This window comes from Georgenia deserti (assembly GCF_042680605.1).
GTDB classification, from domain to species: domain Bacteria; phylum Actinomycetota; class Actinomycetes; order Actinomycetales; family Actinomycetaceae; genus Allobogoriella; species Allobogoriella deserti.
Window position 1 is genome coordinate 1 of record NZ_JBHUEE010000001.1, and the last position, 113,929, is coordinate 113,929.

Consider the following 113,929-nt stretch of genomic DNA (forward strand, 5'->3'; position numbering starts at 1 on the left):
ACAACACCCCCCGGATCATCAACGACAGGGGCAGACAGTCATGCCGGACCCAGCGACCACAACCCCGCCCACGCGGGATCACCAAGAAGGTAACGGGCGCGACGGTCGTCAGCCGGCGGACAGCGCCTCGACGATGTCGACGTCCTGATACGGGTCGCCGCCGAGCATGCTGCCCGTGGTGCGCTGGTCGAACCGGTCCCGCACCAGATCGTGGGCCTCGGCCGGCAGCCGGTAGAAGTACACCCGGGGCAGGATGTCGTAGACGTGCTCGAGGTAGTACTCGACGAACTCCTCGGCGTCGTCATGCTCCTCGAGCGCAGCCGTGGAGACGTAGATGAACAGCGGGCGGGTCAGCGGCTCGTAGGTCCCGTCCTGCGCGTTGCGCAGGCTCGGCTCGACGCCGTCGACCGCAACGGTGGTGATGACGTCGCGGACCTCCTCGTCGGCCTCGAGGTAGTTGCCGGCGCCCATGAAGCCGAGGCTGTCGACGTCGTCGGCGACCCAGCCGGCGAGCTCGACCATGTCGTCGCTGGTCCGGTAGTCCTCCCGGATCGCCCCCACCTCGCCGGTGACCTGGTGGGTGAAGTACTCGAACGTGCCCGACCCCTCGGGTCGGCCGACGAACTCGATCTCCTCGTCCGGCCACGCCGGGCGCAGGTCGCTCCAGGTCGTCACGTCGGAGTCCGGGGCCCAGGCCTCGCGGAGTTCGTCCAGGGTCAGCGTGGTGGCGAAGTCGTTGTCGATGTGGCGGACCACGCTGAGCGCGTCCAGTGCGATCGGCAGCTCGATGTACTCGACGCCGTTGTCGGCGCACATCTGCACGTAATCGGTCGGCTGACCGGCTCCGGGGATCGCCTCCGAGGCGTTGTTGATGTGGGACTGCCCGCTGCAGAAGCGCTCGAAGCCGTCGGTGGTGCCCTCGGCGGCCATGTCCACGTCGATGCCGGACTCGCGGGCCACCGTCTGCGTGATCGGGTACACGGTGCTCGACCCGGAGACGACGAGCTCGTCACCGTCCGCGCTGGCGTCCGCGCAAGCCCCGAGTGCCCCGACGGCGAAGGCCGCCGTGATCGCCAGGATGCCTCGTCTCACGGCGCCGTTCCTTCCGCCGAGGTTCCGGTCGGGTCATCGGCTCCGGACACCGGTCGACGCCGGCGCAGCTCGTCGATGACCTCGTCGAAGAAGGCACGCACCTCGCTCCAGCGCACCCGGGTGCTCGCCAGGTGCTCCTCGAGCCTGTCGATCTCGGCGTGCTGCCGGGCACGGAGTCGCTGCTCGGCGAGCTCCTTCCGCAGCGCGGAGATCGAGCTCTCCGCCTCGCGCAGGATCTCCTCCAGCTCCTCCTCGATGCTGCGCGGCGGGAGGCGGTCGTCGCCTTCCGGCGTGGGATATCCAGGGTCGGTCACCGGTGCCTCCTCAGAGGATGACGGTCGCGAAGATCAGGGCGAGGGGAAGGGCGACGAACACGCCGAGGACCCAGACCGCGGCCCACACCTTCTTCTCTGCGGCCAGGCCGGCCAGCCAGGTGGCCCCGCGCAGCGGGATCACCCGCAGCGGCGGCAGGCCGAAGATGACGATGGTGGCGTACAGGTTGAACAGCAGGTGGACGAACGCGGCCTGCAGTGCGGTCTCCGCCTCCAGTCCGGTGAAGGCGAACGCCGCGATGAGGGCCGTGATGGTGGTGCCGATGTTGGCACCGATGGTGAACGGGTAGATCTGGCGCAGGGAGAACGAGCCGGAGCCGGCGAGCGGGATGGCCAGCGATGTGGTGGTCGAGGACGACTGCACCATGACCGTCACGACCATGCCGGACGCGATGCCGGTGAGCGGCCCCCGGCCGATGGCGGTGTGCAGGACCTTCGCTGCCCGACCGACCATGAGGACCTTGAGCAACCGTCCGATGACGTTGATGACGGCCAGGATGAGCCCGATGCCGATGGCGATCATGACGATGCCGTGCCAGGGCTCGGGGATGAACGCGGTGACGCTCTCGAGCAGGTTCGCGAGCGGCTCGGTGACCCCGTCCACCACGGTGCCGATGCCCGCGAACACCGCGGCGACCACGCCGCCATCGGTGCCCGAGGTCTGGCCGGACAGCCAGCTGGAGGACCGCTCCAGCAGTCCGAAGATCATCTCCAAGGGCAGGAAGATGACGACGGCGAGAAGGTTGAAGAAGTCGTGCACCGTCGCGGCGGAGAAGCCACGCCGGAACGCCTCCTTGTCGCGCACCATGCCGAGACTGACGAGGGTGTTGGTCAGCGTGGTGCCGATGTTGGCGCCCATGAGCATCGGCACCACGATCTCCATCGGCAATCCGCCGGCGGCCAGGCCCACCGTCACCGAGGTCGTCGTGGAGGAGGACTGCGTCGCGGCGGTGGCGACGACACCGACCATCAGCGCCACGAACGGGTTGGAGGCGAAGGCGAACAGGTCCGCCGCCTGACCACCGGTGGCGGCCTTGAACCCGCCGCCGATGACGTTGACGGCCGTGATGAGCAGGTAGATGCCGACGACGACGGCGAGCCAGTTGGCCACCTGAAGCGTCTGTCCCTGCAGTCCGAACCGCTCCAACGGGCTGCGCAGCGCGGCCGCGGACGACTCGGACGGCGCGGGCGCATCGGCCTGGACGGGGATCTCGCGTTCGGTCGAGGACGACATGCGTGCTCCTGCCGTGCGTCGGGCGGCTGCGCGGGAGGCGAGCCGACGGCGCACACGCTAGAGCGGCCCGGTGTCTCGGAATCGTCCGGGACATGAACGGTGGCCGACCGCGCGGGATCGTCGCGCTCGTGCGCGTCGGGCGCTCGAGGCGACCACCCGATCCCCGGCGGCGGTCCGGGTGGGCGTGATGAGATGACCTATGGTCGAACCGCTCCGCCCGACGTTGCGTACCCTGCCGTCCCTGACCGGGCGCAGCCCGGTCCCCGACCTCGCGGCGCTGCCCGCCGACCCGATGCGCATGTTCCGTGACTGGCTCGACCTCGCCATCGCCTCCGCGGTCCCGGAACCGCACACCATGACGCTGTCCACCGTCGACGATGACGGGGTGCCGGACGCGCGCGTGCTCATCCTCAAGGAGGTCGACGAGACCGGATGGGCGTTCGCGAGCACCGCCGAGAGTAGGAAAGGGCGCCAGCTGGCCGCCCGCCCGGCGGCGGCGCTGTCCTTCTGGTGGCAGCCGCTGGCCCGTGCCGTGCGGGTCCGGGGCCCCGTGGTCGAGGCCACCCGGGCGGAGAGCGAGGAGGACCTGCAGGCCCGCAGCCCGACCGCGCAGGCCGAGGTGGCCGGCGAGACGTGGACGCTCTGGCGTGTGCGGCCCACTCGCGTGGAGTTCTGGCGCGGATCCCCCGATCGCCGGCACCTGCGGATCGTCTACCGCCGCGACGGCGAGAGCTGGAGGGCGTCCGTGTCGTGACGTGCCTTCCGCGGGCCGCGGGCTGGACGCAGCGGTGGTGGAACTCGCCTGAACTCAGGCCCGGTCGACGAGTTCCGGGTCCCCGGACTGCCGGGCGCAGTGGGCGCAGCAGTACACCGCGCCGTCGGACTCGACGCCGTGCCCCAGGATCCGGCAGCCGCAGTGCTCACACGTCGGCGCCATGGTCTGGATGGCGCACTCGAAGCTGTCGAACGTCCCGGACACGCCGTCGCGGGTGAGCGTGAACGTCTTGTCGTAGTCGTTCCCGCACGTGTCGCACGTCGCCATGGCGCACTCCTTTCCCGAAGCTGGTCACTCGTTCGGTCGCTGAGCGGAGATGTCGGCCAGGGCGGACTGCTGGTCCCGTTCCATGGCGAGGTCGCCGATGGAGAGGATGCCGACGAGATCCTCGCCCCGGGTCACCGGGACGCGGCGCACGGCGCGGTCACGCATGAGCGCGACGGCGCGGTCCTGCGGGTCGTCCGGTGAGACGCTCACCAGGCCGGTGCTGCACGCCCGGCGCACCTCGTCCTCGGCGGTTCCGCCGTCGGCGAGGACCCGGACCACGAGGTCGCGATCGGTGACGATGCCGACCGGCGCGCCGTCCTCGAGGACCACGAGGTCCCCGATGTCCTGGGCGCGCATCAGTTCGGCGGCCTCACGTACGGACTGGTTCGCCCGGATCGTCGTCGGGTTCGCGGTCATGATGTCTTCGACGGTTCCTGCCATGGTGCCCCTCCTCGGATCGGTGCGAGGTTCTGGCGTCACCGTCATGGTCGTGCTGGGCTCAGTGCTCCGCATCCCGGCCCGGCGCGTCGCGGGTGCCGGCGAGGTAGGACGGCAGTTCGTCGAGCCATGCCAGTGCCGCGCGCTCGTAGTGGATGCCCAGGGCGAGCGTGGCGAGCCGGCCGCGTCCACGGTCGGAGGTGTCGGACGCCAGTTCCTCTCGCCATGCCTCGTACCGGGTGAGCCGGTCCTCGTGGCGACGGCGTTGATCGTCCAGCAGCTCGTGGAACCGCTCCTCGGGGACGTCGTCGGCGAAGGCCACGGTCAGGAGGAACGGAACGCGGACGTTCTCCTCACCTGGGCTGCGCTCGAGCCAGTCGAGATAGGCCTGACGGCCCGAGTCGGTGATGCGGTAGCGCCGTCGGCCGCGCCCCTCGGCCGGGAGCGCCTCCGCGAACCCGCGCCGCTCGAGCTGTGCCAGCTCGCGGTAGGCCTGGCTGCGCTGGATGGTCCAGAAGTTGCCGACCCGGGACCACGCCTCCTCGACGAGCTCCCAGCCGGTCATCGACCTCTCGTTCAGCAGCCCCAGCAGGGCACCGGCCGTCACGCTGACCTGGTCCGGGCTCGGCACGCATGCTCCTTCCGACGACGCAACGCCCCATCCTCGCACCGCTCAGCGGGGCAGGGTGGGGCGCCTGTCGACGGCCGGGTGCGCGCGGCGGTGGCCCGCGAGCCACTGGCCGGTCGCCGCGAGGACGGCGTACGCACCGAGGTTCCCCGCCGCGAGGAGCAGGGAGTTCTCCGGCGGCTCGCTGAGCGCGACGAACCCGCCGAAGCCGATCATCGCGGCGGCGAGGACGGGCATGCCCGCTCGGCCCAGACGGTCGGCCGGGACGGTCGAGCGCAGATAGAGCGCGAGACCGGCGAGCACAAGCACCACCTCGACGGCGAACCCGGCGCCGCCGGTGAGGCCGAGACCGACCTCGCTGCCCCGGCCCAGCAGCGGGAGGTCCGGCTCGTGCACGACCGCGTCGAGCACCCAGTGGCTCAGCACGACGGCGGCGACCAGGCCGCCCGCGGCGTGCCGCTCCCGTCCGCGTACCGTCAGGGCCATGACGCCGTAGGCGGCGAGTGCCATGGCGGCGGTGGCTACGAGCGAGTGACTGAACGGCACCGAGACCATCTCCACCGCATCGGGCCCGACGCCGTCGTGCACCCGGATCTGCTCGATACCGGCGGGCACCAGCACGGAGTAGACGACGTCCGGAAGCTGGCTGGCGATGACGAGACCGGCGAGCGCGCGCCTCGGTTGGGCGGCCTTGGCGGCGAGGGCGACGCCGATGTGACCGATGAACATCGGCCTCACCCGACCGGTCGCTGCTCGGCGCACCCGGCTCGGTGCGACTCGACGTGCCCGAACCGACGGAGGAGGACGCTGCCGAGAACCGGGATCACGACGGCGGTGGCGGTGACGCCGACGGCGCCACCGCCTGCCCGCAGGACGACGAGCACCAGGAAGCCGACCACGAGCGAGATGACGTTGAAGCCCACGTGGCCGAGCACCGCGAGCCGCCGACCCGAGCGTTGTGCACGTTCGGCGAGTACCCCGCGCACCACCATGACCATGGCCAGCACGGTCAGGGCGACGAAGACGGCGCTCGTCGCCGCCGCCAGCGTGGGCCAGGCAAGGGCGAGACTGAACGGCAGGACGCCGGCCATCCCCGCCAGCGCGAGCGTGTGCCCACGCAGCAGACCCGGCCGCCGCCAGGACATGACACCGAGGACGAGGGCGAGGACGGCGGCGACGGCGTGGACGAGGACCAGGGTGGCGTGCATGGCGGCCTCCAGGAGCGGATGCCGCCACCGTGTCACCTGACACAGTGACCTGTCAATGTGTCATGTCGTCGCGGATCATGGAGTCGGGGAACCGCCGTTGACGTTGAGCGTCTCGCCGATGACATAGCTGGACTCGGGGGAGGCGAGGAAGACGAACGCCGGGGCCATCTCGGTCGGCTGCGCGGCCCGGCCGAGGGGAGTCGACTGGCCGAACTCCGGCAGCGCTTCCTGCGGCTGCCCCTCGGACGGCTGGATGGGCGTCCACACCGGGCCGGGCGCGACGGCGTTGACCCGGATGCCCCGCGGGGCGAGCTGTTGCGCCAGACCCTTGGAGAAGTTGTTGATCGCGGCCTTCGTGCTCGCGTAGTCCAGCAGGGTGGGTGAGGGCTGGTAGGCCTGGATCGAGGTCGTGTTGATGATCGTCGAGCCGGCCGGAAGGTGCGCGAGCGCGGCCCGGGTGACCCGGAACATCGCGAGGATGTTGGCGTGGAAGGTCTCCTCGAGCTGCTCGTCGCCGATCTCGGTGAGGCTCTCCGTGGCGACCTGTTTGCCGGCGTTGTTGACGAGGATGTCCAGCCCGCCCAGGTCGCCGACCGCACGCTCGACCACCTCGGTGCAGAACGCAGGGTCGATGAGGTCTCCGGCGATGGTGACGGCGTTGCGACCGCAGTCGGTGATGATCTGCGCGACGTGCTGCGCGTCCCGCTCCTCGGCCGGGAGGTAGGTGATGGCCACGTCGGCACCTTCGCGCGCGAATGCGACCGCCGCCGCGGCACCGATGCCCGAGTCGCCGCCGGTGACCAGCGCCTTTCGCCCTTCCAGACGTCCGGTGCCCCGGTAGGACTGCTCGCCGATGTCCGGCGTGGGAGCCATGTCCCGCTGCAGGCCGGGCTCTTCCTGATGCTGCTTCGGCGGACTGATCTCCGGGAAGCGGTCGACCGGGTTGACGAAGGCGAGCTGGTCGGTGCTGATCCGTGCGTCGTCGTTGCTCAACGGGCTCCTCCTCGGGAGACGGTGGGTGGGCAGTCACGCAGACTGCGGCGTCCACCTCAAGTCTCCGGCCGCGGCCCCCGAGCCGCACGCGGAGCGGTCAGTGCGCGGCTTCCGTGCGGACCTGGCGGAGCAGGTACAGGCCGACCAACGGGGTGGCGGCCACGACGGCGACGATGCCGACGACGCCGGAACCGGCCTGGCTCGCGGCGACGGCGAGCAGGCCCGTGGTCAGGATCACCACGTTGAGGCCGACCCGGCCCACCATGCGGCGCTCGCGCCCGGCCGTGGCGTCGCGTTCGGCGAGCGCCCCCTGCACGACCATGGCTGCGGTGATCATGGCCAGACCCACGTACGCCACACGGACGAGCACGGTCTCCTGCGGCCAGCCCGCGGCGATCAGCGCCGCGAGAGCGATCACCATGACCGCCAGCGCGATCGTGTGCGCCCGCAGCAGCCCGCGCGCGCGTATGCCGAGCATGCCGAACACGAGCGCCGACACCGCCGCCACGGCATGCACCATCACCAGGGCCAGATGCCCCATTGCGACACCTCCGGAGGGGGAGAGGTTTCGGACACTCTCCCACTGCCCCGCAGGACCTGGCAATGTTCTCGGTCGCGTCGGCGTGCTCAGGTGCCGGGGCTCAGCTGCTCAGCGTCTGCGACGCCGGTCCGGCAGGGCGACCGCCGTCACCGCGGCCAGTGCCGCCGGGAGGAAGAACAGGCCGAACGAGGCGAGCGAGACGAGCACGAACACGAGCAGCAGGCCGGCGGTCAGGATCGCGATCGCGCGGCTATCCCGAAGCATGACCGGCGCCGCCGCAAGGCCGACCGGGACGGCGCACGGCCCCAGCACCCACGGGCCCTGGGACTCGACGAAGCTCACCCGTCGGACGACCTCCTCGCCGGAACCCGACATCGAGGTCTCGACGCCGAGCGGGGCGAGCGCCACGACGAGGGCCGCGACGATCGCGAGGACGGTGGCGACGAGGTGAGCGACCTGCCGCGGCGAGCGTCCTGTCGTTGGGGTGCTGTCGGCGGGCACGGGTGACCTTCACTCCTCGTGGAACGTGGGCGCCGTCCTCCTCCGCGACGGCCGGCGGCCAGCATGTCACGCCTGTGGGGCGAGGCGGACCGGGCTCCTCGGGCTAGGGGAGGGCGTCCGCTACGACAATCCGACGATCTGCCCGTCGTCGTCCAGGTCGATGCGCTCGAACGCCGGCGATACGGGCAGTCCTGGCATCGTCATGATCGAGCCGGTGAGCGCGACGACGAAGCCGGCACCGGTCCGGGCCAGCAGGTCGCGCACGTGCAGCGTGAAGCCCTCGGGGGCGCCGAGTCTGCTCCCGTCGTCGGAGAAGGAGTACTGGGTCTTGGCCATGCACACCGCCATCTCGCCCCAGCCGTTCTCCTCGAACTCGGCCAGGCGCCGCCGTGCGGCGGCCGCGAACTCGACGTCGTCGGCGCGGTAGATCGTCCGAGCGATGGTGCGGATCTTCTCCTCCAGTCCCGTCGACGGCTCGTAGAGGCGGGTGAAGGTTGCGGCGGTGTCGGACCCGTCCAGGGCGTCCAGGACCGCTGCGGCGAACTCGTCTCCGCCGTCGTCGCCACCGCCGCGGGCCCAGATGTCGGCGACGGCGCAGCGCACGCCGAGGCGCTCCGACCACTGGTGGACCACGGCGCGTTCGTCCTCGGTGTCGGTCGGGAAGGAGTTGAGGCCGATCACCGGCTCGAGGCCGAAGGTGCGGATGTTCTCCACGTGGCGCGTGAGGTTCGGCAGGCCGGCCTCGACCGCGGCTGCGTCCGGCGTCGTCACCTCCTCCGCCGGAACGCCGCCGTGGTACTTCAGGGCGCGGATGGTGGCCACGAGGACGACGGCGTCCGGGACCGCGTCCCCGGCACGGGTCTTGATGTCCAGGAACTTCTCCGCGCCGAGGTCGGCGCCGAAGCCGGCCTCGGTGACCACGACCTCGGCGAGCGCGCGGGCAGTCGTCGTCGCGATAACGGAGTTGCAGCCGTGTGCGATGTTCCCGAACGGTCCGCCGTGCACCAGCGCCGGGGTGCCGGCGATGGTCTGGACGAGGTTCGGCTTGATCGCGTGCCGCAGCAGCGCGGTCAGCGCCCCCTGTGCGCCGAGATCGCCGACGGTCACCGGCCGACGATCGCCGGTGTAGGCGACCGTGATCCGGGCGAGCCGGGCCTTGAGGTCCGCGAGGTCGGTCGCGAGGCAGAGCACGGCCATGATCTCGCTCGCGGCCGTGATGTCGAAGCCGCCCTCGTGCGGCACTCCGTCCGTGGGGGAGCCGAGCCCGACGACGACGTTGCGCAATGCGCGGTCGTTGACGTCCAGCACGCGGCGCCAGGTGATCCGGCGGGCGTCGATGCCGAGCGGGTTGCCCTGGTAGAGGCTGTTCTCCACGATCGCGGCGAGCGTGTTGTTCGCCGTTGTGATGGCGTGGAAGTCGCCGGTGAAGTGCAGGTTGATGTCCTCCATCGGCAGCACCTGTGACCGGCCGCCGCCGGCGGCGCCGCCCTTCATGCCGAGCACCGGGCCGAGCGAGGGCTCGCGGACCGCGACGATGGTGCGCCGCCCGGTGCGGGCGATCGCATCGGCGAGGCCGATCGACATCGTCGTCTTCCCCTCGCCCGGAGGTGTCGGGCTCATGGCGCTGACGAGGACCAGCTTGCCCCGCCCACCAGGTGGCAGCTTCGTCACGTCGACCTTAGCCATGTGCCGGCCGTACGGCTCGATGGCCTGAGCCGGGATCCCGGCCTTGTCCGCGATCTCCTCGATCGGGCGCATATCTGCGGCTCGGGCGAAGTCCAGATCGTCCACGACCACTCCTTCGTGCCGGTGGCGCCCCGCCCGGTCCGGACGAGGTCCTGTGCACGCCGCTGACGTGCCGGGTTACCCAGGATGGTGCCAGGCCGGTGGGCGGAACGCTATCCCTGCTCGCCGCCGTCCGTGGCGTCGGCGCGACCTCGTCGAGTCGGTCTGCGCGCCCCGTCCCGACGATGTGTTTCACCGCCGGGAACAAACGACGCCGACGGATAGTTGAGCCATACAGACTCAAGTTCGGCGCTCTCGATTTGGTGCTGAGCCCGTCGGAGAGCAGACTTGAGTGCATAGGACTCAAGACCGGCGCGACAGGCGCCGGCGATCCGAACGAAGGAGCGAGCACACATGGCACGAGCTGTCGGTATCGACCTCGGAACCACCAACTCGGTGGTCGCCGTCCTCGAGGGTGGCGAGCCCACGGTCATCGCCAACGCCGAGGGATCGCGCACCACCCCGTCCGTCGTCGCGTTCAGTAAGTCCGGCGAGGTGCTGGTCGGTGAGGTCGCCAAGCGGCAGGCCGTCACCAACGTGGACCGCACCATCTCCTCGGTCAAGCGCCACATGGGCACCGACTGGAAGACCGAGGTCGACGACAAGAATTACACCGCGCAGGAGATCTCCGCCCGCATCCTCGGCAAGCTCAAGAAGGACGCCGAGTCCTACCTGGGCGAAGAGGTCACCGATGCGGTCATCACCGTCCCGGCCTACTTCAACGACGCCGAGCGTCAGGCCACCAAGGAGGCCGGCCAGATCGCGGGCCTGAACGTCTCGCGCATCGTCAACGAGCCGACCGCCGCCGCTCTGGCCTACGGCCTGGAGAAGGGCAAGGAGGACGAGACCATCCTGGTCTTCGACCTCGGTGGCGGGACGTTCGACGTCTCGCTGCTCGAGGTGGGCAAGGACGAGGACGACTTCGCCACGATCCAGGTCCGCGCCACCAACGGCGACAACCGCCTCGGCGGCGACGACTGGGACCAGCGCATCGTCGACTGGCTGGTCAAGCAGGTCCAGAACAAGGAAGGCGTGGACCTGTCCAAGGACCGCATCGCCCTGCAGCGTCTGCGGGAGGCCGCGGAGCAGGCCAAGAAGGAACTGTCCTCCGCCACCACCACGAACATCTCGCTGCAGTACCTCTCGATGAGTGAGTCCGGCCCGATCCACCTCGACGAGCGCCTCACCCGCGCCGCGTTCGAGGACATGACCTCGGACCTGCTCGAGCGCACCAAGCAGCCCTTCCACAACGTCATGAAGGACGCCGGGATGTCCGTGGGCGACATCAACCACGTCATCCTGGTCGGCGGCTCGACCCGGATGCCGGCCGTGACCGAGCTCGTGCGCGAGCTCACCGGTGGCAAGGAGCCCAACAAGGGCGTCAACCCGGACGAGGTCGTGGCCGTCGGCGCCGCGCTGCAGGCGGGTGTCATCCAGGGTGACCGCAAGGACGTCCTGCTCATCGACGTCACCCCGCTCTCCCTCGGCATCGAGACCAAGGGCGGCGTGATGACCAAGCTCATCGAGCGGAACACGGCCATCCCGACCAAGCGCTCCGAGGTGTTCTCCACCGCCGAGGACAACCAGCCGAGCGTGCTCATCCAGGTCTTCCAGGGCGAGCGTGAGTTCGCCCGGGACAACAAGCCGCTGGGCACGTTCGAGCTGACCGGCATCGCGCCCGCCCCGCGCGGCGTGCCGCAGATCGAGGTCACCTTCGACATCGACGCGAACGGCATCGTGCACGTCTCCGCCAAGGACCGCGGCACCGGCCAGGAGCAGTCGATGACCATCACCGGTGGGTCCGCCCTCCCGCAGGAGGAGATCGACCGCATGGTCAAGGAGGCCGAGGCGCACGCCGCCGAGGACGCCAAGCGTCGCGAGGAGGCCGAGACGCGGAACACCGCCGAGCAGCTGGTCTACTCGACGGAGAAGCTCCTCAGCGACAACAAGGAGAAGCTCTCCGACGACGTGGTCAACGAGGTGCAGGAAGGCGTCGACGCGCTCAAGAAGGCCCTCGAGGGTGACGACATCGAGGCCGTGAAGTCCGCGCAGGCGGACCTGACCACCCGCAGCCAGAAGATCGGCGAGGCGCTGTACGCCCAGCAGGGCGACGGCGCGGCCGGCGCTGCCGGTGCGGACGCCTCGGCCGAGGGCGCCTCCGGGTCCGCGGACGAGGACGTCGTCGACGCCGAGGTCGTGGACGACGAGGACAACAAGTGACGGCAGAGAACGAGCGTCCCGAGGCCGGGTATGAGCCGCCGGTGGTCAATGACCGCCGGAAGGTGGACCCGGAGACCGGGCAGGTGCGTGAGGACCGTGAGGAATCCGAGGCGGGTGCGCCGTCGTCCGGCGACGGCGCCCCGCCCGGGGCGGGACCCGACGTCGCCCAGGCGGCGGACGGGATCGTGCCGGAGGACGCGGCTGAGGCCGATCGCTCGGACGCGGAGCAGGCACCGGCCGGCGAGCCGGCCGCTGAGGACGACCCGCTCGCCCAGGCCCGCGCCGAGGCCGCCGACCTACAGGACCAGCTCGCCCGCCGCAACGCGGACGTCTACAACATCCAGCAGGAGTACGCCGGCTACGTCCGGCGCTCCAAGGCGGACGCCGCGAACCAGCGGCAGGCCGGGGTGCACGAGGTCCTCGAGTCGCTCATGGGCGTGCTCGACGAGGTCGAGCTCGCTCGCCAGCACGGCGACCTGACCGGCCCGTTCGCCTCGATCGCCGAGAAGCTCGAGCAGACGCTGTCCCAGCGCTTCCAGCTCACCCGCTTCGGCGAGGTGGGTGAGGAGTTCGACCCCGAGGTCCACGAGGCGCTCATGCATGCCACGGACTCCGAGGCCACCGCGACCACCGTGACCCAGGTGCTGCAGCCGGGATACCGCGCCGGTGAGAAGGTGCTGCGGGCCGCTCGGGTGGCGGTCACGAGCCCTGAGTGACCGGGGGTCGCGTCGATGAACAACACTGTCTGCGTCCGGTGCGGTGCCGGTCGGTCCGCCGGCCGGCACCGCAGCACGGCACGATCCGGGAGGTGACGTCTTGACTGGTCAGGATTGGCTGGAGAAGGACTTCTACGCCGAACTGGGTGTGCCCAAGGACGCCGACGCCGACACGATCAAGAAGGCCTACCGGAAGCTGGCACGGCAGTACCACCCGGACCAGAATCCCGGTGACGCCACCGCCGAGGAGCGGTTCAAGTCCGTCGGTGAGGCGTACGCCGTGCTCTCGGACCCCGAACAGCGCAAGCAGTACGACGCCCTGCGGACGATGGCCGGCGGCGGTGCCCGGTTCTCCGCGGGAAGTGGCGGCACGGGCGCGACGGGCGCCGGCTTCGAGGACCTGTTCAGCGACATGTTCGGCGGGGCCGCCGGCGGTGGTGGTCCGCGCGTGCGGTACACCTCCACCGGCACCGGACAGGGAGCCCCGGGCTTCGAGGATCTCTTCTCCGGGATGTTCGGCGGAGGGGGCTTCGGCTCTCGCCGCCGGCCGCAACGCGGAGCGGACGTGACGACGTCGGCCTCGCTGCCGTTCCGCAACGCCGTGGAGGGTGCCACCGTCCAGCTCACGGTCGAGGGCCGCACCATGACCGTGCGCATCCCGCCCGGCGTGCACGACGGCCAGAAGATCCGGCTGCGCGGTAAGGGGCGCCCGGGGACCAACGGTGGCGAGGCCGGTGACCTCATCGTCACCGTCGACGTCGAGCCGCACCCGCTGTTCTCGCTCGACGGGAACAACGTGCGCCTGACGGTGCCGATCACCTTCGACGAGGCGGCGCTCGGCGCCACCATCGAGGTGCCGACGCTGGACGGTCGACCGGTCAAGCTCAAGGTGCCCGCCGGGACGCCGTCCGGCCGGACCCTGCGGGTGCGCCGCAAGGGCCTGCACGTGAAGAACGGGCCCGACGGTGACCTGCTGGTCACCGTGAACGTCGTCGTGCCCAGCAGGCTCTCGGGTGCGGCGAAGGACGCCGTCAAGAAGTTCGCCGAGGCGAACGACGGCGCCGACCCGCGCTCCGGCCTGATGGAGCAGGCCGCGCGATGATCCGGTGGGCCGGGCGGCAGTGACCGCCCGGCCCACGTCGTTCGTAGACTCGGAGGCAGGAGGGCAGAGCGATGGCTGACTGGCGTGAGGACGCGCCGTTGCTGACGATCTCTGTCGCTGCCGGACTTGCCGGGATGCACCCGCAGACGCTGCGGCAGTACGACCGTCTCGGGCTCGTCGAGCCCCGCCGCACCCGCGGGCGCGGCCGCCGGTACTCGATGCGTGACGTCTACCGGCTGCGCGAGGTGCAGCGGCTCAGCCAGGAGGAGGGCGTCAACCTCGCCGGCATCAAGCGCATCCTCGAGCTGGAGCGCGCACTGGAGGACGCCCGCGAGGAGAACGAACGGCTGCGGGTCCAGGCCGACCCCGGGCAGCGCATCTTCGCCGCGGACCCCACCGGCGACGTCGTGGCGGTGCCGCGCGGCACCCGGGTGCGCCGCGTCTCGGCGTCGAGCTCGGGTGCGATGGTGCTCTGGCGTCCGCGTTCGCGCGGCTGAGGTACTGACGCTCGCCCACCGTCGGGGCTACGCTGAGAGCGACCCGGGGAGGCTGATGATGAGCCGTGAGACGTCGCAGGCCACACGCGCGGCCTCGGGTCGCGTCGAGGTCTCGCTCGGGCAGACCTTGGTGCTGCTCGCCGGCGCCGCATTCGGCGGATTCTGTCTGGGCTTCCTCGTCCCCGGGGGAGGCGCGCCCAAATGGCTCCTGACTGTGGCGATCATCGGCGGCCTGCTGATGCAGCTTGCCCGCACGGGTCTGCTCGTGGTGCCGGCGACTCGCGAGCGCACCTCACGCGTCGGCGCCGTGCTCCTCGGTATCGGCCTCGCGGGCGGCCTCCTCACCCTGCTGGCCGAGCGACTCTGACGCTGTCTCGGCTCACCTGACGTAGGAGGTTTGGGAGATGAGCAGCGGCGAAGCGGCGCCTTCGTGGGCTGAGACAGCGAGCGAGAGCGACCGCGTCGAAGTCTCGCGCCGACACACGATCCTGCTGGTGGCTATGGCGGTCCTTGCCGGCTTCTTCGTGGCGCTCAACGCACTCCGCTGGGAGGGGGCTTGGCAAGGTTTCATGCTCGGCCTGGTGTTGTGCGGCCTGACGGACCAGCTGTCGCGGACGGGTCTGGTCGCCGACGCCGCCGCCAGTCGCAACCTGTCGCGTGCGGCAAACGTGGGGGTATGGCTCGCCCTGGTCGGCGGATTCATCGCTCTGCTCGCCGGAGAGTTCTGAGGCGCCGGCCGGCCTGCGTCGAGATCGCCGTTTCGGTCGCTACCTACGACCTGAGCCGCACTTTGTCCGTCGTCACGAGTAGCTGAACAGGTTGGCGAAGACGATGGCGCCCACGATGCCGGCGAGCAACAGCCACAGGCTGAACCGCCGCCAGAGGTTCGGCATGAGGTGCTCGCCGCCAAGTGCCTGCAGCGCCTCCTCGTCACTGACGGGGCGGGTCGCCCAGCCCTGCGGGGTGGCTGTCGCCAGCTCGTAGCGGTACTTGAACGCCACCGAGAAGATGAACATCAGAGCGAAGTAGCGGTACGTCCGGATGACGACGTGCTGCGGTGAGACCTGGCGGTTCAGGCTTCGGCTGCCCCAGCCCCAGAAGATCATCGAGTGCCCTTCGTCCTGCGTGGCCTGCGTTCCCGCACAGGGATATCACGGCCGGCCCCAAGCGGTCGCTGAGTGTCTGCCAGGCATGCCGGGGTGCGCCGAGATCGTCGTGTCGGTCACTGAGAGAAACCGGAACGACAATCTCGCACAGCGAGCGCACTCAGCCGCGGGGCTCACCTGCGCATTGCCGGAGCGCCGCGGCCAGGTCGCGCGCTACCGCGTCCAGCTCGCCGCGAGATGGGCGCTGCGGCGGGTTGTCCTCAACGATCCGCATGCCGTCACTTGTACGGCGCGGGATGACGTGCATGTGCACGTGCCCGACGCTCTGGCCGGCGATCTCACCATCCGACAGGTGGAGATTCACTCCCTCGCTCCACGTCGGATTCTTCCGCAGCGCCACGGCGACGCGATGCGCCACCCGCCACACCGCGACGCCGTCGCGATCCGACAGACCAGTCAGCCCACTGGCATGCCTGCGCGGCGCGACGAGGACATGCCCGGCGTTGACAGGTGCCGTGTCCAGGAAGGCGACGACCGCGTCGTCGGCGTGAACCACGCTGGCAGGCTCGGTCGCGTCTGCGATCCGGCAAAACAAGCATGTCGTTCGGGCCGACCCTCCTGGCGTGGTCACGACCCGATCCGCTGCCAGAGGAACTCGAACGCCAGGGCCTGCATGAAGGCCGCCTGGTCGTTGGTCGCGGCGCCGCCGTGGCCGCCCTCGATGTTCTCGTAGGAGGTCACGTCCTTGCCGGCGGCGAGCAGCTTCGCCGCCATCTTGCGTGCGTGCCCGGGATGGACGCGGTCGTCCCGGGTAGAGGTCGTGAACAGCACCGGCGGGTACTCGGCCGCAGGATCCACCCGGTGGTACGGCGAGAACGTCTTGATGAACTCCCACTCCTCGGGCTTGTCCGGATCGCCGTACTCGGCCATCCAGGACGCCCCCGCCAGCAGGTGGGAGTACCGCTTCATGTCCAATAGCGGCACCTGGCAGACGATCGCGCCGAACAGGTCCGGGTAACCGGTGAGCATGTTCCCCATGAGCAATCCGCCGTTCGAGCCGCCCTGTGCGCCGAGGTGCTCCCGGTCGGTGACCCCGCGTGCCACCAGGTCTCGGGCGACGGCCGCGAAGTCCTCGTACGCCCGGTGCCGGTTCTCCTTGAGCGCCGCCTGGTGCCAGCGCGGTCCGTACTCGCCGCCCCCGCGGATGTTCGCCACCACGTACACCCCGCCACGGGCCAACCAGGCTCGCCCCACCGAGGCGGAGTAGGCCGGGACTCGGGGGATCTCGAAGCCGCCGTAGCCGGCCAGCAGGGTTGGGGCGAGGGAGGAGGTGTCCACGCCCGCCCCGGTGGCCTGGAAGTACGGCACCTGTGTTCCGTCGTCGGACGTGGCGAAGTGTTGCTCGACCCGCATGCCTTCGGCATCGAAGAACGCCGGCAGTGACTTCAACGCTTCGACCGACGTCGTCGTACCGTCGGAATCGAGATCGAGCCGGGACAGGGTGGTCGGCGTGGTGAACCCGGTCGTGGTGAGCCACAGTGCGTCGGAGGTATCGGCATCGACCGCCCCGACGGCGATCGTCGCCAGTTCCGGCACCGCGGTACTCCCCCCGGAATCGCCGGTCGGATCCAACGGACGACGGCGCCACCGGCCGCCTCTCTCCGGCGGCGTCAGCACCTCGAGCCGGTTCGTCACGTCCTCGAGGACGTTGAGCACGAGATGGTGACGCGTCCACGTCGTACCCGCCAGCGCCGTCGAGGACGTCGGCCGGTAGAGCACCTCGAAGTCGCGGTTGCCGGCCAGGAAGTCCGTCAGCCGGATCCCGAGCAGGGCGCCGCCCGGGTATGTGGGGCCGTCGGTGCCTGCCGGCGTCCAGTCCTCACGCAGCTCGACCGTCAGCCACTCCCGATGCAGGTCCGGCTCGGCCGAACGCGGCAGGTCGAGCAGAGTCAGCTCGCCGTCGTCGTCGCGCAGGTACAGCTCGGCGTCGTAGAAGGCCCGGTGACGAAAGACGAGATCACGCTCGAACCCGGGTGTCTGATCCCGGGCCGCGCCGATGACCATGTCCGTCGGCTCGCCCGCGAACACCTCCGGAGCATCCTCGACAGGGGTGCCGCGCTCCCACCGGCGGACGGTCCGCGGGTAGCCCGAGGTGGTCATCGCGCCGGGGCCGAAGTCGGTGTAGACGAACACCGCGTCGCCGCTCTCGTCCGCCCATGCCAGACCGCCCTTCGACTCCTCCCGAGTGAACCCGTCCGGCACGAACTGCTTGGTGACGAGATCGAACTCGCGGGTCACGTCCGCATCGGACCCGCCACGCGAGAGCGCGACCAGCGCCCGCCTGTGTGAGGGGCGGAGCACCCGGGCTCCGTGCCACACCCAGTTCACGCCCTCCTCGGCGCCGAGCGCGTCGACGTCGATCAGCACCTCCCACTCTGGTGAGTCACTGCGGTAGGAGTCCCACGTGGTGCGACGCCACAATCCGCGCTCGTGCTCGGCGTCGGTCCAGAAGTTGTACAGGTACTCGCCGCGCTGGACGACGGCCGGGATCTTGTCGGTGGAATCGAGGACCTCGCGGATCTCCGCGCGCATCCGGTCGAATCGGTCGCCACGCAGCTGGGCCTCGGCGTGCGCGTTGCGCTCGCGGACCCAGGCGAGCTGGTCCACGCCCTCGACGTCCTCGAGCCAGCCGTGCGGATCGTCGGCCCCGGGCGTCCGGTCGGTCGCGTCCGCCGGGCCCTGGTCGGACGGGTGCTGGTCGGTGGTGGTCTCGGCGAAAGGCTCGGTCACTCTGCTATCTCATCACGGTGTGTCCGCCGCGGGGGCTACCGTCGAGTCATGAGCGAGATCCACGAGCTGTCCGCCCTCGAGCTCGCCGCCGTGGTTCGGTCGGGGGAGGTCTCGCCGGCGGAGGTCACCGAGCACACGCTGGACCGTGCAGAACGACTGGGGCCCGGCGTCGGTGCGTTCGTGCACGTCGCCGCCGACCTCGCGCGCGAACAGGCGAGCCGGGCCGCCACCCTGCTCGCGGACTCCCGCGGCGTCGACGCAGCCGCGCTCCCACCGTTCCTCGGGGTGCCGGTGCCGATCAAGGACAACCTCATGGTCGCCGGGCTCCCGTTCCGTGGCGGCTCGGCAGCGCTCGACCTGATGCCCACGGTCGACGACGGCGTCGTCACCCTGCTGCGTGAGGCCGGCACCATCATGGTCGGCAAGACCAACCTGCCCGAGCTCGGCCTACCGCCGTACACCGAACCGGACATCGCACCTCCCGCCCGTAGCCCGTGGGACACGCACCGGACCGCCGGCGGATCGAGCGGTGGGGCAGCGGCGGCGGTCGCCGCCGGGATCGTCCCGGCCGCGCACGGTAACGACGGCGGTGGGTCCCTCCGGATCCCGGCCTCGGCCTGCGGCCTCGTCGGGCTGAAGGTCTCACGCGGGCGCATCTCGCCGGGGCCGTACGGCGTGGACGGTGTGGGCTTGTCGACGAACGGCGTACTGACCCGCACCGTGCGAGACACCGCGGCATTTCTCGACGTCCTCGCCCGGCCATGGCCTGGGGAGACCTTCCATCTGCCTGATCCCACCGACACATTCCTGGCGGCGTGCGAGCGTGAACCGGGTCCGCTCCGGATCGGCGTCCTGACCGATCCGATCGCCGTGGACGGCGCACCGGTCCACCCGGAGGTGCTCGCCGGCGTCGCGCGTGCCGGACGGCTGCTGGAGCAGCTCGGCCACCACCTTCAGGTGATCCCGCCGCCGTTCAGCGCGCAGGACTGGGACGCGTTCGGGCCGCTGTGGGCCGTGGGTGCGCTGCAGGCACCGATCCCGCCGGAGGCGGAGTCGGCCTTGCTGCCGCTGACGCGGTGGTTGCGCGAGCGTGGGCGAGGCGTCTCCGGCGCGGAGTACGCGGACGCACTGGCCGCGCTGCAACGCCTGACGCGGCGGACTGCGGGGGCGTGGGCCGGGCTGGACGTCATCCTCAGCCCGACGCTCGCCCAACCGGCGGCACCGATCGGGTCCATCCGTGACGACGCCGACCCTGCGGGCGACTTCGCCGCGCAGAAGGCGTTCACCCCCTGGACGTCGACGTGGAACATCATCGGCGCCGCGTCGATCAGCCTGCCGTTGCACCGGGCCGAGGTGGACGGCATCGAGTTGCCGTTCGGCGTCATGCTCGGCGGGCGCACCGGTGATGAGGAGACCCTGCTGAGCCTGGCCGCGACGCTCGAGGCGGCCGACCCGTGGCCGGCCTTCCCGCCCGGCACGTGAGCCGAGCGCCCGATCGAGCGTCGCCGGGACGAGAGATGGGGCCGGGATCGCTCCCGGCCCCATCTCGTTCTCAGCTCACGTCACCGCTGGGCGGTGATGTGGTCACTGGCATCCGCATCCCTGCAGGCCGCCGCTGAGCTCGCTGCCGTTGGCGGTGTTCACGGTGACCGTGAACTCGCCGCCGGTCAGCGCGGCGATCTGCTCCTCGGTCAGCTCGAACGAGCCGCCTGCGCCGCCGCTCGTCCCACCGTTGGCCGTCAGCTCGAGGTCGCTGCCGGTGCCGTTGGTGTCCAGCGAGATGGAGGTGACCTCGGAGTCCATCTCGGTGTAGATGCAGGTGACCGTGAAGGTGTTGCCGGTCAGCGTGCCCTGGCACTGGCCCGCGCCCGAGGTCTGGTCGCCGGACAGGATCACGCTGAAGTCGGTCGTGGTCGACGCGTCGCCGTCGCCACCCGGGAGGCCGCCGCCCGGCAGGCCACCACCGAGCAGGCCGCCGATGCCGCCGAGGAGGTCGCCGTCACCACCGACGAGGCCGTCCTCGCCGCCGAGCAGGCCGCCGTCACCACCGAGCAGGCCATCCTCGCCGCCGAGCAGACCGTCGACGCCACCGAGGAGGTCACCGGCGCCGCTGTCGCCGCCGGAACCGTTGTCGCCGTCGCCGGAGCCGTTGTCGCCGTCGCCGGAGCCGTTGTCGCCGTCGCCGGAGCCGTTGTCGCCGTCGCCGGAGCCGTTGTCCCCGTCACCGGAGCCGTTGTCGCCGTCACCGGAGCCGTCGCCCGAGCCGGCGTCGCCACCGAGACCGGGCAGCAGGCCGGAAAGCGCGTCCTCGCCGAAGAGCTGCGTCAGCGTCTCCTCGTCGAGCACTCCGGTCAGCGCCTCTTCGCCGATCACGCCGGAGAGGGGCTCGTCGCCGAGCACACGCGTGAGCGTGTCGCCGTTGAGGACATCCCCCACCGCGTCTTCACCGACGACGCCGGACAGCGACTCGAGCGTGTTGATGTTCTCCGTGATCTGCAGGACCTCGAGCACTCCCTGCGGGTCACCGGTGGTCACGGCCTCGAGTGCGGTCTCCCACAGCAGGCGCCAGGTGTCGATGTGGTCACCGGCGAAGCCCACGTACTCGTCCAGGTTGGTCAGCGTCTCGGGGGTGAGGCGCTGGAGGATCGCCGAGGCGTCGGTCGTCTCCCAGATGTAGTTCGGGTCCGTGAGCATGTCGGGCGACGGCAGCCCGGGCATGATCAGGTCCGAGAGGTTGGTGAGCTCCTCGACCGACGGCACGTTCAGCGTCGTCAGGTCGTTGCTGTCCAGCGGGATGCCGATGCCGCCGCACGAGGTGAGCAGCGTGACGTAGTCGGTGTCGTGGCCCTTGACGTGGTCCGGGTTGAACACCGGGATCCACCCGAGCGGACCGCCGTAGATGTCGATGACCGGCATGTTGGAGTTGCCGATCGCTCCGCTGGCCAGGGAGAGCACCAGGTTCTCGTAGGTGGGGTCGGTGTGGTGCTCGTTGAGGTGGGAGAAGCTCCCGAGGAGCGGGATGCCGTCCTCATTGGCCCACATGTGCTCGAGGAAGAACTCGCAGGCGTCCGCACCGCCCCCGTGACCTCCTCCGTGGCCGCCGCCGTGCCCTTCGTCCGCGGCTGCGGCCGGTGCCGTGACCATTCCTCCGCCGAGGACGATCGCCGAGGCGGTCGCCGCGGTGGCCAGCCACTTCCGGCCTAGCCGTGCGATTCTGCTTGACATATCACTGGCTCTTTTCTGTGAGCGACGGGAATTGTCCTGGCACACCGAAACGCCCGTGTCGACGTGCTCGAGGTGAGCCCGTTGCCGCACAGCCGGAACCGTGACCGGGACCGAGGCCGTGGGGCACGGTTCCGGTCACGCGGACCGCTATGACCGACGCCGTCGACGGCTGACCGTGCAGAACGACGTCGGACCGACCGGAGCCGACGTGGTGAGGGCGAATCTCTGCGCACCGGTGGCGACTCTATGGATGGCCCGGCGCTGCGGCCAGAGATGCCGGGCACGGGCGTCCGAATTCTGCGGCCCGCCGCAACCGCTGCGGGAATCCGCAGCGGCGCGTCCCTCGCTCCTCGCCCCCGGGGTCAACGCTCCGGGATCGAGCCCGGTGGTGGACCCGGGCTCTTCGGTGCCTCGGGCGAGTCGGGAGACTCGGGCGAGGCGTGCGGTTCGTCGGGCGTCTGACCGGGAATGCTGCCCGGTGGCGGGCCCGGACTCTTCGGTGCGTCCGGCGTCTCCGCGGTCCGGGCCGAAGGGTCCGGCTCGGCAGGGTCGGGCGTCGGACGTGGGTCGTCGGTGCTCATCGGGACCTCCGTCGGTCGTCGTCCCGACGATCGTCACCCCGATTCGTCGTCGTCGCACCTGGAGGACGGCACCCGCCGTCCGTGGTCCGGAAGCGCGGCGCGACGGTGCGCCGCGGGCGAGGTGACGCCCGGATGCGACGACGACGGCGCCCGGCACTGTCGCCGGGCGCCGTCGTGTGTGGTCGCTCAGGGACGATCGCGGTCCGCGGCCCCGTCGTTGCCGATCCGCTCGTCCGCGGCGTCGCGCGCACTGTCGATCTGGTCGCCGAACCGGCCACCGGTCAGGCCGTCGGCCTTCTCCGCGGCCGTTCCGAGGGCCGAGTCGCTGATCTCCTCGGCCTTGTCCGACCGCAGCGCGTCCTGGACCTTCTCACCGCCGATGGCGTCCTTGGCCTTGTCCATGAAGTCGCCGATACCCATGTCGGGCTCCCTTCCCCCTGCTGATTGCGGCTGCGCCCGGCCAAGGATCCTGGTGCACCCTTGCCCGGCACGCTCGACTATGGCACGGCGCCGTTCGACGCGACAGGTCTGTTGCCAAGCATGTGCACGCGCCAGGTTGCCCGTCGCCCTGGCCGCGCCGACGCGCGGCCGGGGCGGCGGTCTTGGGAGGCATGATTTGCGGTTCGAGGCACGCTCTGTGTCCCTTCAAGGGCGGAAGCTGTCTCCGACCGTCCTGAACCGCGGCGAAGGGTGGGGACGTTTGGTTGGCCACGAGCGGGGACGGCCATTGACACCGCTCATCCGTCAATCGATTTCCAGCTGTGCGTCAGTAAGTGGACGGTCCGCGTAGACGAGCCGCACCGCGTCGGCGTCCGGGTTTCCGGCGTCTGGGCCTCGCCAAACGAGTGAGAGGCCTACGCGCTCGGCTGTCGCTCGCGAGGCATGGTTATGTTCCAGGAGATATGCCGTGACGGGGGCCTCTGGGTGAATCTGGGCGGCGGTATCGACTGCCGCGCGGGAGATCTCGACCGCGAAGCCCTGGCGTTGCTGGCCGGGTGCGACTCGGTAGTAGAGGTTCCAGATCCCGCCGTGTCGTAGCCGCACTCCACCGATACCGACGAACGCACCGTTGTCGCGACGGTGGGCGTTCCAGTATCCGAGCCCGTCGCGCTCCCAGTCCGCAGCGAACGAGGTTAGCTGCTTCAGCGTCTGTCGCTGGTCGACGTGACGGCCTGACGGGAAGTGCGTCCAAACGCGCGGGTCGGAGTGCAGGGCGAACTGCTGATCGATGTCTCGGACACTGACCGGAACGAGCTTCAGCCGGTCGGTTAGCAGCCCCGCGGAAGCTTCGAACACCTGGGGGATCGTAGTCCGTCGCGCCGACCTGGCTAGTTCGTCCTTGACGCGGTAGTTGTCCGAACAAGCCGAACCCGAGCGCACGGGCCTACCAGTCATCCTGAGCACAGGAGCCTCCACCACGGCTCCATCAGCCTCCTCCGCGCGATACCACGGTTGTCGGTCGTGCCCGCCGCGATGCTCCAGCCGGCTTTGACGATCGGCGACCGCAGAACTCGGACGGTGCGGTTTGTGTTCTTCAGCGGTCGGCCGGAATTCACCAGGTGCCGTAAACGGGGGCGACGCGGCGAGAGGTTCACACGGGGATGTGGTAGGACGTCTTCCGGGCCGCCGGATGGCGAGCGAGGTACTCCTCGAAAGTGATCGAGCCGTACGCGTTCCCCGGCGTCAGGTTCGCTCCGTCGCGGTAGATTCGGAACGCCCGGCCCGGGATCCGGAAGCCCACGACAGGGCGACGGCGGCCGGTCGCCCGCAAGTAGCTACGGGCCAGCTCGGTAAGCCGATGTACCTCGGGTCCACCGACGTCCGCGACGCGACCCGCCGGCTTGCCGAGCGCCAACTCGACGAGGCGGTCAGCCACCTCGCCGGCGTCGATTGCTTGGACACAGACGTCGGGCACGAACATGACTGGGCTCTTGGCGAGGGTTGCAAGCATGCTGCGGACGAGGTCGTGGAACTGGGTAGCGCGTACGAGTGTGACCGGCAGGCCGGACGCGACAATACGTTCCTCCGTGGCGACCTGCACCTTCATAAAGCCCATGGGAATCCGGTCGGCACCGACGATCGCAATGTAGATGAAGTGACGTACACCGGCATCGAGTGCGGCCTCGGCCAGCCGGCCCGTCGCGTCCGGCTCGTCGCGCATGGCAAACGCGAGATGGATGACGACGTCCACGCCATCAACGGCGGCACGGAGACCCGCGCCGGACCGTAGGTCCGCCGTCGCCCACTCGGTACTGCTGCCTTCCGTCCGCGGTCGGCGGCTCATGACCCGGACCGTGAGGCCGCTTGCCGTGAGCCTTTCGACAACGCGGCGGCCGAGCTGGCCCGTGCCACCGGTCACCAGGATTCGTTCAGTCATGCCCCTGCTCCTTTTAGCCGTGTGACTGTTCTCCATATGACGAAGTTGACGGCGTGGCCGTGACACGACCTCGTGCGGAAGCTGCTGGTGATCTGTGTCGTCACTGACCGGGCAGCTTGGCTCGGGACGGTCACGATGTCACCGGTGAGGAGGGAGAGCGCCTGTCGCTGACCTGGAAGCCGATCCGGTACACCCAGTCCAGCCGCGGGCCGATCGCCGTCGCGGCCCTGTCGGGTCTGGCTACCGCTCCGACGTGGATCCGTACACAGACCTAATCTCGGTCCAGCAGCACGAAAGTGAACCCGGAACGCGTCGGACGGTTCAGCGGGAGGTCACATCGCACCAGGCGTCGAGCCTCGCTTCTGCTCACGCCGACACCAAGCGCGATGAGTGCATCCGGCCGTATCGGTATCGGGTCGTCGAAGACGACGTCGACCCGGAACGGCAGTATCTCCTCGCTGTGAGCCGGCGAGGTTTCCAGCCGCCAGGCGTGTGACCAGTCCAGAGTGAAGCGGTTGCGGCGGCCGAGCCTCGGAGCCAGCAGGGTCGATGCCACCAGTTCGGGGTCGTCGATCTGGTAGCTGTGCAGTTCGGCTGGATCGAAGGATCTGACGGGCATGCGCTCGTGGACCGTGAGCTTGCGTGGCCGATCGCAGGAGACGCACCGGGCCAGGAGCCACACATCCAGCAGCTTTCCATTGGCATTGACCCGGAACCTGCCGTCGCCGACGGTAGCCGACTTAGACGGACACGCCACGCACCGAAGGGACAGCAAAGGCAGCCTGGTGCGCCGAACGACCCAGGATCGCGCCGACTGAGATTGTGAAGACATGAATGCCCTCGCCTGAAGGACGTAGGTGCGAAGCGGCCTCACCCTGTTGTCAGGACTGGGGCCGCACACCAGAGCAACTGAGCAGAGCCGACGTCGCTGTCGGCGTACGGGTGAGCGGAAGTCCATGTCAGGAATCGCTCCAGGGCGCCAATCCGTTGTCGGGCCGGAACCTCGTCAACGATCGCCGCACGCGGTCAGTGACCGCCGCGTTCCCGCGCGGCCCACGGCCGATCAGTGCTGCCACCTAGGTATGACACGAGCGACGGTCTCGGACCGATTCCGCCTGACGTGTACCAATCAGCCGCAGTGAGCTTTTCGGACGTTCACCTCGCTTCCGCCTCGGTAGTCGACGTACCCGCTGAAGTCGATGCAATGGCCACCGGCGTTGAGCAGGACGACGGCGCCCGCGTACGAGCGATACGTGCCGAAGTCAAGTGCGTAGTCCATTCCCGTGCCCGATCGGGCAAGGTAGATGTGCGTTCGGCGGGCGATACTCGTCGAGTTGATCGTCTGGAGACAGTTGGCGTCCTTCGCGCTGCTGAAGAACACCTGGACGTAGCCACCCGCGTTGTCGAGCTTGTAGTTCGTGGGTCCTGCGAAACCGAGCTGTTCACACGTGCGATCCGGATAGGCCCTGCCGTCCCCGCGTGCCTCGGTGTTGCCGGCGGCGCCGGAGGAGGAGGCGGCCATGACGAGCGTCACGGCGGCCACGAGCATGACCAAGAAGATCGCAAAGCTTCGGCTACGAGTGGTTCGGCCGGCGATCATGAACTTGCCTTTCGTCGTCAGAATGGGTGACATCTCCTAGGACGATCTACGGCACTGGGTCGTGAGCCCTGTGTCCTGGAGAGGCCGCCCCTCTGCCGACGACCGCCGGGCAACAGCACGGTCGCTCCCGCCCTCACCAGCGGGAGTAGGCAAGTTCCGGGCTTGCGAGGTCAATCTCCTTGATCCGCGAGGATTGGTTGCTCGCACGCCAGCGGGCGAGCGCCGATGAGAGGATCGGGACCCTGCTCATTCGGGCCATAGCGCTGCGCTGCGCGCGTTCGACACGGGTGATGGGGACGAAGAGCGGACGCATCCCCAGTCCCGTCGACTGGATGTACTCGACGGACGGACGGAGGTGAGCGTCCCACGCCGGCAGAGCTTCGGGCACGACGGCTCGATGACGCTTGAGCATCGTACCCAGCAGGTCGGCGCCGGCGAGTGCGGTCGATGCGCCCATACCGGAGTACAGGCTCGCGCACCACGCGGCGTCTCCCACGAGGGCAACCCGGCCCCGGTGCCAGCTGTCCATGTGCACCTGCTCGACGGAGTCGAAAAGCACATCTTGGGCCGATCCCAGTTCGTCCAGCGCTGCGGCGAGGACGGGCCCGAGCGGTCTGGAGCCGAACACCTCGCGGATTCGCTCCGGCATCGGGCGACGGAACTCGGCATCGACGTCGTCCGTGTGGTAACTCAGCAGAACAGTGGGTGGTTGTCCCTCGAACGGGAAGACCCACATCGATCGCCGATGCTCGGTCAGGATGACCGAGTCGTCCGCGCCGAATCCGGGAAGTGCGCGAGACGTCTGGAAAGCGACGGCCATACAGTTCAACCGGCGCAGGAAGCTCTCGTCCGGACCGAACATGAGCCGCCGTACCTCAGAGCGCAGCCCATCGGCACCGACGACGAGGTCGAAACGTTCCACGAGTGAGCGCCCGTCACTGGTGTTTCTGGTGGTCACAGCCACGCCTTCGGCGTCCTGCTCGATGTACGTCGGCTCGGTCGTGTAACGGATCTCGACGTCCGGCAACGCCTCGAACGCGGCTCTCTCGAGGTCGCCACGCAGCAGCGTCCATGGCGGACCGGGGAAATCCTTGAAGCTGATGCCCGGACGTCGACCGCCGTCTCGGGTGATCTCGTAGCTGGTGCCGTGCGGCCACCGGTCGGCAAGGTTCTCGAGAATGCCGAGCCGGTCTGCCGCGGCGCGGCCGGCGCCGAAGAGTGCGATGAAGTATCCGTCGGTTCGCCGGCCTGCGGACCGTTCGATGATGACCGGGGTCCACCCGATCTGGAGCAACCTCAAAGCGGTGGCGATTCCGCTGATGCCGAGCCCTACGATGAGCGCGCGGCCGCCCTCGCGCGATGCGCGCATCTGTCCTCCTGGTGGATCGTTGGCACGTCGGCCGCTCGCGGAGGAGCGCCGGCTGGGGTCAGGGGCATAGGTGGTCACGCAACGAGGCAGAGACCCCTGCAAGCACAGACCCCTGCAATAAGGACGATGAAGCGGTGGATCGTGTGAGTCGCGATGGCCTGGGTGGCGACGCGGCGCTGCGTTCCTTCCAGCCCACGATGAGACCTGGGTACAGGCTCCTGCTCATGCGTTGGGCCGGTATCGTGCCGACGACATCACGAAAACGGCCGCGGCGGATGCGACGAGCGTTGCCAGGCTGCCGGCCAGGAAGGTGGTCCTGACGGTCGCCACGTCGCGGACCAGCCCACCTCCGGCGGCGCCGAGGGCGATGCCGACGTTGAAGACGGCCGAGTTGGCAGCGAGTGCCATCTCGGTGCGGCCCGGTGCCACGACCATCATCCGGCTCTGGTCACCATGAAGGCTGGTGCAGCCGCTGCGCCGAAGACCGGGACGCCGGAGAGCGTTACGGGGCGGTGGTGACCCGCTATGTAAAGCAGCAGCATGATCGCCGCCTGGAGGAGGACGGGGAGCAGGAGCGTACTCGCGGGGTACCGGTCCAGAAGCGGGCCCACCAACATCACGCCGGCGAACCCACCGATCCCGAACAGCCCGAGCATGCCGCTCACCGACGCACCCGAGATCCCGCTCACTGCAAGCAGAAAATCGACGATGTACGTGAAAGTGCAGAACGTACCGCTCACCGACAGACCGGTAACCGCGAGGACAGCCGCAAAACGACGGCGGTCCGGCCGGGCGCCGTACGCTGCGTGTGTGCTTTCAGCGGGCATCGTCGGCAGTAAGGCGCCGATGGTGACGGACGCGAGAACGGCGAGGACGCTGACCACGATGAACGGGGTCTGCCACTCGTTGCGGTGCGCGATCCAGTTGCCTGCGGGGACGCCGGCGATGGTTGCGAGGGCCCCACCGACCGACAGCAGGCCGATGATCCTGCCTCGGTACCGGGTGTCGAACATCCCGACGGCGACCAGGCCCATCACGGCCCAGAACAGTGCTTGCGCGCAGGCGGTGGCAAGGCGGGTCGCCAGCACGGAACCGAAGGAGTCAAGGTACGTCGGCATGATGCTGCAGATCGCCAGCACTGCGAGCACGACAGTCACCAGTGGACGCCGAGGCAGCCGGCGCTTGATACGGGCCAGCGGCAGCGACACTACGGCGACCACTAGTCCATAGCCACTGACCAGGAGGCCCGTGCGCGGAAGTGACGCATCCAGATCCGTGGCGATCATGTCCAGGAGCCCGATGGGTAGGTTCTCGGCGGTGTTGAAGGCGAAAGCCGAGAGCACGATGGCGACGACCACGCAGGCGCGGCGCCACCATGCGCCGGTTTCGACGACCGGCCCATGGCTTATGCGGCTCATCGTCAGACTGACGACGTACCGTCGCCAAATGTGACGCTGTGACAGATGGATCGGTGACCCGGGCGTTCTGGGCGCGGCATCACAGGCTCAGCATCCCGTCCGCCCTGCCGCTCGCTACAGCGGTAGTCGATCTTCGTGACGTGCTCCCCTTCCCGGAGTTTCTCGGTCAGGTTGGCGAGCCCCATGGCCCGGTCGGCCGCGGTCGGGATCCGGTATCGCCGCGGCAGCGGCCAGGGCATATGCCGCGAAGGGCGTTGCTCGCCCCGACGCTTCCGTCGATCCGGTCCCGAAGATTGTTCAGCGACTTCACATCGCGGTGGCCGTGGGGTTCCGCTCCGGCTGCAACAGTCCCTGGGACTCGTGGAACCGCAGCTATTGGGGACGTACGCTGTCCTCCGGCTGAGTTCACCTCATGGGCTGCGCATCCATGCCGACTGGCTGCCTGGCTACGCCTCGCAGGTCGACAGCGGTTCCCTTTCCGGCCGAGGTCTGGTCCCTGGAGACCGACGTGGCCGAGATGGCGCACCTCGTCGCAGAGAGCCAGGCCGTGGGCGTCAGCACCGAGCTTCCCGGCTGATCAAGGCGATCACCGACCGCGGCGTCGCGGCGGACCATGGTCACGAACTTTAATTCGGTACTGATCGTGGAATTCGTACGCCGTGCCCCGCAAGGCAAGGGGGCAGGGTGCCGCGCGGTCCGCTCTCGCGTCATCGAGATCAACCCGGACGGTCGTCAGCTCATTGCCAGCGGCACGGACGAGGAGGCTGTTGATGGGACGTAGTTTCCTGAGCCGAGCGCGGGCGTCGTCGTCACGCATCACTCTCGCTGTTCCGCGATGCCACTGATTGGCGAACCGCACGCGGACATGAGGGTTCGCCACGATGTTTCGGACGTACTGCGACTGCATGCCGAACTCGCTGACGAGCCAGAAGCTGTGGCCGATCAGGCGGCCGCCGACCGGCGTCTGGCGTGGTTGTCCAGTCTTCCGTCCGACAGTTTCGATCAGCGCCTGCCCTGGCAGGAGGCCACTTCGGCCCCATCGCCTTGCGATCGGGTTGGCGATGCGTCGTTGGAACGGGGCGACCACCCTGTACCTCAGGGTCGATCGCTTTGGGCCACTTGACATCGTCCCTCCTCTCTGCCAGTAGCATCATGAGCAGGCTCCTTCTTGCCGCTCTGTCGGCACTGCCTGGCACGTGCTAGAGACGACGTGCACCGCGGTCGGAATGTGACAGACGGACGCGAGCAGTTCTCGCGAACGGTCGCGACTGGCCTTCGAGGGGTGAGGGCATGCGAGCCGCACGACTGTTGGCTCTGTGCTCATCCGGACATCGCCCGATACGGCGTGCTGCTCGGATGCTCAGCGACTTCCGGGGCGACCTACACATTATTGTCGGGCAGCTAGACCCCCGACCTGTCAGGCCCACGAGCTGATCGGGGCTCGCTACCCAGAGCAACTGCCACCGAGGTCACCGGCGCCGGCCACAACCCACAGCTCACGCATCCAGGAAACGTGGCGGCCGCGTTGGGCGTGGGCACGGTTGCCGAGATGGCGCCGACGCGCCTGGCACTCCGGCGCGAGTACTGGAGGTTGACGCGTCGGTTGCCGGGCGGGTCGGCAAAGTGTCGGTACTGCGTGCCGTGGAAGTCTGACAATGTGGCCAGCTGCCTCGTCCTTCCGGATGTCAGGGATTCTTCGGGAGGGAGTGGCCGATGCACACGGCGCTTGTGGTGCTCACGATCGTCGCGATCGGCTTCAGCGCATTCACTGCTCTGGTCTCGCTGACGGATCGGCCGCGGGCGGTCGCCCGCGGGGCGTACGAGTCCCTCGACGCGGTCGGCGTGCCGAGGTCGTGGCAGCGGTTCCCGATCGGCGTTGGCAAGGTGCTTGCCGTGCTTGGGCTGAGCGCGGGTCTGTTCGGCATTCCAGGGGTCGGTACGGCGGCGGCCATGGGCCTGACCGTCTACTGGTCGTGCGCCGCCTTCGCTCACCTGCGCGCCCGGCACTACGACTACCACCTGCCTTTCACGGTCAGTTGGATCGTGATCTCGGTGTCGATCTTGGTGCTTGATCTGGCAACGTGGTGCGCGCCATGACAGGGCCGGACCGCATTTCGGCCGCCTGGGACGAGGATCGCAGCTTCCTGCTCGCCGTCGCCCGGCGGGTGCTCGGTGACGCCACCGAGGCCGAGGACATCGTGCAGGACGCGTTCGTGCGGCTGACGCTGCAACGGATCGAAGAGATCCAGGACGTGCGTGCCTGGCTGGTCGTGGTCGTTCGACGCCTCGCCGTGGACCGGCTCGGTTCCGCGCATCACCGGCGCACGCGCCCGAGTGATACAACGGCTCTTGCGGAGCAGGTGCAAGAGGTCGTCCCGGACCCGGCCGACCGCATCACCCTCGACGACGAAGTCCGCCATGCGCTCGACGTGGTCCTGGACCGGCTCACCCCGGCCCAGCGAGCGCCGTTCCTCCTGCACGACGTTTTCGGGGTCCCGTTCAACGAGGTCGCCGAGTTGGTCGGACGTACCTCAGCGGCCTGCCGCCAGCTCGCAAGTCAGGCGCGCAAGATCGTCCGCGACGGCGGATCTGCGGTGGCCAGTCGGCCGGACCCGGTGGCCGCAGAGGTGGCGCGCCGTTTCGTCCTCACGACGAAGGGGGGAGACCTGCGTGCTCTGATCGAGCTGCTCGACCCGTCCGTGACCGGCTCGGTCACGGCGGATGGGCGACGTGTGGGCTGGGAGGAAGGACCGTTCGACCTCGCCGAACGCACGCTGTACTTCCTGGGCCCACGAAGCCCGTGGCAGCTCGCTGCAATCCCCCTTGAGAACGACGTGGGAATCATCGCGACCCGCCGCGCCGAGGCAGTGTTCGTCGGACGGCTGCGGCTCGCAGGCGACAGAATCCGCGAGATGCGCGGTGTCGTGCTGTCCCGGACCAGCGTGGACTGAAGTGGACGATCGCGGCACTGTCGTGCCGCTTGACCTCGGTGAGGACATTTACAGGTGTCCAGCCGAGCGTTCCACCGTTCGGCCTTCCGGGCCGTGATCGTCTTGCCGCGCCGTCAGACAACGAAGCTATCCAGCCCGGCAGGTTTCGTTGTCCGCTGGCGTCCGGTGCTGGCTCGGAGGTGGGCGCAGCATGGTCGCGACTGGCGACCCCCGGAAGAGCGGCGGAGAGGCTGGCGAGCCAAAGTTGAGCGGAATAGACTCAAGTTGGTTGCGGTTCCGGTAGCAGTACCGCATCTCAGGAGGCTCAATGGACACCAAGCTCACCACCAAGTCGCAGGAGGCGATCTCCTCCGCGATCCAGGCCGCGTCCGCGGCCGGCAACTCGCAGCTGGAGCCGATCCACGTCCTCGCCGCACTGCTCGAGCAGGACGGTGGAGTGGCGGCCGCACTGATCGACGCCGTCGGCGCCGATCGCGGGGTCATCGGGCAGCGCGTGACCGCGGCACTCGCCACCCTGCCCGGCGCGTCCGGCTCCTCGGTGGCGCAGCCGCAGACCTCGCGCGCCGCGATGACGATGATCACCGATGCCGGCCAGGAGGCTCAGACCCTCGGCGACGAGTACGTCTCCACCGAGCACCTGCTCGTGGCGATCGCCGCATCCTCCTCGCCCGCCGGCGAGATCCTGCGCGCCGCCGGTGCCGACCGCGACGCCCTGCTCGGCGCGTTGCCCTCCGTCCGGGGGTCGGCGAAGGTCACCTCGCCCGACCCGGAAGGGACGTACCAGGCCCTGGAGAAGTACGGCAACGACCTGACCGCCGCCGCCCGCGAGGGCAAGCTCGACCCGGTCATCGGCCGCGACGCCGAGATCCGCCGCGTCGTCCAGGTGCTCTCGCGGCGCACCAAGAACAACCCCGTGCTCATCGGCGAGCCCGGCGTCGGCAAGACCGCCGTCGTCGAGGGCCTCGCGCAGCGCGTGGTCGACGGCGACGTGCCCGAGTCCCTGCGCGGCAAGCGCATCGTCGCCCTGGACCTGGCGGCGATGGTCGCCGGCGCCAAGTACCGCGGCGAGTTCGAGGAGCGGCTCAAGGCTGTTCTGCAGGAGATCAAGGACTCCGACGGCGAGATCGTCACCTTCATCGACGAGCTGCACACCGTGGTCGGAGCCGGTGCCTCCGAAGGTTCCATGGACGCCGGCAACATGCTCAAGCCCATGCTCGCGCGCGGTGAGCTGCGGCTGGTCGGTGCAACCACCCTGGACGAGTACCGCGAGCGCATCGAGAAGGACCCCGCGCTCGAGCGCCGGTTCCAGCAGGTCTTCGTCGGTGAGCCGTCCGTGGAGGACACGGTCGCCATCCTGCGCGGCATCGCGCCGAAGTACGAGGCCCACCACCAGGTGACCATCGCGGACGGTGCCCTGGTCGCCGCCGCCACGCTCTCCGACCGGTACATCACCGGCCGTCAGCTCCCGGACAAGGCCATCGACCTGGTCGACGAGGCCGCCTCGCGGCTGCGGATGGAGCTCGACTCGTCCCCCGAGGAGATCGACGCGCTGCGCCGCCAGGTGGACCGGCTGAAGATGGAGGAGTCCTACCTCGTCGAGTCCGAGGACGAGGCCTCGGTGGAACGGCTCGAAAAGCTGCGCGCCGACCTCGCGGACAAGAACGAGGAACTCGCCGCCCTGACCGCCCGCTGGGAGTCCGAGAAGGCCGGCCACAACCGCGTCGGTGACCTCAAGCAGCGGCTCGACAGTCTGCGCACCGAAGCAGACCGTGCCGAGCGCGAGGGCCGATACGAGGAGGCCGGGCGTCTGCGCTACGGCGAGATCCCCGCCGTCGAGCAGGAGATCGCCGACGCGGAGGCCGCCGAGGAGCACGCCGAGGACGAGCAGCAGACCCCGATGATCGCGGACAAGGTCTCGGCCGACGAGGTCGCCGAGGTGGTCGCCGCCTGGACCGGTATCCCGGTCGGGCGGCTGCTCCAGAGCGAGACCGAGAAGCTGCTGCGCATGGAGGACGTCATCGGGCAGCGCCTCATCGGTCAGCGCGACGCCGTCCGTTCCGTCTCGGACGCGGTGCGCCGCACCCGGGCAGGCGTGTCCGACCCGGATCGCCCGACCGGTTCGTTCCTCTTCCTCGGTCCGACCGGCGTCGGCAAGACCGAGCTGGCCAAGTCCCTCGCCGACTTCCTCTTCGACGACGAGCGCGCCATCGTCCGCATCGACATGTCGGAGTACTCCGAGAAGCACTCGGTGGCCCGTCTCGTCGGTGCGCCTCCGGGCTACGTCGGCTACGAGGAGGGCGGCCAGCTGACCGAAGCGGTCCGCCGCCGTCCGTACTCTGTGGTGCTGCTCGACGAGGTGGAGAAGGCCCACCCCGAGGTCTTCGACATCCTGCTGCAGGTGCTCGACGACGGGCGGCTGACCGACGGGCAGGGACGTACGGTGGACTTCCGCAACACGATCCTCGTGCTCACCTCGAACCTCGGGTCGCAGTTCCTCGTCGACACCTCGCTCCCGGCCGGCGAGCAGAAGGACGCCGTCATGCAGGCCGTGCGCGCCCACTTCAAGCCGGAGTTCCTCAACCGCCTGGACGACGTCGTGGTCTTCGACGCACTGTCCATGGACGAGCTCGGGGCGATCGTCGACCTGCAGGTCGACCGGTTCGCAGCCCGGCTCGCCGACCGGCGGATCCGGCTGGAGGTCACCGACGCCGCGCGCGAGTGGCTGGCCCTGGAGGGCTACGACCCGTCCTACGGGGCGCGGCCGCTGCGCCGGCTCGTCCAGCGCGAGATCGGTGACCAGCTCGCCAAGATGCTGCTGGGCGGCGAGACCCGCGACGGCGACACGGTTGTCGTGGACCAGGCCGAGCTGGACGCCGCCGCGCTCGAGTCGGGCACCCAGGCGCCGCGGCTGGTCCTGACGGTCCGGGCGGAGCAGCCCGCTATGGCCTGACCGCCCAGGTGTGTTGGCGGCCGTGGCAGGCTGGACGGGTGAGCCCCGACAGCACCTTCAGCGCGATCGCGAACCTCGACCACGACGTCGCCGTCGTCGTGACGGACGCCGGCGGCGTCGTGGCGACCTACGGCGAGACCTCGCGGGTATTTCCGTGGGCGTCGGTGACGAAGCTGCTGTCCGCGACGGCGGCGCTCGTCGCGGTCGAACGCGGCATGGTCACCCTCGACGCCCCCGCCGGGCCGGAAGGGTCCACGGTGCGCCACCTGCTGGCACACGCCTCCGGCCTGCCGTTCGACTCCGGTGCGGCGCTGTCCGAACCGGGCAAGCGTCGCGTGTACTCCAACCTCGGCATCGAGGCGCTCGCCGCGCACGTCGAGCAGGCGGTCGGGACGGACTTCGACGGCTGGGTGGACGAGACGGTGGTCGCCGCGCTCGGCATGAGGACGGTGCTGCCTGAGGGCTCGCCCGCACACGGCGCGTCCGGGTCGGCCGACGACCTCGCCCTACTCGGTCGCGAGCTGCTCGCCCCGACCCTGCTCGGTCGCGACCTGTTCGACGAGGCAACCTCGGTGGCCTTCCCCGGGCTGTCCGGGGTACTGCCCGGGTACGGCCGGCAGGAGCACAACGACTGGGGGCTCGGGTTCGAGATACGCGACCACAAGTCGCCGCACTGGACGGGCGGGCAGTCCTCGCCGCGGACGTTCGGTCACTTCGGCCAGTCCGGCAGCTTCCTGTGGGTCGATCCCGACGCCGGACTCGCCACGGCATTCCTCGGCGCCGAGCGGTTCGGCGACTGGGCGATCGAGGCCTGGCCGGCATTGACCGACGCCATCCTCGCCGCGCACGGCCGCTGAGCCGGGCGGCACCGTGGCGTGTTGCGGCCGCGGGAGCGGGCGGTGTCAGCGGACGGTGAAGTCGCCGCCGGCGACCGATCCGGACATGTTCGGCCCGCTGGCGTGGACCACGAGGCACAGCGCCGAGGTCAGTCCCTGGTCCCAGGCCTCGCGGTTCGGGGTCAGCGTCGAGGTGCGTAGGTCGCTGACGTCCGTGTCGCTCGGGAGCGCCAACGATCCGGCGGCGTCGGCGCAGGCGTCCGAGGCCATCTCGTAGAGCTCGTCGTCGCCCGGGTAGGCGCCGCTGCCGAGCTCGACCTCGGTGAACGCCTCGGCCTGATGCCACTCACGGCAGTCGACCAGGGTCACGACCGGGGCGCCGGCGCTCACCGTGTAGGCGCAGTCGCCCACCTGCATCGCGCCGATGGGTACCTCGCCACCGTCGGGTGCGTCGGGCTCGGGCTGCGGATCGGACGGTTCGTCGGTGGCTTGCGGATCGGGCGCCGGGGCCGGCCCGTCCGGCGGACTGTAGGCGGACATCGCGGCCGCGAGGGTCGACAGCACGACCAACGTGACCACGGCGGTGGACAGTGCGCCGATCACCATGCCGGCGATGCCGTAACCGCGCGGACCGTTGCCTCGCTTGGCCTTCTGCGAGGCGATGAAGCCCAGCACGATGCCGAGCGGGCCCAGCGGGATGCCGACCGGGATCGAGACGATCCCCATCGTCTTGCCGGCGTTCGTCGTCGGACGCTGCTGCGGCAAGGTGTTGTACGGCTGGCCCGAGGAGAACGAGATGCCGTACGACTGCGGCGCGGTGGCCACGCCGCCCTGCTGCTGCAGACCGTAGGGTCCCGGCTGCGCGCCGGGCGAGGGCTGGCCGTACCCGCCCTGCTGCGGCGGCCCGAAGGGGCCCGAGCCGTACGGTGACTGCCCGGGCGCGCCCTGTCCGTGCGGGCCCGGCCCTCCTGGCTGCTGGGGCCCAGACGTGCCTTGCCCCCACGATGACGTCATGCCCGCACCTTATCGGTGCCTGGACATCGGAGGCTGGACGCGGCCTTCATCGAACCAGTGTCTGCGTCACGGGCTCGGGCCACAGCCCGAGGCACACCACGCGCCCCGCATCGGCGCCGAGCAGGGTGACCGGCTCTGCCTCCGAGCCCGTGTCACCGCCGTGGTCGGCGCAGAACTCCTGGGCACGTGACTGCGCCTCGTCGGCCCCGGAACCGTCCGGCCCGAGCTCGCCGTCGGCGACCACCTGGGCGCGGTGCGGCTCGGCGCACGGCACCACCGTCACCTCGGTGAGGCGGCCGTCCGGCAGCTCCTCGACGCAGTTCCCGCGCCGCAGATTCTCCGCCGGGACCTCGATCCTCCCTGAGGCGTCGCCCTCGACCACTGGCCCCTCGATCATCGGCGGCAGCAGGACGACGGCGGTCAGAGACCACGCCAGCCCCAACACCAGACCCGCCAACGCCAACGGCCGGCCGCGTCGACGCCGGCGCCGTGTGCGGCGCACGCCCAGGACGCCGAGGACGACGGCGACCGGTCCCGTCGGGAGCACCCCGGCCACCAGCGCCGCCACACTGACCGGGTCCCGTTCCGCCGGCGGCGGCGTGCCCGGCGCCGGGTCAGGAGCCTCGGGCATCACCGGCCCCGGCGCCGCCCACTGACCGCTCACGACTGCACGTCCACGACGACGGGCACGTGGTCCGAGGGCCCCTTGCCCTTCCGCTCGTTCCGCTCGATCGTCGCGTCGGTGACGGACGCGGCGAGCGCCGGCGAGGCTTGGACGAAGTCGATTCGCATGCCCTGGTTCCGCGGGAAGCGCAGCTGCTGGTAGTCCCAGTACGTGTACTGGGTGACGCGCTCGCGGGTCACCTCGGTGAAGCCGATGTCCTCGAACGCGCGGAACGCCTCCCGTTCCGGCGGCGAGACGTGCGTGGCGCCGTCGAAGAACGACATGTCCCAGACGTCCTCGTCCCGCGGCGCGATGTTCCAGTCGCCCATCAGGGCGATTCTCGCTTCCGGATCCTCCTCGAGCCAGTCCGCGGCCGCCCCCCGCAGTGCGGCCAGCCAGTCGAGCTTGTAGGCGTAGTGCGGGTCTGCCACCACCCGGCCGTTCGGCACGTAGAGGCTCCAGATGCGCACACCCGCACACGTCACGCCCAGGGCGCGCGCCTCGTGCGCCGGAGGGTCGCCCCACGCCGGCATACCCGGGAAGACCGTGGCCACGTCGTCGGCGAAGCCGACGCGGGAGGCCACGGCCACCCCGTTCCACTGGTTCAGCCCGTGCGTGAGGACGTCGTACCCGGCGAGCTGAAAGGGCAGGTGCGGAAACGCCTCGTCCGTGCACTTCGTCTCCTGCATCGCCAGGACGTCGATGTCGGCGCGTTCGAGGAAGGCAGCGACGCGATCCGCCCGGATACGGATCGAGTTGACGTTCCAGGTGGCCAGCCGCATGGCTGTCACGCTACCGGCCGGCACGGACACGGTCCGCCTACCCTCGAGGCATGGGAACCGCGCTCATCACCGGAGCAACCTCGGGCATCGGACTGGAGCTGGCCTGGCAGCTCGCCGCCGCGCGCCACGACCTCGTCCTCGTCGCGCGCAGCTCGGAGCGTCTGGAGCGGCGCGCCGAGGAGATCCGTGCCGCCGCCGGAGTACGGGTCGAGGTGCTCGCGGCGGACCTGGGAACCACCGAGGGGCGGGGTGCCGTCGTCGAGCGGCTCCGGCAGCAGAGCGCGCCGGTCGGGCTCCTCGTCAACAACGCCGGCTTCGGGCTCGGGCAGCGACTCGTCGGCGGCGACCTGAGCCGCGAGGAGCTCGCGCTGGAGGTCATGGTCCGAGCGGTCCTCGAGCTGTCGAAGACGGCAGCGGAGGAGATGGTCCCGCGCCGCCGCGGCGCCATCCTCAACGTGGCCTCGATCGCCGGGCTGACCGCCATGGGGACGTACTCGGCGCACAAGGCCTGGGTGCGGACCTTCTCCGAGTCGCTCGCCAGCGAGTTGCAGGGCACGGGCGTCACGGTCACGGCGTTGTGCCCGGGCCTGGTGCGCACCGAGTTCCACGACTCGGCGGGAATGGACGACTCGGCGTGGCCGTCGATCAGCTGGTTGGCTGCCGAGTCCGTCGCGGCGGCCGGTCTGCGTGCCGTGCGCCGGGGGCAGGTCCTGTGCACGCCCTCGGTGCGGTACGCGGCCCTGGCCGCCGGGCTGCGCGCGGCCCCGCGGTTCCTGGTCCGCCGGTTCGCCGGCGCCGACCACTACGCCCGAGCCGTCGTCTAGTCCCGGACCGTTAGGCTCGCTGCCCGTGAGCACAACGAACGACACCCCACGGGCGGAGCTGGCCCGGTTGGTCCGCGAGATCGCCGTCGTCCACGGGGAGGTCACCCTCTCCTCGGGACAGGTCTCCGACTACTACGTGGACATGCGGCGGGCGACTCTCCATCACGCCGCGGCACCACTGATCGGGCACGTCATGCTCGATCTGCTCGAGGAGCACGGATTCGGGCCCGAGGAGATCGACGCCGTCGGCGGGCTCACCCTCGGCGCGGACCCGGTCGCCACCGCGGTGCTGCACGCGGCCGCCTCGCGCGGTCTCGAGCTCGACGCGTTCGTGGTCCGTAAGGAGACCAAGCGACACGGGATGCAGCGCCGCATCGAAGGTCCGGATGTCGCCGGGCGCCGCGTCGTCGCGGTCGAGGACACCTCCACCACCGGCGGCAGCGTGCTCACCGCGGTCGAGGCGCTGCGTGAGGCCGGTGCCCACGTGGTCGCGGTCGCCGTCGTCGTGGACCGGGACACGGGTGTCCACCAGCGCATCGCCGAGGCGGGACTGCCCTACCTGGCCGCGCTCGGGGCGGCGGACCTCGGCCTGGCCTGACCCGACGCGAGGTGAGTGGGAGAGAACTCCCCATCGTGGCTCGGCCCGGCGGCCGGGCCGCTGTGATTGAATCGCTAGCCGGACAACCAGCAGCGGGAAGGAACCGCCATGGAAGGCTTGGCCGTCATCCTGGTCTTGCTCGGCATCATCGCCGTCGTCATCCTCATCTGGGCGATCGTCACCTACAACGGCTTCGTGCGGTTGCGGAACCTCGTCCAGGAGGCCTGGCGGCAGATCGACGTCGAACTGCACCGGCGCTACGAGCTCATTCCCAACCTCGTGGACACCGTCAAGGGGTACGCCACGCATGAGCGGCAGCTCTTCGAGGAGGTGACGCGGGCCAGGGCCACGGCCGCCACGCCCGGCTCGACGCCGGCTCAGCAGGCCGCGCAGGAGAACGAGCTGTCGAGCGCTATCGGCCGCCTGTTCGCCGTCGCGGAGGGATACCCGCAGCTGCGCGCGTCGGAGAACTTCGTCGCCCTGCAGGAGGAGTTGACGAACACCGAGGACCGGATCGCCGCCGGCCGGCGCTTCTACAACGGCAACGTGCGCCAGCTCAACACCAAGACCGAGTCCTTCCCTCCGAACATCATCGCCTCGATGTTCGGATTCCGCCGCGCCGAGTACTTCGAGGTCAACGACCCGGTGGTGCGCACGGCACCGCGGGTGGAATTCGGCACTCAGCAGGGCGGCGGCTACGCCCCGATGCCGCAGCAACCTGTCGCCCCTGGTCAGCCGACGCCGTCCTTCGGTGGACAGCGCGGGGGCTACGACCCGCAGCGCGACGGCGGGCGAGGCACGGAGGGGCAGCAGGGGCCGCCGCCGCAGGGGCCGCCGCCGCAGCCGGGGCCGCCGCCGCAGCAGGGCGGCTACCCGCCGCCGCAGGGGCAGCCTCCGCAAGGCTGAACTCACGCCACCTCCCGGCCGAGGGGCCGGTCGGTTGGCGACGTGGCACCCCCGACTGCGACAGTGCCACCGTGCTCCCACCAGCCACCGATCCCCAGCCAGGCGCCCCGACCGGTACGTCGCGGCGGCGCGCCACCTTCGCCCGGCCGGTGCTCGTCGGGGACGTGCTGTGGTTCGGCGGCGGCATGCTCGGCGCGACCGCTCTCGGCCTGGCGATCGCCGCGGTCGTGCTGCGCGTCTTGGGGCAGGACTGGTTCGTCGCCTGGCTCGTCCCGCTGACCACGGCGCTCTGGGCGCTGGCACTGTGGATCGCCGCCCGGCGCCGCCGCTGGTCCTCGGCTGATCTCGGCTTCGTCCCGAGCAGCCGGTCGTTCTGGCATCTTCTCTGGGAGGCGCCGCTCGCGTGGGTGCTCGCCATGACCGCCGGTGTCGGTCTCACGACCGCGTTCGAGCTCAACCCGGGCGGCGTGTCCAACACTGACGTGCTGACGGCACCCGGGCTGGGCACGCTCCCGCTGATTGCCACCGCGCTCGCGGTGGTCGTCGGGGCACCTCTGCTCGAGGAGATCGTCTTCCGCCGCGTCGTCTTCGGATGGCTGGAGCGACCGTTCGGCTGGATCGTGGGTGCGGTGGCCTCCGCCGCGGTTTTCGCCGTCGTGCACGTCCTGCCGCCGCTCATGGTCGTCGTCGGCTGCATCGGGCTGGCGAACGCGGTGCTCGTCCGTGCCCACCGGTCGCTGTGGCCAGGGATCGTCCTGCACGCGGCCAACAACGGCTTCGTGACTTTGGCCGTCCTGTCCGGCACCTCGTGAGCGGCCGGGCTGGACGGCGCCCGGGCTCACAGGCTGCTCAGACCAGCTCGATGAGCTCCTGCACGGAGGCTCGCACCTCGGTCGGGCGGAACGGGTAGCGCTCCACCTCGTCCTCGGTGGTCGATCCGGTGAGCACGAGATAGGTCCGCAGGCCCGCCTCCATCCCGGCGAGCACGTCGGTGTCCATCCGGTCCCCGACCATGGCGGTGGCCTCGGAGTGCGCCTCGATCCGGTTCAACGCGGCACGGATCATCACCGGGTTCGGCTTGCCGATGAAGTACGGGTCCCGCCCGGTGGCCTTGGAGATCATCGCTGCTACCGCGCCGGTCGCCGGCAGCGGCCCTTCGGCGGACGGACCGGTGGAGTCGGGGTTCGTCGCGATGAAGCGGGCCCCGCCCTTGATGAGCCGGATGGCGGTGGTGATCGCGGAGAACGAGTATGTGCGCGTCTCGCCCAGGATGACGTAGTCCGGGCGCGTGTCGGTCAGGACGTAGCCGGCCTCGTGCAGCGCCGTCGTCAACCCGGCCTCGCCGATGACGTACGCGCTGCCGCCGGGCATCTGCTGCGCGACGAACGTGGCCGTCGCCAGCGCGGAGGTCCACAACCGCTCCTCGGGCACGTCGATGCCGGAGGCGGAGAGCCGGGCGGACAGGTCGCGGGGGGTGTAGATCGAATTGTTCGTCAGCACGAGGTATGGGCGGCCCCGCTCCGCGAGCCGTCCGATGAACTCCGCGGCGCCCGGTAGCGCCACCCCCTCGTGGACGAGCACCCCGTCCATGTCCGTCAGCCAGTTCTCGATCGGCGCAGATTCGCTCATCGCTCACCTCCCCGGGTGAGACTACCCGGGTGGAGGAGACGCGACCCGTGGGCGTCGGCCCCTGGCCCGGAGGCCCCGAGGCTTGGCCTGACGACCCCCGCTACGACCCGGAGCTGCTGGCCCACGGGGACCGGCGCAACGTCGTCGACCGGTACCGGTACTGGACGGTCGAGGCGATCGTGGCCGACCTCGACACTCGTCGGCACCCGTTGCACGTGGCCATCGAGAACTTCTCCCACGACATGAACATCGGTTCCGTGGTGCGCACGGCCAACGCCTTCGCCGCGCAGGAGGTGCACATCGTGGGACGACGCCGCTGGAACCGTCGCGGCGCGATGGTCACCGACCGCTATGTCCACCTGCGTCACCACGACGGCATCGAGGATCTGCTCGACTGGGCCGGCCGGCGCGGGCTCCCGGTGATCGGCATCGACAACGTCCCGGGGTCGGCGCCCCTGGAGGGGCGCGCGCTGCCGCGGGAGATGGTGATGGTCTTCGGGCAGGAGTCCGCCGGGCTGAGCGAGGCGGCACGGGAGGGGTGCGAGCAGGTGCTGTACATCAGCCAGTACGGCTCGACCCGCTCCATCAATGCCGGCGCCGCAGCCGCCATCGCCATGCATACGTGGATGGTGCAACACGCGCGTCCGGCCTGACGCGGGAACTCCCGCACCGCCTGGGGACTACGCGCCTGTGCGGATCCCGAACGGACTTCGCGTGGCGGGCCCATTCGGTGGAATGATCGGTGCGTACCGACAAGCCCAATCAGGGAGACATCACCGTGCCCATCGCAACCCCCGAGTCCTACGCCGAGATGATCGACCGGGCCAAGGCGGGCCGCTTCGCCTTCCCGGCCATCAACGTCACGTCCTCGCAGACCGTGACGGCGGCGCTGCGCGGCTTTGCCGAGGCCGAGTCGGACGGGATCCTGCAGGTATCCGTCGGCGGCGGGGAGTACGCGTCCGGCTCCACCGTCAAGGACCGGGTGACCGGCACAGTGGCGCTGGCGCGTTACGCCCACGAGGTCGCCAAGAACTACGGCGTGACCGTTGCTCTGCACACCGACCACTGCGTCAAGGAGAACCTCGACAGCTGGGTCCGGCCGCTGCTCGCGCTGGAGGCCGAGGAGGTCGCCGCCGGCAAGAACCCGACCTTCCAGTCGCACATGTTCGACGGCTCGACCGTCCCGCTCGAGGAGAACCTCGTCATCGCCGAGGAGCTGCTGGCGCTCTCCCAGCAGGCGCGCACCATCCTCGAGATCGAGATCGGCGTCGTCGGCGGCGAGGAGGACGGTCACGAGGCCGAGATCAACGAGAAGCTCTACACCACCCCCGAGGACGGCCTGGCCACCGCCAAGGCCCTCGGTACCGGCGAGAAGGGCCGCTACCTCACCGCGCTGACGTTCGGCAACGTGCACGGTGTCTACAAGCCCGGCGCCGTCAAGCTTCGCCCTGAGCTGCTCGGCCAGATCCAGGACCACGTCGGCCAGCAGGTCGGCAAGGAGCGCCCGTTCGACCTCGTCTTCCACGGTGGCTCGGGCTCCACCTCCGAGGAGGTCGGCACCGCGGTGGACAACGGTGTCATCAAGATGAACATCGACACCGACACCCAGTACGCCTTTACCCGCCCGGTCGCGGACCACATGCTGCGCAACTACGACGGCGTGCTGAAGGTCGACGGCGAGGTCGGCAACAAGAAGGCGTACGACCCGCGCGCCTGGGGCAAGGCCGCGGAGGCCGGCATGGCCGCCCGCGTGCTCGAGGCCTGCCAGTGGCTGCGCTCGGCCGGCCAGAAGATCTGAGCCCGTCGACGACGTCCGGCCCGGTCGCCACATCCGGCGACCGGGCCGGAACATATGCGCAGCGTCAGGATGTGCCGGGCTCCACGTGCGGCCGGCCCGGGAAACCGGGATCGTCGTCGACGACGGTGACCAGGTCCCCGATCCGGGTCACGTCGAGCAGGAACCGGACGACCTCGGGAGGCTGGATGAGCGTCAACTGCCCCGGCGTGCGGCTCGCCAGGCGGGCGAGCACCGAGACGCCGGAGGAATCCATGAACGTCACATGCCGGGCGTCGATCTCCACCGGCTGCCCGGACCGTTCCGCCTCGGTCACCGCCTCGGCGAGGTCCGCGCCGAGGGAGACGTCGATCTCACCGGACAGCACGAGCCGGGTACGGTCCTGCCCCACCATGACGTGGACGGAGCCGCTCTCGGCGCCGCCGGTGCCGGTCCCGAGCGACTCCTCCTCGTCAGGCCGTGGTGTCCGCTGTGGCACAGTTCGTCCTCTCGCTCAGCTACTGCCCGGGCACACTGCCGGGCACTGGACTGCACGGTAAACGATCGGAAAGGACGATGGGGACTCACCCGGCGGAAGACCGCGCGGAACGACTCCTCGGCGGCTCGCTCGCGGTACTGCGGCAGCTGCGCGACGGCGTCGTGCTGCTGGCGCTGGGACCCGACGCCGTCGCCGGCGACTTCGAGGTCCTCATGGCCAACGACGCGGCCCTCGAGCTCTACGCCCTGCGGCGTTCGGACCTGACCGGCCGCGGGCACGACCTCATGCGCACGTCCGGGCTGGACGAAGCCGCCGCGCGAGAGATCACCGCCGCGCTGGCAGCCGGCGAGCCGGCCACCGTGACCGCTCTCGTCAGCCGGGCCGACGGCGCACGGCTGTGGGTGAACATCGAACTCACCCCGCTGCAGACGCCCGAGCCCGGTGCCGGCCTGTGGATCGCCGTCTCCCGGGACATCTCCTCGCAGGTGGAGAACGCGCAGCTCGAGCAGGTGCGCCTCGACATCGAGCGACGGGCTCGGCTGGCGCTGAGCATCGTCGCGCGCGTCTCGGACATCCTCCAGGAACCGGACTCGGCCGACGTACTGCGGGCGATCGCCGACCTCGTCACCCCGCAGGTGGTCGCCTGGAGCGGGTTCTTCGTCCTCGGGCGCGACCTCGAGGAGGTCGAAGGCATCGTGGACCGGCCGGACCACCGCAGCAGGCTGCCGAGGCACGCCGCCGACCCCGCGGGTGACCTGCTGCGGGAACCGGTGATGCGCACCGTCCGCCTCGAGCCCGGGACGACGCCGGAACCGGGCACCGTCACCGCCCGGCTCTACGAGCTGCTCGAGCCACGCTTCGCCCAGGCCCCCGGGGCCGAGGGCAGTGTCCTCGTGCTGCCCGTGCTCGGCAGGGTGCGCACGCTCGGCCTCTTCGTCGCGCTGCCGTACCAGGGCGCGACGTCGGCACGTATCGACGGTCCGCTCGGCCAGCCCGGCACGGAGTCGATCGCCATCCTTCCGGACGAGGTCGGCACCGTGCTCGAGCTGGTCGCGCGGCGCGTGGGCATGGCGATGGACAACGCCCAGCTCTACGCCCGTGAGCATCTCCTCGCCGAGACGCTGCAGCGGGCCATGCTGCCCGAGCAGGCCGACGTCCCGGACCTCGACGTCTGGACCTACTACGCACCGAACGTCGAACACGCCCAGGTGGGTGGCGACTGGTACGACGTCGTCAATCTCGGTGCCGACACCGCGGCCGTCGTCGTCGGGGACGTGGTCGGTCACGACGTCGAGGCCGCCGCCGCGATGGGCCAGCTCCGCTCGGTCGTGCGGGCGTACGCCCAGGAACTCATCGACCCGGCGATGGTGCTCTCCCGGGTGGACAGCCTGGTCACCGGGATGCGGATCCCCCGGACGGCCTCGCTGGTCTACGCCACTCTCACGCGCCGGGACGGCTCGTGGACCCTGCGGTACTCCCGTGCCGGACATCTGCCGGCCTTGCTCCGACGTGACGGGAAAGTCGAGGCTCTCGACGCCGCCGGAGGCCAGCTCGTCGGCTTCGACGGTAGCGAGCGTGAGACCGCGCTGCACACCTTGCTCCCTGGTGACGTGCTCGTGCTCTACACCGACGGGCTCGTCGAACGGCGTGACCGCAGCATGCGGCGCGGACTCGAGGAGCTCGTGCGGCTCACCGAAAGCATCCGGGGCCCGGACGCTGCTGGGATCGGCGAGGAGCTGCTCCAGCTCGCGGACGCGCCCGAGGACGACATCGCCGTCGTCGTCATCCGGGTGCCCGGGGGAGAGGGGGCCGAAAGCCAAGACGCCCCGCGCCGGCGCCGCTGGCAGATCCCTGCGGACCCGTCCGCGATCTCCCGGGCACGCCAGGAGGTGCGCCAGGCCTGCGAGGTGTGGCAGGTCAGCGACGCCGCGGCCGCCGAGCTCGTGGTCTCCGAACTCGTCTCCAACGCCGTCATGCATGGCCGGGGACAGATCGGCCTACGGCTGCAGGCTCTTGGCGACGGCGGTCTGCGGATCGAGGTCGAGGACGGCAACCCGGCCCCGCCGGTCACCCGCGAGCAGCACACCTCACGGGTCGGCGGGTACGGCATGCACATCGTCGATCGCCTCGCGGACTGGGGCTGGCGGCCCACACCCGGCGGGAAGGTGGTCTGGGCCCGGATGCGGCACCACGCCGCACCCTGGGCGGTGGGCGACTGAGTCCCGGTCTCCGCCCGGTTCGTATCAGTCCTCGTGCGGGTGCGGCGGCTCATTCCCACACGAGTGCTGCTCGTACAGCGCCAATGCGCCGCAGATCTCGAGCACGAACACGATGGATTCGTCCGTCACTCGTAGGACCGGCTCGCCACCGCGGTCGAGCACATCATGGCCCAGCGCCACGAGGAAGGCCGCACCGGTGGAGTCGACGAACCGCGCCCGGCACAGGTCGACGGTCAGGTACCGGATCTCGGCCAGGCGCACGAGCAGCTCAGGGAACCGGTCCCGCTCCGAGAGGTCGAGGTCACCGACGACGGTCAGGGTGGCGGCCGACCGGGAGACGGAGATCTCGATCACGTGAGGGCCCTCCTGCCGCATGCCTCGCCCGACCGTAGTTCGCCCGGCCGACGCACGCACGCCGGGCAATGAGCGCCGGCCTGGAGCGACGGCGCGGTCGCGCACCTCAGCTCGTGTGAATTCCCGCCGCTCAGCTCGCTGCCAGACGTCAGCGGGCTTCCGTGGTGCTCCAATTCGGTCCCAGGCGGTGAGTTCACGGCCCGAGCGCCGCGAGTACGCGTGGCGTTGATCTCGGTGTGCCTCCCTGGTTCGTAGGCCGGCCACAATCGCGGGCGCTGCTGGCCGAGACCGAGCACATGCTGCGGCGCTTTAGGCCTGCGCGCCGGAGCAGTCGGCAGCATTAACGACGACGAAGGAATCGGCGCTGGTACCCGACAGGATCGATCATCTCACCAGTACCTGTCGCGTCTGGGCTCGTCGCACGCGTCGGCGTAGAGAACAAGGGTCGCGGCGATGCCGTCGGCCCCGCGTGAGTAACTGGCCATCCATTCGGGGATTGCGCACGGCACGCCTTCGGTCGCGGTCACGAGGAGTCTGCCTGCGCAGGCTCGGCCTCAGCCTGCGCACTACGCAACTGTTGCAATGGCCATTGCGGCTCGAGCCACGGTCATGGAACGGACAATCGACTTACCGCGTCCCCGCTTGCGCGCTCATGCACGCGACGCCAGCAGGGCTCGGTCTCCCGACGTACGGCTGGCGAAATCCACCGTCCGCCGCGGAGAACCCCGGCCGCCGTCGCAGCCGACGCGTCCGCTCCAAGGCAATCGCACCAAGGGTCACACTCCGCTCCGGCCATAGCCTCTCGGTGCCTCTGATCCGGGACGTTGACACGACGACCGTTGCACCTTAGGTTAAGTTGCACGTAACTTGCATAACCGTGTGCCGGCCAGTAAAGGCCAGCCTGCGCACCAGGTCTTGCGGCGTCGTCGCCGTACCGGTCGCTCGCTGAGGAGCGCAACGAGGAGGAAGACATGTCACGAGAGACGTGGTCTTGGCGGAGAGCCGGCGTGAGCGCAGTCGCCGCAACGGCGCTCGTGTCGGTCGCTGCATGTTCCGGCGGTGGTGACGGTGGCGCACGGGGGTCCGCCACGGAGGGCACGATCACGTGGTGGGGGTGGACCCCCGACGCGCCGGTCGCCCAGTCGCTGATCGAGGCGTTCAACGAGGATTACCCGGACATCCACGTGAACTTCGTGTCCAAGCCCATCTCCGGATACGACGCGGTGTTGAGCCCGGCGATCACGTCGAGCGACGGACCGGACGTCTTCAACGTGGCGCCCGGCTCTGCGAACGGCGGGGTGGAGACGTTTGCGGGAGGCGCCATCGATCTTCGCGACGCTGTGACCGAGGCCCTCGGCGAGGACTGGGAGACTCAGCTCGCGCCCCCTGGGGTCGACGGGCTCGTGGTCGAGGACAAGGTTGTCGGTCTCTCCGCCGGATCCGTGTACTCGGGCACTCTGTGGATCAACCAGGACATCTTCGACGAGCACGGACTGACCCCTCCGGTGACGCTCGAGGAGTGGCGGCAAGTGTGTGAGGACCTCGAGTCTGCTGGCGAGGGATGCTTCGTCCAGGGGGCCGGCAACGGTGCGTTCGACATGGACTCCTTCGAGGCGATCATGGAGAACATCGAACCCGGCCTGTACGCCGACGCTTCCCGTGGCGAAGCTCCGTACACCTCGCCCCAGTTCGTGCAAGGCATGCAGATCTGGAAGTCGTTGTTTGACGACGGGATCATGCAGGCCGGGGCCGTGGGTCTCCAGCAGTACCCCGACGCGAACAACGAGTTCATGTCGGGCAACTACGCGATGATCATGATGGGCACCTGGTACAGCCAGTACACAGTGGAGCCGATTATGACCTCGGCGATGGAGGCCGCCGGTGTCGCGGATCCCGAGCCGTTCACGATGGTGCCGATCGACTTTCCCGACGTCGCGGGTACCGGCAACGTCGGAAGCCTGTTCGGTGACGCTGACTACGGCTTGGCGGTGAGCGGTCGAAGCGATCAGCAGGCGGCCGCCACGACTTTCGCGGTCTGGCTTGCAACGTCCGAAGCGGGGCAGCAGGCGGTCGCCAACACGCTGAACGACATCCCCTCCCTCACCTCGGTCCAGCCGGAGTGGGACGACATAGACCTCGTCGACCCCGAGGAACAGACCGAGCGGATGCAGGACCTGACGGCACATGCGGCAGAGTCGACCGAGCCGCGTTTCGCGACTGTCAGCGCCGATCTCAACGACGTCTTTCAGGAGGTGCTGATCGGCGTGGCACGTGGCGAGACCTCGATCGATGACGGACTGGCGCAATTGCAGGCCGTGGTTGACGCCGAATGAGCAGCTCCGATCGCATCACCGGAGCGAGAACCGAGGCAACGCGCATGGCGGTCGTCACGGCCATGGGCTCCAAGGCCCGGTCACGTTCACGGGCGGGCAATGGCGCTTTCGGCGGACTGCCTTGGGTCCTTCCCGCGCTCATTCTCGTCGTCGGGATGATCTACTTCTCCATCGGCTACACGGGATGGATGTCGACGCTCGACTGGAACGGTTTCATCCTCAGTCCGTTCGAGTCAGTCGGCGGCGAGAACTACGCCCGCATGGTGAGCGATCCCGTGTTCTGGCGTGCTCTGGGGCATACCGCGATCTTCTTCGTCGTGACGTTCACGGTGCAGATCACCCTCGGGTTCACGTTCGCGGCACTCATGCATTCCCGAGTTCACCTCGCGCCGGTCTACAAGGTCATCGTCTTCGTGCCGAACGTACTGGCTCCCGCGACGATGGCGCCCGTATTCCGGGTCATTTTCGACGCGAACGGCACCCTTAACAATGTGCTCGCCGAGATCGGACTGCACGGGCTCACCCGTCCGTGGCTGGCCGGAGACGCGACTGCGATGGCCGTCGTCATGCTCGTGACGATCTGGCAGTGGACCGGACTGACGTTCATCCTCTACTACGCCGCGATGAGTCAGATCGAGCCCGAGGTGCTCGAGGCTGCCCGAGTGGACGGAGCCGGCAACCTCCGGACGCTCGCATCGATCGTGTGGCCTGCCTGCCGGGGGACCACGTTCGCCTTGGCCACGCTCGGCGTGATCGGTGGTCTCAAGACCTTCGACGTGCCCTGGCTAATCGCAGGGGGCGGGCCGAACCACGCGACCGAGTTCCTCGGAACCTATATCTACCAAACCATGGTCGAGCAGAAGCACTTCGGGTACGCCGCGGCGATCTCGGTCGCACTGCTCGTTCTCGCCGTCGCAGGTGGCTTACTGACGACCCTGCGCAGGAAGGAGGACGGCTGATGTTCGAAACCCGATCGCGCTGGTCCCGGGTCGGCGTGCAGCTGCTGGCGACCATGATCGCAGTGCCATATCTGCTTCCGCTGGTGGCCATGGTGCAGGGCTCGCTCGCGGGCCGTGGGTGGGGCAACTACGCGAAGGTGTTCGACACGGGCGTCGTGCCGACGTATTTCCGTAACAGCATTGTCGTCGCGGCCTGCACCATCGCCCTGGTCTATGCGTGCACGATGCTCGCCGCTTTCGGCTTCGCCAAGCTGCGTATCCGGGGCAAGGAGATCTGGTTCTGGACGCTGCTCGTTGCCCTGACGATGCCCGAGGCGGTGCTGTTGAGCCCGTTGTTCGTGACAGCCTCGACGTTCGATCTGTACAACGAGTTGATTGCGGTGATACTCCCGCTGGCCGCGCTGCAGGTGCCGTTCGCGGTGCTGCTCTCGCGCAGCTTCTTCGCGGGTATCCCGACCGCACTGATGGACGCTGGCCGGATCGACGGAGCAGGCGTTATCCGGGTCTTCTGGTACATCGTGCTGCCGCTCACCCGCCCGATCGCGAGTGCGATCGTCGTGCTGACATTGATCAACAGCTGGAACGCATATCTGCTGCCGCTGTTGATGCTGAACGATCCGGGAAAGCAGGTCGTCACGCTGTTGCCGACCTACTTCCTCAGCCAGTACACGAACGATCAGACGGGTGTACTGGCGGCTGCGGTGATCACCGCAGTACCGGTTGTCGTGGCGTATCTACTGCTGCAGCGCTCGTTCGAGCGTGGCCTCGCGGCTGGAGCGCTCAAGTGATCACCGGCCTGCTGCGCGGCCAGCTCGATGTCGTCGTGGGGGAGGCTGACCGCGACGTCAATGTCACCCCGATCGTCGAGACGATGCACCAGGATTTCGATCACCCCAGCGGCGGCGACATAGGCGGCGCCATTCCTCACGGCGCAGAAGGCCGTCTCGCAGCTCGCGGACGGGCCGCGCATCGTGCTGGTCTTTTCGATCGACGCCAGCCACCGCAACACGGGCACGGAGCAGGCAACGCATGGAGGGCGGCCGCGCGGTCGTTCGAGCGCATAATCGCCACCGATCTGCGCTCGTGCGGCACTACCCGCGGCACTTTGGAGCACGGGACCGATCGTCACGGCCGTCTTCGACCGGTTCACGGGCGAAGCGGGCGGAGTCGAACAAACGGAGGTCGTGATGGTGTCGATCGGCCTCGACGAGCCCGGTGTGCGTCGCGACAACACGTTCATTGCCATCACCGAGAACACCCTTCAGGACGGCTACCCGCCGCGCGGAACAGAGACAACGACGTTACGGAGGTCGTCCATGGCTGACCTGTCGCACCGGCGCGCTCGAGTGGCGCGGCCGTTGTTCGACGATTGTGGTGCGCCGCTCGCTCGTGCGCGTGTCTGCGCGCATCAGATCTGCCATGCGTTCGGTTTCGGCAACATCGGCTTCGACTTCGTCAAATGGATGGGCGGCGCGTCGCGCACCGAGGCCACTGCGAGCTCGAGCTCTTCGGCGAAAAACTCGTCCCGGATACTGAGCCGCTCACGGTCGACTGCGTGGCACTGTTCGACATCTCCACGTTGTCGTTCGACTGGCGCGGCTACGAGGCCGTGGGCCACCGTCCCGATGCCGGCCGCCGGGAGCTACCGCGCGGCGGGTGAGGCCGGCGTGGCCGGCGTACGCCCTGAAGCGGGAATGCACGAACTCGATGCGAGGCTCGACCCCAACGGGAGGACACTATGAGTAGAAGCGTAGAGTTCTACGGCGGCGAGGACCGCAACGCGTACATTCATCGGGCGTGGATGCGTCGCGGCGTGCCGGATCACGCCTTTGACGGCCGTCCGAACATCGCGATCGCGAACACTGCCTCCGACCTCTCGCCATGCAACACCCATCTCGATGAGGTGGCGCAGAGCGTGAAGAACGGCGTCTACGAGGCCGGCGGCGTGCCCCACAACCTGCCCATGGTGTCGCTAGGCGAGACAACCATGCGCACGACCGCGATGCTGTGGCGCAACATGGCGGCAATGGCCGCCGAGGAACTGCTGCGCGCCAACCCGGTGGACGGTGTCGTCCTTTTGGGCGGGTGCGACAAGACGATCCCGGCCCTCCTGATGGCCGCTGCGTCGGTCGGCATCCCTGCCATCGTGATCCCGGGCGGCCCCATGCTGAACGGCACGTTCCGCGGGCGGCCGCTCGGTTGCGGAACTGATGTGTGGCGCCTGAGCGAGGAGGTCCGCGCGGGCGGGTTGTCGAACAGGGAGTTTCGCGCGACCGAGTCGTCGATGATCCGCAGTCGCGGGCACTGCAACACCATGGGTACCGCCTCGACCATGGCGTTCATGGCTGAGGCGCTCGGCATGACGCTTCCGGGGATCGCGGGCACACCGGCATCCGACAGCCGTCTGCTCGAGCGCTCGCACGCAACCGGCCGCCGTATCGTCGAACTCGTTCACGGCGGCGTCACACCCGCCGACATCATGACGAAGGAGGCGTTCCACAACGCGATCGTCGCGCTGGCCGCGGTGGGCGGGTCGACGAACGCGGTCGTCCACCTGCTCGCGATCGCAGGACGACTGGGGGTCGACCTCTCCGTCGACGACTTCGATCGGATCGGTGGCGGGGTGCCGTTGCTCGTGAACCTGCAGCCCGCGGGCCAGCACCTGATGGAGGATATGTTCCGCGCGGGCGGTTTCCTCGCCGTCCTGCGCGAGGTGCGTGGATTGCTTGTCGAGGCGCCGCCCACCGTGGCAGGCCGGAGTCTTCTCGACGAACTCGAGGACTGGGAGATCTGGGACTCCGACGTGATCCGCTCTGCCGATGCGCCGCTACAACGCGACGCGGGTATCGCGGTGCTACGCGGCAACCTCGCGCCGGCGGGCGCCATCATCAAACCTGCCGCCGCTACACCCGGGCTCCTCACGCATACCGGTCGCGCCGTGGTGTTCGATTCGGTGGAGGATATGCGGGCGCGCATCGACGATCCCGACCTCGACGTCGACGCGGATTCGGTGCTGGTACTGCGCGGTTGCGGCCCCCGCGGCTACCCGGGCATGCCCGAGGTAGCGAATATGCCGTTGCCGCGCAAGGTGCTCGAACGCGGTGTGCGCGACATGGTCCGCATCTGTGACGGGCGTATGAGCGGGACGGCGTACGGGACTGTGGTGCTGCACGTCGCGCCGGAGGCGGCTGCCGGTGGCACGCTCGCGCTCGTCGAGGATGGCGACTTGATCGAACTCGACGTGGCTGCACGGTCGCTGACCCTGCACGTGTCGGACGACGAGCTGGCCGCCCGCACGGTCGCGGCACGACTGCAGGACGCCTATGCCGCTCCCACGCGGGGATGGGAGCAGCTCTACATCGACCACGTCCAGCAGGCGGATGCGGGTGCGGACCTTGATTTCCTCGTCGGGGCCACCGGTCCTGGTGTGATGCGTGAGTCCCATTGAAGTCCGCAGACTGAAGGAGCGTGGATGCCACGGACCATTACTGCCGCGGTGCTGAGAGAGATCGGGCAACCGCTGCACGTCGAACGCCTCAAGCTCGCCGATCCTGGCGACGAGGAGATCCTTGTCGAGATCGAGGCGGCCGGTGTCTGCCACTCTGACCTGCACTACCTGCGCGGCGAGCTCGCGGCACCGCTGCCGCTCGTGCCCGGGCACGAGGGATCCGGCCGGGTGGTCTCGGTCGGGCCACGCACGAGCGGGGCCATCCGACCGGGTGACCGCGTGGCGTTGTTGTGGCGCCCAAACTGTGGCCGCTGTGCGCAGTGTCTGGCGGGTGCGCCCATCATGTGCGAACTGGGCGGGGTGCAAGCGAAGGTGGGCGGGCTGCCCAACCGCGCGATCAAGATGTCCGACGGCGCCGGTGCCGTCCACCACCTAATGGGAGTCTCGTGCTTCAGCGATCACGTCGTCGTGCATGAGCGCAGCGTGGTCACCGTGCCTGAGGACATCCCGGCCGAGGTCGCCGCGATCGCGGGATGTGCCGTCATCACGGGCGTCGGGGCGGTGCGAAATGTGATCGGGACCTGCGTGGGCGAGCCTGTCGTCGTGATGGGCATCGGCGGTGTAGGGCTCGCAGCCATCATGGGAGCAAAGCTAGCTGGGGCGCATCCGCTGATCGCGGTTGACATCGATAACAGCAAGCTCGCCCTGGCGAGGCGCTTGGGTGCGACTCATACGGTGAACTCCCGTGAGGCCGACCCTGTCGCCGAGGTGTTCGGCGTCGCCGATTCCGGGGCGGCCTGGGTGATCGAGGCGATCGGCCATCCGCAGACGCTGAGCGCCGCAATGCGCATGCTGCGGCCCCGCGGCACCGTGATCGCCGTCGGACTCGGCGCCGGGGGGCAGACGTTCGAGGTGCCCATCAACGAGCTCGTGCAGCGTCAGAAGCGTGTGGTCGGTTCGTTGTACGGATCCTCGATCCCGGCGCTCGACCTCCCAGCCATCTTCGATCTGTACCGCTCAGGCCGGTTGCCGCTCGACGAACTCGTCGGCGAGCGGTTCGCACTCGAGGACATCTCCGACGCGTTCGGCGCCCTCGCTTCGGGTGCCGTCGGCCGATCCATCATCGTTCCGGAGGGAGCACCGTCATGACCTACGCCACCTACCCCAGCATCGTCGGCCGTACCGTCGTCGTGAGCGGCGGCGCCAGCGGCCTCGGCGAGGAGTTCGTGCGTCAGTTCGTGGCACAGGGCGCTCGTGTCGGCTTCGTCGACATAGATGAGGAGCGCGGCCGTGCGCTGGCTGAGGAGCTGGGCGCAAGTTTCACACCGTGCGACGTGCGCAGCGTGCCCGCGCTCCAGGCGGCGATCGACGGGTTCGCGAACGATCTCGGGTCCGTCACGGTACTTGTCAACAATGCGGCCCACGACATGCGGCACACGATTGAGGAACTCGACGCGGCGTACTGGGAGGATCGGCAGGCCGTGAACCTGCGCCACCAGTTCTTCGCGGCGCGCTCTGTCGCGCCCATGATGGCCGAGCAAGGGGGCGGGTCGATCATCAACCTCGGTTCGATCAGCGCGCACATCGACCTGCCCGACCTGGTCGGTTACATCACGGCGAAGGCGGGCGTCGAAGGTCTCACCCGCGCACTTGCCCGCGAACTTGGGCCGCAGCGTATCCGTGTCAATTGCGTCATTCCTGGGTGGGTGATGACCGAGCGGCAGCTGCGCGAATGGGTCACACCGGAGGCGACGGCGCACATCGAGGCGAGTCAGTGCCTGACCGAGAAGCTGTACCCGGCCGATGTCGCTCGGATGGTGCTGTGGCTCGCCGCGGACGACTCGGAGCATTGCACGGCGCAGAAGTGGGTGGTCGACGGTGGCTGGCTCTGAGTCCCAGTGCTGGATTGGCGACCCCTCTGTGGGACACGGCGAGGGTGGCTGGTGGGACAGCGGTATCGGTGTGCTGCGCCATGTCGACATGCACGTCGGCGACATCGTCACGGTCACCGATGCCGGCGCGGACCGCACACCGGTCTCCGACGTGGCTGCGCTGATCCGCGCTCGCCGATCCGGCGGCTATGTGGTGGCCGTGCGTGACGGGTTTCGGCTGCTCGACGAGGACTGGCGTCTTGAGTGTGAGGTGCCGGTCTTCCACGACCCGGGCATGCGGATGAACGAAGGTGGCGTCGACCCTTCCGGCCGGCTGTACTGCGGATCGATGGCCTATGACGCCAGCACCGGTGCGGGCACCCTGTACCGGCTCGATCCCGATCTGGCGGTGCACGTCGCACTAGAGAACGTCTCGATCCCCAACGGTCTGGTGTGGACCGACGATGGTCATACTGCCCTGCACGCCGACACGTTGGGTGGCCAGATCCGCGCGTATGACTTCGACCTTGACACCGGCCTGTTCGGCGCGTCGCGAGTGCACGTAGCGGTGCCGGCCGACCACGGCGGGCCGGACGGCATGGCGCTCGATGCGGAGGGAGGCCTCTGGGTAGCGATGTGGGGCGGCGCGGCGGTGCATCGGTACGCGCCGGACGGTTCAATCGCGCAGGTGATCGACCTGCCGGTGACCAACCCCACCTCGTGCGCATTCGGTGGAGCCGACGGCACCACATTGTTCGTCACGACCTCGAAGGAGGGCGTCGACATCGGAGCCGAGCCGCTGGCCGGCAGGGTCTGCGCGGTCGACGTGGGAGTACCGGGCGCCGACGTTCACGCGTTCGCGGGCTGAGTGCGCCGTCGACGTTGTGTGGTTCGGCGTGACCCGTGCTTGTGAGGGGTAACCTCGTCGGGGCGCCGACCGGCGTCTCGGGGCAGTGAGAGGAAGCAGGCAAGATGCCAGCCGTGGTGGTCGTCGGCGCGCAATGGGGCGACGAGGGCAAGGGCAAGGCGACGGATCAGCTCGGATCCCGGGTCGACTACGTCGTGAAGTTCAACGGTGGGAACAACGCCGGGCACACCGTCGTCGTCGGCGACGAGAAGTACGCCCTGCACCTGCTGCCGTCGGGCATCCTCTCGCCGGGATGCGTCCCGGTGATCGGCAACGGTGTGGTCGTCGACCTCGAGGTTCTCTTCGAGGAGATCGACGGGCTGCAGGCCCGGGGCGTGGACACCTCGAAGCTGCTCGTCTCCGCCAACGCCCACCTGATCCCGCCGTACAACCGCACCCTCGACAAGGTGACCGAACGGTTCCTCGGCAAGCGGCAGATCGGCACCACCGGCCGAGGCATCGGGCCGACCTACGCGGACAAGATGAGCCGGGTCGGGATCCGCGTGCAGGACTTGTTCGACGCCTCGATCCTGCGGCAGAAGGTCGAGGGGGCGCTGGCGCAGAAGAACCAGTTGCTGGTCAAGGTCTACAACCGTCGCGCTGTCGAGGTCGACGAGATCACCGACGGCCTGCTCGCCTACGCCGAACGGTTGCGTCCGATGGTCGCGGACACCTCGCTGGTGCTCAACCAGGCGCTCGACGCCGGCAAGACCGTGGTCTTCGAAGCCGGCCAGGCCACCATGCTCGACGTCGACCACGGGACCTATCCCTTCGTGACCTCCTCCTCCGCCGTGGCGGCCGGCGCGTGCACGGGCTCGGGCGTCGGTCCGACGCGGCTGGACCGCATCGTCGGCGTCATCAAGGCCTACACCACGCGGGTCGGGGAGGGGCCGTTCCCGACCGAGCTGCTCGACGACGACGGAGAGTTCCTGCGCAAGACCGGGGGTGAGTACGGCGTCACCACCGGCCGTCCCAGGCGTACCGGCTGGTACGACGCGGTCATCGCCAGGTACGCCGCACGGGTGAACGGGCTGACCGACCTCGTGCTCACCAAGCTCGACGTGCTCACCGGCCTGGAGCGGGTACCGGTCTGTGTGGCCTACGAGGTCGACGGCGTGCGCCATGACGAGATGCCGCCGGACCAGTCCGCGTTCCACCACGCGAGGCCGGTCTACGAGTACCTGCCCGGCTGGTGGGAGGACATCTCGGCGGCACGGACGTTCGAGGAACTGCCCGAGAACTGCCAGCGCTACGTGCTGGCGCTGGAGGAGATGTCCGGCACGCGCATCTCCTCGATCGGCGTCGGACCGGACCGTGAGGCGACGATCGTGCGGCACGATCTACTCGACTGACGTATCGAGGCAGCGACGACGCGACGCGGTCGTTGTTTCCGTGCAGGACATTCGTCGGCGCGCGAGCAGGCACCTTACGCCGTGACATAGACACAGAAGCTCGTGGACTGGGACGTCCGACGAGCTGCTTTGAGGACACTGTTACCGAGCATCCATGCAAAGGTGAACGCAAGTTACGGTATGGTGAGACTGTAAACTGGTCCTCAGGTGGTCAAGCGTGGTTGCGCCCTGGTACCGAGGAGGACGAATGGGGAGTGGGGGGACGACCCTTGCCGAGATCGCTGCGGACGCAGCAGTGTCGGTGGCTACGGTGTCGCGGGTCCTCAACGGCAAACCGGGCATATCGGACCGTAAACGTGTCTACATCGAACGCCTACTCGACGAACGTGGCTACGAGCGTCGCAAGCCGCGCCGACCCGGTGCCCTGATCGATCTCGTCATGAGAGGCATGGACACGCAGTGGGCGGTCGGCCTCCTCCGCGGGGTCCATGCGGAGGCGGCACGTTCGAAGGTCGACGTCGTCACGACCGTCACCAACGGTCTGCCGGCCGGTTCGTCCGACTGGGTCGAGCGCGTGATGACGCGCGGGACGGACGGGGTGGTGGTCGTCGTCTCCGAAATCGACGAGACGGCGCGTGAGGAACTCGCGGACCTCCGGGTCCCCATCGTGCTGATCGACCCTGTCGGCACCGATACGAACGCGTACGTCAATGTGTCGGCGACCGACTGGGCCGGCGGGCGTGACGCCACCGAACACCTCGTCCACCTCGGCCACCGTAGGATCGGGTTCGTCACGGGCCCCATGCGCCTCGAATGCCACGTCGATCGGCTCGATGGGTACTACGCCGCGCTCGGGCGCGCGGGCATCGCGTCCGATCCCGAGTTGGTGCGACACGGGGACTCGCTCACCGCGGGTGGCGAGAGGTTCGGCGGCGAACTGCTCGACCTCGATCACCCGCCGACCGCGATCATCAGCGGATCCGACGAGCAGGCCTACGGAATCTACCTCGCGGCACAGAAACGCGGGCTACGCATCCCCGACGACCTATCGGTCACCGGGTTCGACGATGTCGATCTCTGCAAGTGGGTGACGCCCCAACTGACCACGGTGCGTCAGCCCCTGGAGGACATGGCGTCTGAGGCGACCCGCCTCCTTCTTGCCCTCGCGCGCGGAGACACGATCTCGAGTCGCCGCGTCCAGCTCGCGTCGGAGCTGATCGTTCGCGATTCCACTGGCCCGGCGCCGGATCGGACCTAGCCCTCCTGGTTCACCTTGCCACTGGTTGCGAGGTGAACCACGGGCGAGTGATGATGAGGAGTTTGGTCGACGGGATCCGGCACCGGGGCGACGGCGTGCGCAGGTCGGCTCACCCCGCGCGGAGTTGGCTCAACAGCGTGTCGCGTACCTCGCAGTTCTCGAACGCGAAGGAGTCGGCAAGAGCGCCGAGCTCCGAATCGTCCAATCCGCGGAGCAGGTCGGCGTACTCCTCGGCCATCGGCTGCGCCAGCAGTATGTTGACCAGGAGGGTGCGTACCCAGTCGAAACGCCCCCACGGGTACGGGTCGAAGCTTGGGAACTCGCGCGCGACCAGGTCCTGCACGGGTTGAGTGACCTCCCCGACGCCGACTCCGTCGCTGCCCCACTGATCGACCGAGAGGCGGCGCTTCTTGGCGACGAAGTCGTCGAAAAGACGACGATACGGCGACTCCGCCCGTGCATTGACGATGCCCTGCCGGCCGAGATCCTTGTACATCCACGAGGTCCAACTGGCACCGTACTCGCGGTAGATGTCGAGCTGGTCGTCGAGCATGACCCGCCGAGGCGCATCGATCGCCTCGTCGTTCTCATAGATCGGCGCGAACTCGCCCACGAAGAGCGGTGTGCCGGTGGAGCGCGCGAAGTCAGATCGCTCGAGGAACTTCTTCAGTGCGATGTCCTTGCTGTAGTGCGGGCTGCGTCCGAGTCCCGCTGCGACATAATCGTGCAGCGCGTAGACGGTGTTCGGTTCGGGCGTGTCGAACATCGAGAAGTCGGTTGAGTAGGTGTTGCCGTCGAGGAAGATGATGTGGTCCGGGTCGACCTCGCGCACGATCCGGATGAGCTCGGTGTAGACCCGGCCGACGACCTCACCGGTCTCATCGGCAGGTTCGTTCATGAGGTTGTATCCGGCGACCCATGGATTGCCACGGTATCGCTCGGCGATCGCACGCCACAGGTTGGCGACGCGCTTCTGGAAGTGGCGGTGCTGCCAGAACTGCGCGAGATGCGTGGGGTTGTCGGAGTGCCAGTGCTGGTTCTGTGAGCCGGGCAGCGCGTGCAGGTCGATGACCGAGTAGATGCCGTGACGGCCGCACGACTCGATCGCACGGTCGAGGTGACGAAAGCCGCCTTCGAGGATCTCGAACGGGCGGTCGTCTCGCTCCAGATGGCGGTAGTTGATCGGGATTCGCACGACGTTGAAGCCGTTCTCCCCGAGAAAGGCGGCGTCGGCTTCGGCGAAGAAGCTGTTCAGGATGCGTTCGAAGAACGCATCGGCCCGGTCCGCACCGAGCACGTCGCGCACCTTTGCGCGCATGAGCGTCTCGTTCGCCGCGTAACCGGTGATGAAGTTCTCCATGTTCAGCCAGCCGCCGATGCAGACGCCACGCAGCCGAACGGGCTGGCCGGCGGGATCGATGAACTGGGCGCCTTCTGTGTGCATGACGGGCAAGGACGGTGCGGACATCACAGGACCTCTCGCGACGATGTGGGTTCCTTTCGCTAAAGACTATACGCAAGTTGCGATCGGTATGATGTAGAGTTGCGTTACTGATCCTGACTACCGCAACCACAGGGTCGGCGCGCAGGAGTCCGCCGATCGACCACCACGAAACGGAGACGATGATGTTTCACGCGAGGACTGTTCGCCGTAGTCGATGGCTCGCCGTCACAGCTGCCGCCGCGATGACTACGAGCCTGACGGGATGTCTCGGCGGAGGTGGTGCCGCGAACGCGGGGTCCGAAGGGTCTGCGACGGAGGGGACGATCACCTGGTGGGGGTGGACACCCACACCGGAGCTGGCGGAGCAGTACATCTCCGCGTTCAACGAGGAGTACCCCGACATCACGGTCCACTACCGCTACTTCGGGGTGAGTGACGACTACGTGAACGCGATGCGGCCCGCTCTCGCCGGGAGCGAAGGACCGGACGTCTTCGGAATCTCGGGCGGCAAGCCGACGAGCAACATCGACACGTACGGCCACGCCGCGGTCGATCTGGAGCCTGCGATCGAGGAGGCGCTCGGGGCGGACTGGCAGGATGAGGTTTCTCAGTCGGGCATCGACACGTTCACAACGGAAGACGGCAAGGTTGGCGGACTCTCCCTAGGCGACGTTGCGGCCGGGAATCTCTGGATCAACCAGGACATCTTCGACGAGTACGACCTGGAACCTCCCACGGATCTTGCGTCATGGAAGCAAGTCTGTGAGGAGCTGCGCTCGCACGACGTCGGATGCCTTGCCGCTGGAGCCGGTCAGGGAATCTTCAACCTCGACGTGCTGCATTCGATCTCAGACACGATCGATCCCGAGTTCTTCAACGATGCCGCCAGGCAGGACGAGTCGTGGGATGACCCCCGCTTCGTCCAGGCGCTCGAGATCTTCCAGCAGCTCCAGGACGACGGGATCATGGATCCCGGAGCTCTCGGCCTGCAGCAGTATCCCGATGCGAACAACATGTTCCTGTCGCAAGAGAGCGCGATGATCCAGATGGGTACCTGGTATCGCCAGTACACGACACAGACGGGCGCGAGGGCCGGCATCGAGGGAGCGGGCGTCGGTGACTCGGAGCCGTTCACCATGATCCCGATCCCCTACCCAGATGTCGCCGGTCAAGGCAACACGGGTCTTCTCTACAAGGATCCCGACGTGGCGCTCGGCGTGAGCACGAGCTCTGACGTCCAGGCTGCTGCGACGACATTCGTCACCTGGCTTGCGACATCGAACACGGGGCAGACGCTGATTGCGAACTCGTTGGACCAGAACCCCGCGCTGGCCGAGGCTACCCCCGACTGGGATGCGATCGATCTCGTGGACCCGCAGGTTCAGCAGCCCGCGCTCGAGGCGCTGCTCGAGATGACCCGCGCGTCGGACCAGCCCCGAAATGCCCTGCTGAACGCGGACGTCGCCACCGCGATCCAGGACGCGTCGATCGCCGTGCTCGACGGGACCATGACGCCGGAGGACGCCGCCGCGTCGGTGCAAGCCGCAGCCGAGGGATCCTGAGATGTCGGTGACGAACACCGAGCCGGCCCTCACGGGGAGACCGCCATTGCAGCGTCGACGCAGGTCTCGCAGGGTGGAGCGTGGCTCCGGCTTCCCGTGGATTCTTCCGACGCTGATCCTGTCGGTCGGGTTCATCTACTACTGCGTTGGTTACACGGGCGTCATTTCACTGTACGACTGGAATGGCGTCGGCCCAACCGCGACGCCGGTTGGCCTCGCGAACTATTCCCGGCTGATCAGAGACGACGTCGTCCTACTGACGCTGTGGCATACGGGGATCTACGTCGCGGTCACCTTCATCGTGGAGGCCGTCCTCGGCTTCGCGTTCGCGGCGATGCTCCATTCGAACGTCAGGCTCGGCATTGTCTACAAGGTGCTGGTGTTCTGCCCGGTGATCATCGCCCCGGCGGTCATGGCGCCGGTCTTCCGGCAGATATATGCCGCCGACGGTGCTCTGAACGAGCTGCTCGGCGCGCTCAACTTGGGAGTGTTCGCCCAACCTTGGCTCGCGCAGTCGAGTACGGCGCTGGGCGTCATCATCCTCATCGGCATCTGGGAGCGTACCGGCCTATATTTCATCCTCTACTACGCCGCGATGAGCCAGGTGGATCACGGGACGATAGAGGCGGCCTGGCTCGACGGCGCCGGAAACATCCGAGTGCTGTGGAGCATCGTGCGCCCCAGCGTCGCAGGAACGACCATCGCGCTATTCGTGCTGCAGGCCATATACACGCTGAAGCTGTTCGACGTGCCCTTCCTCGTCTCGCAGGGAGGGCCGAGCTTCTCGACCGAGTTCCTCGGAACGTACATCTACCGGCAGGGGATCACACAGGCGCACGTCGGGTACGCCGCGGCACTGTCGATTGCGTTGCTCGCGATCGCGCTTGCTCTGACTCTCGGGCTGAATCTCCGGCGGCGAAAGGAGGGCAGCTCCTGATGTTCGACCTACGACGACGCTCGTCGACGGTAGCCATTCAGGTAATCGTCACGGTCATGATCATCCCGTTCGTGTTCCCCCTCATCGCGATGGTGCGGGGATCCCTCGAAGGCCAGGGATGGCAGAACTACCTTACGGTTCTCTCGGTCGAAGAGCTGCCGCTGTTCTTCCGAAACAGCATCGTCATCGCCCTCGGCACGCTCGTGCCCGTGTACCTCTGCACGATGCTCGCCGCGTTCGGGTTCTCGAAACTGCGGATCCCGTTCAAGGAGCTCTACTTCTGGCTGCTGATCGCAACCTTGGCGCTTCCAGAGGTCGTTCTGCTGACGCCGATGTTCACGACCGCAATGGCGCTCAATCTGTACAACACGTATCTCGCCGTCATCATCCCACTAGCCGCGCTGCAGCTTCCGTTCACGGTGTTGCTCACGCGCAATTTCGTGAACGGTATCCCGGACGAGCTGATCGAGGCGGCAGAGCTCGACGGCGCGAGCTTGATGCGCACATTTACACATGTTCTGCTCCCGCTGACCAAGCCCATCGCTGCGGCCGTCATCGTGCTGACCGTGGTTACGGCGTGGAACAATTTCCTGCTTCCGCTTGTCTTCCTGCAGGACGCCTCGCATCAGACGATCACGCAGCTTCCTCTCTTTTTTGTCGGCGAGTTCAGCAATGACCAGACGAAGGTACTCGCGGCCGCGGTCGTCACCATCATTCCCGAGGTGATCACGTACATTGCGCTGCAGAAGTACTTCGAGCGGGGGATGGCTGCAGGCGCCATCAAATGATTGAGCCGGGTTCCGACAAAGGATTGAACCCATCCGATACGAAAGGAACGACAATGCCACTCATTCAGGTCCATCTCGACAGGGCGCTCTACGATGAGAAGTCCGACGAGATTGCGAACGCGATCCACGAGGCGCAGGTCGATGTGCTGGCGATACCCGCGAACGACCGGTTCCAGATCTTCCAGCCGCATGAACCGGGCGAGTTGCGCTTCGACCCCACGTACGGTGACGTCGACCGCCGCAGCCTGTTGGTCATCCAGATCACGATGGTCGCGCGCTACCCGGTGAAACTGAAGCGCGCACTCTATGAGGAGATCGTCGCACGCCTCGAGAAGGACGCCGGTGTCCGACACGAGGACGTCCAGATAGCGCTGCGAGAAAACCACTACGAGGACTGGTACGCCGGCTTCTGAGTCGCGCACCTTCACCTTCCCCACGTTTAGAAGGAGAAAAACTCTTGTTCCAGTACGACTCGGCACCTCTGAAGGTCCTCTTCCTCGGCGGGTCCGGAACTATCAGCACCTCGGCCGTGCGGCTGGCGTTGGCTAGCGGGATGGACGTCTACACGCTCAACCGCGGGAACAACGCGAAGAAGCGCGATCTGCCGAAAGGCGTCACGTCGCTCACGTGCGATGTCACCGACCAGGCGTCTCTCGTCGCGGCCCTCGCGGATCTTCACTTCGACACTGTCGTGAACTTCCTGTCCTTCGGTGCCGAGGATGCGAGCCGTATGGTGAAGACGTTCACCGGCCGCACGGAGCAGTACATCCACATCAGCAGCGCGTCGATCTATGGCAAACCGGTGAAGAACTGGCCGATCGTCGAGTCGATGCAGCGTCATAACCGGTTCTCGACGTACGCGCGAGAGAAGATCGAGGCGGAGCATGTGCTGGCGGAGGCGTTCTCGTCGGGCTTTCCCGTGACCGTCGTGCGCCCCTCGCACACCTACGACGATGCCAACCCACCGTTGCCCGGTGGATGGACGATGCTCGATCGCCTTGCGCGCGGTGACGATGTACTCGTGCAGGGCGATGGAACGTCGTTGTGGACGTTGACCCACGCCGAGGATTTCGCGCAGGGATTAGTGGGGCTGTTCGGGAACTCGCGCTCGATCGGCGAAGCCTTCCATGTCACGGGCAACGACGTGGCGACGTGGGACCAGATTTACGGCATGCTCGGTGCGGCGCTCGGCGTAGAACCGAAACTCGTGCATGTGCCCTCGGAGCTCATGCTCGTCGGCGCACCCGACTGGTTCTGGTCCGAGATGATCGCGGGTGACCTCGCGCACAGCGCGGTCTTCGACAACTCGAAGATCCGGTCGTACGTCCCGGCCTTCAACCCGAAGCTGACGTTCGAGCGAACGGCGCGACGAATGGTCGAATGGCGGGCCGCACATCCCGAGACGACTGGTCCTGACCCCGCGACGGACGCTGTCATTGAAAGGCTCGTAGGCGGCTACCATGCGGCGCGCGAGCACTTCGCGTCGCTGGCGCCGTAACCACCGATCGGTCGTGGGGCGGGAGCGTGAAGTGAGCTACCGCCCCACGTAGCCGCACGACGGAACGGACATCGCACTATGGCATCGACGGTACGAGTAGGCATCCTCGGGGCGGCGGGGATCGCGCCCCGGTCGATAATCGGCCCCGCGCGGCGGACTGACGACGCGGAGGTTGCCGCCGTCGCGTCCCGCTCGCAGAGTAGGGCGGACGAGTACGCCGCCGCCCACGGCATCCCCCTTTCCTACGGTGACTACCGGCGACTGCTCGAGAACGAGTCGATCGACCTCGTCTATGTCGCGTTGCCACCTTCCGAGCACGCTCAATGGGTCATCGCGGCGCTTGAGGCAGGCAAGGACGTGCTCTGCGAGAAACCGTTCGCGATGAACGAGGGCGAGGTAGCGGACGTGCTGGCAATCTCGGAACGCACCGGTTGCCGCGCGATCGAGGCGTTTCACGACGAGTATCACCCGCTGTGGTCGAGAACACGGGAGATCGCGGCGATGCTGGGACGCGTCCGGCGGGTCGAGGGGGAGTTCTGCGTGAACAACCCGTTCACCCCCGGCGCGATCAGGCACGAGCCGTCGCTCGGTGGCGGAGCACTGATGGATCTCGGTTGCTATCCGCTCCACTGGGTGCGCTCGCTCATGGGGGAGGAACCACACGTGGTTTCGGCCGCCCACGTCGCCGGACCTGCGGGTGCAGACGAATCGATTACGGCCGAGCTGGACTTCCCCTCGGGCGCGACCGGAAGGGTCGACGCGTCGATGGGCAACGACTCGTTCGACGATTTCCGTCGCATCGATGGAGAGCGCGGATCTCTCATGGTCCAGAACGTGGTCTTCCCGACGAACGGCCACCGGGTCGTGTGGACTCTCGACGGGGTCGAGTATCAAGAGACTGTGGGTGGGAGGCAGACTTACGACCACCAGTTGGAATGCGTCGTCCGTGCCTTGCGCACCCACGAGATGCTCCCGACCGAGGGATCGGACATCCTTGGCAACATGCGTGCGATCGACGCGATCTATCGCACGGCAAAGGTTAGATGATGAAGGCAGACGACGCTTCGGGCTGGCCTCGCATCGGATGTCATCCCATCCAGGTGGTCGGGGGCGGGGCGAGTGTCTCCAGCTCCTCCCAGAGCGCGTGGGGGATGTCAACCTCTCGCATCGCCGCATCGATCCGGGACGGGCGCGACCCGCCGACGACCGTCATGTCGACGATTGGGGCACGCAGGGAGAACTGCAGCGCGGCGGATGCAAGTTCGACGCCATATTTGCCACAGGCCTCCGCCATCCGCCTGGCGTATTCTCCCATCGAATCGTCGCCCCTTCCGTAGGCGTACGTCGGCCGCTCGGCGGGTCCCTTGGCTAGCATGCCGCCTCCGAACGGCGCCGCGTTGATGACGCCGATCCCTCGAGCTGACGCGGCCTTGAAGAGCGAGTGCGCGGAGCGGTCGAGGAGCGAGAAGCGGTTGTGACTGAGGACCGCATCGAACACATCCGTCTCTATGAACCGCGTCAGCATTTCGGTCGGGCCGCCGGCGACACCGAGATAGTCCACACGCCCCGAGTCACGTAGGGCGATCAGGGCCTCGACGGGACCGCCCTCCGCCATGCTCGCCTCGAAACCGATCTTCTCCGGGTCGTGAAGATGCAGTAACTCAATCCGGTCGACACCTAGTCGCTCGAGACTTTCCTCGAACGACGCGAGTACGCGGGCGCCGGAGAAGTCAGACGATCCCGGAGCCGGGTCGACCTTGGTGGCGAGCAACACGCCGTCCGGTAGGCCCCCTCGCCGGCGCAACGCTTCGCCGACGATTTGCTCGCTGTTTCCGCCGCCATAGCTGTTGGAGGTGTCGATCGCCCGGATTCCACGGTCGAGCGCCTCGTCGACGGTCGCGATCGCAGTCTCCTTCTCCACCGAGTGTCCGTAGAGCTGTGGCATCGAGCCCAGTGGGCTTGTGCCCAGGCAGAGCGCCGTCACCTCGATTCCGGTCCGTCCGAGAGTATGGATGTCCAGAGGTGAGGTGCTCATAGCGGCATTCTGGGTGAGAGTGCAGCTCTTGCGCAATGTTTGCACTAAAGTTACGTAGAGGAAGAGTGTTCCTCACCCCTCCGGCCCGGCGTCGAACGCGACGGTCCCGTCCGGTGCGGCCGGGAACGAGACGTGCTGGTGGATCATCTGCCAGCGCCCGTCGCGGCGCGCGAACACGCGGGTCCCGCGGGACCACATGACCCGGCGGTCGCCCTCGGGCGTACCGCCCGCGGAACTCATCCGATTGAGGCCCCAGGTCACGGCGAGATCCCCGCTGACGAGCACCTCGAGATCCGGGATCTCCCACCTAAAATCCTCGCCCTGCTTGTCGAAGCCCGCCTGGCACTCCGGCCGGATCGCCTCGACGCCCCGGTAGGCCAGTGGCGCGCTGTGCTCGTAGGAGAGGATGTCGGCCGCAATCGGTGCCATGGCGCCGTCGATGTCCTTGCGTGAGGACGCGGCCAGCCACTCGGCGAACAGCGCCCGGATCTCGGCCTCAGCCGACGGCGGCGGATCGTCGCCGGCCAGTGACCGACCGAGCAGGTCGAAGCACTCCTGCCACCCCTCGTCATTGCCGTCGCGGTGTCCGCTGTCCGTGTAGCCCGTCTGCGTCATACGTACTCGCGTGCCGTCCTCGACCTCGGTGAACCGGACGGTCACGGTGGTCTCCGGGCCGGTGAAGCCGCCGTCGACCTGGGTGAGCGTGAGGACGATCCGGGTCTCATCGATGGCGAGGTAGGACCCGTGCTCGGTGTAGACGTGGCCGCCCGGGCCGAGGAAGTCCACGCGCCACGTTCCGCCGACGCGCGGATCCAGGGTGCAGGCGGTGACCTGGTAGCCGTGCGGGGCGAACCAGGTGCGGACGGCCTCGGGATCCAGCCAGGCGTTCCGGGCCGGGCCGAGCGGGACGGGAAAGATGCGTTCGACGTCGATCGCCGCGACCGACGTCGTCTCACGTGGTGTCATCGGTGCTGCCCTCCAGGTGCTGCGCGAGGTTGTCGAAACGGTCTTGCCATACCGGCCGGTACTCCTCGAGCCAGGCCTCCACCTGAGCGAGCGGACGGCCCTCGAGCCTGCTCAGGCGGCGTTGTCGGTCCCGCGTCCGGGTGATGAGCCCGGCCGCCTCGAGCACGCCCACGTGCTTGGAGACGGCGCGCACGGTCAGCTCGAACGGCTCGGCGAGCTCCGCCACGGACGCCTCGCCATGACGCAGCCGGTCGAGGATCGCCCGGCGGGTCGGATCGGCTAACGCCGCGAACGTGGTGCTGAGCTCATCTGTCGACACTGTGGAACCTCATAGTTCTGGAACCGACTAGTTCCAGAGTCCTCGGTTCCTGCTCCGGTGTCAAGGTGCTCCGCACCGCGGTTGCCCGGGCAGGGAGGGGGACTGGCCCAGCCGGAATTGGTGAGGGCTAGTGGTACCGGTGGGGCCGTGCACCGTCAGTCGTCGCCGGGCGCGTGACGTTCCAGGAAGTCGTACAGCTCGACGTCGTCGACGCCGGGGAAGGTGCCGGACGGCAGCGGTGAGAGGACGTGCGCGTGCATCGCCGCCGACGGCCACGACCGGTCCTTCCACCGTTCGGCCTGGCCGGGATCCGGGAGCCGGCAGCACGAGGTGTCCGGGCAGTGGGAGACGGTGCGGCGGGTGGTGTCCCGGCCGCGGAACCACTTCGCGTGGGCGAACGGCACCCCCATGGTGATGGAGAACTCGTACTCGCGCGCTGTTCCGGTCTGCGTGCTGCACCAGAACGTCCCGGCGGGCGTGTCGGTGTACTGGTGATACTCCGTGGAGCGGTTCCGGCGGGCGAAGGCCGAACGGGCCGCCCACTTCCGGCACAAGGGTTGGCCCTCGATGGCGCCGGTCGGGTCCGCCGGCAACGGGACGCCGTCGTTGGCGTAACCGCGGTAGAGCGACCCGTCGTCCATGGCGCGGATGAAGTGCAGCGGGATGCCCAGCAGCGAGGTGGCGAGGTTCGTGAACCGCTGTGCCGCCGAGTGGTGCGTGATGCCGAACGCGTCCCGGAAGTCCTCCATCGACAGGTCTTTCTCGGCCTTGGTGCGCTCGAGGAAGGTTCTCGCCGCGAACCGCGGGACGAGGCAGCACGCGGTGAAGTAGGCGATCTGCTGGCGCTGACGCAGGAAATCGCCGTAGTTCCTGGGGCGCTCGTGGCCGAAGAGCCGGTGCGCCATCGCCTGTAGCGCGAGCGAGCGCAGCCCGTAACCGCCCGGGATCGACGCTGGCGGCAGGTAGATGCGCCCGTTGGCGAGGTCCGTGACCGTCCGGGTCGAGTGCGGCAGGTCGTCGACGTGGAGGATCGTGAACCCGAGCCGCTCCGCCATCTGCGCCACCATGTGGTGGGTCAGGGCGCCGCCGGTGTACCCGACGGCGCGGACCTGCTCCTCGGCCATCGCCTCGATCTCGGGCACGTAGTTGTCCCGCGCCTGCATCTCCAGCCGCAGCTCGGTGTTGATCCGGCGCGCCTCCTCCGGTGTCGCGATGGTGGCGCGGGCGCGCCGCTCGAGCTCGGCGTGCAGTCCCACGAGCGACTCGAGCGCGTCCATCGGCAGGCGCCGCCCCGGCCGTACCGCAGGTACCCCAAGCGAGGCGAACAACGGCCCGCGCTGTGCCCGTTCGAGTGCGATCTCGAGTTCTGCACGCCGGTCCGGCGGAGGTTCCGGACTCAAAAGCGCCGCGACGGTGGTGCCCAGCTCGCGGGCGAGCGCCGTCAGCAGGGACAGTCGCGGCTCCCTGCGTCCGTTCTCGATGAGGGAGAGCTGGCTCGTCGTCGAACCGACCGAGTCCGCGAGCTGACGCAGGGTCATGCCGTGCCCGGTGCGCGCGTGCCGGATCCGGCGGCCGAGCACGATCGGATCCGTCCCGGACTCCTCGGCGGGGGTGGTCGATGGTTCCGCCATGGCGTTGACCATAGCGAAACTTCTCCAGATTTTTCACGGCCTCGGTGGTTGTAGAGGGACCAAGGTCGGCGGACAGTGGACGCAGCGGCGCCGTCCGGCGCCCACGACTCTGGAGGGAACACCAGCCATGGTCATGACCGACGCCGTCGCCCCGCCCGCCGTGCCGGCCCTCGAGGGCCTGACCGTCACGGATCCGGACCTGCTCGCCTGGATCCGGGAGATCGCGGCGTTGACCCGGCCGGAGCGGATCCAGGTCTGCGACGGCTCCCGGGAGGAGTACGACCGGCTCACCTCTCGGCTGGTCGACACCGGCACCTTCATCCGACGCAACCCGGCCAAGCGGCCGGGCTCCTTCCTCGCCCGCTCCGCGCCGTCCGACGTCGCCCGGGTGGAGTCCCGCACCTTCATCTGCTCCCCGGAGCAGGCCGATGCCGGCCCGACGAACAACTGGGCGGAGCCGGCGGCGATGAAGCAGGAGCTGCGCGAGGTCTTCGACGGCGCAATGCGTGGCCGCACCATGTACGTGGTGCCGTTCTCGATGGGCCCGGTGGGCGGCCCGATCTCCCGGATCGGGGTGGAGATCACCGACTCGCCCTACGTCGTCGTCTCCCTGCGCCTGATGACCCGGATGGGAGCGGCGGCACTGCAGCAGATCGAACGCGGGGCGGACTGGGTCCCCGCCGTGCACTCCGTCGGCTACCCGCTCGTGGTGCGGCACGGCAACGAGGTGGTCACCCGGCCCGACGTCCCGTGGCCGTGCAACGACACGAAGTACATCTGCCACTTCCCGCAGACCCGGGAGATCTGGTCCTACGGCTCCGGATACGGCGGCAACGCGCTGCTCGGCAAGAAGTGCTACGCGCTGCGGATCGCCTCGGTGCTCGGGCGGGACGAGGGATGGCTGGCCGAGCACATGCTGATCCTCAAGATCACCGGCCCCGACGAACGCGTCCACCACCTGGCCGCCGCATTCCCCTCCGCGTGCGGCAAGACCAACCTGGCCATGCTGCGGCCGACCATCCCGGGCTGGACGGTCGAGACCGTCGGTGACGACATCGCGTGGATGCGTCCCGGCCCGGACGGGCGCCTGCGCGCCATCAACCCCGAGGCCGGGTTCTTCGGCGTCGCACCGGGCACCGGCGAGTCCACCAATCCGACGGCGATCGCCGCTCTCGATCACGACGTCATCTTCACCAACGTCGCCCTGACCGACGACGGCGACGTGTGGTGGGAGGGCTTGACCGACACCCCACCCGATCACCTGATCGACTGGCAGGGCAACGACTGGACTCCCGAGTCGGCGACCCCGGCGGCCCATCCCAACTCGCGGTTCACCGTCCGTGCCGACCAGGCACCATCCATCGCGCCCGAGTGGGAGGACCCCGACGGCGTCCCGATCGACGTCATCCTCTTCGGTGGCCGCCGCGCCTCCAACGTGCCGCTCGTCTCCGAGGCCTACGACTGGGAGCACGGCGTCTTCATGGGCGCCACCGTCTCCTCGGAGCAGACGGCCGCGGCCGAAGGGGAGGTCGGACAGCTGCGCCGTGACCCGTTCGCCATGCTGCCGTTCTGCGGCTACAACATGGCCGACTACTGGGGGCACTGGTTGCGGATGGGACGGATGCTCGGTGAGCAGGCTCCCCGCATCTTCCAGGTCAACTGGTTCCGCAAGGACGACGACGGCCGGATCGTCTGGCCCGGATTCGGCGAGAACTCACGGGTGATCGAATGGACACTGCGCCGGGTCAGTGGCGAGGTCGGGGCGGTCGAAGGCCCCACCGGGCGGCTGCCGCGGCCCGAGGACCTCAACCTGGACGGGCTCGATCTGACCGAGGATGACCTGGAGCTTCTGTTCGCCGTCGACCCGGAGAGCTGGTCCGCCGAGGCCGACCTCACCGAGGACTACTTCGCCCAGTTCAGCCTGCGGCTCCCGCGGGAGATGACCGAGCAGCTCGACGCCCTGCGGGACCGGCTCGCCCGTTAGCCGATACGCTCGGCGGTCGTGAAGATCCTCCTCATCGGCTCGGGCGCCCGTGAGCACGCCCTCGCCCGAGCGCTGGCCCATGACCCATCGGTCGACGAGCTCGTGGTCGGCCCGGGGAACCCGGGGACGGCCACGCTCGCCCGGTCGATCACCCTCGACATCCTCGACGGGGCCGCCGTGGCGGCCGCGGCACAGGAGATGGCGGCCGACCTCGTCGTCGTCGGCCCGGAGGCGCCGCTCGTCGCCGGCGTCGTCGACGCCGTCCGCGAGGCCGGCATTGCCTGCTTCGGCCCGGGCGCGGCGGCGGCCCGTCTCGAGGGCTCCAAGGCGTTCGCCAAGGAGATCATGGCCGCGGCAGCGGTCCCGACGGCGATGGCGCACGTGTGTACCACGCTCGAGCAGGTCACGGCCGCTCTCGACGCGTTCGGCGCTCCGTACGTCGTCAAGGATGACGGGCTGGCCGCCGGGAAGGGTGTGGTCGTCACCGACGACCGGGAGGCGGCGATCGCGCACGCGCGCGCCTGCCTCGACCGGGACGGCGGCGACCCGGCCACCGGCGGCGCGCCAGGCGTCATCGTCGAGGAGTACCTCGACGGGCCGGAGGTCTCCCTGTTCTGCGTCTGTGACGGCACCGACGTGGTCCCCCTCGCCCCCGCCCAGGACTACAAGCGCCTCGGCGACGGCGACGCCGGACCGAACACCGGCGGCATGGGCGCCTACTCGCCGTTGCCGTGGGCGCCCGAGGACCTGACCGACCAGGTGGTCACCCGCGTGGCCAAGCCGGTCGTGGCCGAGATGGCGCGCCGCGGCACGCCCTTCACCGGTCTGCTCTACTGCGGGCTCGCGCTCACCTCACGCGGCCTGCGCGTGGTCGAGTTCAACGTCCGCTTCGGGGATCCGGAGACCCAGGCGGTGCTGGCGCGCCTGACCTCTTCCCTCGGTGAGCTGCTGCACGCGGCCGCCACCGGCCGCCTCGGAGCCGTGCCATCGCCGGAGTGGAACGCCGGCGCCGCAGTCACGGTCGTCGTCGCCGCCCACGGCTACCCCGGAAGCGTCCGCAAGGGGGATGCGATCGGCGGCGTCGAGGAGGCCGAGTCACTCGCCGGCGTGCACGTGCTGCACGCCGGGACCGCCACGGACGGCGGCGCCCTCGTGGCGTCGGGCGGCCGGGTGCTCTCCGTCGTCGGCACCGGATCCGACATCGCCGCCGCGCGCGCCGCCGCCTACCGCGGTGTCGACCGGATCGGGCTCGCGGACGCCCAGCACCGGACGGACATCGCCGCCGGTCTCTGACGCGCATCAGTTCGTGCACCGGGCCGGATCCCGACGCCGCGCCCGGTCTGGCGCACGAGGACCCCGCGGCCTGGCGCCCCGAGCAGGCGGGCCCGCCCTCGCTCACACGCCCGACCGCGACCGGACGCTCCTGTTGCGGCCTCCCCGGCGCGCTGGTCGACTGGCCCGCGGACCCGCGAGCGAGGAGGCACGATGACGCAGACCGACCGCATCGCCGACGTCTGGGGCACCCGGACTCCGTATCCCCGTGACGGCGTCTGGCCGGTCCGGGTGGACTCGTTCCTCGAGCACGACGTCGACCCCGAGACCGTCGACTGGGTGCAGACGGCGTCGATCCTCCACTCCAACGGCGACGCGCTGGACATCGCCGTCAAGGACGGGCGGATGGTGGGCGTCCGTGGCCGCGCACAGGACCGCGTCAACCACGGCCGACTCGGACCCAAGGACCTGTTCGGCTGGCAGGCGAACGGCTCCCGTGAGCGCCTGACACGGCCGCTGGTCCGCCGCGACGGCGAGCTCGTCGAAGCCGGCTGGGGCGAGGCGATGGACCGGATCGTCACCCGTACCCGCGAGCTCCTCGACGAGCAGGGTCCCAGCGCGCTCGGCTTCTACACCACCGGGCAGCTCTTCCTCGAGGAGTACTACACGCTCGGCGTGCTCGCGCACGGCGGGCTCGGGACGAACCACGTCGACGGCAACACCCGGCTGTGCACCGCCACCGCCGCGGCCGCCCTCAAGGAGTCCTTCGGCTGTGACGGCCAGCCCGGCTCCTACACCGACATCGACCACGCCGACGTCATCGCCCTGTGGGGGCACAACATGGCCGAGACCCAGACCGTGCTCTGGATGCGGGTGCTCGACCGGCTCGCCGGGCCGAATCCGCCGGAGGTCGTCTGCGTCGACCCGCGCCCGACGCCGGTCGCCCGGGCGGCCACCGTCCATCTCGCGCCACGGCCTGGCACCAACGTCGCCCTGATGAACGGCCTGCTCCACGAGATCATCCGCAATGACTGGGTGGACCACACCTATGTCGACAGCCACGCCGTCGGATTCGACGAACTCGCCGAGCGCGTGCGCGGGTACCCGCCGGAGAAGGTCGCGCGGATCTGCGACGTGCCGGAGGACGACGTGCGGGAGGCTGCCCGGATCCTCGGCACCACCGACCGGCTCCTGTCCACCGTCCTGCAGGGCTTCTACCAGTCCCACCAGGCCACCGCGGCGGCCGTCCAGGTCAACAACATCCACCTGGTGCGCGGCATGCTCGGCCGGCCCGGATGCGGCCTGCTGCAGATGAACGGCCAGCCGACGGCGCAGAACACCCGGGAGGCCGGCGCGGACGGCGACCTGCCGGGTTTTCGGAACTGGTCGAACGACGCGCACATCGCCGATCTGGCGAAGGTGTGGAACGTCGACCCGATAGAGATCCCGCATTACTCGCCGCCGACGCACGTGATGAAGATGGTCCGGTACGCGGAGGAAGGCTCCATCCGCATGCTCTGGGTGCAGGCCACCAACCCGGCGGTCTCACTACCAGAGCTCGCCCGGATCAGGTCTTTGCTGTCTCAGGAGCGGCTCTTCCTCGTCGTCCAGGACATCTTCCTCACCGAGACCGCCGAGCTCGCCGACGTCGTCCTGCCCGCCGCGACCTGGGGCGAGAAGACGGGCACTTTCACCAACGCCGACCGGACGGTCCACCTCTCCGAGAAGGCGGTGGATCCGCCCGGCGAGGCGCGGCCCGATCTCGAGATCTTCCTCGATTACGCACGCCGGCTCGACCTGCGCGACAAGGACGGTGGGCCGCTCGTGCACTGGCACGACCCCGAGTCGGCCTTCGAGGCCTGGAAGGAGTGCAGCCGCGGCCGGCCGTGCGACTACAGCGGCCTGAGCTACGACGCGCTTCGGCAGGGCAGCGGCATCCAGTGGCCGTGCACCGAGGACAGCCCGGAGGGGACGGAACGGCTCTACGCCGACGGCCAGTTCTTCGCCGCACCCGACTACTGCGAGAGCTACGGGCGCGACATGGTCACCGGGGCACCGCTGGAACCGACCGAGTACCGGGCGATGAACCCCGAGGGCCGAGCGATCATCAAGGCCGCCGAGTACCTCCCGCCGCACGAACTGCCGAGCGAGGACTTCCCGCTGCAGCTCATCACCGGACGGACCGTCTACCACTTCCACACCCGCACCAAGACCGGGCGCGTGCCGCAACTGCAGGCCGCAGCTCCGGACGTCTGGGTCGAGATCTCCACCGCAGACGCCGACCTACTCGCCCTCACCGAGGGTGACCTCGCCGAGATCACCACGCCGCGCGGCTCGGTGCGCGCACGCGTGCGCGTGACCGGCATCCGTGAGGGGGTGGTCTTCCTCCCGTTCCACTACGGCTACTGGGACGTCGGCGCCCCCGGACCCGACGGCGCCGGGCGCGCCGCCAACGAGCTGACCATCACCGAGTGGGACCCGGCCTCGAAGCAGCCGATCTTCAAGACCGCGGCCGCGCGGGTCCGGAAGATCGACGGCGCCGCAGGTCCGCCAGCGTCGGCGCCCACGACCACCGCCTCGGCCCCGGCGTCCGGTCCCGCCGCGCCGACGCGGGGAGGCGACGCCGCGCTCGCGGACGAGCGGATCGACGGAGGGACGCGATGAAGATCGGCCTGGTGCTCAAGGAGCTGCACCGCTCGGAGAACGACCTCGCGCACGAGCTGCTGCAGGCGGCCGACCGGCACAAGGCCGACCACGAGGTCTTCCACGTGGCTCAGGACCTGGCGGCCTGGTCGCAGCGTCACGTCCGTGAGATCGCGGCGATCGGCGAGCGGTACGGCCAGTCACTGGACCCGGAGCCGGAGGGAGAGGCGCACGCCGCGGCGAAGCTGCTGGACAAGGGCAGCGAACTGCTCGGACGTGCCCGGACACCTGGGCTGCTACTCCTTCGGGACCTGCGCATGCTGCACATGAAGGCCGCGGGTGTCTCCGTGGACTGGGAGATGCTGGCGCAGGCCGCTCAGGGCATCAAGCACACCGACCTGCTCGCGGTGGCCCAACGTTGCCATCCGGACACGCTCCGGCAACTGCGGTGGGCGAACGCGATGCTCAAGGAGAGCTCGACGCAGATCCTCATCAGCTGAGCGGCCACGGGTGCTCAGCCCGCGGCCGGTCACGCCGTGCCGCCGCGACCGGCCGCGCCGTCTCAGTCCTGCTGCTCCTCCGACCGGTCGCCGGACCACAGCGTGTGGAACGTTCCCTCCCGGTCGACGCGCTTGTAGGTGTGCGCGCCGAAGTAGTCCCGCTGGGCCTGGACCAGGGCAGCCGGCAGGCGCTCGGCCCGGACGGCGTCGTAATAGGCCAGCGAGGAGGAGAACGCCGGCGTCGGGATGCCGCTCGTCGCCGCACCGGCCACCACCCGCCGCCAGGACGGCAGGCCCTCGCCGACGGCGTCGGTGAAGTACGGGTCCGCCAGCAGCAGTGGAAGGTCGGGACGGGTCTCGTATGCCTCGGTGATCCGGTCCAGGAACCGCGCCCGGATGATGCAGCCGCCACGCCAGATGCGGGCCATGGCCCCGCGGTCGATGTCCCAGCCGTACTCGGCGGCCGCGGCGGCGATCTGGTCGAAGCCCTGGCTGTAGGCGACGACCTTGGATGCGTACAGCGCCTTGCGAACGTCCTCGATAAAGGCGTCCCGGTCCGTCACGGTCCATTCGCTCGCCCTGGCGGGCAGGGTCTGATGACCGGCCTCGCGCTGGGCCACGCCGCCGGAGAGCGAGCGGGCGAACGTCGCCTCGGCGATGCCGGTGATCGGCACGCCGAGGTCGAGCCCGTTCTGCACCGTCCACCGGCCGGTGCCCTTCTGCTCCGCCTGGTCCAGGACGACGTCGACGAACGCCTTGCCGGTCGCGGCGTCGGTGTGCTGGAGCACCTCGGCGGTGATCTCGATGAGGTAGGACTCCAGATCACCGCTGTTCCAGGTCTCGAAGATCGCGCCGATCTCGGCGGCCGAGGCGCCGAGCCCGTGCCGCAGCAGGTCGTACGCCTCCGCGATGAGCTGCATGTCGGCGTACTCGATGCCGTTGTGGACCATCTTGACGAAGTGGCCCGCACCGTCGGTGCCGACGTGTGTGCAGCACGGCACGCCGTCGACCTTGGCCGAGATGTCCTCGAGGATCGGGCCGAGGCGCTCGTAGGACTCCGCCGATCCGCCCGGCATGATCGACGGACCGTTCAGCGCGCCCTCCTCGCCGCCGGAGACGCCGCTGCCCACGAAGTGCAACCCGCGCTCGCGCAGCGCCTTCTCCCGCCGGATGGTGTCGGGGAAATGGGCGTTGCCGGCGTCGACGATGATGTCGCCGGGCTCCATCTCGGCAGCGAGCTCCTCGATGACGGCGTCCGTCCCGGCTCCCGCCTTGACCATGATGATCGCCACGCGCGGCTTCTCCAGCGAGGCGACGAAGTCCGCCACCGAGTCGGACGGGACGAACTCGCCGTCCGAGCCGTGCTCGCTCAGCAGCCGCTCGGTGCGGGCATAGGTCCGGTTGTGCACGGCCACGGTGTGCCCGTGGCGGGCGAGGTTACGGGCGAGGTTGGCGCCCATGACGGCCAGGCCGGTCACTCCGACGTCGGCGGTCGCTTCCTTCATGGCTCCTCCAGGAGTCGCGGCGAGAAGTCCTCGGTCGGCAACGCTACGCCGGATGGGCGAGGATGAGACCCATGAGTTCCGCTGATGAGACGGCCGACGGGGTACCAGCTGTCCCCGGATGGCGGCACGTGTACTCCGGCAAGGTCCGGGACCTGTACGTCCCCGAGTCGGACGACGGCGCCGAGGACGGGGACCGGGTCCTCGTGGTCGCCTCGGACAAGATCTCCGCCTACGACCACGTGCTTCCGACGGTCATCCCGGACAAGGGGCGCATCCTCACCCAGCTCAGCCTGTGGTGGTTCGAGCAGCTGTCCGACGTCGTCGACCATCACGTGGTCTCCACGGACGTGCCCGAGCAGGTGGTCGATCGGGCGATGGTCTGCCGCCGGCTGGAGATGTATCCGATCGAGTGCGTCGCGCGGGGGTACCTGACCGGCTCCGCCTTGGCCGAGTACCGGCAGACCGGGGCGATGGCCGGCAACCCGCTGCCGGACGGGCTGCGCGACGGCGACAAGCTCCCCGAGCCGATCTTCACACCGGCCACCAAGGCCGAGGTTGGTGCCCACGACGAGAACATCGACATGACGCGGATGGCCGAGGTGGTCGGGGCCGAACGCGCCGAGGAGCTGCGCGAGACCACGCTGGCCGTGTTCGCGCGGGCGAGCGAGCTGGCCGAGCGGGCCGGCATCGTCCTGGCGGACACCAAGCTCGAGTTCGGGTCGGCCACGGACGGTGCGTCCGTGGTGCTGGGCGACGAGGTCCTCACACCGGATTCCTCGCGCTTCTGGCCCGCGGACGAATGGGAACCGGGGCGGGCGCAGCCGAGCTACGACAAGCAGTTCGTGCGCGACTGGCTCGCCTCGCCCGAGTCCGGCTGGGACCGCGCCTCCCAGGCGCCGCCTCCACCGCTGCCCGGTGAGATCGTCGAACGCACGCGCGCCCGCTACGTCGAGGCGTACGAACGCCTGACGGGGGAGCGGTTCGTCGTCTGAGCTCGCCGGCCGGCCGGCACCCCGCCGAGAGCGGACAAGTGAGTCAAGAGCGGACGTTTGAACGTCCGCTCTTGACTCAGGTTTCCGCTCTCGGCGGGGGATATCCCCCCAGTTCGCCGGATCAGGTCGTCCCGGGCCACGGCGGCACGTGGATCCGTGCCAGACTCGAATCAGCGGCACCCGGTCGCGTCAGCGGCTCCCGTCGCTGTCCTCAGACGTCAGGTGGCGGCCCATGAGCCAAACCCTCCACACGCCCACCGCCCCTCCGACCCCCTCGCCCGCGCGTCCGCGTGACCGCCATGTGAGCGACTTCAAGGCGCTCATGGCGCAGGTCCGCGAATCCGGGCACATGCGTCGGCGCTACGGCTACTACTGGTCCAAGCTGATCGGGTTGACGGCCGCCGGCGTCGGCCTCGCCGTCGGCTTCGTCCACCTGGGCGACACGTGGTGGCAGATAGTCACCGCCGTCGCCCTGGCGCTGCTGCTCACGCAGATCGCGTTCGTCGGGCACGACGCCGCACACCACCAGATCTTCCGGTCCGGCCGGTGGAACGAGTGGACGTCACTGGTGGTGATCAACCTCTTCGCCGGCATGGGCCACGGCTGGTGGAACAAGAAGCACTCGAAACACCACGCGGCCCCGAACAAGTTGAAGGCCGACCCGGACATCGAGTCCGAGGTCGTGGCGTTCACCGGCGAGGGCGCGCGACGCCGCACACACCCGGTCAGCCGCTGGTTCACCGCCCGGCAAGGGTGGTTCTTCTACCCGCTGCTGCTCCTGGAAGGGGCCAACCTCCACGTCCACGGCCTCAGGCGGGTCCTGAGCCGCGGACCGGTCCAGCGCCGCTGGGTCGAGCTCTCCTTCATCCTCGTGCGCCTCGGCGGCACGGTGACCCTCGTCTTTCTCGTACTCTCGCCCGACAAGGCGGCGGTCTTCCTCGCCGTCCAGCTCCTGGTGTTCGGCCTCTACATGGGGCTGTCCTTCGCGCCGAACCACATCGGGATGCCGGTGGTGCCGGCGGACATGAAGATCGACTTTCTGCGCCGTCAGGTGCTGATGAGCCGCAACGTCACGGGCGGCCGATGGGTCGACACGTTCATGGGCGGCCTGAACTTCCAGGTCGAGCACCACCTGTTCCCGTCCATGCCCAGGCCGTCACTGCGCAAGGTGGCGCCGCTGGTGCGTCAGTACTGTGAGGAGCGCGGCGTCCGGTACACCGAGATGTCCATCGGTCGCGCCTACGCCGCGGTCACCGAGCACATCAACCGCGTGGGACGCGGCGGCCTCGACGTGTGGGCCTGCCCGCTGGCCAGCCAGTACCGGACCTGAGCCCGGCCTACCATCGGGCCATGCCCACCGTGACCCTCGTGCCGGCGGACGTGCGCGGCGCCGACCGTGACGCGCTCATCGACTTCCTCACCGGCCACGAGTGGCCGTTCCACGTCGGCCGGCGCCGGACCCGCGAGGAGGTCGCCGACGCGATCGCATCCGGCCGGTTCGACGGCGCCGACCACGCCACCTTCTGGCTCGAGAGCCAGGACCGCGGACGCGTCGGCCTCGCCGTGCTGGAGGACCTCGACGACGACACGCCCCTGTTCGACCTCCGCCTCGCCGCCGAGCACCGCGGCCTGGGTCTGGGTACGGCCGCGGTCCGGGCGATTGCGGACCACGTGTTCACCACGCTCGACGTGAACCGCCTCGAGGGACAGACCCGCGAGGACAACGCCGCGATGCGCGCCGTGTTCGTCAAGGCCGGCTTCGCCCTCGAAGCCGCCTACCGCGAGTCCTGGCCGGTCGAGGAGGGCCCGGCACTGACCTCGGTGGCGTACGCGATCCTGCGGCGCGAGTGGGAGGCCGGACGGCACCGCGGCGACGACGACCGTCCCTGGCTCGTGGTCATCGACCCGCAGCGGGTCTTCGCCGATACCGACAGTCCGTGGACGGCACCCGGCTTCCCGGCCATCATCGACCCGGTCCGCCGCCTCGCGGACGCCCACCCAGAGCGCGTCGTCACGACGCGGTTCATCGCGCCGACCAAACCGATGGGCTCGTGGGAGGACTACTACGCCGAGTACCCGTTCGCGTTCGTGCCCGCCGATCACGAGCTGTACCAGGTGGTTCCCGCCCTCGCCGACCTCGGCGGACCCGTGGTCGCCGAGCCCACGTTCGGCAAGTGGACCCCCGCCCTGTCCACGGTCACCGGACCGACACCGCATCTGAGGCTCGCCGGCGTCGCGACCGACTGCTGCGTCCTCTCGACCGCCCTGGCCGCCGCCGACGCCGGGGCCCGGGTGGAGATCGTCGCCGACGCCTGCGCCGGTTCGGACGCCGACGCGCACCGGAAGGCGCTGGAGATCATGGCCGGATACTCCCCGCAGATCACGCTGACGACGACGTCGCGCCTGATCACCGCGCGACCGTAAGCCCGGGCGGGTCCGCCCGCGACGGCTCGACCGCCGCCGGCCCCGGCGGCCTGCGATGTGGACCGTCGTCTCAGGAATCGGGACGGCCCGGATCCGGCCGACCTCGCCGCTCGCCGCTGCGCCACGGTAGGCGCGAGGCGATCGGAGGAGGACGCGATGACGGCGCAACTGTCCCTGGCCCGCACCGGGCAGGACCGCGGCGAGGCGGCGCCGGCGCTCGCCGTGTCCTACGAGCGGATAGAACGCGTATTCGGCGCCGGGAGCGCGACCCAGACCGTCCTCGGCGGCATCGACCTCGACCTCGCCGCGGGCGAGATCGTCGCGGTGCTCGGACCGAGCGGATGCGGGAAATCGACGCTCCTGCGCCTGACCGCCGGACTGGACGCGCCGACAGGCGGAGCGGTGCGGATCGACGGCACGGTCGTCACCGGCTCGGATCCGCGCTGCGCCGTCGCGTTCCAGGAGCCACGCCTGCTCCCGTGGCGCACCCTCGCCGCGAACGTCGCCGTCGGACTGCCGCGAGGCACCGACCGCGCCGCCGGACGCGACCAGGTCGCGCACCTGCTCGACCTCGTCGGACTCGGCGCCCACGCCGGCCACCGGCCCCGCGAGGTCTCCGGCGGCATGGCCCAGCGGGCCTCGCTCGCCCGCGCCCTGGCCCGGCGCCCCGGGGTCCTGCTGCTGGACGAGCCGTTCGGCGCCCTCGACGCACTCACCCGGCTGCGGATGCAGGACCTCCTCCTCGAGGTGCACGAGGCCGCCCCGACCACGGTGCTGCTCATCACCCACGACGTGGACGAGGCGCTCCAGCTCGCCGACCGCGTCGTGGTGCTCGGCACCGCAGCGGACGGCCCCGGCGCCCGCGTCATCCGCTCCCTCACCGTGCCCGGCGACCGACCGCGCAGCCGCGGCTCCGCCGAGCTCGCCCGGCTGCGCAGCGAGCTGCTGGAGTCGCTCGGCGTCGACAGCCATCGCCACTGATGGGCCGACCGTCCGCGACGGGCCACCTGAGACCACCACCACCCGAAACCGGAGTCACACGATGAGATCCACCCGCCTCACGGCCGCCGCAGCGGCCGCGCTCACCGTCGTCGTCCCGCTCTCCGGCTGTCTGGCCGGCGAGGCCGAGGACGCCGCCGATGCCTCGGCCGGCCCGAGCGACGGGGACGAGCTCGTCGTGGACTGGGCGACCTACAACCCGCTGAGCATGGTCATCCGTGACCAGGGCTGGCTCGAGGAAGCGCTCGCCGACGACGGCGTGGACGTCACCTGGGTCCAGTCCGCGGGATCGAACCGGGCCAACGAGCTGCTCCGCTCCGGAGAGGCCGACGTCGCCTCTACGGCCGGCTCGGCCGCGCTTCTCGCCCGCGCCAACGGCTCACCCATCCGCACCATCGACATCTACAGCCAGCCGGAGTGGTCGGCACTGGTCACCGACCCCGGGTCCGGCATCGAGGAGGTCACCGACCTAGCCGGCCGTTCGGTCGCCGCCACCAAGGGCACCGACCCGTACTTCTTCCTGCTCCAGGCGCTGCTCGAGGCCGGCGTGGACCCGGCCGACGTCGAGATCCAGAACCTCCAGCACGCCGACGGGAACACCGCCCTGCAGAACGGCTCAGTCGACGCGTGGGCCGGGCTCGACCCGATCATGGCCGACGCGGAGCAGGACGGCAGCGAGCTCTTCTACCGCAACGTCGACTTCAACACCTACGGCTTCCTCAACGCGCGTGAGGACTTCCTCGAGGACTCGCCCGAGGTGGCCCAGGTCGTCGTCGATACCTACGAGTACGCCCGCACCTGGGCGGCCGAGCACCCGGAGGAGACCGCTGAGATCCTGGCCGAGGACGCCGGCATCGATCTCTCCCTCGCGCAGCAGGTCATCACCGAGCGCAGCAACCTGGACGTGGACGGCGCGCCGGGGCCTGCCCAGCTCGAGGTTCTGACCACGATCGGCCCGATGCTCGTCGAGACCGGGGACGTCGCCTCCCAGGAGCAGATCGACGAGGCGCTGGCGGACCTGCTGGACGACTCGTGGGTCCGGCAGGCCGACCCGGAGGCTGTCGCCGACGTCGTGGGGCAGGCGCCGTGACGCTGGCACTGAACGGCCCCGGAGAGGCGAACGCGCGCGCCTCGCAGGTCGGGTCGCGGACCCGGCGGACCCGCCCGGCGCCCGAACCGGACGGCGTCGGCCCCTCTGACGCCCCGGGGCGGTCGGCACCTGCGGCGAGACGCCGGCGGGGAGCTGTGCTGCTCGGCCTGGCCGTGCCGGTGGCCATCCTCGCGACCTGGCACGTGGCGTCGGTGTCCGGGTGGATCGACCCCGTCACGCTGCCCGGCCCGCTGTCCGTGCTGGCCGCAGCCGGAGAGCTGATCGAGCGTGGCGATCTCGGCTACCACGTGGCGATCTCGGCGCAACGGGTCATGCTCGGTTTCGCCTTCGGGGCGGCAGCCGGCCTGGCCCTCGGCTCGCTGCTCGGCCTGTCCCGGCTCGCCGACGCGCTGCTCTCGACCACGGTCGGCGCGCTGCGCGCCGTGCCCTCACTGGCGTGGGTGCCGTTGCTGCTGCTGTGGATCGGGATCGGGGAGGACAGCAAGGTGACCCTGATCGCCATCGGCGCGTTCTTCCCGGTCTTCACCACCGTCTCGATGGCGTTGCGGCACGTCGACCGCCAGCTCGTCGAGGCCGGTCGCGCCTTCGGTCTGCGTGGCCTACGGCTGTTCACCACCGTCCAGCTGCCCGCCGTCGTCCCGGCCGTCATCTCCGGCCTGCGGCTCGCTCTTGCGCAGGCGTGGCTGTTCCTCGTGGCCGCGGAGCTGCTCGCCTCCTCGATGGGGCTCGGCTTCCTGCTCACCGACAGCCAGAACAACGGCCGGGTCGATCGGTTGCTGCTTGCCATCGTGTTGCTCGCCGTCCTGGGCAAGGTCAGCGACGCGCTGCTCGGCCTCTTCGAGCGCTGGGCCATCCGGCGGTGGGCCTGAGACGCGTGGGCGCGTAGCCGCAGAACGATGCGAGGGTAGGGCCGTGAACGACCACGAGTTCGGATTCCGTACCCGGGCCCTGCACGCCGGAGGCATCCCTGATCCGGTCACCGGCGCGCGTGCGGTGCCCATCTACCAGTCGACGTCGTTCGTGTTCTCCGACGTCGCCGACGCCGGCAACCTCTTCGCCCTGCAGAAGTTCGGGAACATCTATTCGCGGATCGGCAACCCCACGGTGGCCGCGTTCGAAGAACGCATCGCCTCGCTGGAAGGCGGCATCGGCGCGGTCGCGACGGCGTCGGGTATGTCCGCCGAGTTCATCACCCTGGCCGCGCTCGCGGGCGCCGGTGACCACATCGTCGCCTCGTCCCAGCTCTACGGCGGCACGGTCACCCAGCTCGACGTGACGCTGCGCCGCTTCGGGGTCGAGACCACCTTCGTGCCGGGCACCGACCCCGCCGACTACCGCGCCGCCCTGCGGCCGGAGACGAAGGCGGTCTACGCCGAGACCGTTGCCAACCCCTCCGGCGAGGTGGCCGATCTGGCGGGTCTCGCCGACGTCGCCCACCAGGCCGGGCTGCCGCTGATCATCGATTCCACGCTGACCACGCCGTACCTCGTCCGTCCGTTCGAGCACGGCGCCGACATCGTCGTGCACTCGGCGACGAAGTTCCTCGGCGGACACGGCACCACGCTCGGCGGCGTCGTCGTCGAGTCCGGCCGCTTCGACTGGGCGAACGGCACGTTCCCGCAGATGACTGAGCCGGTGCCCTCCTACGGCGGCGTGAGCTGGTGGGGAAACTTCGGCGAGTACGGCTTCCTCATGAAGTTGCGGTCGGAACAGCTGCGTGACATCGGTCCCGCCCTGACACCGCAGGCCGCGTTCCAGCTGCTCCAGGGCGTGGAGACGTTGCCCCAGCGGATGGACGAGCACGTCGCGAACGCCCAGGCCGTCGCCGAGTGGCTCGAGGCCGATCCACGCATCGCGTACGTCAACCACGCCGGGCTGGCCAGTCACGTCCACCACGAGCGTGCTCGGACTTACCTGCCCCACGGCGTCGGCTCGGTGTTCTCCTTCGGTGTCCGCGGCGGTCGCGAGGTCGGCGCCCGCTTCATCGAGGAACTGCAGTTGGCGAGCCACCTCGCCAATGTGGGCGACGCCCGCACGCTGGTGCTGCACCCGGCCTCGACCACCCACCGCCAGCTCACTGCCGACCAGCTCGTCACCGCCGGCGTGCCCGAGGACCTCATCCGTATCTCGGTGGGTCTGGAGGACGTCGCGGACATTCTGTGGGACCTCGACCAGGCGCTGACCGCCGCGGGGGCCTGACGGGTGGGACGTCATGCCGCGGACGGTCCGAGTTCGCCGGAGCGGACACCAGCGGTGGCGGTCAGCGTCGGCGTGCTTCGATAGGAGGATGACGATGACGCGCACCTGGCAGGGACCGTCCGCGCTCGAGCGGCTCGCGATCCTGCGCCGAACCCGGTCGGTCGCGATCGTGGGCGCCTCACCCAAGCCCGAACGGGCCTCGTACTTCGTCGCCACCTACCTCCTGGCCGACTCCCCGTACCGGGTCTACTTCGTCAATCCCCGGGAGCGCGAGATCCTCGGCCGGCCGGTCTATCCGTCACTCGATGCCCTGCCCGAGGTGCCCGACATCGTCGACGTCTTCCGCCGTCACGAGGACCTCCCCGCGGTGCTCGAGCAGACCGAACAGGTCGGGGCGAGGGTGCTGTGGCTGCAGCTCGGCTCATGGCACGAGGAGGTCGCCCGGGACGCCGAGGCCGCCGGGATCACCGTCGTCATGGACCGTTGCCTGAAGATCGAGCACGCCCGTTTCCACGGCGGCCTGCATCTGGCGGGCTTCAACACCGGGGTCATCTCGTCGAAACGTCAGCTCCCCGCCTGACCCACCCCCCAGCACGCCACTCGTCACTCGTGTGCCGACTGGTCAGTGGTGTGCCGGACGATCAGTCCAGTGCGCCGTCCTCGACCTCTCCCGCCCCGGCCGAGGAGTTCAGCGTCTCGGCGCGACGTACGGCAGGCAGGCGGCTTTGCGAGAAGATCAGGCCGGCCGTGAAGGCGACGGTCATCACCCCGAACGCGATCCACGACTCGTTCAGCATCATGACCATGAACGACACCCCCAGGAGGGCGAGCACCCACCACTGCCGGAGGAGAAAAACCCCGCCGGTCTCGCTATAGAGCCGGGCGTACGCCGTGGCGAGCGGGGCCAGCTGGGGATCACGAACCGCACGGCCGGAGTTCACCGCCGAGAACACCTCGTTGCGCTCGCCTCGGTCGAGCTCACGCAGACGTGCGAGAACCTCAGCGGGTTCACTCGAGTGCACAAGCACCACCTCGCCCACGCGGTCCCGTCCCAGGCTAGTGCCGCGAGGCCGTACCGCACCACACGGCCCTCGCCAGGAATCGGACCCCGCAGGCACCTTCGGCGGCAGTAGACTGCGAGTGCCGCCGCCGTCCATCCAGGAGCAGCTACACGTGGGTCACATCGTCGTCGAGGTCATGCCCAAGCAGGAGATCCTCGACCCGCAGGGCAAGGCCGTCGTCGGAGCGTTGCACCGCCTGGGGCACACCGCCGTGACCGATGTCCGGCAGGGCAAGCGGTTCACGCTCACCGTCGACGGCCCGGTTACCGAGGAGCATCTCGCCGCAGCCCGCGACGCCGCGACGACCGCCCTGTCCAATCCGATCATCGAGGACGTCGTCGGCGTCTACGAGCTCACCGGGGCGGACGCCGCGCAGACCGCCGGGGTCGAGGCGTGACCGCTCGGATCGGCGTCGTCACCTTCCCCGGTTCTCTCGACGACCGTGACGCCCAGCGCGCGGTGCGGCTCGCCGGCGCCGAGGCCGTCGCCCTCTGGCACGCCGACGCCGATCTGCACGGTGTCGACGCCGTCGTCCTGCCGGGCGGGTTCTCCTACGGCGACTACCTCCGCTGCGGCGCGATCGCCCGATTCTCACCGGTGATGACCGAGGTTGTCGCGGCGGCCCGCCGCGGCCTCCCCGTGCTCGGCATCTGCAACGGCTTCCAGATCCTGTGCGAGGCACACCTTCTGCCGGGCGCGCTCATCCGCAACGACCACCAGCACTTCATCTGCCGCGATCAGCAACTCCGGGTCGTCAACAACGCGACCGCCTGGACCCGCGAGCTGAGCGCCGGTGACGTCATCACCATCCCGCTGAAGAACGGCGAGGGCGGCTACGTGGCCGACGACGCCACGCTCAGGCGTCTGGAGGAGGAGGGTCAGGTGGTCTTCCGCTACGAGGGCGGCAACCCGAACGGGTCGCTGCACGACATCGCCGGCGTGACGAACGAGCGCGGCAACGTCGTCGGCCTCATGCCCCACCCCGAGCACGCCGTTGAGCCCGGGTTCGGCCCCGACATGGCGGATGCACCACGCTCGGGCACCGATGGGCTCGGGCTGTTCACCTCTGCGGTCCGGGCGCTCGTCTCGGCCTGAGTCCCTGACTGAGCCTGGCGGGCGCGTCAGCCGGCGGTGCCGCAGCCCAGGACGTCCGTCAGTGACGTCGGCGCCATACTGTGGGCGGTCGCCACCGGTTCGCAGGTCAGAGCGCCGTCGTGCGTGTTGAGGCCCAAGGCCAGCGCGCGGTCCTCACGCATGGCCGCGCGCCATCCGTGCTCGGCGAGCTCGACGGCGTAGGGCAGCGTCACGTTCGTCAGCGCGTACGTCGAGGTGTGCGGGACCGCCCCGGGCATGTTCGCCACGCAGTAGAACTGCGTGCCGTGCACCCGGTAGGTCGGCTCGGTGTGCGTCGTCGGGCGGCTGTCCTCGAAACAGCCGCCCTGGTCGACGGCGATATCGACGACGACGCTGCCGGGCTTCATCCGGGAGATCTGCTCGTTGCTCACGAGTTTGGGGGCCCGCGCGCCCGCGACGAGCACCGCGCCGATGATGAGATCGGCGTCGGCGATCGCGTGCTCGATCTCGAGGGCGTTCGACGCCATCGTCCGGCACGGGAACAGCGCGCCGGCCTGTCGGAGCTTACCGATGTCCTTGTCGAGCACCACGACCTCCGAGCGCATCCCGGCGGCGATGGCGAGCGCGTTCATGCCGGCGACGCCGGCGCCGATGATCACCACGCGCGCCGGGCGCACGCCCGCCACGCCACCCATGAGGACACCGCGCCCGCCCTGCGGGCTCATCAGGGTGTGTGCGCCGACCTGCGGGGCGAGTCGGCCGGCCACCTCGCTCATGGGCGCCAGCAGCGGGAGGGAACGGTCGGGCAGCTCGACGGTCTCGTACGCCACGGCCGTGACGCGGCGCGCGAGCAGTTCCTCAGTCAGCCGGCGGTCGGCGGCGAGGTGGAGGTAGGTGAACAGGACCAGCCCCTCCCGGAGCCGGTGGTACTCCGCGGGGATGGGCTCCTTGACCTTGAGGACGAGCTCGCCGGCGGCCCAGGTCTCGTCGGCGCCGTGGACGATCCGGGCACCCGCCGCGGCGTAGTCGTCGTCGGAGATCGCCGAGCCGACGCCGGCGCCCGCCTCGACGTGGACCTCGTGCCCGTGGCGGGTGAGCTCGTGCACTCCGGCCGGCGTGATGGCCACCCGCTGTTCGCTGTCCTTGATCTCGCGCGGGACCGCGACTCTCACGTCATCACCGCCCTCTGTGCCAGGATGGGCCGCCGAGTGGCCACCGCTGCTGCGCAGTGTAGGCCCGCCCGGGACGACCCTCACGTGCCGGGACCGAGTGCCGGTCGCCGACCGGCGGAGGAGACACGATGACCGAGACGGACCAGTCTCTGCGTGGTACCTGGCTTTTCGACCCGACGCACACCCGCCTGGGCTTCTCCGCCCGGCACGCCATGGTGACCCGCGTGCGCGGGTCCTTCAACGACTTCGACGGCCGGATCGAGGTGGCGCCGGCCAGTGCCGAGAGCGGCCTGGACGCTCACGTCGAGGTGCGGGTCCGCACCGCGAGCGTCGACACACGCAACGCCGACCGCGACGCGCACCTGCGCAGTGAGGACTTTTTCGACGCCGAGCGGTTCCCGGAGATGGTCTTCCGGTCGACCACGATCGACGAGGTGGGCGAGAACGCCTACCTCGCCGTCGGTGAACTGACGATCAAGGGCATCGCCAAGCAGGTCGGTGTGCCGATCGAGCTCACCGGCGTCCAGCGCGACCCGATGGGCAACCTGCGCGCCGGCTTCGAGGGCACGCGCCGCGTCGACCGTCGTGACTGGGGCCTGGAGTGGCAGATGCCGCTGGACGCCGGCGGGGTCCTGGTCTCGGAGAAGATCACCCTCGAGCTGGAGATCAGCGCGGTCAAGCAGGAGGACGACGCGGCCTCCGACGGCGGCCAGCCGGCGGATGGCGAAACGGCGGGCGAGGAGCCCACCGGCGTCTGACCGCCCCAGGTCACCTCGATCCGTCGGCCGAGACCAGCGTCTCGGTCAGCCTCCCGGCCGTCATCTCCCAGCGACGGTTCGCCCGGACGCTCTGCAGCATCCGACGGTCGTGCGTGACGAGCAGGACCGTGCCGTCGAAGGACTCGACGGCCTGCTCGAGCTGAACGATCGCCGGCAGGTCGAGATGGTTCGTCGGCTCGTCGAGGACGAGCAGATTGGCCCCGCGGGCTTGGAGCAGGGCCAGTGCCGCGCGGGTGCGCTCGCCGGGGGAGAGGGACGCGGCCGGCCGGAGCGCGTGCTGCCCACCGAGTCCGAACTTGGCCAGCAGCGTCCGCACCTGCGCCTCCGCCCAGCCCGGGAGGAGACGCCCGAACGTCTCGGCGACCGATTCGTCGCCCGCGAATGCCGCACGGGCCTGGTCGATTTCGCCGACCGCCACACCGGACCCGAGTGAGACGCGGCCGTCGTCGGGCGTGAGGCGGCCGAGCAGCAGGGCGAGGAGCGTGGATTTGCCGGATCCGTTCGCGCCGGTGAGGACCACACGGTCGCCGTAGTCGATCTGTGTGGTGATCGGTCCCAGCCGGAAGGTCCCGCGCCGGACGACGGCGGAGTCGGCGGTCGCCACGACCGTCCCGGACCGTGGCGCTCGGGCGATGGACAGACGCAGCTCCCACTCCTTGCGCGGTTCTTCGACCTCCTCGAGCCGCTCGATCGCCCGCTCGGTCTGGCTGATCTTGCCCGCCTGCTTCTCGCTGCGTGCCACGTTCCGGTGCACGATGTGCTTGTCGCCGTCGGACGCCTTCCTGCGGGCGTTCCGCACGCCCTTGTCCACCCATTGCCGCTGGGTCTGCATGCGCTCGTGCAGTGCGCCGAGCTTGTCCGCGTAGTCCTCGTACGCTTCCCGCGCGCGCCGGCGCGCGATCTCCCGCTCGGCGAGATAGGCCTCGTATCCGCCGTCGAAGACGGTGATCTGCTGCTGGGCACGGTCGAGTTCGACCACGCCCGTGACCGTCCGGGCGAGGAACTCGCGGTCGTGGCTGATCACCATCATCGGCGTACGGGTGCGGTTGTCCTCGACGAACCGTTCGAGCCGCTCCAGGCCGGCCAGGTCCAGATCGTTGGTGGGCTCGTCCAGGAGCAGCACGTCGTAGCGGGAGAGCAGCAGCGCGGCCAGCCCGGCGCGGGCCGCCTGCCCGCCGGAGAGCGCCGTGGTCGGTGCGTCGAGGTCGACGGTGAGCCCGAGGTCGGCGAGGACGGCGCCCGCCCGGTCATCGAGGTCGGCGCTCCCGAGGGCCAGCCACCGCTCCAGGGCGACGGCGTAGCTGTCGGCCGCCGCGGCGTCGTCCGGGTGGTCGGCCATCGTGCCGGCAGCGGCGTCCATGGCCGCCGTGGCCTGGGCGACCCCGGTACGACGGCGCAGCAGGTCGAGCAGCGTCTCGTGGGGCCGGCGCTCGGGTTCCTGGGCGAGGTAGCCGACGGTGGCCTCGGGTGGGGCGAGCGTGACCCGGCCGTCGATCTCGGCCGTGGTGGGCAGGCCGGCGAGAATCGTCAGCAGCGTGGACTTGCCGGCTCCGTTCGCGCCGACCAGGCCCCATACGTCGCCTGGAGCGACCGTGACCGTCAGCCCGGAGAAGAGCCGGTTCGGCCCGCGAGCCGCGCCGAGGTCAGCAGCATGCAGGGTCGCGGGCATGCCGTGAGAGTACGGAGTTTCCCCCGGCGTTCGTCCACCGGATTCCGCGGTCGCTATCGGTGCCTTCGTCGATAGACGGTGAGGAGAACCCCGTCTCCAACGACCCGAGAGTCGGTCAGCTGCCACGCCGTGAGGTCGGACATCTCGCCGAACAGTCGCCGACCGGTGCCGAGAAGGACCGGGAACGTCATGAGCCGGATCTCGTCGACAATGTCGTGGTCCAACAGGTCGGGGACGAGCGTGAGGCTGCCGGGTACCTGGATCTCGCCGTCGACCCGTTCTCGCAGTTGCGCAGCGCCGGGGATGGCGCCGTCGGAGAGCACCGTGGTGTTGTGCCACGTCGGCTCGGTGAGCGTTTGCGAGATGACGAACTTGGGCATGGAGTTGTACTTCTCCGCCAGCGGACCATCCATATGCGGCCACGCGCCCGCGAAGGACTCGTACGTGCGTCGACCCAGGAGCAATGCGGCAGCGCCGAGAGCTTCGTCGGTCTTGAACTGCTCACCGTCGTCACCACGGTCGAACCGTAAGCTCCAGCTCGGATGCCGGAACGGCTCGCCGCCCGGCGCCTCGGCGACACCGTCCAGGGACACGAACTCGGTCACCACGATTCTTCCCACGTCATTCTCCTTCGCGCGTGTTCGGCCACCACAGGCCGTAAAGACATCGGCACCGTCATGGCGCTTCCGTGGCTGCGGTGGTCGTCGACGGCCGGTGGGTTCCGGACAGAGATTACGGATGCTCCCAGGCGGCGTTCTTGTACAGCAGCGACAGTGCCTGGCCTGACTGACTCGTGACGCCCGTGCGAAGCTCACCTGCTGTCCTCCCGATGAAGCGGCGGAGCGACCTGGCGAGATGTGGCTGGTCGTAATAGCCCAGTCGATGGACGACGTCGAGCGGGCGGGTGCCCTCCCGGAGGAGGAGCGCGGCTTGCCTGGCGCGTTCGATCCGACGGATCGCGCCTAGTGTGAGCCCGGTACTCGCCACGACACGGCGTTGTACCGTGCGCAGGCCGTGCCGAGAGGCCTCGCCGGCAATGGCGTCGGCCACCAGTGGGTCCCGAATGAGCAGGCCTCGGCGGACCAGGCGGTCGACAAGGATCTCGGCTGTATCGAAGTCGGGTAACTCCCACCGGTCACCAGCCAACAGAAACGATGTGGCCGTAACGTGCGGACTGCATGCTTCGGCGTCGACAAGTCGTGTGACGGGTATGGACGAGATCGCGACGCCGTGGGCGAAGACGATCCCGAAAGACGTCGAGTCCGGTGTCGTGGCTACCGTGCTCGCTGCCGTCTCCGGTCCGCGTGCCACGACCTGCAGGCGGCCGCGCTCCCGCGAGACCACGAGTTCCCAACTCGAGGCGGCGACGGACGTCATCAGGGCGACGCCGTCGACGCGACCGCGCCACACCCTCTCCACGAACGGGGAGTCGGACGGGCGGTGCTCGGCATCGATGATCACCGTCACCGCTCCGTGCCAAGGGTCGGGATCGGCACCGGCGGTCGCTCGTCGCCGACCTGGTCGGTCGCAGGCATGAGCGTCAGCATAGGCATGCCCGCGACCGACCGGACATCACGCCGGGACGTGACGATCGACGTACACCCGCAGGGCTTCGCGTACGAACTCGGCCCCGCCCAATCCGCCGTAGTTCGCCGCAAACCGCGGATCGGCGGCGTACATGTCGCCCAACCCGAGGATGTACTCACGTGCCGGGCTCTCGCCGTTCCTGGGCGTGCTAGGAATGCCGGCCAGCCACTCGACGTGCTGCCGGGCGAGCTCCTGCGCCTCGGTGCCGGCCGGGTCGGCGCCGCGCCCGGCGGCCAGCGCCCAGGCCTGGTTGAGTTCCTCGGTGCGCCGACGGAACGTCGCGCGCTCGGACTCGCTCATACCGCGCCACCAGCTGTCGCCGGCCTCGTAAGCGTCCGCGCCCCAGCGCTCGACGACCTCGTCCTTGTACTGCGTGTGGTCGAACCCGTCGAACATCTCGTTCGCCATGAGGGGTTCACCTGCCTCTCGTTTCTCGATGGTGGTCCGTACCGAGGCGATGCGGCGTTCCACCCGGTCGCGCTCCTGCTCGAGGAGGGCGAGGTGGGTCCGCAATGCCTCAGTGGTCTCCTGAGTGCCGTCCAGGACCTCGGCGATCGTCGACAGTGCGAGCCCGAGCTCGCGGAGCAGCAGGATCCGCTGCAACCGCACGAGCGCGTCCTCGTCGTAGTGCCGAAGACCGCCGTGCCCCGTCCGCGATGGGTGCAGGAGGCCGATCCGGTCGTAATGCCGCAAGGTCCGGCTCGTGGTGCCGGTGAGCTTGGTGATCTGGTGGATCGACCACTCGCTCATGGGTCATCACGTCCTTCCTTGTGCTGCCTGATGGCCGGTGCGTCTCGACCGGATCGGGAACCACCATTCCGGTTGACGTTACGTCAAGCGCAAGGGCGCTGAAAGAAGCGTCATGTGACTCGCCGCACAGGATTGACGACTGGGCGCAGGATTGACGAGTGGGCCCAGGGTTGACGAGTGGGCGCAGGAATGACGAGTGGGCGCAGGATTGACGAGTGGGCGGGGAGGGGTGGGCCGTGTCCACAGGAAGATCGGCCATTCTGTGTGTATGTGCACAAGGGTGTGGACATGGCCGGTGGATAACTCTGACCAACGGGTGAACGCGGGCGGACATGGCACCCAACGGTGCAGGTCGTGGACCTACGCTGTGACCCGCTTCACGGGAGGTGGCCGCACCTCGGTGAGCGGTGGATATCCCCAGCCGGCGCGGGGGAACGGCGCCGATCCGGGCAGTTATCCCCAGGTTCGTCCGCGCGCTCGCACCGTCACTGGGGTCGTACGGTTCCGGATGCGTGGACGCCGCCTGAGCGCCGGTTCCACACGACGAAGGTGCCGTCCTTCCCGACGGCGTAGGCCGCCGTCGTCGGCAGCAGCACGGGCTTGCCGAACTCGACCGTCCACACCAGGGGCGCCCGGCGCAGCCGCGCCGGCGCACCGGCCAGGGCGCGCGCCGCAGTGTCCATCCCGTGGGCGATCGGGCGGCGGAAGCCGAACAGGCGTGCGCCCAGCCGCGAGACGTGGATCGGATTCCTGTCCCCGGAGACGTCCGCGTACCTGCTCGTCTCCCGTGGGGTCAGCCGCCACAGGGCCGTCGGGGTCGACGGCGGGCGGGCCGGCTCACTCCGTGGTGCCGCCTCCGCGACGGTCAGCCCCCTGGGTGGGCGTCCCTTGGCCAGGTAGGTCGAGACCCCACGCCAGGCGAGCTCGTCGCCGGCAGAGACCTCCACGACCAGGTCGACCGTGACGCCGCGGTGGTGCGTCCGCGCTCCGGTGGCCCAGGCCCGCACGGTCAGGACGTCGTCGAGGGTGAGCTGGCGGCGGACCTCCACGCGGTTCGCCACGTGGACCATGCCCAGCACACCGAGCGGGAAGTCCTCTCGGACCATGATCGCCATCGCCAGCGGGAAGGCCGTGACGTGCACGAACCCGGCGGGCAGGTTGTCCGTCCCGGGCTCACCCACCAGATGCTGATACTCCGCGAGTCGCGTCGGATCGGCACGGACGCCGTCGACGCGCAGGACCACCGGTGGCAGGTCACGCGCCGGGATCGTGGCCAGCACCAGCCGGCCCGTGCGGGCCACCGCCCGGGCGTACAGCGCCGGCAGGGACGGCATCTCGCGCAGGCGTTCCTCCCGGTAGCCGGCCGGCGGGGTGTCCCGGCCCGGCCCCGTGCTCTGTGGTCCTCCGCCGTCCGGCCCGGTCGGCCCCACCGGGCGCCCCGCGCTCACTGGCCCACCACCATCTGCCCGCACACCCGCAGTGTCTGGCCGTTGATCCCACCGGCCTGCGGTGAGGCGAGAAACGCGATCGCCTCGGCGACGTCCACCGGCAGGCCGCCTTGCTGCAGCGAGCTCGTCCGGCGGGCGATCTGCCGCGCCACCGCCGGCACGGTCGCCGTCATATCCGTCTCGATGAAGCCCGGGGCGACGGCGTTGGCCGTCCCGCCCGTGCGGCTCATCGGGCCGGCGAGGGCCCGGGTCATCCCGATGATGCCGGCCTTCGCCGCCGCATAGTTCGTCTGCCCACGGTTGCCGGCGATTCCCGAGGTGGAGGCGAGCGAGACGATCCGCGGAGCGACCGCCTGTCCGCCGAGCGTCCCCGGAGCCGCGAACGTCTCGTTCATCCGCAGCGGTGCCGCGATGTTGACGGCAAGCAGTGCCTCGAACTTCTCCGGCGTCATGTTGGCGAGCAGCTTGTCGCGGAGGATCCCCGCGTTGTGCACCACGAGGTCGAGGTGGCCGAACCGCGAACGGGCCACGTCGAGGATCCGGTCGGCGGCGTCGTCGGCGGTGACGTCGAGCTGCAGGGCCGTACCCCCGACCGCGTTCATCACGGCGCTGAGCGCCTCGCCGGCCGCGGGCACGTCGACCCCGAGAACCTGGGCGCCGTCCCGGGCCAGCACGCGCACGACCTCGGCGCCGATACCGCGCGCCGCCCCCGTCACGACCGCGACGGCACCGGTCAGCGGGCGACGCCAGTCGGCCGGTTCGGTGCCGGCGTCGGTGCCCACGGTCAGCAGCTGGCCGTCGACGAACGCGGACCGGGCCGAGAGCAGGAACCGCAATCCGCCGCGGACCGAGACGGACGAGACCTCGACACCGTCGGCCAGCACCAGGCCGTTGCCGGTGGCTCCTGCTCGTAGCTCCTTGGCCACCGACCGGAGAAAGCCGTCCACGCCGTGACGGGCCGCGGCCGGCGCAGGATCGACGTCGTCGCCGGACGGCGCGGCGAGCGCGGGCGGAGCCGTCCGGGAGAGCGTCACGACCCGGCCGCTCGGCGCGAGCTTGCGCAGTACCGAGCCGAGCGTCAGGGCGGGTTCGGACAGCTGCGCGGGGTGGGTCAAGCCGGTGAGGACCACGACGACGGCGCCCCACCGGTCGTGGTCACCGAGCCGGGTGTCGCGGCGCACGTCGAGGTCCCAGCTCAGCAGATCCGCTGCGACGGCGTCCGCCTCGCCCGTCGAGGCGGAGTCCGAGAGCACCAGGACCGGCCCGGGGGTCAATGGCTGGTCGACGGCGTCGGCGTCGGTGCGGCGCAACGGCGCCGGGCGCGGGAGGCCCAGCTTCTTGGCCACGGCCGCGGCGGGCCCGGAGTTGACCAGCTCGAGATAGGTGTCACTCATGCCCGCTCCTCAGGCCGCTTCGAGGACCATCGTGACGGCCTGACCGCCGGCGGCGCACACCGAGATGAGTCCGCGCGCTTTCCCGGCACGGACCTCGGAGTCGCCGCGTTCGTGCAGCAGCTTCGCCAGCGTCCCGACGATCCGGCCGCCAGTGGCGGCGAACGGGTGACCGGCGGCCACCGAGGACCCGGTCACGTTGAGACGAGCCTGGTCGATGCCGCCGACCGGCTCGTCCAGGCCCAACTGCCGCCGGCAGAACTCCTCGTCCTCCAGGGCGGCCAACGTGGTCAGCACCGTCGCAGCGAACGCCTCGTGGATCTCGACCAGGTCGAAGTCCTGCAGGCGCATGCCGTTGCGGGCGAGCAGGGTCGGGATCGCGTAGGCACCGCCCATGAGCAGCCCGTCGTCGCCGGAGACGAAGTCCGTCGAGGCCACTTGGGCATCGACCACGTGAGCCAGCACCGGCAGCCCGCGTTCGCTCGCCCACGCGTCCGAGGCGAGCAGGACGGTCGAGGCACCGTCGGACAGCGGCGTCGAGTTGCCGGCCGTCATGGTGGCCGGGACCTCGGCGTTGCGGGTGCCGAACACCGGCTTGAGCTTCGCCAGCTTTTCCATCGACGTGTCCGGTCGCAGCGTCTCGTCCCGTGTCAGCCGGCGGTACGGCGTCATGAGATCGGCGAAGAAGTCGCGCTCGTAGGCGGCCGCCAGATTCTGGTGCGAGGCAAGCGCCAGTTCGTCCTGCGCCTGCCGAGTGATGCCCCAGCGGGCCGTGGTCAGCGCCTGGTGTTCGCCCATGCTCAGGCCGGTCCGGGGCTCGGCGACATCCGGTGCCACCGGGGTCAGGTCGGCGGGGCGGACGCCGGCGAAGGCCCTGACGCGCTGCTGCCACGTCTTGGCGCGCGAGGCACTCAGGAGCGCACGGCGGAGACGGTCGGAGACCACGATCGGCGCGTCGGAGGTGGAGTCCACGCCCCCGCCGACGCCCACCTGGGCCTGTCCGAGCGCGATCTTGTTGGCCACGCCGATGATCGCCTCCACACCGGTGCCGCAGGCGCGCTGCACGTCGTAGGCGGGCGTGCGCGGGTCCAGCGAGGAGCCGAGAACGACCTCGCGGACGAGGTTGAAGTCCCGGGAGTGCTTGAGCACCGCACCGCCGGCCACCTCGTCCAGGCGCTCGCCGGCCAGGCCGAACCGGGCGACCAGGCCTTCCAGGGCGGCAGTGAGCATGTCCTTGTTGGAGGCGGCGGCGTACGCGCTGCCGGCCTTGGCGAACGGGATGCGGTTCGAGCCCACGATGGCCGCTCGAGCCGGGGGCGGGGTGTCGGGAGTCGTCGTCACGTCGTCGTCCTGCGTTTCTCTCGGGGTCGGAGGAGCATTGCTCCTTGTTACGCACAGTACCTGATACTGTCAGTTACGTGATGCCGATCACCTCAGACGCCGTCGCGGCCGACGGCGAAGCTCCGACCGTCGACGGCCGCACCGCGCGCTGGGCCGGCCACCGGGCGACCCGCCGCGCCGAGCTCGTCCGCGCCGCCCGCCGTGCCGTGCATGACCTGGGACCGGACGTGTCCATGGACGACATCGCCGGTCACATGGGCACCTCGAAGCCAATCCTGTACCGCTACTTCACCGACAAGACCGGCCTCCAGGTCGCCGTCGGACAGGCCGTCCTGGGCCGCATGCGCGCGGCCATCGAGGACGCCGCCGCGGCGGCACGTGGCCCACGCGCCAGGATCGCCGCCATGGTTCGCGTCTATCTCGAGATGGTCGACGCCTCGCCCCACGTCTACGCGTTCGTCACCCGGCCCGAGGCCACCGCGCGTGAGGTGCGGGGCTTCGCCGGCGACGTGGCCGATCTCGTCGTGGACGCCCTGCTCCCGGCCCTGACTGGGGACCTCGACGACGGTGCGGCGCCGGCCCGGGCGGAGGTCGACCCCGACACGCTTATCGCGGCACGACTCTGGGCGGCGGGCGTCGTCGGCCTGGTGCGCGGCGCCGTCGACGTCTGGCTCGGCGACCGCGTCGACACCGCCGACCCGGCCGCACCGGCCACCGACCTCGACCGTGAGGCACTGGCCGACCACCTGACCAACTGGCTCTGGGACGGCGCCGTCGGCGTCCTCCGCCGGGCCCGCAACGCCACCACCGGAGCCTGAGGCTCCACCGTCGAACCGGAGAAGCTTATGACCACCACCCCCACCGCCGGCAACCGCGCCCCAACAGGTCGACGGACCTCCACCCGGACGCCCACTGCGGACAGCCCGCCGCGCGCCGGTGCCCCTGCCGGCATCGACGTTCCGGCCCTCGGCCGCCTGCTCGACGGACGCTGGTGGCAACTGCGCCGGGCCTCCCGAGACCTCGCCCTCGCCGAGGACATGCAGAAGATCGAGGGCCTGCCCACGCCAGAGCACCGCGAGCGCACCATGCATCAGACCCGGCTGCTCGTCGAGCGCGGGCAGCCGAACCGCGGCTTCCCCGCAGCCGTCGGTGGTGGCGCTGACCCGGGCGGCAACCTCGCCGGGTTCGAGGAGCTCGTCGTCGCCGACCCGTCGCTGCAGATCAAGGCCGGCGTGCAGTGGGGACTCTTCGGCTCCGCAGTCGCCAACCTCGGCACCGAGGAGCAGCACGCACGACTCCTGCCGGGAATCATGGACCTGACCGTCCCCGGCTGCTTCGCGATGACCGAGATCGGTCACGGTTCGGACGTGGCGGCGCTGGGCACCACCGCCACCTACCACCCGCAGACCGAGGAGTTCGTCATCGACACCCCGGTCACGGCCGCACGCAAGGAGTACATCGGCAACGCGGGCCAGCACGGCATCGCCGCCGTCGTCTTCGCCCAGCTGATCAGCCACGGGGTGAACCACGGCGTGCACGCGTTCTACGTCCCGATCCGCGAGCGCGCCGAGGACGGCACCCTGCGCTTTGTCCCGGGCGTCGACGGTGAGGACGACGGACACAAGGGCGGGCTGAACGGCGTCGACAACGGCCGGCTCTGGTTCGACCACGTCCGCATCCCGCGCACCAACCTGCTCGCCCGCTACGGCGAGGTCGCCCCTGACGGGACGTACAGCTCGCCCATCGCGAGCCCGGGGCGGCGGTTCTTCACCACGCTCTCCACGCTGGTCCAGGGCAGGGTCTCGCTGTCCGGGGCCTGCGTCGTCGCCACGAAGATGGCGCTGGCCATCGCAATCCGGTACGGCACCGAACGGCGGCAGTTCACCACGGCCGACGAGCACACCGAACAGGTCCTCCTCGACTACGGCCAGCACCAGCGCCGGCTGCTGCCGCTGCTCGCCCGCTCCTACGCCGCCACCTTCGCCCACGCCGAGCTGCTCGAACGCTTCCACGGCGTCTTCTCCGGCGAGCACGACACCGACGAGGACCGCCAGGACCTGGAGACGCTGGCCGCCGCCGCCAAGCCGATCAACTCCTGGCTGGCGCTGGAGGCGCTGCAGGAGTGCCGCGAGGCCTGCGGCGGCGCCGGCTATCTTGCGGAGAACCGGCTCACCGGGCTGCACGCCGACATGGACGTCTACGCCACCTTCGAGGGCGACAACAACGTCCTGCTGCAGCTCGTCGGCAAACGGCTGCTGACCGACTACGGAAAGGAGATGGCCCAGGTCGACATCGCCGGCGCCGTCCGGTGGGTCGCCGACCGGGCGGCCGACATGACGCTGCACCGCACCCCGCTGCGGCGTACGGCGCAGTCGATCCGGGACTCCGGCTCACGGGCCCGCTCGGCCGGTCACCTGCGCGAGGCCGACACCCAGCGTGAGCTGCTCGAGGACCGCGTCGAGGCGATGGTCGAGGAGATCGCGCTCGCGCTCCGCCCGGCGCGCAAGGCTCCGCCGACCGAGGCCGCGGCCCTGTTCAACGCGCACCAGCACCAGCTCATCGAGGCGGCGCGCGCGCACGGTGAGCTTCTGCAGTGGGAGGCGTTCACCGCTGCGCTGCCCTCCGTCCGCGACTCCGTGACGCGAGAGGTGCTCACCACCCTGCGCGACCTCTTCGGGCTCACCCTGATCGAGAAGAACCTCGCGTGGTACCTCAGCGAAGGGCGGCTGTCCGCACAGCGCGCCAAGACCGTCACCAGCTATGTGGACCGGCTGCTCGGCCGGCTGCGCCCGCACGCGCGAGACCTCGTCGATGCCTTCGGTTACACCCCGGAGCACCTGCGGGTCCCCATCGCCTCAGGGGCCGAGGAACAGCGACAAACCGAGGCCCGGGACTACCTGCGCCGGCGCCGTGCGGCCGGTCAGGAGCCGATCAGCGAGAAGGCGCTCCGCAACGGTTGACGGGGGCGCCTGCCGACGTGTGGGCAGCTCACCCGAACGAGGTTGCGGAATCCGCGCGTTTTTCGACGGATTCGGCAACCTCGTTCGAGCCACGGAGCAGGAGCCGGGAGTTCAGGCGTGACCGACCGGGATGACCGTCGGCAGCGCGTCGACCGGGTCTGGGAACACGTGCGCACGGAGACCGAAGACGTCGGCGAGCATCCCCGCGTCGAGCACCTCGGCCGGGCCGCCCTCGGCGTGCACGGCGCCGTCCTTCATCACGACGACGTGATCCGAGTAGCGCGCCGCCAGAGCGAGATCGTGCAGGACGACGACGACCGTCTTGCCCTCCCGGCGCAGCCGGACCACGAGGTCGAGGACGTCGACAGCATGTGCGAGATCCAGGTGCGTCGTGGGCTCGTCGAGCAGCACGACGCCGGTCTGCTGCGCCAGCGTCATCGCGATCCAGGCCCGTTGCCGCTGCCCGCCGGAGAGCTCCTCGAGCGGCCGGTCCGCCAGATCTGCCACCCCGGTGGCGGCCATCGCCTGCTCTGCGATCGCCGCGTCCACGGTGGACCACGGTCGGTACCAGGGCCGGTGCGGCTGGCGCCCCCTCTCGACCAGGTCGCCGACCGTCATCCCTTCAGGGGCCACCGGAGACTGCGGCAGCAGAGCGAGTCGTCGCGCCAGCTCGCGTGCACGCAGCGACCGGATGGGCTCGCCCTCGAGCTCGACGTGTCCGGCGCGCGGCGTGAGCAACCGACCGAGCACGCGTAGCAGGGTCGACTTCCCGCAGCCGTTCGGCCCCACGATCGTGGTGATCCGTCCGTGGCCGATCTGCAGGTCGACGTCGTCGAGCACGGTGCGGGGCCCGTAGCCCGCGGTCACGCCCACGGCGCGCAACGGACACCGGTTCGTCTGCCCGGGTAGCGCGCCGGCCTCGAGCGCCGGGGAACGGTCAGGCACTTCTCCTCCTGAGGGATCGGATCATCAGATACAGCAGGAACGGGGCGCCAACGATCGAGGTGATGATGCCGACGGGCAGGGGGACGGGCAGTGCCTGAGCTGTGCTGTCCGCGACGAGGAGCAGCAGGGCGCCGGTGATCGCCCCGGCCAGCGGCGGTGGTCCGGCGGTGCCGAACAGGCGCATGGCCGCCTGCGGGGCCACGAACGCGACGAAGGCCACCGGGCCGGCGACCGCGGTCGCGACCGACGCCAGCAGGACGGCCAGCAGCAGCGCGACGGCCTCGGTCCGGCCGGTCCGCACCCCCAGGGAGGCGGCGACGTCGCGCCCGAGCCGCAACGCCCCCAGGCGGTCGGCGAGCAGGACGCACACCGTCAGCGCGGGCAGCACGGCCACGGCCGTGGCCAGGTCCTCGCTGCGCACGCCGTCGAGCGAGCCGGCCAACCAGCGGGTCGCGACCGCTGCCTGCTGGAGGTCGGCGCGCGTGAGCAGCCACGACACGACCGCCAGGGCGAGGGCGTTCACCCCGATTCCGACCAGCACCACGCGATACCCGTCGAATCCGGCGCGCCAGCTCAGGGCCAGGATGAGGGCCGCCGCAGCGAACCCGCCCCCGATCGCGGCCGGGCCGTATGCCGAGTGCGCGGGCACCCCCAGGACTTCGGCCGACTCGGGCCGGACCGCGAGCCAGACCGCCGCAGCCGACGCACCCGAGACGACGCCGAGGATGTCCGGGCTGGCGATCGGGTTGCGCGTGATGGTCTGGGTCAGGGCGCCGCTGCAGCCGAGCGCCGCTCCGACAACCAGGGCCGCCAGGACGCGCGTGAGCCGGCGGTCCACGACCAGGGCCTCGACGCTCGTGCCCTGCCCCGCGAGCGCGGCCAGCACCCGGTCCACCGGCAGCGCCAGGGCGCCGGTGAGCAACCCGGCGAGCGTGATGGCCACCACCGCCGCGCCGACCACCGTCGCCGCGAGAACGGGCCGACGCCGCAGCCGGACGCCGACCGGCCCGAGCCGCACCCCGGTGCCCCGTGTGCTCGTCACAGTGCCCGACCTCCGGCTTCCTCGGCTCCGCTCCCGGCGGGTCTCGTTCCTCGCCCCACCGTCCGCTGCACCTTCGTCAGCCTCACAGTGCCACCAGGCGACGTCGGCGGGTGATGGCGAGCAGCACCGGCGCTCCGACGGCGGCCATGACGATGCCCGCCTGCAGCTCACCGGGCCGCGCCACGATCCGCCCGATCGTGTCGGCGACGAGCAGCAGCACGGTCCCGGTCAGTGCTGACGCCGGCACGATCCACCGGTAGTCGTGACCCAGCAGGCGCCGCGCCAGGTGGGGTGCGACGAGACCGACGAACGTGATCGGTCCGCACACCGCGGTCGCCGTCCCGGCCAGCAGCGTCAGGGAGGCGATCCCGATCACCCGTGCCCGGACGACGCCGGTTCCCAGTGACCGCGCCACGTCCTCGCCGAGGCCCAGGGTGCTCAGCGCACTGCCGTTCCACAGCGCGAGCGCCATTCCGACGGCGGCCAGCGGGAGGACCAGCCAGGCCGCCGAGACCTCGCGGGTGGCCACCGAGCCCACCTGCCAGAACCGCATCACCTCGAGCGTCTGGTCGTCGAGGAGGACGAAACTCGAGGTCAGGGCACTGAGCAGGGCGGACAACGTGGTGCCCAGCACCGCGAGGAGGACCAAGGCGTTCCCGCGCAGCGAGCCGAGACCGAGCACGAAGAGCAGGGTCGAGGCGCCGCCGGCCCCGAGCAGTGCCGCGAGGACGACGGCTCCAGGGTCCTGCACACCGAGGACGAACGTCACGACCGCGACACCGAAGCCCGCGCCGGCGTTGACGCCGAACAACCCGGGATCCGCGAGCGGATTGCGGGTATGGCCTTGCATCAGTGCCCCGGCGGCGCCCAGTGCCGCCCCGGCAGCCAGGCCCACCAGGGTGCGGGGGAGACGCTGACTGGTGATCACGGTGGCGTCGTAGGAGTCGGCGTCGCCGGCCAACGCGGCGAGGATCTCCGGAAGCGGGATCGCCCGGTTGCCGACCGCGACGCTGACCAGGAGGGCGAGTACTACGAGAGCAAGCAGCACGGCGAAGACCACCGTCACGGCGGCGATGCGGGACCGGGATGCGGACGAAGGCACGGGCCGCAGTCTAAGTTAGGTTAGCCTTCATTCATTACGGCATGGTGCAGTCATCTAATTCGGACGTTTTCGCGAAGGAGCCTTCATGTCGCTGGCCCGCCCGGGTGTCGCGGTGCTCGCAGTTGCCACCGCCCTGAGTCTCGCCGCGTGCAGCGGTGCCGCCGACACGGGTGGCGCCGCCGCCCAGGATGGTGGGGAGGCCGGCGGAGGTGACGGCGGGACGCGCACGGTCACCTCGCCGTTCACCGGTGAGGAGGTGGAGATCCCCACCGACCCGGAACGCGTCGTCGCCCTGTGGCGGACCGGCGTGGTCCTCGCCGACCTCGGGGTCGAACCGGTGGCCGCCCTCGAAGGCGAACTTCTCCCGTCCGAGCTGCAGCCCGAAGTCTACGAGCCGCTTGCCGGCGTGCCCACCGTCGGCACCTGGGAGGGCGTCGACATCGAGGAGTTGATCGCCGCCGACCCCGACCTCATCATCGGCATGGACAACGGCGGGCTGACGATGAACTACGACGAGATCTCCCAGGTCGCGCCGACGGTCATCCTGGACATCGCCGAACCGCCGGACGTGTGGGCGAACTACCCCACCGTGGCCGACCTGGTCGGCCGGACCACCGACTTCGACGAGCGGGACGCCGCACTCTCGGAGGACCTCACCGCCATCGCCGACGATCACGACCTCGAGGGCCTCGAGGTCACCGCGTTCAGCGCCTCCGACGGCTCGATCTGGGTCTCGACCGCCAAATCTCTCAACTACGCACGGCTCGACGCCGCGGGGTTCGGCTACAACGAGGACTACGTCGACGATCCCGAGCGGTATGTCACCGAGCTCTCGGCCGAGAACATCGCCGACCTGGCCGACCAGGACGCCATCTTCTACGAGGTCGACATCGACGGTTCGGTCCCACCGGACGTCCAGAGCGTGCTGGACATGGAGTCCTTCCAACAGTTGCCGGCCGCACAGGCCGGCCACGTCTTCCCCCTGACCTCCGGCGTCGTCTACACCTTCGACGCCGCCCAACAGCAGGTCGCGGACCTGCGCGCCGCCGCCGAGGAGCTGAGCTCATGACGATCGGGACCACCCTGCGCCGACCGGGCGGGCCACCACCCGAGGCCGCCTGGAACGACTTCGCCATCAAGATCCGCGAACTGACGGTGCTGCGCCGCACCTACGTCACCCCTCGGATGGTGCGGATCACGCTCGGCGGCGAGAACGCCGACGGCTTCGAGTCGCACACCCCGGACGAGCACTGCAAGCTCGTCTTCCCCGACGCGGAGACCGGCCGCACCCGCCCACCGGTGCAGGACGGCGACCACCTCCACTGGCCGCACCCCTTCCCGCCCACCCGCGAGTACACGGTGCGCAGGTACGACGCCGCAGCCCGTGAGGTCGACTTCGACTTCGTGGTGCACGACGGCGGTCTGGCCGCGAACTGGGCTGTCACCTGCGAGATCGGCTCGACGCTGTGGGTCGCCGGGCCGCGCCCGTGCCTGGTGCCGTCGCCGGACTTCGGCTTCCACGTCCTGCTCGGTGACGAGACCGCGCTTCCGGCGATCGCACGCTGGCTCGAGGAACTGCCCGACGACGCCCGGGGTGTGGCCGCCGTCGAGGTCGCCGACGCAGCCGAGGAGCAGGACCTCCGCGTCCCCGACGGCGTCGAGCTCACCTGGTTGCACCGCAACGGCGCCGCGCCCGGGACGACCCGGCTGCTCGGCGACTTCGCCGAGACCCTCACGCTGCCGGACGAGGCCTGGACCTACGTCTGGGCCTATGCCGAGGCGGGCTGCATCAAGCCGGTCCGCCGCTGGGCCCGTGCCCAGGGGGTGGGGAAGAAGCAGAGTGACATCGGCGGCTACTGGAAAGCCGGCCGCGACAACTCCGTCCAGGCCGTGCTCGCCGACCCCGAGCGTGAGCAGGAGCTGCGCGAACGCATCCCCGAGGACGACCCGCGCCACCCCGACAACCACCACGATCACGACCACGACGACGGGTTCCCCACCGCCCCGCGGTCAGGCGTCCGGCGCTCACCACGCCGGTAGACTCCCTCCGGTGACCGCCTCGACCGAGCACCCGGCCCGCCCGGACGCCCCCGCACCCGGCGCCGACGTCCCGGACACGGTGGACAGGGCGGCGGAAACCCCCGACGAGCAGCTCCCGTACACCGAACTCGGGCTCAAAGCCGACGAGTACGCCCGAATCGTCGAAATCCTCGGGCGCCGGCCCACCGCGGCCGAGCTCGCCATGTACTCGGTGATGTGGTCCGAGCACTGCTCCTACAAGTCCTCCAAACGCCATCTGCGCCAGTTCGGCGACAAGACCACCGACGAGATGCGCCGGCATCTCCTGGTCGGGATCGGGCAGAACGCCGGCGTCGTCGACATCGGTCAGGGATGGGCCGTGACCTTCAAGGTCGAGTCGCACAACCACCCGAGCTTCGTCGAGCCGTATCAGGGCGCCGCGACCGGCGTGGGCGGCATCGTCCGCGACATCATCTCCATGGGTGCCCGGCCGGTCGCCGTCATGGACCAGCTCCGCTTCGGTGCCGTCGACCACCCGGACACCGCGCGCGTCGTGCACGGCGTCGTCGCCGGCGTCGGCGGCTACGGCAACTGCCTGGGTCTGCCCAACATCGGCGGCGAGACCGAGTTCGACGCCTCCTACCAGGGCAACCCGCTGGTCAACGCGCTCTGCCTCGGCGTGCTCCGCCACGAGGACATCCACCTCGCCAATGCCTCCGGCGCCGGGAACAAGGTCGTCCTCTTCGGTGCCCGGACCGGGGGCGACGGCATCGGCGGCGCCTCCATCCTCGCGTCGGAGACCTTCGAGGACGGGATGCCCACCAAGCGGCCCAGCGTCCAGGTAGGCGACCCGTTCATGGAGAAGGTCCTCATCGAGTGCTGCCTCGAGCTCTACGCCGCCGGCGTGGTCGAGGGGATCCAGGACCTCGGCGCCGCCGGCATCTCGTGCGCCACCTCCGAGCTGGCCTCCAACGGCGACTCCGGCATGCACGTGGACCTGGAGAACGTGCTGCTGCGCGACCCGACCCTCAACGCCGGCGAGATCCTGATGAGCGAGTCGCAGGAGCGGATGATGGCCGTCGTCGCGCCGGACAAGCTCGAGCAGTTCGACGCCATCACGACCAAGTGGGACGTCGAGGCCGCCGTCATCGGCGAGGTCACTGGCGACGGCCGCCTCACCATCGACCACCACGGGCACCGCATCGTCGACGTCGACCCCAAGACGGTCGCGCACGAAGGCCCCGTCTATGACCGGCCCTACGCTCGCCCCGCCTGGCAGGACACCCTCGCCGCCCACAGCACCGCGGGCCTGGCCCGGCCGGCCGACGCCGCAGGGCTGCGTGCCCAGGTCCTCGCGCTCGCCGGTTCGCCGAACCTCGCGTCCACCGCCTGGGTCACCGACCAGTACGACCGGTATGTCCAGGGCAACACCGCACTCGCCCAGCCCGACGACGCCGGCGTGATCCGCGTCGACGAGACCAGCGGGCTGGGCGTCGCACTCGCCACCGACGCGAACGGCCGGTTCACCAAGCTCGACCCACGCACCGGTGCCGCGCAGGCGCTGGCCGAGGCGTACCGCAACGTCGCGACCGTCGGCGCGCGTCCGCTCGCCGTCACGGACTGCCTGAACTTCGGTTCGCCGGAGGACCCGGACGCGATGTGGCAGCTCGTCGAGGCCATCACCGGCCTGGCCGACGCCTGCCGCGACCTCGGCGTCCCGGTCACCGGCGGCAACGTCAGTCTCTACAACGGGACGGGCGAGCCGGGCCGGATCGACTCCTCCATCAATCCGACGCCGGTGGTCGGCGTGCTCGGTGTCCTGCCCGACGTCACCCGGGCGACGCCGTCGGGTTGGACCGAGGCCGGCCGGGCGGTCTACCTGCTCGGGAGGACGGCGGAGGAACTGGACGGGTCGGTCTGGTCCGACGTCATCCACTCCCATCTCGGTGGCGTGCCGCCCAAAGTCGATCTCGACGCCGAACGCCGGCTCGCCGAGGTGCTCATCGGGGCCGGCGGCGCCGGCCTCGCCCACGCCGCGCACGACCTGTCCGGCGGCGGCCTGTCCCAGGCACTGGTCGATGCCGTGGCCCGGTTCGGTGTCGGTGCCGAGGTCGACCTCACCGAACTCCTCGAGCGTGACGGGATCGACGCGGCCACGGCCCTGTTCGCCGAGTCCGGCGCCCGTGCCCTGGTCGCCGTCGCCGACGGCGCACAGGCGGAGTTCGAGGAGCTCGCCGCCCACCACGGTGTGCCGGCCCTGCGACTCGGCGCCACTGGGGGCGGCTCCCTGATGGTGAGGCTGTCGGACGGCGAGGTCGTCGAGCTGTCCGTCGCCGACCTGCGCGAGACCGCCACCGCGGCGCTGCCCCGCCACTTCGGCTGAGACCAGGATGCTCCTCGAGATCGCGGTCGGCGACGTCGAGGGCGCCCGTGTCGCCCGGGAGTCCCGAGCCGACCGGATCGAGCTGAGCCAGGCACTGCCGCTCGGCGGTCTGACGCCGAGCCCCGGTCAGGCCGAGCTCGCCACGGCCCTCGGAGTGCCGGTGCGGGCGCTCATCCGGCCGCGTGGTGGCGGGTTCGCGTATTCGGCAGCCGAGGTCGCGGCGATGGTTCGAGATATCGAGGCCCTGACCGATGCCGGCGCCGCCGGCTTCGTGCTGGGTGCGCTCGACGCCGAGAGTGCCGGCCTCGACCGGCAGACGTTGCGGCTGCTGATCCGTGCGGCCGAGGGTCGAGCGGTGCTGGTCCACCGGTGCGTGGACGTGCTTCTCGCGGCCGGTTATGATCCGGCGGTCCTCGCCGGCGAGCTCGCAGACCTCGGGGTCGCGGGGGTACTGACCTCAGGCGGTGCACCGCGAGCACTCGAGGGGGTTCCGGTGCTGAGTGCGCTCGCCGAGGGGAGCGAGGGCCGGCTCGAGATCGTCGCGGGCGGGGGAGTCCGGCCGGAGCATGTGCATGCGCTCGCAGACGCCGGCGCGCACGCCGTCCACCTCAGCGCAGCGACCTCCGCCCGCAGCGGCCCGGCCGGGCCCGGCGGCGGCACGGACGAGTACATGACCACCGGCCCCGCTCGGGTAGCGGCCGCGCGCGCCGCCGTCGACGACCTGGCCGTACGCTGAGGGCATGCTCGTCGCCTTCTCCGTCGCTCCCACCACCGCCGACACCCCGGACGGATCGGTCGGAGCCGCCGTCGCCGAGGCGGTGCGGGTGGTGCGCGAGTCCGGGCTGCCGCATGAGACCACGGCGATGTTCACCACGATCGAGGGCGAAGACTGGGACGAGGTCTTCCGGGTCATCAAACGTGCCACCGAGGCCGTCACCGCCGTCAGCCCGCGGGTGAGCCTGGTCATCAAGGCGGACATCCGGCCCGGGTACACGGGACAGCTCACCGAGAAGGTCCGCCGTGTCGAGGAGCACCTCGGCGAGAGCTGATCCTCACGCCGACTCACGCCGGCTCACACCGGGTCACCCCGGCTCGCGGCGACGACGCCGCAGTGCGTCCACGCCCGCGGCTACGACCGCCACGCACAACAGGGCGATGTTCACGCGCAGCCCCGCGCTCATCGCCTCCCCGTACCCCCCGGCCAGGCCGCCGCTACCGAGGTTCGAGAAGAACACTGCGGCCACCACGGCGATACCGACGGAGGCACCGACCCGCTGCGCGGTCTGCAGTACCCCGCCGGCCGAGCCGCCGCGCTCGACCGGGACGTCCGCCAGCGTCAGCGTCTGGTTCGGGGCGACGACGTTGCCGTTGCCCAGCCCCGCCACCGCGAGGCACGCGGCGATCACCAACGGCGTCCGGGGGCCGTCCATGCTGGCCGCGACGAGATCGACACCGACCATCCCGACGATCATGACCGTCGCGCCGCCGACGACCGTCCACCGCCCGAACCGCTGCACCATCCGCCCGCTGCGCGCGGCCGAGAGAGCTCCGCACAGGGCGAACGAGGTAAGGGTCAGCCCGGCCTGCAGCGGGGTGAGCTGCAGACCCTGCTGCAGGTACAGCGTGCTGAGCAGGAACAACCCGGTGAAGCCGGCGAAGTATGCGGTCCCCACCGCGACCCCGAACGCGAAGGACGGCGTACGTACCAGCGCGGCCGGCAGCACCGGCGAGCCGCCCGCGCGTTCGAGGCGGCGCTCCCACCAGGCGAAGAGCCCGCCGCACGCCAGGCCGACCGCCACGGTCCACCACGGCGCGTCGCCCTGGGCCTCGGAGGCGACGACGAACGGGAGCATCACGCAGACCACCGCGGCGCCGAGCAGCACAAGCCCGACGACGTCGATGTCGACCCGCCCGGCCGGCCGCCGGTCGTGGCCCGGCAGGTACCGCAACGCCAGGGGGATGAGCAGGAGGCCGATGGGGACGTTGACGAGGAACACCGCCCGCCAACCGTGCTCCTGCCCGAATGCGGCGATGAGTAGACCACCGACCAGCGGCCCCGTCGCCGTGGACAGCCCGACGGTGGCGCCGAAGTACCCGAACGCGCGGGCCCGCGCCGAGCCCGAGAACAGCTGCTGGATGAGCCCGACGACCTGGGGATTCAACGTCCCGGCACTGAGTCCCTGCAGAAGCCGGCACAGCGCGAGCACGCCGGCGGACGGTGCCATCCCGCACGCGGCGGAGAAGATCACGAAGGCGATGAGTCCACCGACGAAGAGTCGGCGACGGCCGAGGACGTCGCCGACTCGGCCCGCCGGGACGAGCATGAGACCGAACGCCAGGCTGTAACCGGCGACGATCCACTGCAGGTCGCTGGGCCCGGCGTCGAGAGCGTCCTCGATCGACGGCAGTGCCACGTTGACGATCGAGACGTCGAGCAACGCCATGAAACCGGCGCCCAGGCACACCGCGAACGCGTGCCACCGTGCGCGGTCCGCCTGACCGGCGGTCTCGGAATCGGGCGGCAGGCTCACCCCTCTGGTCTAGCACTCGCCTGCGTGTGGTGCCCGGCCGTGCGCTCTACCGCCCGCTCGCGCACCACTCCAAGCGCTCGAGGGCGGCCGTGCGTGGCGTGTGAACTCTGTGTGAACGTTCCAGGACGACAACCCCAAGGTGGGCGACCAGGTCCGGCGGCGTCGATAGCGTCTGAGCGTCAATCCTGTCGACCCTCCCGAGGTTCCCTCATGTCATCATCTGCGGTACGCCGCGGCCGCACGCGCGTGCTCCGTCCAGCTGCTGCGCTCGGCGCCCTGTCCTTGTCGTTCGTGGGGCTGACCGCTCTCCCGGCCGCGGCGACGACCGACGGCGACGTCGTCACCCTGGACATTCTCGGTATCACCGACTTCCACGGGGCGCTGGCACAGGCCCCTGGTATCGCGGACATCGTCAGCGAGACCACCGCTGCCAACGAGGACACGGTCTTCGTCTCGGCCGGTGACAACATCGGCGGCTCCACGTTCGAGTCGGCCATCGCGCAGGACCAGCCCACCATCGACGTCCTCAACGCGATGGGGCTGTACACCTCCGCCGTCGGGAACCACGAGTTCGACCGCGGCATCGACGACCTGAACAACCGGGTCATCCCGGCCGCCGACTTCGAGTACACCGGCGCCAACGTCGACGGCTCGGGCCTGCCGGCCTACAGCCTGTGGGAGGCACCTGCCGGTGTCACCGTCGGATTCGTCGGAGCGGTGACCGAGTCCACCCCGGAGAAGGTCACCCCCAGCGGCATCGCCGGCCTGACCTTCACCAGCGCCGTGGATGCCGTCAACGACACCGCCGCGGCTCTGTCCGACGGCGACGACGGCAACGGTGAGGCCGACATCGTGGTGGCGTTGGTGCACGAGGGCGCCAACGACTCCCTGCTGGGCGGTGTGGGCAGCGACGTCGACGCCCTGTTCCTCGGCCACAGCCACCTCGAGATCAACGACACCGTGAACGGCATCCCGGTGCTGCAGACGGTCAACGGTGGCGAGGACGTCGCCCACCTTCAGCTCGAGTACAACACCGCGACCGAGGAGATCGGAGTCGGCGCCCAGGAGATCGTCCCGGTGGCCTCCTACGATCCCGAGACCGGCACCATGACCGAGCCGGACGAGACCGAGGTTCCGGTCGCGGAGTACGGCGAGACGGTCCGGAACGTCGCCGGCATCGTCGACGACGCGTTCGCCTACGCCGCGGTGGAGGGGGCCGAGGAGGTCGGCACCGTCACCGGATCGTTCAACCGGGGCACCAACGACGGCAGCGACACCGGTGGCAACCGCGGCACCGAGTCGACGCTCGGCAACATGGTCGCCGAGGCCTACCAGTGGAAGGCCGAGGACCTCGGGCTCGAGGCAGACCTGGGTGTGATGAACCCGGGTGGTCTGCGTGCGGACCTCGACCCCAACGGCGACGGCTCGGTGACCTACTCGGAGCTGGCGACCCTCTCGCCATTCGGCAACACCCTGGCCACCGTCGACCTCACCGGCGCCCAGCTCGTCACGATGCTCGAGCAGCAGTGGCTCCAGCCAGAGGGCGACCACCCGGTGCTGCGGCTCGGCCTGAGCTCCGAGGTGCAGTACTACTACGACCCCGAGGCGGCCGATGGCGAGCACGTCCTCGCCCTGGAGATCGACGGCGAGCCCGTCGACCCCGAGGCCACCTACACCGTCGCCACGATCAACTTCCTCACCGAGGGCGGGGACGGGTTCGACGGCTTCACCGAGGGCACGAACCTCAACGACACCGGCTATATCGACCGGGACGCCACCACCGACTACCTGGCCGCCAACCCTGAGCTCGCGCCCGACTACACCCAGCGGTCCGTCGGCGTGACCTGGCTGTCGGACCCGGACGTGACGTTCACCGGCGGCGAGGAGGTCGAGCTGCGCCTGTCCTCGCTGTCCTTCACCTCGGACGAGCCGAAGGTCGAGGAGGTCCAGCTCCTCGTCGACGGCGAGCAGACCGACACGTTCCCGGTGGACAACACTGTCACGCCGTCGGCGGACGAGACCGGCGTGGCCGACGTCTCGTTCACCATGCCGGACCTGTCCGAGTACGACGAGGGCGAGACGATCACGTTCGAGCTGGCCTTCGGTGCCACCTCCGACAGTCAGCAGTCGATCCCGTTCACCCTCGAGGTGACCGGCGACGGAACGACCCCGGGTGGCGACGGGCCCGACGACAACGGGTCCGGTGACGACAACGGGTCCGGTGACGACGACGGGTCCGGTGACGACGACGGCTCCGGCTCCGGAGACGACAACGGCTCGGGTTCGGGTGACGACGGTTCGGGCTCGGACGACGACGGGTCCGGCTCCGGTGACGACGACGGCGCCGGCTCGGGTGACGACGGTTCGGACGAGGGCTCCGGCGACGACGGCCTCGGCCGACTGCCGGACACCGGCGCCGAGGTCGCGCTGGCGGCCGCCGTGGCCGGCGCGCTGGTCCTGCTCGGCACGGTCGGTGTCATCCTCGGCCGCCGCCGCAGGAACGTGACCGGCTGAGCCCGAGGTATCACGGACGCAGGAGGCCGGGACCCCGCGGGTCCCGGCCCCTCGCGTTACCGTTCTCCGGTGCGCCGACGGATCGATGAGCGTGAGGGGATGCAGGCCCTGCGGGCGTGGGCCGAGGCCTACGACAGCGGCTGGCCGGAGGCCGCCCGCGGGGTGGACCGCAGCCTGGTGCGGACCGCCGTCCGGTTCACGCTGGAGGAGCTCGCGGTCAGCTCACCCGGACGGTCCGTCGAGGTGCGTGTCCCACCGGCGGGTGCGGTCCAGGCACTCCCGGGGCCGCGGCACACCCGCGGCACACCGCCGAACGTCGTCGAGACGGACGAACAGACCTGGCTCGCCCTCGCCACCGGACGGAGCGCATGGGGCGACGCCGTCGCGCGTGGCGCCGTCCGTGCCTCGGGGGCGCGGGCCGACCTGTCC

General features: G+C 69.8%; 109 protein-coding genes and 1 pseudogene (1 of these 110 cut by a window edge). 59 read left to right on the top strand and 51 right to left on the bottom strand.

Annotation, left to right across the window (positions count from 1 at the left end; translation table 11 throughout):
• Positions 1–108: 108 nt before the first annotated feature.
• The 3 genes from ACFSE6_RS00005 to ACFSE6_RS00015 are packed head-to-tail and all read right to left on the bottom strand — an operon-like array spanning position 109 to position 2,658.
• On the bottom strand, positions 109–1,092 hold the full coding sequence (locus ACFSE6_RS00005) for a PstS family phosphate ABC transporter substrate-binding protein (RefSeq protein WP_388001653.1): 984 nt from the start codon (positions 1,090–1,092) through the stop codon (positions 109–111).
• Positions 1,089–1,406 carry a hypothetical protein gene (locus ACFSE6_RS00010; protein ID WP_388001654.1) on the bottom strand — a complete coding sequence of 106 codons (318 nt, stop codon included), beginning with the start codon at positions 1,404–1,406 and terminating at the stop codon, positions 1,089–1,091. The genes ACFSE6_RS00005 and ACFSE6_RS00010 overlap by 4 nt, the downstream gene beginning before the upstream one ends.
• 10 nt (positions 1,407–1,416) lie before the next feature.
• Positions 1,417–2,658, bottom strand: a complete 1,242-nt coding sequence (locus ACFSE6_RS00015; RefSeq protein ID WP_388001655.1) for a Na/Pi symporter — start codon at positions 2,656–2,658, stop codon at positions 1,417–1,419.
• 199 nt (positions 2,659–2,857) lie between these two features.
• Between ACFSE6_RS00015 and ACFSE6_RS00020 the strand changes: the two genes are divergently transcribed.
• Complete coding sequence (locus ACFSE6_RS00020) at positions 2,858–3,412, top strand: pyridoxine/pyridoxamine 5'-phosphate oxidase (RefSeq protein ID WP_388001656.1); 555 nt, start codon at positions 2,858–2,860, stop codon at positions 3,410–3,412.
• A 54-nt stretch (positions 3,413–3,466) separates the two neighbouring features.
• Here the strand turns inward: ACFSE6_RS00020 and ACFSE6_RS00025 are convergent, their stop codons facing one another.
• The 9 genes from ACFSE6_RS00025 to ACFSE6_RS00065 all read right to left on the bottom strand — a co-directional run bounded on the left by ACFSE6_RS00025 (position 3,467) and on the right by ACFSE6_RS00065 (position 9,806).
• A complete protein-coding gene (locus ACFSE6_RS00025; protein ID WP_388001657.1) occupies positions 3,467–3,700 on the bottom strand; it encodes a hypothetical protein in 234 nt (77 codons plus the stop codon).
• A gap of 24 nt (positions 3,701–3,724) precedes the next feature.
• Complete coding sequence (locus tag ACFSE6_RS00030; protein WP_388001658.1) at positions 3,725–4,141, bottom strand: CBS domain-containing protein; 417 nt, start codon at positions 4,139–4,141, stop codon at positions 3,725–3,727.
• A 58-nt stretch (positions 4,142–4,199) separates the two neighbouring features.
• Entirely contained in the window at positions 4,200–4,769 is a 570-nt protein-coding gene (locus ACFSE6_RS00035; RefSeq protein ID WP_388001659.1) for a PadR family transcriptional regulator, read from the bottom strand.
• A 42-nt stretch (positions 4,770–4,811) separates the two neighbouring features.
• Entirely contained in the window at positions 4,812–5,495 is a 684-nt protein-coding gene (locus tag ACFSE6_RS00040; RefSeq protein WP_388001660.1) for a metal-dependent hydrolase, read from the bottom strand.
• A gap of 5 nt (positions 5,496–5,500) precedes the next feature.
• Positions 5,501–5,974, bottom strand: a complete 474-nt coding sequence (locus tag ACFSE6_RS00045) for a hypothetical protein (RefSeq protein ID WP_388001661.1) — start codon at positions 5,972–5,974, stop codon at positions 5,501–5,503.
• Positions 5,975–6,049: 75 nt separating this feature from the next.
• Positions 6,050–6,967: an SDR family oxidoreductase gene (locus ACFSE6_RS00050; protein ID WP_388001662.1), complete on the bottom strand. Its 918-nt coding sequence runs from the start codon at positions 6,965–6,967 to the stop codon at positions 6,050–6,052.
• Between the two features lie 97 nt (positions 6,968–7,064).
• On the bottom strand, positions 7,065–7,508 hold the full coding sequence (locus tag ACFSE6_RS00055; RefSeq protein WP_388001663.1) for a hypothetical protein: 444 nt from the start codon (positions 7,506–7,508) through the stop codon (positions 7,065–7,067).
• A gap of 108 nt (positions 7,509–7,616) precedes the next feature.
• A complete protein-coding gene (locus ACFSE6_RS00060; RefSeq protein WP_388001664.1) occupies positions 7,617–8,009 on the bottom strand; it encodes a hypothetical protein in 393 nt (130 codons plus the stop codon).
• A gap of 120 nt (positions 8,010–8,129) precedes the next feature.
• Positions 8,130–9,806 carry a formate--tetrahydrofolate ligase gene (locus ACFSE6_RS00065; protein WP_388001665.1) on the bottom strand — a complete coding sequence of 559 codons (1,677 nt, stop codon included), beginning with the start codon at positions 9,804–9,806 and terminating at the stop codon, positions 8,130–8,132.
• A 342-nt stretch (positions 9,807–10,148) separates the two neighbouring features.
• Between ACFSE6_RS00065 and dnaK the strand changes: the two genes are divergently transcribed.
• The 6 genes from dnaK (at position 10,149) to ACFSE6_RS00095 (ending at position 15,057) form a co-directional block, all read left to right on the top strand.
• Positions 10,149–12,014 carry a molecular chaperone DnaK gene (dnaK, locus tag ACFSE6_RS00070; protein WP_388001666.1) on the top strand — a complete coding sequence of 622 codons (1,866 nt, stop codon included), beginning with the start codon at positions 10,149–10,151 and terminating at the stop codon, positions 12,012–12,014.
• Complete coding sequence (locus ACFSE6_RS00075; protein ID WP_388001667.1) at positions 12,011–12,730, top strand: nucleotide exchange factor GrpE; 720 nt, start codon at positions 12,011–12,013, stop codon at positions 12,728–12,730. Before dnaK ends, ACFSE6_RS00075 begins: the two co-directional genes overlap by 4 nt.
• Before the next feature lie 100 nt (positions 12,731–12,830).
• Entirely contained in the window at positions 12,831–13,832 is a 1,002-nt protein-coding gene (locus ACFSE6_RS00080; RefSeq protein ID WP_388001668.1) for a DnaJ C-terminal domain-containing protein, read from the top strand.
• Positions 13,833–13,903: 71 nt separating this feature from the next.
• Positions 13,904–14,329 (top strand): heat shock protein transcriptional repressor HspR, encoded by a 426-nt coding sequence (locus ACFSE6_RS00085; RefSeq protein ID WP_388001669.1) that lies wholly within the window; start codon positions 13,904–13,906, stop codon positions 14,327–14,329.
• 58 nt (positions 14,330–14,387) lie between these two features.
• The gene (locus ACFSE6_RS00090) at positions 14,388–14,696 is read left to right on the top strand and encodes a hypothetical protein (RefSeq protein ID WP_388001670.1); all 309 of its coding nucleotides are present in this window, start codon (positions 14,388–14,390) and stop codon (positions 14,694–14,696) included.
• Positions 14,697–14,733: 37 nt separating this feature from the next.
• Entirely contained in the window at positions 14,734–15,057 is a 324-nt protein-coding gene (locus tag ACFSE6_RS00095; RefSeq protein WP_388001671.1) for a hypothetical protein, read from the top strand.
• Between the two features lie 72 nt (positions 15,058–15,129).
• Here the strand turns inward: ACFSE6_RS00095 and ACFSE6_RS00100 are convergent, their stop codons facing one another.
• From ACFSE6_RS00100 to ACFSE6_RS00110, 3 genes are all read right to left on the bottom strand, one after another.
• A complete protein-coding gene (locus ACFSE6_RS00100; protein ID WP_388001672.1) occupies positions 15,130–15,435 on the bottom strand; it encodes a hypothetical protein in 306 nt (101 codons plus the stop codon).
• 160 nt (positions 15,436–15,595) lie between these two features.
• Positions 15,596–16,066 carry an HIT family protein gene (locus ACFSE6_RS00105; protein WP_388001673.1) on the bottom strand — a complete coding sequence of 157 codons (471 nt, stop codon included), beginning with the start codon at positions 16,064–16,066 and terminating at the stop codon, positions 15,596–15,598.
• Entirely contained in the window at positions 16,063–18,225 is a 2,163-nt protein-coding gene (locus tag ACFSE6_RS00110) for a prolyl oligopeptidase family serine peptidase (protein WP_388001674.1), read from the bottom strand. The genes ACFSE6_RS00105 and ACFSE6_RS00110 overlap by 4 nt, the downstream gene beginning before the upstream one ends.
• Positions 18,226–18,273: 48 nt before the next feature.
• Between ACFSE6_RS00110 and ACFSE6_RS00115 the strand changes: the two genes are divergently transcribed.
• Positions 18,274–19,707 (top strand): amidase, encoded by a 1,434-nt coding sequence (locus tag ACFSE6_RS00115; RefSeq protein ID WP_388001675.1) that lies wholly within the window; start codon positions 18,274–18,276, stop codon positions 19,705–19,707.
• Between the two features lie 102 nt (positions 19,708–19,809).
• Here the strand turns inward: ACFSE6_RS00115 and ACFSE6_RS00120 are convergent, their stop codons facing one another.
• The 10 genes from ACFSE6_RS00120 to ACFSE6_RS00165 all read right to left on the bottom strand — a co-directional run bounded on the left by ACFSE6_RS00120 (position 19,810) and on the right by ACFSE6_RS00165 (position 28,795).
• Entirely contained in the window at positions 19,810–21,450 is a 1,641-nt protein-coding gene (locus ACFSE6_RS00120; RefSeq protein WP_388001676.1) for a hypothetical protein, read from the bottom strand.
• 362 nt (positions 21,451–21,812) lie between these two features.
• Positions 21,813–22,031, bottom strand: a complete 219-nt coding sequence (locus ACFSE6_RS00125) for a hypothetical protein (protein WP_388001677.1) — start codon at positions 22,029–22,031, stop codon at positions 21,813–21,815.
• Between the two features lie 186 nt (positions 22,032–22,217).
• Complete coding sequence (locus ACFSE6_RS00130) at positions 22,218–22,451, bottom strand: antitoxin (protein ID WP_388001678.1); 234 nt, start codon at positions 22,449–22,451, stop codon at positions 22,218–22,220.
• Between the two features lie 324 nt (positions 22,452–22,775).
• Positions 22,776–23,327, bottom strand: coding sequence for a GNAT family N-acetyltransferase (locus tag ACFSE6_RS00135; RefSeq protein ID WP_388001679.1), 552 nt, complete (start codon positions 23,325–23,327; stop codon positions 22,776–22,778).
• Between the two features lie 295 nt (positions 23,328–23,622).
• On the bottom strand, positions 23,623–24,408 hold the full coding sequence (locus ACFSE6_RS00140; protein ID WP_388001680.1) for an SDR family oxidoreductase: 786 nt from the start codon (positions 24,406–24,408) through the stop codon (positions 23,623–23,625).
• A gap of 271 nt (positions 24,409–24,679) precedes the next feature.
• Positions 24,680–25,165, bottom strand: coding sequence for a DUF1062 domain-containing protein (locus tag ACFSE6_RS00145; RefSeq protein WP_465254089.1), 486 nt, complete (start codon positions 25,163–25,165; stop codon positions 24,680–24,682).
• Positions 25,166–25,537: 372 nt separating this feature from the next.
• Positions 25,538–26,041: a hypothetical protein gene (locus ACFSE6_RS00150; protein WP_388001682.1), complete on the bottom strand. Its 504-nt coding sequence runs from the start codon at positions 26,039–26,041 to the stop codon at positions 25,538–25,540.
• Positions 26,042–26,141: 100 nt separating this feature from the next.
• Positions 26,142–27,377: an FAD-dependent monooxygenase gene (locus tag ACFSE6_RS00155; RefSeq protein ID WP_388001683.1), complete on the bottom strand. Its 1,236-nt coding sequence runs from the start codon at positions 27,375–27,377 to the stop codon at positions 26,142–26,144.
• A gap of 222 nt (positions 27,378–27,599) precedes the next feature.
• A complete protein-coding gene (locus tag ACFSE6_RS00160; protein WP_388001684.1) occupies positions 27,600–27,815 on the bottom strand; it encodes a hypothetical protein in 216 nt (71 codons plus the stop codon).
• A complete protein-coding gene (locus tag ACFSE6_RS00165) occupies positions 27,812–28,795 on the bottom strand; it encodes an MFS transporter (RefSeq protein WP_388001685.1) in 984 nt (327 codons plus the stop codon). Before ACFSE6_RS00165 ends, ACFSE6_RS00160 begins: the two co-directional genes overlap by 4 nt.
• 429 nt (positions 28,796–29,224) lie before the next feature.
• Between ACFSE6_RS00165 and ACFSE6_RS18950 the strand changes: the two are divergent.
• Positions 29,225–29,425 (top strand): annotated as a pseudogene (locus ACFSE6_RS18950) (imine reductase family protein); the annotation flags it as partial.
• On the opposite strand, the gene ACFSE6_RS00170 reads toward ACFSE6_RS18950, so the two are convergent.
• Complete coding sequence (locus ACFSE6_RS00170) at positions 29,382–29,921, bottom strand: nitroreductase/quinone reductase family protein (RefSeq protein WP_388001686.1); 540 nt, start codon at positions 29,919–29,921, stop codon at positions 29,382–29,384. The pseudogene ACFSE6_RS18950 and the gene ACFSE6_RS00170 overlap by 44 nt on opposite strands.
• 587 nt (positions 29,922–30,508) lie before the next feature.
• Between ACFSE6_RS00170 and ACFSE6_RS00175 the strand changes: the two genes are divergently transcribed.
• The 4 genes from ACFSE6_RS00175 (at position 30,509) to ACFSE6_RS00190 (ending at position 35,553) form a co-directional block, all read left to right on the top strand.
• Positions 30,509–30,892 carry a DoxX family protein gene (locus ACFSE6_RS00175; protein ID WP_388001687.1) on the top strand — a complete coding sequence of 128 codons (384 nt, stop codon included), beginning with the start codon at positions 30,509–30,511 and terminating at the stop codon, positions 30,890–30,892.
• Positions 30,889–31,746, top strand: a complete 858-nt coding sequence (locus ACFSE6_RS00180) for a sigma-70 family RNA polymerase sigma factor (RefSeq protein ID WP_388001688.1) — start codon at positions 30,889–30,891, stop codon at positions 31,744–31,746. The genes ACFSE6_RS00175 and ACFSE6_RS00180 overlap by 4 nt, the downstream gene beginning before the upstream one ends.
• Before the next feature lie 307 nt (positions 31,747–32,053).
• Entirely contained in the window at positions 32,054–34,696 is a 2,643-nt protein-coding gene (clpB, locus tag ACFSE6_RS00185) for an ATP-dependent chaperone ClpB (RefSeq protein WP_388001689.1), read from the top strand.
• Between the two features lie 38 nt (positions 34,697–34,734).
• Positions 34,735–35,553 carry a serine hydrolase domain-containing protein gene (locus tag ACFSE6_RS00190; protein WP_388001690.1) on the top strand — a complete coding sequence of 273 codons (819 nt, stop codon included), beginning with the start codon at positions 34,735–34,737 and terminating at the stop codon, positions 35,551–35,553.
• Between the two features lie 45 nt (positions 35,554–35,598).
• Here the strand turns inward: ACFSE6_RS00190 and ACFSE6_RS00195 are convergent, their stop codons facing one another.
• The 3 genes from ACFSE6_RS00195 to ACFSE6_RS00205 are packed head-to-tail and all read right to left on the bottom strand — an operon-like array spanning position 35,599 to position 37,992.
• A complete protein-coding gene (locus ACFSE6_RS00195; RefSeq protein WP_388001691.1) occupies positions 35,599–36,546 on the bottom strand; it encodes a septum formation family protein in 948 nt (315 codons plus the stop codon).
• A 46-nt stretch (positions 36,547–36,592) separates the two neighbouring features.
• A complete protein-coding gene (locus ACFSE6_RS00200; protein ID WP_388001692.1) occupies positions 36,593–37,210 on the bottom strand; it encodes a DUF4190 domain-containing protein in 618 nt (205 codons plus the stop codon).
• Complete coding sequence (locus tag ACFSE6_RS00205) at positions 37,207–37,992, bottom strand: exodeoxyribonuclease III (protein WP_388001693.1); 786 nt, start codon at positions 37,990–37,992, stop codon at positions 37,207–37,209. The genes ACFSE6_RS00200 and ACFSE6_RS00205 overlap by 4 nt, the downstream gene beginning before the upstream one ends.
• A gap of 50 nt (positions 37,993–38,042) precedes the next feature.
• Between ACFSE6_RS00205 and ACFSE6_RS00210 the strand changes: the two genes are divergently transcribed.
• The 4 genes from ACFSE6_RS00210 (at position 38,043) to ACFSE6_RS00225 (ending at position 41,132) form a co-directional block, all read left to right on the top strand.
• A complete protein-coding gene (locus ACFSE6_RS00210) occupies positions 38,043–38,816 on the top strand; it encodes an SDR family NAD(P)-dependent oxidoreductase (RefSeq protein WP_388001694.1) in 774 nt (257 codons plus the stop codon).
• A 25-nt stretch (positions 38,817–38,841) separates the two neighbouring features.
• Complete coding sequence (pyrE, locus tag ACFSE6_RS00215) at positions 38,842–39,414, top strand: orotate phosphoribosyltransferase (RefSeq protein ID WP_388001695.1); 573 nt, start codon at positions 38,842–38,844, stop codon at positions 39,412–39,414.
• 108 nt (positions 39,415–39,522) lie between these two features.
• Positions 39,523–40,320: a LemA family protein gene (locus ACFSE6_RS00220; RefSeq protein ID WP_388001696.1), complete on the top strand. Its 798-nt coding sequence runs from the start codon at positions 39,523–39,525 to the stop codon at positions 40,318–40,320.
• A gap of 71 nt (positions 40,321–40,391) precedes the next feature.
• On the top strand, positions 40,392–41,132 hold the full coding sequence (locus tag ACFSE6_RS00225; protein ID WP_388001697.1) for a CPBP family intramembrane glutamic endopeptidase: 741 nt from the start codon (positions 40,392–40,394) through the stop codon (positions 41,130–41,132).
• A 37-nt stretch (positions 41,133–41,169) separates the two neighbouring features.
• On the opposite strand, the gene ACFSE6_RS00230 is transcribed toward ACFSE6_RS00225, so the two are convergent.
• Positions 41,170–41,949, bottom strand: coding sequence for an HAD-IIA family hydrolase (locus ACFSE6_RS00230; RefSeq protein WP_388001698.1), 780 nt, complete (start codon positions 41,947–41,949; stop codon positions 41,170–41,172).
• Here ACFSE6_RS00230 and ACFSE6_RS00235 point away from each other — a divergent pair.
• Complete coding sequence (locus tag ACFSE6_RS00235) at positions 41,940–42,602, top strand: TrmH family RNA methyltransferase (RefSeq protein WP_465254100.1); 663 nt, start codon at positions 41,940–41,942, stop codon at positions 42,600–42,602. The genes ACFSE6_RS00230 and ACFSE6_RS00235 overlap by 10 nt on opposite strands.
• 125 nt (positions 42,603–42,727) lie before the next feature.
• Positions 42,728–43,747, top strand: a complete 1,020-nt coding sequence (fbaA, locus tag ACFSE6_RS00240) for a class II fructose-bisphosphate aldolase (protein WP_388001700.1) — start codon at positions 42,728–42,730, stop codon at positions 43,745–43,747.
• 64 nt (positions 43,748–43,811) lie between these two features.
• On the opposite strand, the gene ACFSE6_RS00245 is transcribed toward fbaA, so the two are convergent.
• Positions 43,812–44,222, bottom strand: coding sequence for an STAS domain-containing protein (locus tag ACFSE6_RS00245; protein WP_388001701.1), 411 nt, complete (start codon positions 44,220–44,222; stop codon positions 43,812–43,814).
• Between the two features lie 77 nt (positions 44,223–44,299).
• Here ACFSE6_RS00245 and ACFSE6_RS00250 point away from each other — a divergent pair, with 77 nt between their 5' ends.
• A complete protein-coding gene (locus ACFSE6_RS00250) occupies positions 44,300–46,441 on the top strand; it encodes an ATP-binding SpoIIE family protein phosphatase (protein ID WP_388001702.1) in 2,142 nt (713 codons plus the stop codon).
• Positions 46,442–46,465: 24 nt separating this feature from the next.
• On the opposite strand, the gene ACFSE6_RS00255 is transcribed toward ACFSE6_RS00250, so the two are convergent.
• Entirely contained in the window at positions 46,466–46,795 is a 330-nt protein-coding gene (locus ACFSE6_RS00255) for an STAS domain-containing protein (RefSeq protein ID WP_388001703.1), read from the bottom strand.
• Positions 46,796–47,802: 1,007 nt separating this feature from the next.
• Here ACFSE6_RS00255 and ACFSE6_RS00260 point away from each other — a divergent pair.
• The 9 genes from ACFSE6_RS00260 (at position 47,803) to ACFSE6_RS00300 (ending at position 58,923) form a co-directional block, all read left to right on the top strand.
• Complete coding sequence (locus ACFSE6_RS00260) at positions 47,803–49,128, top strand: ABC transporter substrate-binding protein (protein ID WP_388001704.1); 1,326 nt, start codon at positions 47,803–47,805, stop codon at positions 49,126–49,128.
• Between the two features lie 44 nt (positions 49,129–49,172).
• The gene (locus tag ACFSE6_RS00265; protein ID WP_388001705.1) at positions 49,173–50,087 is read left to right on the top strand and encodes a carbohydrate ABC transporter permease; all 915 of its coding nucleotides are present in this window, start codon (positions 49,173–49,175) and stop codon (positions 50,085–50,087) included.
• A complete protein-coding gene (locus ACFSE6_RS00270; protein ID WP_388001706.1) occupies positions 50,087–50,875 on the top strand; it encodes a carbohydrate ABC transporter permease in 789 nt (262 codons plus the stop codon). Before ACFSE6_RS00265 ends, ACFSE6_RS00270 begins: the two co-directional genes overlap by 1 nt.
• Before the next feature lie 950 nt (positions 50,876–51,825).
• Entirely contained in the window at positions 51,826–53,535 is a 1,710-nt protein-coding gene (locus ACFSE6_RS00275; protein ID WP_388001707.1) for a dihydroxy-acid dehydratase, read from the top strand.
• A gap of 24 nt (positions 53,536–53,559) precedes the next feature.
• Positions 53,560–54,684, top strand: coding sequence for a zinc-binding dehydrogenase (locus ACFSE6_RS00280; protein ID WP_388001708.1), 1,125 nt, complete (start codon positions 53,560–53,562; stop codon positions 54,682–54,684).
• Positions 54,681–55,427 carry an SDR family NAD(P)-dependent oxidoreductase gene (locus tag ACFSE6_RS00285; protein WP_388001709.1) on the top strand — a complete coding sequence of 249 codons (747 nt, stop codon included), beginning with the start codon at positions 54,681–54,683 and terminating at the stop codon, positions 55,425–55,427. The genes ACFSE6_RS00280 and ACFSE6_RS00285 overlap by 4 nt, the downstream gene beginning before the upstream one ends.
• A gap of 28 nt (positions 55,428–55,455) precedes the next feature.
• Complete coding sequence (locus ACFSE6_RS00290; RefSeq protein ID WP_388001710.1) at positions 55,456–56,274, top strand: SMP-30/gluconolactonase/LRE family protein; 819 nt, start codon at positions 55,456–55,458, stop codon at positions 56,272–56,274.
• A 104-nt stretch (positions 56,275–56,378) separates the two neighbouring features.
• Positions 56,379–57,665 carry an adenylosuccinate synthase gene (locus ACFSE6_RS00295; RefSeq protein WP_388001711.1) on the top strand — a complete coding sequence of 429 codons (1,287 nt, stop codon included), beginning with the start codon at positions 56,379–56,381 and terminating at the stop codon, positions 57,663–57,665.
• Between the two features lie 247 nt (positions 57,666–57,912).
• Positions 57,913–58,923, top strand: a complete 1,011-nt coding sequence (locus ACFSE6_RS00300; RefSeq protein WP_388001712.1) for a LacI family DNA-binding transcriptional regulator — start codon at positions 57,913–57,915, stop codon at positions 58,921–58,923.
• 109 nt (positions 58,924–59,032) lie between these two features.
• Here ACFSE6_RS00300 and ACFSE6_RS00305 read toward each other — a convergent pair whose 3' ends face one another.
• Positions 59,033–60,391 (bottom strand): glycoside hydrolase family 5 protein, encoded by a 1,359-nt coding sequence (locus tag ACFSE6_RS00305; RefSeq protein ID WP_388001713.1) that lies wholly within the window; start codon positions 60,389–60,391, stop codon positions 59,033–59,035.
• A gap of 218 nt (positions 60,392–60,609) precedes the next feature.
• Here ACFSE6_RS00305 and ACFSE6_RS00310 point away from each other — a divergent pair, with 218 nt between their 5' ends.
• The 6 genes from ACFSE6_RS00310 to ACFSE6_RS00335 all read left to right on the top strand — a co-directional run bounded on the left by ACFSE6_RS00310 (position 60,610) and on the right by ACFSE6_RS00335 (position 66,199).
• The gene (locus tag ACFSE6_RS00310) at positions 60,610–61,929 is read left to right on the top strand and encodes an ABC transporter substrate-binding protein (RefSeq protein WP_388001714.1); all 1,320 of its coding nucleotides are present in this window, start codon (positions 60,610–60,612) and stop codon (positions 61,927–61,929) included.
• Position 61,930: 1 nt separating this feature from the next.
• On the top strand, positions 61,931–62,866 hold the full coding sequence (locus tag ACFSE6_RS00315; RefSeq protein ID WP_388001715.1) for a carbohydrate ABC transporter permease: 936 nt from the start codon (positions 61,931–61,933) through the stop codon (positions 62,864–62,866).
• On the top strand, positions 62,866–63,654 hold the full coding sequence (locus ACFSE6_RS00320; RefSeq protein ID WP_388001716.1) for a carbohydrate ABC transporter permease: 789 nt from the start codon (positions 62,866–62,868) through the stop codon (positions 63,652–63,654). Before ACFSE6_RS00315 ends, ACFSE6_RS00320 begins: the two co-directional genes overlap by 1 nt.
• 53 nt (positions 63,655–63,707) lie before the next feature.
• A complete protein-coding gene (locus tag ACFSE6_RS00325; RefSeq protein ID WP_388001717.1) occupies positions 63,708–64,067 on the top strand; it encodes a tautomerase family protein in 360 nt (119 codons plus the stop codon).
• 44 nt (positions 64,068–64,111) lie between these two features.
• Positions 64,112–65,152 carry an NAD-dependent epimerase/dehydratase family protein gene (locus tag ACFSE6_RS00330; RefSeq protein ID WP_388001718.1) on the top strand — a complete coding sequence of 347 codons (1,041 nt, stop codon included), beginning with the start codon at positions 64,112–64,114 and terminating at the stop codon, positions 65,150–65,152.
• Between the two features lie 78 nt (positions 65,153–65,230).
• Positions 65,231–66,199 carry a Gfo/Idh/MocA family protein gene (locus tag ACFSE6_RS00335; protein ID WP_388001719.1) on the top strand — a complete coding sequence of 323 codons (969 nt, stop codon included), beginning with the start codon at positions 65,231–65,233 and terminating at the stop codon, positions 66,197–66,199.
• Positions 66,200–66,239: 40 nt separating this feature from the next.
• On the opposite strand, the gene ACFSE6_RS00340 is transcribed toward ACFSE6_RS00335, so the two are convergent.
• From ACFSE6_RS00340 to ACFSE6_RS00355, 4 genes are all read right to left on the bottom strand, one after another.
• A complete protein-coding gene (locus ACFSE6_RS00340) occupies positions 66,240–67,187 on the bottom strand; it encodes an aldo/keto reductase (protein ID WP_388001720.1) in 948 nt (315 codons plus the stop codon).
• Positions 67,188–67,259: 72 nt separating this feature from the next.
• The gene (locus tag ACFSE6_RS00345) at positions 67,260–68,153 is read right to left on the bottom strand and encodes an SRPBCC domain-containing protein (RefSeq protein WP_388001721.1); all 894 of its coding nucleotides are present in this window, start codon (positions 68,151–68,153) and stop codon (positions 67,260–67,262) included.
• On the bottom strand, positions 68,140–68,472 hold the full coding sequence (locus ACFSE6_RS00350) for an ArsR/SmtB family transcription factor (RefSeq protein WP_388001722.1): 333 nt from the start codon (positions 68,470–68,472) through the stop codon (positions 68,140–68,142). The genes ACFSE6_RS00345 and ACFSE6_RS00350 overlap by 14 nt, the downstream gene beginning before the upstream one ends.
• 155 nt (positions 68,473–68,627) lie before the next feature.
• The gene (locus ACFSE6_RS00355) at positions 68,628–70,103 is read right to left on the bottom strand and encodes a helix-turn-helix domain-containing protein (RefSeq protein ID WP_388001723.1); all 1,476 of its coding nucleotides are present in this window, start codon (positions 70,101–70,103) and stop codon (positions 68,628–68,630) included.
• A gap of 133 nt (positions 70,104–70,236) precedes the next feature.
• On the opposite strand from ACFSE6_RS00355, the gene ACFSE6_RS00360 reads away from it, so the two are divergent.
• The 4 genes from ACFSE6_RS00360 (at position 70,237) to ACFSE6_RS00375 (ending at position 76,502) form a co-directional block, all read left to right on the top strand.
• Positions 70,237–72,087 (top strand): phosphoenolpyruvate carboxykinase (GTP), encoded by a 1,851-nt coding sequence (locus ACFSE6_RS00360; protein WP_388002337.1) that lies wholly within the window; start codon positions 70,237–70,239, stop codon positions 72,085–72,087.
• An 18-nt stretch (positions 72,088–72,105) separates the two neighbouring features.
• Entirely contained in the window at positions 72,106–73,380 is a 1,275-nt protein-coding gene (gene purD, locus ACFSE6_RS00365; protein ID WP_388001724.1) for a phosphoribosylamine--glycine ligase, read from the top strand.
• Positions 73,381–73,572: 192 nt separating this feature from the next.
• Positions 73,573–76,023 carry a molybdopterin oxidoreductase family protein gene (locus ACFSE6_RS00370; RefSeq protein ID WP_388001725.1) on the top strand — a complete coding sequence of 817 codons (2,451 nt, stop codon included), beginning with the start codon at positions 73,573–73,575 and terminating at the stop codon, positions 76,021–76,023.
• Complete coding sequence (locus ACFSE6_RS00375) at positions 76,020–76,502, top strand: hypothetical protein (protein ID WP_388001726.1); 483 nt, start codon at positions 76,020–76,022, stop codon at positions 76,500–76,502. Before ACFSE6_RS00370 ends, ACFSE6_RS00375 begins: the two co-directional genes overlap by 4 nt.
• A gap of 62 nt (positions 76,503–76,564) precedes the next feature.
• On the opposite strand, the gene gndA is transcribed toward ACFSE6_RS00375, so the two are convergent.
• Positions 76,565–78,007 carry an NADP-dependent phosphogluconate dehydrogenase gene (gndA, locus tag ACFSE6_RS00380; protein ID WP_388001727.1) on the bottom strand — a complete coding sequence of 481 codons (1,443 nt, stop codon included), beginning with the start codon at positions 78,005–78,007 and terminating at the stop codon, positions 76,565–76,567.
• 71 nt (positions 78,008–78,078) lie between these two features.
• Between gndA and ACFSE6_RS00385 the strand changes: the two genes are divergently transcribed.
• The 8 genes from ACFSE6_RS00385 (at position 78,079) to ACFSE6_RS00420 (ending at position 86,312) form a co-directional block, all read left to right on the top strand.
• Positions 78,079–78,999 (top strand): phosphoribosylaminoimidazolesuccinocarboxamide synthase, encoded by a 921-nt coding sequence (locus ACFSE6_RS00385; protein WP_388001728.1) that lies wholly within the window; start codon positions 78,079–78,081, stop codon positions 78,997–78,999.
• A 232-nt stretch (positions 79,000–79,231) separates the two neighbouring features.
• Complete coding sequence (locus tag ACFSE6_RS00390) at positions 79,232–80,329, top strand: fatty acid desaturase family protein (RefSeq protein ID WP_388001729.1); 1,098 nt, start codon at positions 79,232–79,234, stop codon at positions 80,327–80,329.
• A gap of 20 nt (positions 80,330–80,349) precedes the next feature.
• The gene (locus ACFSE6_RS00395) at positions 80,350–81,423 is read left to right on the top strand and encodes an isochorismatase family protein (protein WP_388001730.1); all 1,074 of its coding nucleotides are present in this window, start codon (positions 80,350–80,352) and stop codon (positions 81,421–81,423) included.
• Positions 81,424–81,579: 156 nt separating this feature from the next.
• Complete coding sequence (locus ACFSE6_RS00400; protein WP_388001731.1) at positions 81,580–82,404, top strand: ABC transporter ATP-binding protein; 825 nt, start codon at positions 81,580–81,582, stop codon at positions 82,402–82,404.
• Between the two features lie 61 nt (positions 82,405–82,465).
• Positions 82,466–83,512: an aliphatic sulfonate ABC transporter substrate-binding protein gene (locus ACFSE6_RS00405; RefSeq protein ID WP_388001732.1), complete on the top strand. Its 1,047-nt coding sequence runs from the start codon at positions 82,466–82,468 to the stop codon at positions 83,510–83,512.
• Between the two features lie 2 nt (positions 83,513–83,514).
• Positions 83,515–84,402: an ABC transporter permease gene (locus tag ACFSE6_RS00410; RefSeq protein WP_388002338.1), complete on the top strand. Its 888-nt coding sequence runs from the start codon at positions 83,515–83,517 to the stop codon at positions 84,400–84,402.
• 43 nt (positions 84,403–84,445) lie between these two features.
• Positions 84,446–85,732, top strand: coding sequence for an O-acetylhomoserine aminocarboxypropyltransferase/cysteine synthase family protein (locus tag ACFSE6_RS00415; RefSeq protein WP_388001733.1), 1,287 nt, complete (start codon positions 84,446–84,448; stop codon positions 85,730–85,732).
• A 94-nt stretch (positions 85,733–85,826) separates the two neighbouring features.
• Positions 85,827–86,312, top strand: a complete 486-nt coding sequence (locus ACFSE6_RS00420) for a CoA-binding protein (RefSeq protein ID WP_388001734.1) — start codon at positions 85,827–85,829, stop codon at positions 86,310–86,312.
• Between the two features lie 61 nt (positions 86,313–86,373).
• On the opposite strand, the gene ACFSE6_RS00425 is transcribed toward ACFSE6_RS00420, so the two are convergent.
• Positions 86,374–86,754 carry a hypothetical protein gene (locus ACFSE6_RS00425; RefSeq protein WP_388001735.1) on the bottom strand — a complete coding sequence of 127 codons (381 nt, stop codon included), beginning with the start codon at positions 86,752–86,754 and terminating at the stop codon, positions 86,374–86,376.
• 151 nt (positions 86,755–86,905) lie between these two features.
• On the opposite strand from ACFSE6_RS00425, the gene purS reads away from it, so the two are divergent.
• On the top strand, positions 86,906–87,190 hold the full coding sequence (gene purS, locus ACFSE6_RS00430; protein ID WP_388001736.1) for a phosphoribosylformylglycinamidine synthase subunit PurS: 285 nt from the start codon (positions 86,906–86,908) through the stop codon (positions 87,188–87,190).
• Positions 87,187–87,888, top strand: coding sequence for a phosphoribosylformylglycinamidine synthase subunit PurQ (gene purQ, locus ACFSE6_RS00435; protein WP_388001737.1), 702 nt, complete (start codon positions 87,187–87,189; stop codon positions 87,886–87,888). The genes purS and purQ overlap by 4 nt, the downstream gene beginning before the upstream one ends.
• 26 nt (positions 87,889–87,914) lie before the next feature.
• On the opposite strand, the gene ald is transcribed toward purQ, so the two are convergent.
• A complete protein-coding gene (ald, locus tag ACFSE6_RS00440) occupies positions 87,915–89,039 on the bottom strand; it encodes an alanine dehydrogenase (protein ID WP_388001738.1) in 1,125 nt (374 codons plus the stop codon).
• 128 nt (positions 89,040–89,167) lie between these two features.
• On the opposite strand from ald, the gene ACFSE6_RS00445 reads away from it, so the two are divergent.
• Positions 89,168–89,797: a YceI family protein gene (locus ACFSE6_RS00445; protein ID WP_388001739.1), complete on the top strand. Its 630-nt coding sequence runs from the start codon at positions 89,168–89,170 to the stop codon at positions 89,795–89,797.
• A 10-nt stretch (positions 89,798–89,807) separates the two neighbouring features.
• On the opposite strand, the gene ACFSE6_RS00450 is transcribed toward ACFSE6_RS00445, so the two are convergent.
• The 7 genes from ACFSE6_RS00450 to ACFSE6_RS00480 form a co-directional block, all read right to left on the bottom strand.
• Positions 89,808–91,487: an ABC-F family ATP-binding cassette domain-containing protein gene (locus ACFSE6_RS00450; RefSeq protein WP_388001740.1), complete on the bottom strand. Its 1,680-nt coding sequence runs from the start codon at positions 91,485–91,487 to the stop codon at positions 89,808–89,810.
• A gap of 53 nt (positions 91,488–91,540) precedes the next feature.
• Complete coding sequence (locus tag ACFSE6_RS00455; RefSeq protein ID WP_388001741.1) at positions 91,541–92,107, bottom strand: dihydrofolate reductase family protein; 567 nt, start codon at positions 92,105–92,107, stop codon at positions 91,541–91,543.
• A 112-nt stretch (positions 92,108–92,219) separates the two neighbouring features.
• Positions 92,220–92,954 carry a helix-turn-helix transcriptional regulator gene (locus ACFSE6_RS00460; protein ID WP_388001742.1) on the bottom strand — a complete coding sequence of 245 codons (735 nt, stop codon included), beginning with the start codon at positions 92,952–92,954 and terminating at the stop codon, positions 92,220–92,222.
• Positions 92,955–93,059: 105 nt separating this feature from the next.
• Positions 93,060–93,824 (bottom strand): MerR family transcriptional regulator, encoded by a 765-nt coding sequence (locus ACFSE6_RS00465; protein ID WP_388001743.1) that lies wholly within the window; start codon positions 93,822–93,824, stop codon positions 93,060–93,062.
• Positions 93,825–94,309: 485 nt separating this feature from the next.
• Entirely contained in the window at positions 94,310–95,272 is a 963-nt protein-coding gene (locus ACFSE6_RS00470; protein ID WP_388001744.1) for a MaoC/PaaZ C-terminal domain-containing protein, read from the bottom strand.
• A complete protein-coding gene (locus ACFSE6_RS00475; RefSeq protein WP_388001745.1) occupies positions 95,269–96,666 on the bottom strand; it encodes a 3-oxoacyl-ACP reductase in 1,398 nt (465 codons plus the stop codon). The genes ACFSE6_RS00470 and ACFSE6_RS00475 overlap by 4 nt, the downstream gene beginning before the upstream one ends.
• Positions 96,667–96,675: 9 nt before the next feature.
• Entirely contained in the window at positions 96,676–98,004 is a 1,329-nt protein-coding gene (locus ACFSE6_RS00480; protein WP_388001746.1) for an acetyl-CoA C-acetyltransferase, read from the bottom strand.
• 80 nt (positions 98,005–98,084) lie between these two features.
• On the opposite strand from ACFSE6_RS00480, the gene ACFSE6_RS00485 reads away from it, so the two are divergent.
• Positions 98,085–98,822 carry a TetR family transcriptional regulator gene (locus tag ACFSE6_RS00485; RefSeq protein ID WP_388001747.1) on the top strand — a complete coding sequence of 246 codons (738 nt, stop codon included), beginning with the start codon at positions 98,085–98,087 and terminating at the stop codon, positions 98,820–98,822.
• A 27-nt stretch (positions 98,823–98,849) separates the two neighbouring features.
• Positions 98,850–100,964, top strand: coding sequence for an acyl-CoA dehydrogenase family protein (locus ACFSE6_RS00490; RefSeq protein WP_388001748.1), 2,115 nt, complete (start codon positions 98,850–98,852; stop codon positions 100,962–100,964).
• Positions 100,965–101,075: 111 nt separating this feature from the next.
• Here ACFSE6_RS00490 and ACFSE6_RS00495 read toward each other — a convergent pair whose 3' ends face one another.
• The 3 genes from ACFSE6_RS00495 to ACFSE6_RS00505 form a co-directional block, all read right to left on the bottom strand.
• Positions 101,076–101,846 carry an ABC transporter ATP-binding protein gene (locus ACFSE6_RS00495; protein WP_465254101.1) on the bottom strand — a complete coding sequence of 257 codons (771 nt, stop codon included), beginning with the start codon at positions 101,844–101,846 and terminating at the stop codon, positions 101,076–101,078.
• A 55-nt stretch (positions 101,847–101,901) separates the two neighbouring features.
• On the bottom strand, positions 101,902–102,951 hold the full coding sequence (locus tag ACFSE6_RS00500) for a FecCD family ABC transporter permease (protein WP_388001750.1): 1,050 nt from the start codon (positions 102,949–102,951) through the stop codon (positions 101,902–101,904).
• Positions 102,952–103,033: 82 nt separating this feature from the next.
• On the bottom strand, positions 103,034–104,053 hold the full coding sequence (locus tag ACFSE6_RS00505; protein ID WP_388001751.1) for a FecCD family ABC transporter permease: 1,020 nt from the start codon (positions 104,051–104,053) through the stop codon (positions 103,034–103,036).
• An 85-nt stretch (positions 104,054–104,138) separates the two neighbouring features.
• On the opposite strand from ACFSE6_RS00505, the gene ACFSE6_RS00510 reads away from it, so the two are divergent.
• The 5 genes from ACFSE6_RS00510 to ACFSE6_RS00530 are packed head-to-tail and all read left to right on the top strand — an operon-like array spanning position 104,139 to position 109,504.
• Positions 104,139–105,122, top strand: coding sequence for an ABC transporter substrate-binding protein (locus ACFSE6_RS00510; protein WP_388001752.1), 984 nt, complete (start codon positions 104,139–104,141; stop codon positions 105,120–105,122).
• Complete coding sequence (locus ACFSE6_RS00515; protein ID WP_388001753.1) at positions 105,119–106,093, top strand: siderophore-interacting protein; 975 nt, start codon at positions 105,119–105,121, stop codon at positions 106,091–106,093. The genes ACFSE6_RS00510 and ACFSE6_RS00515 overlap by 4 nt, the downstream gene beginning before the upstream one ends.
• Positions 106,094–106,103: 10 nt before the next feature.
• Positions 106,104–108,455, top strand: coding sequence for a phosphoribosylformylglycinamidine synthase subunit PurL (purL, locus tag ACFSE6_RS00520; protein WP_388001754.1), 2,352 nt, complete (start codon positions 106,104–106,106; stop codon positions 108,453–108,455).
• A gap of 7 nt (positions 108,456–108,462) precedes the next feature.
• On the top strand, positions 108,463–109,191 hold the full coding sequence (locus ACFSE6_RS00525; RefSeq protein ID WP_388001755.1) for a copper homeostasis protein CutC: 729 nt from the start codon (positions 108,463–108,465) through the stop codon (positions 109,189–109,191).
• A 4-nt stretch (positions 109,192–109,195) separates the two neighbouring features.
• A complete protein-coding gene (locus tag ACFSE6_RS00530) occupies positions 109,196–109,504 on the top strand; it encodes an MTH1187 family thiamine-binding protein (protein ID WP_388001756.1) in 309 nt (102 codons plus the stop codon).
• A 33-nt stretch (positions 109,505–109,537) separates the two neighbouring features.
• Here ACFSE6_RS00530 and ACFSE6_RS00535 read toward each other — a convergent pair whose 3' ends face one another.
• Positions 109,538–110,986 carry an MFS transporter gene (locus tag ACFSE6_RS00535; RefSeq protein WP_388001757.1) on the bottom strand — a complete coding sequence of 483 codons (1,449 nt, stop codon included), beginning with the start codon at positions 110,984–110,986 and terminating at the stop codon, positions 109,538–109,540.
• 210 nt (positions 110,987–111,196) lie between these two features.
• Here ACFSE6_RS00535 and ACFSE6_RS00540 point away from each other — a divergent pair, with 210 nt between their 5' ends.
• Both ACFSE6_RS00540 and ACFSE6_RS00545 read left to right on the top strand, forming a co-directional pair.
• Complete coding sequence (locus tag ACFSE6_RS00540) at positions 111,197–113,500, top strand: bifunctional metallophosphatase/5'-nucleotidase (protein WP_388001758.1); 2,304 nt, start codon at positions 111,197–111,199, stop codon at positions 113,498–113,500.
• A gap of 99 nt (positions 113,501–113,599) precedes the next feature.
• Positions 113,600–113,929 carry the 5' portion of a sterol carrier family protein gene (locus ACFSE6_RS00545; protein WP_388002339.1) on the top strand. 39 nt of this gene lie beyond the right edge of the window, so only the first 330 of its 369 coding nucleotides appear in the window; the start codon lies at positions 113,600–113,602; the stop codon falls past the right edge of the window.

What these genes read in the sequence shown, in the direction of transcription:
- ACFSE6_RS00510 (WP_388001752.1), top strand. Translation starts at nt 104,139, where the DNA reads ATGTCGCTGGCCCGCCCGGGTGTCGCGGTGCTCGCAGTTGCCACCGCC.
- ACFSE6_RS00315 (WP_388001715.1), top strand. Translation starts at nt 61,931, where the DNA reads ATGTCGGTGACGAACACCGAGCCGGCCCTCACGGGGAGACCGCCATTG.
- ACFSE6_RS00175 (WP_388001687.1), top strand. Translation starts at nt 30,509, where the DNA reads ATGCACACGGCGCTTGTGGTGCTCACGATCGTCGCGATCGGCTTCAGC.
- ACFSE6_RS00150 (WP_388001682.1), bottom strand. Translation starts at nt 26,041, where the DNA reads ATGTCACCCATTCTGACGACGAAAGGCAAGTTCATGATCGCCGGCCGA.
- ACFSE6_RS00355 (WP_388001723.1), bottom strand. Translation starts at nt 70,103, where the DNA reads ATGGCGGAACCATCGACCACCCCCGCCGAGGAGTCCGGGACGGATCCG.
- ACFSE6_RS00100 (WP_388001672.1), bottom strand. Translation starts at nt 15,435, where the DNA reads ATGATCTTCTGGGGCTGGGGCAGCCGAAGCCTGAACCGCCAGGTCTCA.
- ACFSE6_RS00265 (WP_388001705.1), top strand. Translation starts at nt 49,173, where the DNA reads ATGGCGGTCGTCACGGCCATGGGCTCCAAGGCCCGGTCACGTTCACGG.
- ACFSE6_RS00295 (WP_388001711.1), top strand. Translation starts at nt 56,379, where the DNA reads ATGCCAGCCGTGGTGGTCGTCGGCGCGCAATGGGGCGACGAGGGCAAG.
- ACFSE6_RS00180 (WP_388001688.1), top strand. Translation starts at nt 30,889, where the DNA reads ATGACAGGGCCGGACCGCATTTCGGCCGCCTGGGACGAGGATCGCAGC.
- ACFSE6_RS00340 (WP_388001720.1), bottom strand. Translation starts at nt 67,187, where the DNA reads ATGAGCACCTCACCTCTGGACATCCATACTCTCGGACGGACCGGAATC.
- ACFSE6_RS00130 (WP_388001678.1), bottom strand. Translation starts at nt 22,451, where the DNA reads ATGGGTATCGGCGACTTCATGGACAAGGCCAAGGACGCCATCGGCGGT.
- ACFSE6_RS00055 (WP_388001663.1), bottom strand. Translation starts at nt 7,508, where the DNA reads ATGGGGCATCTGGCCCTGGTGATGGTGCATGCCGTGGCGGCGGTGTCG.
- ACFSE6_RS00345 (WP_388001721.1), bottom strand. Translation starts at nt 68,153, where the DNA reads ATGACACCACGTGAGACGACGTCGGTCGCGGCGATCGACGTCGAACGC.
- ACFSE6_RS00090 (WP_388001670.1), top strand. Translation starts at nt 14,388, where the DNA reads ATGAGCCGTGAGACGTCGCAGGCCACACGCGCGGCCTCGGGTCGCGTC.
- ACFSE6_RS00485 (WP_388001747.1), top strand. Translation starts at nt 98,085, where the DNA reads ATGCCGATCACCTCAGACGCCGTCGCGGCCGACGGCGAAGCTCCGACC.
- ACFSE6_RS00115 (WP_388001675.1), top strand. Translation starts at nt 18,274, where the DNA reads ATGAGCGAGATCCACGAGCTGTCCGCCCTCGAGCTCGCCGCCGTGGTT.
- ACFSE6_RS00395 (WP_388001730.1), top strand. Translation starts at nt 80,350, where the DNA reads ATGCCCACCGTGACCCTCGTGCCGGCGGACGTGCGCGGCGCCGACCGT.
- gndA (WP_388001727.1), bottom strand. Translation starts at nt 78,007, where the DNA reads ATGAAGGAAGCGACCGCCGACGTCGGAGTGACCGGCCTGGCCGTCATG.
- ACFSE6_RS00230 (WP_388001698.1), bottom strand. Translation starts at nt 41,949, where the DNA reads ATGAGCGAATCTGCGCCGATCGAGAACTGGCTGACGGACATGGACGGG.
- ACFSE6_RS00120 (WP_388001676.1), bottom strand. Translation starts at nt 21,450, where the DNA reads ATGTCAAGCAGAATCGCACGGCTAGGCCGGAAGTGGCTGGCCACCGCG.
- ACFSE6_RS00465 (WP_388001743.1), bottom strand. Translation starts at nt 93,824, where the DNA reads ATGAGCGAGTGGTCGATCCACCAGATCACCAAGCTCACCGGCACCACG.
- ACFSE6_RS00170 (WP_388001686.1), bottom strand. Translation starts at nt 29,921, where the DNA reads ATGTCAAGTGGCCCAAAGCGATCGACCCTGAGGTACAGGGTGGTCGCC.
- ACFSE6_RS00140 (WP_388001680.1), bottom strand. Translation starts at nt 24,408, where the DNA reads ATGACTGAACGAATCCTGGTGACCGGTGGCACGGGCCAGCTCGGCCGC.
- ACFSE6_RS00025 (WP_388001657.1), bottom strand. Translation starts at nt 3,700, where the DNA reads ATGGCGACGTGCGACACGTGCGGGAACGACTACGACAAGACGTTCACG.
- ACFSE6_RS00310 (WP_388001714.1), top strand. Translation starts at nt 60,610, where the DNA reads ATGACTACGAGCCTGACGGGATGTCTCGGCGGAGGTGGTGCCGCGAAC.
- ACFSE6_RS00515 (WP_388001753.1), top strand. Translation starts at nt 105,119, where the DNA reads ATGACGATCGGGACCACCCTGCGCCGACCGGGCGGGCCACCACCCGAG.
- dnaK (WP_388001666.1), top strand. Translation starts at nt 10,149, where the DNA reads ATGGCACGAGCTGTCGGTATCGACCTCGGAACCACCAACTCGGTGGTC.
- ACFSE6_RS00095 (WP_388001671.1), top strand. Translation starts at nt 14,734, where the DNA reads ATGAGCAGCGGCGAAGCGGCGCCTTCGTGGGCTGAGACAGCGAGCGAG.
- ACFSE6_RS00390 (WP_388001729.1), top strand. Translation starts at nt 79,232, where the DNA reads ATGAGCCAAACCCTCCACACGCCCACCGCCCCTCCGACCCCCTCGCCC.
- ACFSE6_RS00205 (WP_388001693.1), bottom strand. Translation starts at nt 37,992, where the DNA reads ATGCGGCTGGCCACCTGGAACGTCAACTCGATCCGTATCCGGGCGGAT.
- ACFSE6_RS00085 (WP_388001669.1), top strand. Translation starts at nt 13,904, where the DNA reads ATGGCTGACTGGCGTGAGGACGCGCCGTTGCTGACGATCTCTGTCGCT.
- ACFSE6_RS00195 (WP_388001691.1), bottom strand. Translation starts at nt 36,546, where the DNA reads ATGACGTCATCGTGGGGGCAAGGCACGTCTGGGCCCCAGCAGCCAGGA.
- ACFSE6_RS00045 (WP_388001661.1), bottom strand. Translation starts at nt 5,974, where the DNA reads ATGCACGCCACCCTGGTCCTCGTCCACGCCGTCGCCGCCGTCCTCGCC.
- ACFSE6_RS00525 (WP_388001755.1), top strand. Translation starts at nt 108,463, where the DNA reads ATGCTCCTCGAGATCGCGGTCGGCGACGTCGAGGGCGCCCGTGTCGCC.
- ACFSE6_RS00450 (WP_388001740.1), bottom strand. Translation starts at nt 91,487, where the DNA reads ATGCCCGCGACCCTGCATGCTGCTGACCTCGGCGCGGCTCGCGGGCCG.
- ACFSE6_RS00375 (WP_388001726.1), top strand. Translation starts at nt 76,020, where the DNA reads ATGAAGATCGGCCTGGTGCTCAAGGAGCTGCACCGCTCGGAGAACGAC.
- ACFSE6_RS00280 (WP_388001708.1), top strand. Translation starts at nt 53,560, where the DNA reads ATGCCACGGACCATTACTGCCGCGGTGCTGAGAGAGATCGGGCAACCG.
- ACFSE6_RS00530 (WP_388001756.1), top strand. Translation starts at nt 109,196, where the DNA reads ATGCTCGTCGCCTTCTCCGTCGCTCCCACCACCGCCGACACCCCGGAC.
- ACFSE6_RS00125 (WP_388001677.1), bottom strand. Translation starts at nt 22,031, where the DNA reads ATGAGCACCGACGACCCACGTCCGACGCCCGACCCTGCCGAGCCGGAC.
- ACFSE6_RS00475 (WP_388001745.1), bottom strand. Translation starts at nt 96,666, where the DNA reads ATGAGTGACACCTATCTCGAGCTGGTCAACTCCGGGCCCGCCGCGGCC.
- ACFSE6_RS00275 (WP_388001707.1), top strand. Translation starts at nt 51,826, where the DNA reads ATGAGTAGAAGCGTAGAGTTCTACGGCGGCGAGGACCGCAACGCGTAC.
- ACFSE6_RS00490 (WP_388001748.1), top strand. Translation starts at nt 98,850, where the DNA reads ATGACCACCACCCCCACCGCCGGCAACCGCGCCCCAACAGGTCGACGG.
- ACFSE6_RS00300 (WP_388001712.1), top strand. Translation starts at nt 57,913, where the DNA reads ATGGGGAGTGGGGGGACGACCCTTGCCGAGATCGCTGCGGACGCAGCA.
- ACFSE6_RS00285 (WP_388001709.1), top strand. Translation starts at nt 54,681, where the DNA reads ATGACCTACGCCACCTACCCCAGCATCGTCGGCCGTACCGTCGTCGTG.
- ACFSE6_RS00445 (WP_388001739.1), top strand. Translation starts at nt 89,168, where the DNA reads ATGACCGAGACGGACCAGTCTCTGCGTGGTACCTGGCTTTTCGACCCG.
- ACFSE6_RS00335 (WP_388001719.1), top strand. Translation starts at nt 65,231, where the DNA reads ATGGCATCGACGGTACGAGTAGGCATCCTCGGGGCGGCGGGGATCGCG.
- ACFSE6_RS00165 (WP_388001685.1), bottom strand. Translation starts at nt 28,795, where the DNA reads ATGAGCCGCATAAGCCATGGGCCGGTCGTCGAAACCGGCGCATGGTGG.
- ACFSE6_RS00040 (WP_388001660.1), bottom strand. Translation starts at nt 5,495, where the DNA reads ATGTTCATCGGTCACATCGGCGTCGCCCTCGCCGCCAAGGCCGCCCAA.
- ACFSE6_RS00015 (WP_388001655.1), bottom strand. Translation starts at nt 2,658, where the DNA reads ATGTCGTCCTCGACCGAACGCGAGATCCCCGTCCAGGCCGATGCGCCC.
- ACFSE6_RS00160 (WP_388001684.1), bottom strand. Translation starts at nt 27,815, where the DNA reads ATGATGGTCGTGGCACCGGGCCGCACCGAGATGGCACTCGCTGCCAAC.
- ACFSE6_RS00210 (WP_388001694.1), top strand. Translation starts at nt 38,043, where the DNA reads ATGGGAACCGCGCTCATCACCGGAGCAACCTCGGGCATCGGACTGGAG.
- ACFSE6_RS00370 (WP_388001725.1), top strand. Translation starts at nt 73,573, where the DNA reads ATGACGCAGACCGACCGCATCGCCGACGTCTGGGGCACCCGGACTCCG.
- ACFSE6_RS00420 (WP_388001734.1), top strand. Translation starts at nt 85,827, where the DNA reads ATGACGCGCACCTGGCAGGGACCGTCCGCGCTCGAGCGGCTCGCGATC.
- ACFSE6_RS00155 (WP_388001683.1), bottom strand. Translation starts at nt 27,377, where the DNA reads ATGCGCGCATCGCGCGAGGGCGGCCGCGCGCTCATCGTAGGGCTCGGC.
- ACFSE6_RS00250 (WP_388001702.1), top strand. Translation starts at nt 44,300, where the DNA reads ATGGGGACTCACCCGGCGGAAGACCGCGCGGAACGACTCCTCGGCGGC.
- ACFSE6_RS00030 (WP_388001658.1), bottom strand. Translation starts at nt 4,141, where the DNA reads ATGGCAGGAACCGTCGAAGACATCATGACCGCGAACCCGACGACGATC.
- clpB (WP_388001689.1), top strand. Translation starts at nt 32,054, where the DNA reads ATGGACACCAAGCTCACCACCAAGTCGCAGGAGGCGATCTCCTCCGCG.
- ACFSE6_RS00220 (WP_388001696.1), top strand. Translation starts at nt 39,523, where the DNA reads ATGGAAGGCTTGGCCGTCATCCTGGTCTTGCTCGGCATCATCGCCGTC.
- ACFSE6_RS00385 (WP_388001728.1), top strand. Translation starts at nt 78,079, where the DNA reads ATGAGTTCCGCTGATGAGACGGCCGACGGGGTACCAGCTGTCCCCGGA.
- ACFSE6_RS00400 (WP_388001731.1), top strand. Translation starts at nt 81,580, where the DNA reads ATGACGGCGCAACTGTCCCTGGCCCGCACCGGGCAGGACCGCGGCGAG.
- ACFSE6_RS00325 (WP_388001717.1), top strand. Translation starts at nt 63,708, where the DNA reads ATGCCACTCATTCAGGTCCATCTCGACAGGGCGCTCTACGATGAGAAG.
- ACFSE6_RS00360 (WP_388002337.1), top strand. Translation starts at nt 70,237, where the DNA reads ATGACCGACGCCGTCGCCCCGCCCGCCGTGCCGGCCCTCGAGGGCCTG.
- ACFSE6_RS00270 (WP_388001706.1), top strand. Translation starts at nt 50,087, where the DNA reads ATGTTCGAAACCCGATCGCGCTGGTCCCGGGTCGGCGTGCAGCTGCTG.
- ACFSE6_RS00540 (WP_388001758.1), top strand. Translation starts at nt 111,197, where the DNA reads ATGTCATCATCTGCGGTACGCCGCGGCCGCACGCGCGTGCTCCGTCCA.
- ACFSE6_RS00305 (WP_388001713.1), bottom strand. Translation starts at nt 60,391, where the DNA reads ATGTCCGCACCGTCCTTGCCCGTCATGCACACAGAAGGCGCCCAGTTC.
- ACFSE6_RS00320 (WP_388001716.1), top strand. Translation starts at nt 62,866, where the DNA reads ATGTTCGACCTACGACGACGCTCGTCGACGGTAGCCATTCAGGTAATC.
- ACFSE6_RS00020 (WP_388001656.1), top strand. Translation starts at nt 2,858, where the DNA reads ATGGTCGAACCGCTCCGCCCGACGTTGCGTACCCTGCCGTCCCTGACC.
- ACFSE6_RS00405 (WP_388001732.1), top strand. Translation starts at nt 82,466, where the DNA reads ATGAGATCCACCCGCCTCACGGCCGCCGCAGCGGCCGCGCTCACCGTC.